Annotated in this window: 108 protein-coding genes, 2 pseudogenes and 2 other annotated features (2 of these 112 running past the window's edge); of the genes and pseudogenes, 37 read left to right on the top strand and 73 right to left on the bottom strand. The window is 41.3% G+C overall.

The window, feature by feature from the left end; all coding sequences use genetic code 11:
- From NSQ64_RS04725 to NSQ64_RS04715, 3 genes are all read right to left on the bottom strand, one after another.
- On the bottom strand, positions 1–207 hold the start of the coding sequence (locus NSQ64_RS04725) for a hypothetical protein (protein WP_024720278.1). The gene continues 291 nt to the left of window position 1, outside the view; the window shows 207 of its 498 coding nt (coding positions 1–207); it begins with the start codon at positions 205–207; its stop codon lies off the left edge, out of view.
- Positions 208–306: 99 nt separating this feature from the next.
- Positions 307–1065: an anti-sigma factor gene (locus NSQ64_RS04720; RefSeq protein ID WP_341015334.1), complete on the bottom strand. Its 759-nt coding sequence runs from the start codon at positions 1063–1065 to the stop codon at positions 307–309.
- Positions 1062–1628 (bottom strand): RNA polymerase sigma factor, encoded by a 567-nt coding sequence (locus tag NSQ64_RS04715; protein WP_341015332.1) that lies wholly within the window; start codon positions 1626–1628, stop codon positions 1062–1064. The genes NSQ64_RS04720 and NSQ64_RS04715 overlap by 4 nt, the downstream gene beginning before the upstream one ends.
- 354 nt (positions 1629–1982) lie before the next feature.
- Between NSQ64_RS04715 and NSQ64_RS04710 the strand changes: the two genes are divergently transcribed.
- Positions 1983–2309 carry a YnfA family protein gene (locus tag NSQ64_RS04710; protein ID WP_017358827.1) on the top strand — a complete coding sequence of 109 codons (327 nt, stop codon included), beginning with the start codon at positions 1983–1985 and terminating at the stop codon, positions 2307–2309.
- 251 nt (positions 2310–2560) lie between these two features.
- Here the strand turns inward: NSQ64_RS04710 and NSQ64_RS04705 are convergent, their stop codons facing one another.
- The 7 genes from NSQ64_RS04705 to NSQ64_RS04675 form a co-directional block, all read right to left on the bottom strand.
- Positions 2561–4276: an ABC transporter ATP-binding protein gene (locus NSQ64_RS04705; RefSeq protein WP_341015330.1), complete on the bottom strand. Its 1716-nt coding sequence runs from the start codon at positions 4274–4276 to the stop codon at positions 2561–2563.
- A 12-nt stretch (positions 4277–4288) separates the two neighbouring features.
- Positions 4289–5215 carry an ABC transporter substrate-binding protein gene (locus NSQ64_RS04700; protein WP_024720274.1) on the bottom strand — a complete coding sequence of 309 codons (927 nt, stop codon included), beginning with the start codon at positions 5213–5215 and terminating at the stop codon, positions 4289–4291.
- 111 nt (positions 5216–5326) lie between these two features.
- Positions 5327–6931 (bottom strand): AraC family transcriptional regulator, encoded by a 1605-nt coding sequence (locus NSQ64_RS04695; RefSeq protein ID WP_341015327.1) that lies wholly within the window; start codon positions 6929–6931, stop codon positions 5327–5329.
- A 75-nt stretch (positions 6932–7006) separates the two neighbouring features.
- Complete coding sequence (locus tag NSQ64_RS04690) at positions 7007–8047, bottom strand: NAD(P)/FAD-dependent oxidoreductase (RefSeq protein WP_341015325.1); 1041 nt, start codon at positions 8045–8047, stop codon at positions 7007–7009.
- A 153-nt stretch (positions 8048–8200) separates the two neighbouring features.
- The gene (locus NSQ64_RS04685; RefSeq protein ID WP_039167979.1) at positions 8201–8830 is read right to left on the bottom strand and encodes a rhamnogalacturonan acetylesterase; all 630 of its coding nucleotides are present in this window, start codon (positions 8828–8830) and stop codon (positions 8201–8203) included.
- 150 nt (positions 8831–8980) lie between these two features.
- The gene (locus NSQ64_RS04680) at positions 8981–9445 is read right to left on the bottom strand and encodes a DUF6884 domain-containing protein (RefSeq protein ID WP_025206957.1); all 465 of its coding nucleotides are present in this window, start codon (positions 9443–9445) and stop codon (positions 8981–8983) included.
- Positions 9442–9990: a VanZ family protein gene (locus tag NSQ64_RS04675; RefSeq protein WP_045034495.1), complete on the bottom strand. Its 549-nt coding sequence runs from the start codon at positions 9988–9990 to the stop codon at positions 9442–9444. The genes NSQ64_RS04680 and NSQ64_RS04675 overlap by 4 nt, the downstream gene beginning before the upstream one ends.
- A 193-nt stretch (positions 9991–10183) precedes the next feature.
- On the opposite strand from NSQ64_RS04675, the gene NSQ64_RS04670 reads away from it, so the two are divergent.
- The 3 genes from NSQ64_RS04670 to NSQ64_RS04660 all read left to right on the top strand — a co-directional run bounded on the left by NSQ64_RS04670 (position 10184) and on the right by NSQ64_RS04660 (position 11481).
- Positions 10184–10741 carry a TetR family transcriptional regulator gene (locus NSQ64_RS04670; protein WP_046344945.1) on the top strand — a complete coding sequence of 186 codons (558 nt, stop codon included), beginning with the start codon at positions 10184–10186 and terminating at the stop codon, positions 10739–10741.
- A gap of 80 nt (positions 10742–10821) precedes the next feature.
- Positions 10822–11166, top strand: a complete 345-nt coding sequence (locus NSQ64_RS04665; protein WP_003217798.1) for a DMT family transporter — start codon at positions 10822–10824, stop codon at positions 11164–11166.
- Positions 11167–11481 (top strand): DMT family transporter, encoded by a 315-nt coding sequence (locus NSQ64_RS04660; protein WP_007496650.1) that lies wholly within the window; start codon positions 11167–11169, stop codon positions 11479–11481.
- Between the two features lie 35 nt (positions 11482–11516).
- Here the strand turns inward: NSQ64_RS04660 and NSQ64_RS04655 are convergent, their stop codons facing one another.
- Positions 11517–12332, bottom strand: a complete 816-nt coding sequence (locus NSQ64_RS04655) for a leucine-rich repeat domain-containing protein (protein ID WP_341015322.1) — start codon at positions 12330–12332, stop codon at positions 11517–11519.
- Between the two features lie 287 nt (positions 12333–12619).
- On the opposite strand from NSQ64_RS04655, the gene NSQ64_RS04645 reads away from it, so the two are divergent.
- Positions 12620–12841: a hypothetical protein gene (locus NSQ64_RS04645; RefSeq protein ID WP_341015321.1), complete on the top strand. Its 222-nt coding sequence runs from the start codon at positions 12620–12622 to the stop codon at positions 12839–12841.
- A 55-nt stretch (positions 12842–12896) separates the two neighbouring features.
- Here NSQ64_RS04645 and NSQ64_RS04640 read toward each other — a convergent pair whose 3' ends face one another.
- The 12 genes and pseudogenes from NSQ64_RS04640 to NSQ64_RS04590 all read right to left on the bottom strand — a co-directional run bounded on the left by NSQ64_RS04640 (position 12897) and on the right by NSQ64_RS04590 (position 28921).
- Positions 12897–13178 (bottom strand): hypothetical protein, encoded by a 282-nt coding sequence (locus tag NSQ64_RS04640; protein ID WP_341015319.1) that lies wholly within the window; start codon positions 13176–13178, stop codon positions 12897–12899.
- Between the two features lie 355 nt (positions 13179–13533).
- The gene (locus tag NSQ64_RS04635; RefSeq protein WP_341015316.1) at positions 13534–14826 is read right to left on the bottom strand and encodes a hypothetical protein; all 1293 of its coding nucleotides are present in this window, start codon (positions 14824–14826) and stop codon (positions 13534–13536) included.
- Between the two features lie 17 nt (positions 14827–14843).
- Complete coding sequence (locus NSQ64_RS04630) at positions 14844–15410, bottom strand: hypothetical protein (RefSeq protein ID WP_335352848.1); 567 nt, start codon at positions 15408–15410, stop codon at positions 14844–14846.
- Positions 15411–15583: 173 nt separating this feature from the next.
- Positions 15584–17260: pseudogene (gene thrS, locus NSQ64_RS04625) on the bottom strand (threonine--tRNA ligase); the annotation flags it as partial.
- Positions 17229–17336, bottom strand: coding sequence for a TGS domain-containing protein (locus tag NSQ64_RS20950; RefSeq protein WP_445684654.1), 108 nt, complete (start codon positions 17334–17336; stop codon positions 17229–17231). The pseudogene thrS and the gene NSQ64_RS20950, both read right to left, overlap by 32 nt.
- A 63-nt stretch (positions 17337–17399) precedes the next feature.
- Positions 17400–17626 (bottom strand) — a binding site (T-box leader).
- Between the two features lie 38 nt (positions 17627–17664).
- Positions 17665–17888, bottom strand: a binding site (T-box leader).
- Positions 17889–17962: 74 nt separating this feature from the next.
- Entirely contained in the window at positions 17963–19147 is a 1185-nt protein-coding gene (locus NSQ64_RS04620; protein WP_125590556.1) for a DUF1835 domain-containing protein, read from the bottom strand.
- 273 nt (positions 19148–19420) lie between these two features.
- On the bottom strand, positions 19421–20251 hold the full coding sequence (locus NSQ64_RS04615) for a DNA alkylation repair protein (protein ID WP_341015312.1): 831 nt from the start codon (positions 20249–20251) through the stop codon (positions 19421–19423).
- A gap of 190 nt (positions 20252–20441) precedes the next feature.
- Positions 20442–21629, bottom strand: coding sequence for an MFS transporter (locus NSQ64_RS04610; protein ID WP_327878817.1), 1188 nt, complete (start codon positions 21627–21629; stop codon positions 20442–20444).
- A gap of 26 nt (positions 21630–21655) precedes the next feature.
- On the bottom strand, positions 21656–22483 hold the full coding sequence (locus tag NSQ64_RS04605) for a MerR family transcriptional regulator (RefSeq protein WP_024720257.1): 828 nt from the start codon (positions 22481–22483) through the stop codon (positions 21656–21658).
- Positions 22484–22617: 134 nt separating this feature from the next.
- Positions 22618–23136 (bottom strand): hypothetical protein, encoded by a 519-nt coding sequence (locus tag NSQ64_RS04600; protein ID WP_125590562.1) that lies wholly within the window; start codon positions 23134–23136, stop codon positions 22618–22620.
- A 26-nt stretch (positions 23137–23162) separates the two neighbouring features.
- The gene (locus NSQ64_RS04595) at positions 23163–23573 is read right to left on the bottom strand and encodes a DUF6508 domain-containing protein (RefSeq protein ID WP_341015308.1); all 411 of its coding nucleotides are present in this window, start codon (positions 23571–23573) and stop codon (positions 23163–23165) included.
- 836 nt (positions 23574–24409) lie between these two features.
- On the bottom strand, positions 24410–28921 hold the full coding sequence (locus tag NSQ64_RS04590; protein ID WP_341015306.1) for an NACHT domain-containing protein: 4512 nt from the start codon (positions 28919–28921) through the stop codon (positions 24410–24412).
- A 397-nt stretch (positions 28922–29318) separates the two neighbouring features.
- On the opposite strand from NSQ64_RS04590, the gene NSQ64_RS04585 reads away from it, so the two are divergent.
- The gene (locus tag NSQ64_RS04585) at positions 29319–29564 is read left to right on the top strand and encodes a hypothetical protein (protein WP_341015304.1); all 246 of its coding nucleotides are present in this window, start codon (positions 29319–29321) and stop codon (positions 29562–29564) included.
- A 7-nt stretch (positions 29565–29571) separates the two neighbouring features.
- Here NSQ64_RS04585 and rlmD read toward each other — a convergent pair whose 3' ends face one another.
- Together rlmD and NSQ64_RS04575 are read right to left on the bottom strand one after the other, a co-directional pair.
- Positions 29572–30960, bottom strand: coding sequence for a 23S rRNA (uracil(1939)-C(5))-methyltransferase RlmD (gene rlmD, locus NSQ64_RS04580; RefSeq protein ID WP_445684636.1), 1389 nt, complete (start codon positions 30958–30960; stop codon positions 29572–29574).
- 102 nt (positions 30961–31062) lie between these two features.
- The gene (locus NSQ64_RS04575; protein ID WP_073415303.1) at positions 31063–31932 is read right to left on the bottom strand and encodes a DNA-3-methyladenine glycosylase family protein; all 870 of its coding nucleotides are present in this window, start codon (positions 31930–31932) and stop codon (positions 31063–31065) included.
- A 433-nt stretch (positions 31933–32365) separates the two neighbouring features.
- Here NSQ64_RS04575 and NSQ64_RS04570 point away from each other — a divergent pair, with 433 nt between their 5' ends.
- The 3 genes from NSQ64_RS04570 to NSQ64_RS04560 all read left to right on the top strand — a co-directional run bounded on the left by NSQ64_RS04570 (position 32366) and on the right by NSQ64_RS04560 (position 34491).
- Positions 32366–32872 (top strand): hypothetical protein, encoded by a 507-nt coding sequence (locus tag NSQ64_RS04570; RefSeq protein ID WP_024720250.1) that lies wholly within the window; start codon positions 32366–32368, stop codon positions 32870–32872.
- Positions 32873–33003: 131 nt separating this feature from the next.
- Positions 33004–33963, top strand: a complete 960-nt coding sequence (corA, locus tag NSQ64_RS04565; RefSeq protein ID WP_341015302.1) for a magnesium/cobalt transporter CorA — start codon at positions 33004–33006, stop codon at positions 33961–33963.
- A gap of 33 nt (positions 33964–33996) precedes the next feature.
- Entirely contained in the window at positions 33997–34491 is a 495-nt protein-coding gene (locus NSQ64_RS04560) for a DUF2716 domain-containing protein (RefSeq protein ID WP_135010384.1), read from the top strand.
- 233 nt (positions 34492–34724) lie between these two features.
- On the opposite strand, the gene pdaA is transcribed toward NSQ64_RS04560, so the two are convergent.
- Both pdaA and NSQ64_RS04550 read right to left on the bottom strand, forming a co-directional pair.
- Positions 34725–35516 carry a delta-lactam-biosynthetic de-N-acetylase gene (gene pdaA, locus NSQ64_RS04555; RefSeq protein ID WP_039168013.1) on the bottom strand — a complete coding sequence of 264 codons (792 nt, stop codon included), beginning with the start codon at positions 35514–35516 and terminating at the stop codon, positions 34725–34727.
- Between the two features lie 102 nt (positions 35517–35618).
- Positions 35619–35810 carry an SE1561 family protein gene (locus NSQ64_RS04550; RefSeq protein ID WP_003218031.1) on the bottom strand — a complete coding sequence of 64 codons (192 nt, stop codon included), beginning with the start codon at positions 35808–35810 and terminating at the stop codon, positions 35619–35621.
- Between the two features lie 147 nt (positions 35811–35957).
- On the opposite strand from NSQ64_RS04550, the gene yfkAB reads away from it, so the two are divergent.
- The 3 genes from yfkAB (at position 35958) to NSQ64_RS04535 (ending at position 38924) form a co-directional block, all read left to right on the top strand.
- The gene (gene yfkAB / locus NSQ64_RS04545) at positions 35958–37079 is read left to right on the top strand and encodes a radical SAM/CxCxxxxC motif protein YfkAB (RefSeq protein ID WP_017358799.1); all 1122 of its coding nucleotides are present in this window, start codon (positions 35958–35960) and stop codon (positions 37077–37079) included.
- A 7-nt stretch (positions 37080–37086) separates the two neighbouring features.
- Positions 37087–37923, top strand: a complete 837-nt coding sequence (locus NSQ64_RS04540; RefSeq protein ID WP_047946517.1) for a mechanosensitive ion channel family protein — start codon at positions 37087–37089, stop codon at positions 37921–37923.
- 281 nt (positions 37924–38204) lie between these two features.
- On the top strand, positions 38205–38924 hold the full coding sequence (locus NSQ64_RS04535; RefSeq protein ID WP_007496614.1) for a YebC/PmpR family DNA-binding transcriptional regulator: 720 nt from the start codon (positions 38205–38207) through the stop codon (positions 38922–38924).
- A 374-nt stretch (positions 38925–39298) separates the two neighbouring features.
- On the opposite strand, the gene NSQ64_RS04530 is transcribed toward NSQ64_RS04535, so the two are convergent.
- The 3 genes from NSQ64_RS04530 to NSQ64_RS04520 form a co-directional block, all read right to left on the bottom strand.
- Entirely contained in the window at positions 39299–40081 is a 783-nt protein-coding gene (locus NSQ64_RS04530; protein WP_017366830.1) for a YfkD famly protein, read from the bottom strand.
- Between the two features lie 67 nt (positions 40082–40148).
- A complete protein-coding gene (gene cax / locus NSQ64_RS04525) occupies positions 40149–41216 on the bottom strand; it encodes a calcium/proton exchanger (protein WP_060832170.1) in 1068 nt (355 codons plus the stop codon).
- A 65-nt stretch (positions 41217–41281) separates the two neighbouring features.
- A complete protein-coding gene (locus NSQ64_RS04520; protein ID WP_039168023.1) occupies positions 41282–41659 on the bottom strand; it encodes an OsmC family protein in 378 nt (125 codons plus the stop codon).
- Between the two features lie 75 nt (positions 41660–41734).
- On the opposite strand from NSQ64_RS04520, the gene NSQ64_RS04515 reads away from it, so the two are divergent.
- Together NSQ64_RS04515 and NSQ64_RS04510 are read left to right on the top strand one after the other, a co-directional pair.
- Positions 41735–42898: an MFS transporter gene (locus NSQ64_RS04515; protein WP_008341750.1), complete on the top strand. Its 1164-nt coding sequence runs from the start codon at positions 41735–41737 to the stop codon at positions 42896–42898.
- Between the two features lie 14 nt (positions 42899–42912).
- Positions 42913–43422, top strand: coding sequence for a GNAT family N-acetyltransferase (locus tag NSQ64_RS04510; protein WP_341015295.1), 510 nt, complete (start codon positions 42913–42915; stop codon positions 43420–43422).
- 207 nt (positions 43423–43629) lie between these two features.
- On the opposite strand, the gene NSQ64_RS04505 is transcribed toward NSQ64_RS04510, so the two are convergent.
- From NSQ64_RS04505 to NSQ64_RS04495, 3 genes are read right to left on the bottom strand one after another with little or no spacing between them, the layout of a single operon-like run.
- The gene (locus NSQ64_RS04505; RefSeq protein ID WP_008341753.1) at positions 43630–44448 is read right to left on the bottom strand and encodes a YihY/virulence factor BrkB family protein; all 819 of its coding nucleotides are present in this window, start codon (positions 44446–44448) and stop codon (positions 43630–43632) included.
- 18 nt (positions 44449–44466) lie between these two features.
- Complete coding sequence (locus NSQ64_RS04500) at positions 44467–44799, bottom strand: hypothetical protein (protein WP_035391343.1); 333 nt, start codon at positions 44797–44799, stop codon at positions 44467–44469.
- A 20-nt stretch (positions 44800–44819) separates the two neighbouring features.
- Positions 44820–45290 (bottom strand): low molecular weight protein-tyrosine-phosphatase, encoded by a 471-nt coding sequence (locus tag NSQ64_RS04495; RefSeq protein ID WP_008341755.1) that lies wholly within the window; start codon positions 45288–45290, stop codon positions 44820–44822.
- A gap of 174 nt (positions 45291–45464) precedes the next feature.
- Here NSQ64_RS04495 and NSQ64_RS04490 point away from each other — a divergent pair, with 174 nt between their 5' ends.
- Both NSQ64_RS04490 and NSQ64_RS04485 read left to right on the top strand, forming a co-directional pair.
- On the top strand, positions 45465–46820 hold the full coding sequence (locus tag NSQ64_RS04490) for an alanine/glycine:cation symporter family protein (RefSeq protein ID WP_039168032.1): 1356 nt from the start codon (positions 45465–45467) through the stop codon (positions 46818–46820).
- Positions 46821–46895: 75 nt separating this feature from the next.
- A complete protein-coding gene (locus NSQ64_RS04485; RefSeq protein ID WP_008341757.1) occupies positions 46896–47111 on the top strand; it encodes a DUF1128 domain-containing protein in 216 nt (71 codons plus the stop codon).
- Positions 47112–47218: 107 nt separating this feature from the next.
- On the opposite strand, the gene NSQ64_RS04480 is transcribed toward NSQ64_RS04485, so the two are convergent.
- On the bottom strand, positions 47219–47737 hold the full coding sequence (locus tag NSQ64_RS04480; protein ID WP_007496591.1) for a type 1 glutamine amidotransferase domain-containing protein: 519 nt from the start codon (positions 47735–47737) through the stop codon (positions 47219–47221).
- Positions 47738–47991: 254 nt separating this feature from the next.
- Between NSQ64_RS04480 and NSQ64_RS04475 the strand changes: the two genes are divergently transcribed.
- A complete protein-coding gene (locus tag NSQ64_RS04475; protein ID WP_341015288.1) occupies positions 47992–52272 on the top strand; it encodes a multifunctional 2',3'-cyclic-nucleotide 2'-phosphodiesterase/3'-nucleotidase/5'-nucleotidase in 4281 nt (1426 codons plus the stop codon).
- A 213-nt stretch (positions 52273–52485) separates the two neighbouring features.
- Here NSQ64_RS04475 and NSQ64_RS04470 read toward each other — a convergent pair whose 3' ends face one another.
- The 7 genes from NSQ64_RS04470 to NSQ64_RS04440 all read right to left on the bottom strand — a co-directional run bounded on the left by NSQ64_RS04470 (position 52486) and on the right by NSQ64_RS04440 (position 60916).
- Complete coding sequence (locus NSQ64_RS04470) at positions 52486–52920, bottom strand: terpene synthase (RefSeq protein ID WP_341015286.1); 435 nt, start codon at positions 52918–52920, stop codon at positions 52486–52488.
- A 64-nt stretch (positions 52921–52984) separates the two neighbouring features.
- Positions 52985–53701 carry a trehalose operon repressor gene (treR, locus tag NSQ64_RS04465; protein ID WP_007496585.1) on the bottom strand — a complete coding sequence of 239 codons (717 nt, stop codon included), beginning with the start codon at positions 53699–53701 and terminating at the stop codon, positions 52985–52987.
- A 19-nt stretch (positions 53702–53720) separates the two neighbouring features.
- The gene (gene treC / locus NSQ64_RS04460) at positions 53721–55421 is read right to left on the bottom strand and encodes an alpha,alpha-phosphotrehalase (protein ID WP_274660825.1); all 1701 of its coding nucleotides are present in this window, start codon (positions 55419–55421) and stop codon (positions 53721–53723) included.
- Positions 55422–55436: 15 nt separating this feature from the next.
- A complete protein-coding gene (gene treP / locus NSQ64_RS04455) occupies positions 55437–56870 on the bottom strand; it encodes a PTS system trehalose-specific EIIBC component (protein WP_341015282.1) in 1434 nt (477 codons plus the stop codon).
- 162 nt (positions 56871–57032) lie between these two features.
- On the bottom strand, positions 57033–57419 hold the full coding sequence (locus NSQ64_RS04450) for a DnaJ family domain-containing protein (protein ID WP_035391356.1): 387 nt from the start codon (positions 57417–57419) through the stop codon (positions 57033–57035).
- Positions 57420–57501: 82 nt separating this feature from the next.
- Positions 57502–59226, bottom strand: coding sequence for a methyl-accepting chemotaxis protein (locus NSQ64_RS04445; RefSeq protein ID WP_243173170.1), 1725 nt, complete (start codon positions 59224–59226; stop codon positions 57502–57504).
- 31 nt (positions 59227–59257) lie between these two features.
- Positions 59258–60916 (bottom strand): pyridoxal phosphate-dependent decarboxylase family protein, encoded by a 1659-nt coding sequence (locus NSQ64_RS04440; protein ID WP_341015279.1) that lies wholly within the window; start codon positions 60914–60916, stop codon positions 59258–59260.
- A gap of 578 nt (positions 60917–61494) precedes the next feature.
- On the opposite strand from NSQ64_RS04440, the gene NSQ64_RS04435 reads away from it, so the two are divergent.
- Positions 61495–63477: an LTA synthase family protein gene (locus tag NSQ64_RS04435; RefSeq protein WP_341015277.1), complete on the top strand. Its 1983-nt coding sequence runs from the start codon at positions 61495–61497 to the stop codon at positions 63475–63477.
- Between the two features lie 102 nt (positions 63478–63579).
- The gene (locus NSQ64_RS04430) at positions 63580–64167 is read left to right on the top strand and encodes a YjgB family protein (RefSeq protein WP_341015275.1); all 588 of its coding nucleotides are present in this window, start codon (positions 63580–63582) and stop codon (positions 64165–64167) included.
- Between the two features lie 42 nt (positions 64168–64209).
- Here NSQ64_RS04430 and NSQ64_RS04425 read toward each other — a convergent pair whose 3' ends face one another.
- Entirely contained in the window at positions 64210–64713 is a 504-nt protein-coding gene (locus tag NSQ64_RS04425; protein ID WP_017366814.1) for a DoxX family protein, read from the bottom strand.
- Positions 64714–65081: 368 nt separating this feature from the next.
- Positions 65082–65549: a DUF4944 domain-containing protein gene (locus NSQ64_RS04420; RefSeq protein ID WP_326377200.1), complete on the bottom strand. Its 468-nt coding sequence runs from the start codon at positions 65547–65549 to the stop codon at positions 65082–65084.
- 82 nt (positions 65550–65631) lie between these two features.
- On the opposite strand from NSQ64_RS04420, the pseudogene NSQ64_RS04415 reads away from it, so the two are divergent.
- Positions 65632–65910 (top strand): annotated as a pseudogene (locus NSQ64_RS04415) (DUF817 family protein); the annotation flags it as partial.
- An 18-nt stretch (positions 65911–65928) separates the two neighbouring features.
- Here the strand turns inward: NSQ64_RS04415 and nagE are convergent.
- On the bottom strand, positions 65929–67293 hold the full coding sequence (gene nagE, locus NSQ64_RS04410; RefSeq protein WP_341015270.1) for an N-acetylglucosamine-specific PTS transporter subunit IIBC: 1365 nt from the start codon (positions 67291–67293) through the stop codon (positions 65929–65931).
- Positions 67294–67483: 190 nt separating this feature from the next.
- On the opposite strand from nagE, the gene map reads away from it, so the two are divergent.
- The 3 genes from map (at position 67484) to NSQ64_RS04395 (ending at position 68790) form a co-directional block, all read left to right on the top strand.
- On the top strand, positions 67484–68233 hold the full coding sequence (map, locus tag NSQ64_RS04405; protein WP_008341769.1) for a type I methionyl aminopeptidase: 750 nt from the start codon (positions 67484–67486) through the stop codon (positions 68231–68233).
- 123 nt (positions 68234–68356) lie between these two features.
- On the top strand, positions 68357–68518 hold the full coding sequence (locus tag NSQ64_RS04400) for a hypothetical protein (protein ID WP_008341770.1): 162 nt from the start codon (positions 68357–68359) through the stop codon (positions 68516–68518).
- Between the two features lie 134 nt (positions 68519–68652).
- Complete coding sequence (locus NSQ64_RS04395) at positions 68653–68790, top strand: YflJ family protein (protein ID WP_008341771.1); 138 nt, start codon at positions 68653–68655, stop codon at positions 68788–68790.
- Between the two features lie 41 nt (positions 68791–68831).
- On the opposite strand, the gene NSQ64_RS04390 is transcribed toward NSQ64_RS04395, so the two are convergent.
- Positions 68832–69482, bottom strand: coding sequence for an MOSC domain-containing protein (locus NSQ64_RS04390; protein ID WP_341015266.1), 651 nt, complete (start codon positions 69480–69482; stop codon positions 68832–68834).
- Between the two features lie 122 nt (positions 69483–69604).
- On the opposite strand from NSQ64_RS04390, the gene NSQ64_RS04385 reads away from it, so the two are divergent.
- The gene (locus NSQ64_RS04385) at positions 69605–69877 is read left to right on the top strand and encodes an acylphosphatase (RefSeq protein ID WP_061418328.1); all 273 of its coding nucleotides are present in this window, start codon (positions 69605–69607) and stop codon (positions 69875–69877) included.
- A 14-nt stretch (positions 69878–69891) separates the two neighbouring features.
- Here the strand turns inward: NSQ64_RS04385 and NSQ64_RS04380 are convergent, their stop codons facing one another.
- The 3 genes from NSQ64_RS04380 to NSQ64_RS04370 all read right to left on the bottom strand — a co-directional run bounded on the left by NSQ64_RS04380 (position 69892) and on the right by NSQ64_RS04370 (position 72186).
- Positions 69892–70317: a hypothetical protein gene (locus NSQ64_RS04380; RefSeq protein WP_341015262.1), complete on the bottom strand. Its 426-nt coding sequence runs from the start codon at positions 70315–70317 to the stop codon at positions 69892–69894.
- A 100-nt stretch (positions 70318–70417) separates the two neighbouring features.
- Positions 70418–71524, bottom strand: coding sequence for a nitric oxide synthase oxygenase (locus tag NSQ64_RS04375; protein ID WP_047946767.1), 1107 nt, complete (start codon positions 71522–71524; stop codon positions 70418–70420).
- A 104-nt stretch (positions 71525–71628) separates the two neighbouring features.
- The gene (locus NSQ64_RS04370; protein WP_039168079.1) at positions 71629–72186 is read right to left on the bottom strand and encodes a PadR family transcriptional regulator; all 558 of its coding nucleotides are present in this window, start codon (positions 72184–72186) and stop codon (positions 71629–71631) included.
- A 113-nt stretch (positions 72187–72299) separates the two neighbouring features.
- On the opposite strand from NSQ64_RS04370, the gene NSQ64_RS04365 reads away from it, so the two are divergent.
- Positions 72300–72785 carry a phenolic acid decarboxylase gene (locus NSQ64_RS04365; RefSeq protein ID WP_008341777.1) on the top strand — a complete coding sequence of 162 codons (486 nt, stop codon included), beginning with the start codon at positions 72300–72302 and terminating at the stop codon, positions 72783–72785.
- Positions 72786–72848: 63 nt separating this feature from the next.
- Here NSQ64_RS04365 and NSQ64_RS04360 read toward each other — a convergent pair whose 3' ends face one another.
- The 12 genes from NSQ64_RS04360 to NSQ64_RS04305 all read right to left on the bottom strand — a co-directional run bounded on the left by NSQ64_RS04360 (position 72849) and on the right by NSQ64_RS04305 (position 89768).
- The gene (locus NSQ64_RS04360) at positions 72849–74489 is read right to left on the bottom strand and encodes a M14 family metallopeptidase (RefSeq protein ID WP_061418322.1); all 1641 of its coding nucleotides are present in this window, start codon (positions 74487–74489) and stop codon (positions 72849–72851) included.
- 181 nt (positions 74490–74670) lie between these two features.
- Positions 74671–75969 (bottom strand): citrate:proton symporter, encoded by a 1299-nt coding sequence (locus NSQ64_RS04355; RefSeq protein WP_024719341.1) that lies wholly within the window; start codon positions 75967–75969, stop codon positions 74671–74673.
- Positions 75970–76160: 191 nt separating this feature from the next.
- The gene (locus NSQ64_RS04350) at positions 76161–77138 is read right to left on the bottom strand and encodes a tripartite tricarboxylate transporter substrate-binding protein (RefSeq protein WP_268418173.1); all 978 of its coding nucleotides are present in this window, start codon (positions 77136–77138) and stop codon (positions 76161–76163) included.
- 2 nt (positions 77139–77140) lie between these two features.
- Positions 77141–77839, bottom strand: coding sequence for a response regulator (locus NSQ64_RS04345; protein ID WP_025206910.1), 699 nt, complete (start codon positions 77837–77839; stop codon positions 77141–77143).
- 3 nt (positions 77840–77842) lie between these two features.
- Positions 77843–79438 (bottom strand): sensor histidine kinase, encoded by a 1596-nt coding sequence (locus NSQ64_RS04340; RefSeq protein ID WP_024719339.1) that lies wholly within the window; start codon positions 79436–79438, stop codon positions 77843–77845.
- Between the two features lie 142 nt (positions 79439–79580).
- Positions 79581–82511: an exosporium glycoprotein BclB-related protein gene (locus tag NSQ64_RS04335; RefSeq protein ID WP_341015255.1), complete on the bottom strand. Its 2931-nt coding sequence runs from the start codon at positions 82509–82511 to the stop codon at positions 79581–79583.
- Positions 82512–82626: 115 nt separating this feature from the next.
- The gene (gene ribD / locus NSQ64_RS04330; protein ID WP_341015253.1) at positions 82627–83709 is read right to left on the bottom strand and encodes a bifunctional diaminohydroxyphosphoribosylaminopyrimidine deaminase/5-amino-6-(5-phosphoribosylamino)uracil reductase RibD; all 1083 of its coding nucleotides are present in this window, start codon (positions 83707–83709) and stop codon (positions 82627–82629) included.
- A 281-nt stretch (positions 83710–83990) separates the two neighbouring features.
- Entirely contained in the window at positions 83991–85748 is a 1758-nt protein-coding gene (locus NSQ64_RS04325; protein WP_024718588.1) for a WD40 repeat domain-containing protein, read from the bottom strand.
- A 4-nt stretch (positions 85749–85752) separates the two neighbouring features.
- Complete coding sequence (locus NSQ64_RS04320) at positions 85753–86556, bottom strand: formylglycine-generating enzyme family protein (protein ID WP_341015250.1); 804 nt, start codon at positions 86554–86556, stop codon at positions 85753–85755.
- A gap of 32 nt (positions 86557–86588) precedes the next feature.
- Positions 86589–87314, bottom strand: coding sequence for a GTP cyclohydrolase II (locus tag NSQ64_RS04315; RefSeq protein WP_017360404.1), 726 nt, complete (start codon positions 87312–87314; stop codon positions 86589–86591).
- Positions 87315–87831: 517 nt separating this feature from the next.
- Positions 87832–88488, bottom strand: a complete 657-nt coding sequence (locus tag NSQ64_RS04310) for a class I SAM-dependent methyltransferase (RefSeq protein WP_008343184.1) — start codon at positions 88486–88488, stop codon at positions 87832–87834.
- A gap of 932 nt (positions 88489–89420) precedes the next feature.
- The gene (locus NSQ64_RS04305) at positions 89421–89768 is read right to left on the bottom strand and encodes a general stress protein (RefSeq protein WP_017360406.1); all 348 of its coding nucleotides are present in this window, start codon (positions 89766–89768) and stop codon (positions 89421–89423) included.
- Positions 89769–89990: 222 nt separating this feature from the next.
- Between NSQ64_RS04305 and NSQ64_RS04300 the strand changes: the two genes are divergently transcribed.
- Both NSQ64_RS04300 and NSQ64_RS04295 read left to right on the top strand, forming a co-directional pair.
- Entirely contained in the window at positions 89991–90368 is a 378-nt protein-coding gene (locus tag NSQ64_RS04300; protein WP_017366799.1) for a YfmB family protein, read from the top strand.
- A 121-nt stretch (positions 90369–90489) separates the two neighbouring features.
- A complete protein-coding gene (locus NSQ64_RS04295; protein WP_341015246.1) occupies positions 90490–91494 on the top strand; it encodes an NADP-dependent oxidoreductase in 1005 nt (334 codons plus the stop codon).
- A gap of 35 nt (positions 91495–91529) precedes the next feature.
- On the opposite strand, the gene NSQ64_RS04290 is transcribed toward NSQ64_RS04295, so the two are convergent.
- Positions 91530–92672: a DEAD/DEAH box helicase gene (locus NSQ64_RS04290; protein WP_341015244.1), complete on the bottom strand. Its 1143-nt coding sequence runs from the start codon at positions 92670–92672 to the stop codon at positions 91530–91532.
- A 152-nt stretch (positions 92673–92824) separates the two neighbouring features.
- Here NSQ64_RS04290 and NSQ64_RS04285 point away from each other — a divergent pair, with 152 nt between their 5' ends.
- Positions 92825–94378, top strand: a complete 1554-nt coding sequence (locus NSQ64_RS04285; RefSeq protein ID WP_309173739.1) for an ABC-F family ATP-binding cassette domain-containing protein — start codon at positions 92825–92827, stop codon at positions 94376–94378.
- 41 nt (positions 94379–94419) lie between these two features.
- Here NSQ64_RS04285 and NSQ64_RS04280 read toward each other — a convergent pair whose 3' ends face one another.
- Positions 94420–95610, bottom strand: a complete 1191-nt coding sequence (locus NSQ64_RS04280; protein WP_286067110.1) for an MFS transporter — start codon at positions 95608–95610, stop codon at positions 94420–94422.
- Positions 95611–95869: 259 nt separating this feature from the next.
- Entirely contained in the window at positions 95870–96295 is a 426-nt protein-coding gene (locus tag NSQ64_RS04275) for a MerR family transcriptional regulator (protein ID WP_017366797.1), read from the bottom strand.
- Between the two features lie 143 nt (positions 96296–96438).
- On the opposite strand from NSQ64_RS04275, the gene folE2 reads away from it, so the two are divergent.
- Both folE2 and NSQ64_RS04265 read left to right on the top strand, forming a co-directional pair.
- Positions 96439–97347 (top strand): GTP cyclohydrolase FolE2, encoded by a 909-nt coding sequence (folE2, locus tag NSQ64_RS04270; RefSeq protein ID WP_341015239.1) that lies wholly within the window; start codon positions 96439–96441, stop codon positions 97345–97347.
- A gap of 87 nt (positions 97348–97434) precedes the next feature.
- A protein-coding gene (locus tag NSQ64_RS04265) for an IS3 family transposase (protein ID WP_341015206.1) occupies positions 97435–98588 on the top strand; the annotation gives its coding sequence in 2 pieces (ribosomal slippage) (positions 97435–97708 and positions 97708–98588; 1155 coding nt in all).
- A gap of 67 nt (positions 98589–98655) precedes the next feature.
- On the opposite strand, the gene NSQ64_RS04260 is transcribed toward NSQ64_RS04265, so the two are convergent.
- Positions 98656–100548 carry an ABC-F family ATP-binding cassette domain-containing protein gene (locus NSQ64_RS04260; RefSeq protein WP_341015237.1) on the bottom strand — a complete coding sequence of 631 codons (1893 nt, stop codon included), beginning with the start codon at positions 100546–100548 and terminating at the stop codon, positions 98656–98658.
- 133 nt (positions 100549–100681) lie between these two features.
- Here NSQ64_RS04260 and NSQ64_RS04255 point away from each other — a divergent pair, with 133 nt between their 5' ends.
- Both NSQ64_RS04255 and NSQ64_RS04250 read left to right on the top strand, forming a co-directional pair.
- Positions 100682–101755 (top strand): tetratricopeptide repeat-containing glycosyltransferase family 2 protein, encoded by a 1074-nt coding sequence (locus NSQ64_RS04255; protein ID WP_041090656.1) that lies wholly within the window; start codon positions 100682–100684, stop codon positions 101753–101755.
- Between the two features lie 179 nt (positions 101756–101934).
- Positions 101935–103326: an amino acid permease gene (locus tag NSQ64_RS04250; RefSeq protein ID WP_008344176.1), complete on the top strand. Its 1392-nt coding sequence runs from the start codon at positions 101935–101937 to the stop codon at positions 103324–103326.
- Between the two features lie 35 nt (positions 103327–103361).
- On the opposite strand, the gene NSQ64_RS04245 is transcribed toward NSQ64_RS04250, so the two are convergent.
- Positions 103362–103595 (bottom strand): hypothetical protein, encoded by a 234-nt coding sequence (locus tag NSQ64_RS04245; RefSeq protein ID WP_008344178.1) that lies wholly within the window; start codon positions 103593–103595, stop codon positions 103362–103364.
- 6 nt (positions 103596–103601) lie between these two features.
- Positions 103602–103859, bottom strand: a complete 258-nt coding sequence (locus NSQ64_RS04240; RefSeq protein ID WP_008344180.1) for a hypothetical protein — start codon at positions 103857–103859, stop codon at positions 103602–103604.
- Between the two features lie 65 nt (positions 103860–103924).
- On the opposite strand from NSQ64_RS04240, the gene NSQ64_RS04235 reads away from it, so the two are divergent.
- Complete coding sequence (locus tag NSQ64_RS04235; RefSeq protein WP_058336485.1) at positions 103925–104404, top strand: Hsp20/alpha crystallin family protein; 480 nt, start codon at positions 103925–103927, stop codon at positions 104402–104404.
- Here the strand turns inward: NSQ64_RS04235 and NSQ64_RS04230 are convergent.
- Positions 104385–104612 (bottom strand): hypothetical protein, encoded by a 228-nt coding sequence (locus tag NSQ64_RS04230; RefSeq protein WP_017360415.1) that lies wholly within the window; start codon positions 104610–104612, stop codon positions 104385–104387. The two genes, NSQ64_RS04235 and NSQ64_RS04230, sit on opposite strands and share 20 nt — an antisense overlap.
- A gap of 91 nt (positions 104613–104703) precedes the next feature.
- On the opposite strand from NSQ64_RS04230, the gene NSQ64_RS04225 reads away from it, so the two are divergent.
- A complete protein-coding gene (locus NSQ64_RS04225; RefSeq protein ID WP_341015231.1) occupies positions 104704–105108 on the top strand; it encodes a hypothetical protein in 405 nt (134 codons plus the stop codon).
- Here NSQ64_RS04225 and NSQ64_RS04220 read toward each other — a convergent pair.
- Positions 105040–106470: an SLC13 family permease gene (locus tag NSQ64_RS04220; RefSeq protein ID WP_024718600.1), complete on the bottom strand. Its 1431-nt coding sequence runs from the start codon at positions 106468–106470 to the stop codon at positions 105040–105042. The genes NSQ64_RS04225 and NSQ64_RS04220 overlap by 69 nt on opposite strands.
- A 231-nt stretch (positions 106471–106701) precedes the next feature.
- Between NSQ64_RS04220 and pbp4 the strand changes: the two genes are divergently transcribed.
- Together pbp4 and NSQ64_RS04210 are read left to right on the top strand one after the other, a co-directional pair.
- Entirely contained in the window at positions 106702–108741 is a 2040-nt protein-coding gene (gene pbp4, locus NSQ64_RS04215) for a penicillin-binding protein PBP4(5) (RefSeq protein ID WP_341015229.1), read from the top strand.
- 146 nt (positions 108742–108887) lie between these two features.
- Positions 108888–110126 (top strand): MFS transporter, encoded by a 1239-nt coding sequence (locus NSQ64_RS04210; RefSeq protein ID WP_072367729.1) that lies wholly within the window; start codon positions 108888–108890, stop codon positions 110124–110126.
- Positions 110127–110160: 34 nt separating this feature from the next.
- Here NSQ64_RS04210 and NSQ64_RS04205 read toward each other — a convergent pair whose 3' ends face one another.
- From NSQ64_RS04205 to rfbF, 5 genes are read right to left on the bottom strand one after another with little or no spacing between them, the layout of a single operon-like run.
- Positions 110161–111090, bottom strand: coding sequence for a putative nucleotide-diphospho-sugar transferase (locus NSQ64_RS04205; protein WP_024718603.1), 930 nt, complete (start codon positions 111088–111090; stop codon positions 110161–110163).
- A complete protein-coding gene (locus NSQ64_RS04200; protein ID WP_160758104.1) occupies positions 111091–112281 on the bottom strand; it encodes a glycosyltransferase family 2 protein in 1191 nt (396 codons plus the stop codon).
- The gene (locus NSQ64_RS04195; protein ID WP_341015226.1) at positions 112278–113189 is read right to left on the bottom strand and encodes a putative nucleotide-diphospho-sugar transferase; all 912 of its coding nucleotides are present in this window, start codon (positions 113187–113189) and stop codon (positions 112278–112280) included. The genes NSQ64_RS04200 and NSQ64_RS04195 overlap by 4 nt, the downstream gene beginning before the upstream one ends.
- 12 nt (positions 113190–113201) lie before the next feature.
- Positions 113202–114173: a GDP-mannose 4,6-dehydratase gene (locus NSQ64_RS04190; protein WP_025092661.1), complete on the bottom strand. Its 972-nt coding sequence runs from the start codon at positions 114171–114173 to the stop codon at positions 113202–113204.
- Positions 114174–114177: 4 nt separating this feature from the next.
- Positions 114178–114942 carry a glucose-1-phosphate cytidylyltransferase gene (gene rfbF, locus NSQ64_RS04185; RefSeq protein ID WP_341015224.1) on the bottom strand — a complete coding sequence of 255 codons (765 nt, stop codon included), beginning with the start codon at positions 114940–114942 and terminating at the stop codon, positions 114178–114180.
- A gap of 354 nt (positions 114943–115296) precedes the next feature.
- On the opposite strand from rfbF, the gene NSQ64_RS04180 reads away from it, so the two are divergent.
- Positions 115297–115343: the 5' end (the start) of a DUF1540 domain-containing protein gene (locus tag NSQ64_RS04180; RefSeq protein WP_008344201.1), read on the top strand. The gene runs 103 nt beyond the window's last position; 47 of the gene's 150 nt are visible here — the first part of the coding sequence; the start codon lies at positions 115297–115299; its stop codon lies off the right edge, out of view.

The following is a 115343-nucleotide window of genomic DNA, read 5'->3' as shown; positions in this document are numbered from 1 at the left end:
TTGACGCTTTCGAATGTTTCTTGATTTATAAAACCATACGATACTTGTCACTAGATGATGAATGATAAAAAGAGCGATCATGACCATAAGTAAAGGAGTTGATTTAAAAAGGTCTTTTATAATGAATGGGATCACCAAAAAATAAAATGCGGTAAATGCGTGTCTACCTGATAAGAGAAATAGTTGTTTTTCTATGTATCGCTGCATGTGTCTCACCTCTATATGTAGTACGTCTCATTTGTCATAAGGTTCCTTCTGACTATCAAAAAAGGATGCCCTGAAAAAGGCATCCTTCATGAATCAAGCTTAAAATGCAGCACTCAGTACGACAGGGCCTTGCGGAAGCTTGTTATCCTTTTTTGGTTCAAGGGTGACAGCCACAGTATCCCATGATTCGTTTGCTTCTTTTTCAGATAATGCATAGGTGACGGTGCCCTCCCCTTTGCTATCTGTTTTAAAGGCACCGGCCGGAACAGGCTGATCTCCTTTAATGAGCCATACTTGATAAACAGCCGATGAATCAAGCTGGCCTTTTAATCCGCCCGCACTCACTACAAGCTCTTTTTTGCCGTGATGCTCAATCACTGAAAAAGCACCCGTTGTTTTTGCCGATTCGGCAGATGCCAGTGATTTTGTCGCAACAACTTTGACAGGTTGTTCTGCTTGATCTGTTCCATTTGTTAAGAAATACACGTTCCCAGCTGCAGAAATGAGAAGTAGTGCGGCAACGAGAGGCAAAAGCCATTGATTTTTCTTCTTCATTGGCGGTTTCGTCTCATGTGCATCACGAACTATTTTGAGATCTTGAGGCGGGTTCGATTTTGCAGCGATTGTTGTCTCTCGTATCTCTTCTTCAAATACTCTTGATAAAATGCGGTCTTTCATCCCTGCCGGAGGCGTTTCGTCCTCTGCTAGAAACGGAATATCAGACATGAGCGATGTCAGTTCTTCAAGCTCTTCTTTGCAAGCCGAGCAATGTTTGATGTGTTCTTCAAACTGCGTCTTTTCTTCTCCTTGTAAATGCCCGTTAAAGTAATCAATGACTTGATGTTTACACTGAGTCATGCCTCTTCCTCCTTTCCTCCGCGAGACAGTTTCGTTCGTAAATGCTTCAATGACAATCGAACTCTTCCCTTCACCGTTCCAATAGGGATGCCTAGTTTTTCCGCAATGCTCTTTTGTGTCATTCCTTTAAAATAGACATCTTCGATGATGGTTTGCTGTTCTTTCGACAATGTTGATACTGCTTCACGTATGATTTGTTTTTCTTCGTTCCATTCTACTGCTTTTGACACATCTTCTTGATGGTCTGCCAAGTATTCAATATGCTCATCTTCAAGAGCTGTTTCATTTCGGTGTTTCCTTAATAGATCGATTGCCGTGTTTCGTGACATCATAAATAACCATGAGGAAAATTTTCCTTTATCTGTATTGTATTCTCCTATGCCGCGCCAAAGCTTGATAAAGACTTCTTGAAGCACTTCCTCCGCCAGCTCACGGTTTCCAGTCATTTTATAAATAAACGAATATAACACACGTTCATAGCGATCGTACAATAATTCAAGCGAGGGCTTATGTCGATCATGTTTGATCTTGTGATACAGCTCAAAATCCTTCAGTGTGTCCATGGTCATCTCCTTCCTTTTTCATGAGAAAGAGCATTATGCATTCATCATGAAATCTTCACGTATGGCTCATCTCTCAAATTGCTGAGATAAGCCTCCTTTGTACTTTACTCTTTTTTCAAGGAGAAAAAAAGAGCGCTGAAAAAGGAAATGTGTTCCTCATGAGAATGTACTTACTAAACGGATGGATTGACCATTTGGATCACTCGCCTCAAGGAAAGTCAAGAATCCATGTGTTTCATTCACTGTTCAGTTGATTTTAGCAAACTCTCATTAGTCTCTCAATTTACATCAGGTAGAACGCATCCTTTCATCATGTCATAATAGAACGAAACAGGAGAACTGGAGTGTCCGAAAATGATTGTAACGATTGTTCTTTTTTTATTAGCTGGTCTGGCTGAAATAGGTGGCGGTTATCTTGTCTGGCTGTGGCTGCGTGAAGCAAAACCCGTCAGCTATGGAATCGCAGGTAGCCTCATCTTGGTCGCTTACGGCGTCATCCCTACATTCCAGCAGTTCCCGACCTTTGGGCGGGTTTATGCGGCCTATGGCGGTGTTTTTGTCGTTCTCGCTGTGTTTTGGGGCTGGTGGGTCGATCGCAAAACCCCTGATTTCTATGACTGGATGGGTGCTTTGATCTGTTTAGCTGGTGTCAGTGTGATGTTATTTGCCCCCCGCAGTTAATGGTCGGATGATGATCACACGCTAAAAAGCCGGCAATATGCCGGCTTCAGATTGTTGACAAAGGGCTAAAATGAACTTTATTTTAGCCCTTTGTCTTCTTTTCAGCGTGATAGAAAACCTTTGCAGCCCTAGGAAGGACGAGCATCGGAGCGGAGCGAATTTGACATTCGTGAGCACCGAAGCGCAGGACTGACACCGAATGCGAGGGTTTGTCTACACGCCGAGCCGGCAATATGCCGGCTTTTCCTCTTTTACATTCTAAACTGTGTTTCATACAAACGCCGGTACATGCCGTCCATTTCCAGCAGGTCTTCATGCCTGCCCTGCTCCTTGATGCCCTCTTTTGTTAAAACCACAATCCGATCAGCATGCTGGATGGTCGCTAGGCGATGCGCAATAATAAACGTGGTTCGTCCTTCAGATAGTTCTTCAAGTGAGCCCTGAATAAAGGATTCTGTCTCCGTATCCAGAGAAGATGTGGCTTCATCTAAAATAAAAATTGGCGGATTTTTAAGGAAAATACGTGCAATGGAGATACGCTGTTTTTGTCCGCCAGATAACATCATTCCGCGTTCACCGATGATCGTATCAAGCCCATTTGGCAAGCTATTTACAAGATCCTTCAGTTGGGCTTTCTCCACTGCCTGCCACACTTCTTCATCAGATGCATCGAGTTTTCCGTATAAAATGTTTTCTCGAATGGTCCCATGGAATAAATAAATATCTTGCTGGACGACACCAATTTGTCTCCGCAGCGAAGGCAGTGTCATCTTTCTTGTCTCTATGCCATCAATTGTAATGGTACCCTCGTGCCATTCGTAAAAACGTGGCAGCAAACTGCAAAGCGTCGATTTACCAGCACCAGAGGGACCTACGACCGCAATGGTCTCTCCTTGTTTCACCTCAAGATTGATGTCATGAAGAACCGGTTTGTCTGATTCATATTGAAAAGACACATGCTCAAAAACGATATCCCCATTTAACTGATCAACTTCAATGGCATCATCCGCATCCTTTTCATCTGGTGATTGATCGATGAGTGATACAAATCGTTTAAAGCCCGCTGCACCTTTTGGATACATTTCAATGACTGCATTGATTTGTTGAATGGGTCCTAAGAAGATGCCTGTTAATAGTACAAATGACACAAATTCCCCATACGTCATATTTTTTTGCAGCACAAACCATGCGCCGCATACAAGGCCAAACACTGTCACACTCTTAATAAGAAAATGACTGACAGCGGTATGCACAGCCATCATTTGATATGTGGTTAGCTTTGTCTTTCTAAATTGCTCGTTATGTTCAATAAATCGGTCCATTTCATGTGATTCATTTCCGAATGCTTTCACAACCCGTATGCCACTAATATTGTTTTCCACACGTGAATGGAATTGACCAATACTCGAGAACATTTTATCAAAAGCAGCAGACATTTTTTTCGTAAAGTAGACGGATAATCCGATCAAGAATGGAACGACAATAAATGTGAGAACTGCCAGCTGCCAATTAATCGACAGCATCAAGCCAAAGGCACCCGTGAGTGTCATGATCGCGATAAATAAATCCTCCGGCCCATGATGCGCAATTTCACCAATATCCATTAAATCATTTGTCATACGAGACACGAGTTTTCCCGTTTTCTTTTTGTCAAAGAAGCGAAAGGACATTCTTTGTACATGAGAAAATAGCTGATTCCTCATATCCGTTTCTATATTAATGCCTAATTTGTGCCCAAAATAGGTCACGACATAATGCATCGTAGAACTGATCACGTATAAAACGAGGAGCAGAATGCCCCAAAACCAAATGGCATCCCAATCACCATTTGGCAGCAAATCGTCCATCACTTTACTGATGGCAAGGGGAAAGGATAATTCGAGTAAGGCTGCCAGTACCGCACAGGAAAAATCTAATATAAACAGCCCCATATATGGTTTGTAGTATGAGAAGAAACGCTTTAGCAATTGACAGACCTCCTACCGATCAGACATTTCTGTCAATATGTCAGCAAACTCTTCCGCTTGATTGGCTACTGCAATCGGATCGTAAGGCCAGAAGAACTCTGTATCCATTTGATAGGTCTGCTCTTTTTTGACAGATTCTAGACTCTTCCAAATAGAATTGTTTTTATCAAATGTTCCGCCGTTGCTTTCATCAATGAAAATGTAATCTCCTGCATATTCAGGAAGGGTTTCATACGAAATGACTTCATACCCTGTCTTACTTTTTAAAATTGTATCTCTGACCTGTTTTGGTGGGTTTACCTGTAATTGCTGATATAATGCCTGCCCGCCTCGATAAATTCCGTTACCATATACATAGACATCATTTTTAAAAGCGCCCATGATCGAGACCGTTTCATTCTCTTTTAAAGCAGACTTCACTTTTTTCCTAGCAGCCTCGATTCGTTGATCGAAGGCGGTGAGGAATGCTTTTCCTTCCTCTTCTTTATTTAAAATTTTTGCCAGCGTCGTCAATTCTTCATGTGCATCTTTGAAAGAACCGTAAGGATACACGATGGTAGGCGCTATTTTTTTGTACACATCATAGACTTTTTCATCCTGTACTGCTGTGATAATCAGATCAGGCTTTAAGCTAAGTGCTTTTTCAGCTGAACGCTCGTCACTGATGTCCTCTATTCCTTTTATCTTGTCCTTTAAGTGTACGTTCTTTAAATCCTGCGTGGTCGATCCCACAGGCTGAACGTCAAGTGCAATCACACTCCCTAAATATCCATCTACGAGAATTCGTTTAGGTTCAGCTGGAATCTCTATCTTTCCTTTCACTGTTTCAACCGTTTTCGTTTCTTGCTTTGATTCTGCTGTTTTGGCTTGTTCTTTATTGCCACAAGCCGTCAATATCATTAGAAGAATGACAGCACATATCCAATACGTCTTTTTCATCTCCATATTCCTCCTTCATTTTCACCACTACAAATGAGAATAGTTATCAATTACTAGTCTCATGTATTCTATCAACCTCACCTGTCGTGGTCTATGGAGGATTCTCGCAACTTATATATGGACAATTGTTGGATAGGCTGGCTGTGTCAATTGAGAGACAAACCGGTCCATCAAAAGAAGTGCACGCTCCCCTTCATCAAATCGAAACTCCTCCAGTTTTACTGGATAAAAGGTACCATTTTTTACAGCCGATAATTGACGAAGAACATCACTTTCTTCCATTCGCTTGTCCATTTGCTTATACCACCCATATTGGTCAGAGACAATAAAAAACATATGATCCGCCTCGTATTCTCCAAGTCTCTCTAAAGGAATGACTGTATGTTGATTAGGAAGAAGAACTTCTTCTAAAATGGCTTTTGGAGGTTTTAAGCCAAGCGTTTCGTAAAGATAGAAGGCCCCTCTTGCCTCATAGGACCACATATACACTTTGTCATGTCCTCTCATTTCATAGATTGCAACGGTCTCGCCTTTTTCTCTAAAGGAAGACAGGGTGTTTCTTGCCTGTTGACTATGCTGTTCAAATCGCTTCACCCAATCGTTTGCCTCATTTTCTCTTCCTAAAAGGCGTCCTATAGACAGTACCTCTGGTACAGCATGATGACCGACGTATGGCAGAACAAGAACTGGTGCGATTTGCTCCAACCGCTTGATCAATGCAGGTTTTGAATAATAATAGTTAGGGACGATGATGACATCTAATTGAAGTGATTTAAAGACGTCATCAGGCGTATGTTCATTTATGACGAGCGAACCGGCCAGTTGTTCTTTCAGTATATCTGAATGGAGATAGGTTTCTTCGTCAATACAAACAGGCTCAATGCCTATTGCAACCAATGACCCGACAAATTGAAAAGCAGCAATACGCTCTGGTCTTCGGTTCATTCGAAACTGACTGGGCGTTCTTCCTGTTTTTTGACGGAACTTCCTGCTGAAATATAAACTGTCTGCATACCCGACTTGCCGTGCTATGATTTGAATTTGATCGTCTGTTTGCAGAAGACGTTTTTTGGCTTCGTCTATTCGAATTTGTGCAATGTATTCTGTCACACTCATCCCCATACTTTGTTTGAAAAAGGTAGAAAAGTAACTCTCATGAAACCCCATCTTATGAGCTAAGTCTTTTCTTGTTAGTTTTTGATCATAATGCTCAGCCATATACTGCAAGATCATGTTAATCGAATAATGCACTTTTTCGTTGTATGGCTTGGATTGTTTGCGGAAAATGAACATGATTTCTTCCAGCCATTTTGCCTGTTCTTGTATGATTTGGCTCGTCTGTATTTGTTTGATGTAAGAAAAAAGAACGGCAGAGCCTTTCACCACTTCCCCGTTATCAGGGAGATTATCGTGATTCACCTTATAGACCAATTCATTTTGTGCATCTTGTGCCAGAGTGAATTGGTCAAATGTGACAGTATAGATCACCACTTGCTCGCTCGATAAAGATTGAACCATGACATCTATTCCTGAGCGGATCAACACACTGTCTTTGGCGTTTAGCTCATATCGAATTCCTTCCATGTCAAGTCTCACCGCACCGTCCGTAGTCAAGAACATCAGTGAAGATGTTTGCCATGAGTCCGTTTGTTTCACAGAAAGAGATCGTTTACTGCTTTCTTTCATGCGAAGAATTGTATGAGTATAGGCGGTCATTTTCTCTTTCTCCTTCCATATAAAAAAGTGCTAAAATAAACCATTTTAGCACTTCAATGTCTGACTGAATGGTGATTATCGCGCTCCAGCCGTTTGTAATTCTTTGTTTTTCTCTTTAAAGCGTTCATTATGTGAAGACACGTACGCTACTTTTTCTGCTTCTGGTTCGATGTATAGCTTTGCGCTATTGAGTGCATTGACTCCATCAACAAACGTACCGGCAATTAAACGCACTTTACTTTTATGTGTGCATAAGTCGCCAACTGCATAGACACCAGGTAAATTGGTTTCCATCTTTTCATTGACCTCGATGAGTCCCCACTCACCTTGCTTGAGTCCCCATTCTGATAGAACACTTAAATCACCTTTCATGCCATGGTTGACGATGACAGCATCGGTTTCGATTCGTTCGATGTCGCCTGTTTCTAAGTGCTGAATGGTGACGGCTTCAATTTTGTCACCTTGACCATGAAGCTCTGTGAGTTCATGCGGTGTGAGAATGCGAGCACTAGATGCTTTCATGTTGGCGACGTTTTTTTCATGTCCACCAAACATATCACGACGATGCACAACGGTCACACTTTCTGCAATTGGAACGAGGGCATTTGCCCAATCAACAGCTGAATCTCCGCCTCCAGAGATGACCAACCGCTTCCCTGCAAACGTCTTTAGCTCCTGCACGGTGTAATAAAGGTTTGTTACCTCATAACGGTCTGCATGCTCGATTTCAAGTTTTCGCTGAACTGGTATTCCGTGACCCATGGCTAAGATGAGGGTCTTTGTCAAATGACGATCGCCATTTTCAGCCGTCAGCAGGATATGACCATTCTCATCCCGCTCGAATTGCGTGATTTTTTGATTCAACGCAATCTCTGGTTCAAATGTTTTCGCCTGCGTTTCTAGCTGCTGAATCAGCTGTTCACCTCTTGTTGGCGGCAAACCACCCACATCCCATATGACTTTTTCAGGATAGAGGAGGATTTTTCCGCCAAGGCTTTCGTTATACTCCAGTACCTTCGTCTTTAAATCCCGCATCCCACTATAAAAGGCGGTGTACATTCCTGCTGGACCGCCGCCAATAATGGTGACGTCAAACAATTCAAGCTGATCTGTCATTTGAGTCCCTCCGTTTTTTCATTGAATGATCTATTTATAAGTGATATTGATTCTCATTATCATATGTACCTATTGTAGTCTACTCTGGTGAAGGGAATCAATAGCTTTCTGCAAAAAAAGAACAGGACGAGCGCTTTCTCGTCCTGTCATCCATCACACAATCGTTAATCCAAGGTCCTTTAATTCCAGCGAAACAAGCCTTGCAATCGCATCTGCTCCTTCTTTTGTAAAGTGCGTGCGATCCTCTATGCCTGTTGACAGCATAAAGTAAGAAGTCGTTTTCTCTATGCCGGAAATTTGATAAAACTGAAGGCTTGCCGTATTTAAATCTACAAGAAGGACTTCTTCTTCATCAGCTAGTTCTTTCATCGCGGCACAGTAATCAGGGAAATCATTGATATATTCTCCGTCTTTTTCATGAAAGCGGCCGACTGGCGTTAATAAAAGCGGTGTAGCTCCTTTCGCTCTTGCTCCGTGAATATATTGAGACAAATAGCTTTTATACGTTGTGAAAGGATCTGTATGCCGTTCGGGCTTCTCCGTTGAAGCATCATTGTGCCCCATTTGTGTAAACAGCCAGTCCCCAGGCTGAATGTCAGCCAATATTTTATCAAGCCGTCCTTCTTCAATGAATGTTTTTGAGCTTCTTCCACCGATTGCGCGGTTGTCGACGCTCACCCCCTGTGCTGTGTAGCGATGTAAAAACTCTCCCCACCCTCCTTGAACAGGACGATCTGGGTAAGATGAAACGGTTGAATCACCAGCTAAATAGATGGTTGTCATGTTCATACGCCCCCTTTTTCATATAGCCACTCTAATAAGCGATGCGGACATCCAAGTGGCTGCTGAAAAGATATGAAACAATCAGCATCGCTACTTCATTCATTCTCTTTTTAATGATCAAAACCCTGCTTACCGGTAGATGTGAATACGTTAAATATGCGGCGGAAGTTCTACTTTTGTCTCAACGGCTTGCTTTAACGCCTGAAGCATATAGCCAATTCCTTTATATGGAGCCAGCGGATAAATCGCTGTCTGATGAGGAAGTAATAACGGATCGATCACCTTTCGATATTTCTTTCCACCTAGTATCACTAATTCATCATATGCAGTGAGATGTTTTTCATGAAATTGCTGACTTAGTGCTTCTCTTGTTATCTGATCAGTATGCGGTGTACCAAAAGCCACATCATAATTTTCATGAATAATATCATCTGCCTTTAAGAATCCATGCTTCGCTGAAATGATTAGGTAGTCTGAAAAGAACGTTCGGGCATAGCTTTTCGTACGCTGATGCAGCGGACTTAAATAAACGAGGTTCGCCGGCTGGCTCCCTGCCTCTGGATGGACGTCCCATATTTTCTTCGCCCCACATGGAATGATACAAACTCGCTTCACTTGATTTTCTCCTTCCTTCGTTGATACATCCGATACAACATACAACCTAGCGCTGTGCCAAGTGTATTTAAGAGAATATCATCAATATCGCTGCTTCTTGTAATCATACCAGATTGCGAGAATATCCATTGAAGCACTTCAATTATTGTTGACAAGAAAAAGCCAGCAAGAATCGCCTTTTGCCAGCGCAAGGTTCGGAATGCTTGATAAAGAAAAAAACCAAGTGGCACAAATAACAAAATGTTCCCTGCCAAATTTAAAAAAACAAGATTGGGATAGCCATGATGATAGGCATGGAGATTTTGATAAATGGACTGCAAAGGCATGAGGTTGACACTCACCTGATCCCTTGGTGCGGAAAAACGATTAGGAAAGACCGTCAAATATAATAAAACATTTGTATACATAAACAGACAGGCAAGAACGATTTCAGTTCGTAAATAGATAAATCGTTTTTGTTTTTTCGCCTGTCTGTATCTCATATGTAAATAGAGCGGGACGAGCAAGAGAAAATAAGTCATGGAAAACATCGCACTGAATGTCATACGGAGAGCTGCCCCTTTCTCACATAATGCTTGACCATATTTACAGCTTATTCAGGCCTGCCCGCATCTATTCATCACTTTTCTCCTATTCAATGACGAGAAACCCATATTGACAAATCGTCAGTTTTCCGTTAAACTGACTGACATTCAGTCATTTAAGGTCGGTGATGATGTGTCGAAACGAGATAAGATTATGCTTGCTGCCATTGACGCGTTTAAAGAAAAAGGAATCGAAAAGACGACCATTTCGGATATTGTGAAAGCAGCAGGAGTAGCGCAAGGAACGTTTTATTTATATTTTCCTTCAAAGCTTTCCGTCATGCCTGCCATCGCTGAACATCTGATTGCACAGATGGTACCTGCCATTGAAAAGGAACTCACTCAGCATGCAGATGTCCTCGATCAAGCAGATGCGCTTGTTGAATTCATTTTCGCTTTTACAAGGCAATACCGTGATGTCCTTGCCCTCACCTACTCAGGCTTAGCTGCCACCGAGCATTTAAAGGAATGGGAAGATATTTATGAGCCGATTTACAAATGGGTCGCTTCTTTTTTAGAAAAGGCAAAGCAGGACAAAAGAGTCCGTGCGAACTTGAATTGTCAATATGCTGCGAAATTCATTATCGGTTTACTTGAATCATCAGCTGAGCAAATGTACTTATTTACAGAAACAGATACAGAAGAGGTTCTGATTCAAAAGCGAGAGGTCAAGCAATTCCTTCTTTACGCACTCGGCATAGAGACACCTTAACTTAGTACAGCACTTGCTGTACGCTCTTTTTTGGCTTCAAAATGACGAATCGTCAGTTTTCAGTTTTAGGAGGAAATACGATGAAAAAAAGCTGGATGTATGTTGCACTCACATGTTTATTTGAATTACTTTGGGTGTTTGGTTTAAATAGAGCTGATGCTGTGTGGGAGTGGGCGATCATTATCTGCCTGATCCCGGTTGATTTTTATTTTTTAATGAAAGCTTGCGAGAAGCTGCCGACTGGGACTGTGTACGCCGTGTTTGCCGGAGTTGGAACGATTGGTACGTCTTTGATGGATTATGCGCTGTTCGGCGGTTCGTTTTCATTAGAAAAGCTTTTATTTATGGGCATTTTAATTCTCGGAATTATTGGACTGAAAGTGTCTGATGGAGATGCACATGAGCAGAAAGGAGAAGCGGTATAAATGGGCTGGTTTTTTGTACTGTTGGCCTCTGCCTGCGAAATTGGCGGAACCATTGGTCTCAATATGTTCAGTAAGAAAAAGCAACTCACGACAGGCATTTTATTTGTCGGCGGATTTGCCTTATCCTTTTTGTTTTTGTACGCCTCGTTCTCTTCCGTTCAAGTCTCCGTTGCCTATACGGTTTGGATTGGACTTGGAACAGCGGGTTCTGTCTTGTTTAATATGATTCTATTTAAAGAGCCGAAAAACATGATTCGTATCCTCAGCTTGCTGCTGATTGTGATTGGCGTCGTTGGGCTGAAGTTGTTTGCGTAATAGAAAAAGCAATGGAATAGATTATCCATTGCTTTTTAAGTTAATTTATACTTTTCTTGGTACGCTTTAAATTGTTCTTCGTATTTTTGCAACTTTTTCCCATCGACTTTTGAATTTAATGTCGGTTTCCGCTTTCCAATTACCATTACATCTTTATCTACAATAGGACTTGATAAAAAGATGTATGGTGCAAAACGATCACACTTCGTATTTGGAAGGGTTACGGATAATCTAGCGTATTCTTCTGTCGGGAATTGGTTTGAAATGTCAAGTTCCTTGAGTCCCTCTAATGCCGATATTGGCTCTAAAGACTCGTCCTTCACTTTTATATTTGATAAGCACAGATATTTTAAATTCTTAAGATATCTTAAAGGTTGTAGAGTATTTAAATTTAATGTATTCCAAATCCCGCCTGACAATTGCAACCATTCTAAACCAGTGTTTTTTTGCAAAGGGGCTATGTCATTCAACTTTGAAAAATCTGTTAAGGATAAAGATTTTAAAAAAGTGTTTTTTGATAGATCCCATAAACTTTGTGCCTTTGTATTCCATTCAAGTGCCAATACCTCAACATCTTGAAGAGAACTGATGATTGATAAATCTTCTACTCTCAGTTCACGCATATAGAGCATTTTGGGATTAACTAAGCTCAAGATCGTATTGAATTCCTTTTGGCTCACTTTGTAAATCCACAATGTCGTGAGGTTAGAAAAAGAGTTCAACCTTTCAATATTTTTTGTTTTTCCTGTGATTAACAACTCGGTGGCATTTTCATCTACATCGGCTAAATCATGAACAACTTCTGGTTGGGCATCATGACGAAAAATATATTCAGGGTCTTCTTTGAGCATTCTTTTACCTCCACACCTACGAATGATGGATATCTAAATGAATTTTATCAGAAGTTTGGAGTCAAAACATTATTCTTTCCGGTATTTCTGCCGAAGAAATAGGGGAAGGGATAAAAACTAGATGATCTTCTTTGGTCCGTTTAACCACAATCCGCTAGTTATTACGCCTGTTTTCAATCCATTTTATAAAATCTTTATCATCTAAAATATGGAGCAACAACATATCAACGACTTTCACTATACTCCATATATTCTGCACAGGTCTTGACGATAGCTCGTACTCTTTCTTGTTTATTGCTTATTTAAGCGTGCCTCCTCTCATTCACATTTTCACAAGTCCAGAAAATTCGTTAAATGATGTCACGATGGATCAACTTGGGGTTGATATGATTGTGACCGATACTGAGCTTCCTCTTCAATTCGGTCGATCTACGCTGCTGATCAGCTCTTTTCCAACAAAAAAAGAATTGGACAACTTACACCGAAGATTGGTTGATATGACAAACTAATGTTCATCATAAAAAAAGCTGCTGAGACATTCTCAAGCAGCTTTTTGGTTCTGTATTAATGAAGCACGATTTGTTCATTCATCAAATCAATAGCGTAAAGCGATTGCTCATATTCATCTAATAGAAGGTATACTTTGAGCGGGGCAGTGTTTTGATCTGTTTGCTGTGTGAATAGGACACAAGTGAATTTTTCAATCCCATCTGGCAGCTTGCTTTTCAGAAAAGGATGAAGAATAGGAGAGATTCGAAGGGTATCAACATCTTTCAGCCAAAGCTCATCTTGTAACGCAGGATAATGGTCAACCAAAAACTGACGAAACACTTCCAATGTACTCAAGGTAGATATCCTCACTTTCTTCTAACTTGGCTTCAAACTCACCTAAAAACAAACGGAACCAACTCATCATATGATCTCGGTACACGTATTATCGCATACGGCTTGAGACATGATCACTCACTTTTTAGACATGAACTGTAGATCGACTGTACTGTCACGAATGTTCAATATGTATAACGTTTCCTATGTCATCTCATTGACTCCACCACGAATTCAAACAATGGACCTATGATCATATTCTTACCTGTTTTCTTTCGTGATGAAACGACAACTTCCTGCTACAAAATTCCATTTTTCTGCAAAAAAGAGGGAGATGGGACAAAAAAAAGAACAGCACTGACTGTTCTTTTGGAAGTTATGAAAAGTCTGTCAAAGAGAACACTTCGCCGCTCACTGCATCAACGCCATCATGACAATCGAGCTTGCCGCATAAAACATATTGTTTTTGCACATCGTCATAGACATAGATGGGTGTAAGTTCGAGGCGTTCTCTCAATGTTTCAAAGGCTTCTTTCTGAGTTATGGTGATTTCACTAGCTGTTTGAGATGGATTGAGTATCCCACATACTTGAAACATCTCTTTTTTATCTATGTAATGAATGGCTTCAAAAGTGTTGGCATCAATGAAGACCTTGATTTTATCCATAAATCCACAGCCTTCTTGCTCATTCGTTTTTAATATCGCATGGATGTATCCATGATCACGTTGGAGTGTTTTTAGAACCCACTTCCCTGTATCGTTTGAATATTTTTGCGCCAAAAAGGTTCGAACCGCTTTGATACACTCATCCTGGTCTTCTTTTGATATCGGGAAGGAATCTGGTGACGGTTCCAATGAGAAAGCTTGTTCAGCTGAAATGTCCTCATGAATGTCCATTTCCTTTTTTTCAAAGGCATTGTTTATCGGTTCATTCCACTCAATGACTTCATTCATGTGTATACAATGCGTTTCTTCACGCCCAACCTCAAACGGAAGAGTTCCTGTTCCATCGTTCTTCACATAGATTTCTTCTAGAGCATAAATAGAACGGATTTGATTGTGCTCGAAGGAAGGCCATTGAAACATCTGCACTTGCTGCTCAGCTAAGTTCTCCACCTGATCAAGGGAAAGCACATATTTCTCATCTTTCAGTAATGTTTTGGCTAAAAATGGACCGTGGTGTGTAAAGTACATGAGCTGTCCATGTTCATTCCATTTCACTTCGATTCTGCCTGAAGGTGCTACTTTCACACCATCTATTGCTTCTTCGAAAGAAAGTTCCCCTTTCTCCTTCTGATGCATATGAAAATGCTCTCCATAGATCAATCCTGTTTCTTGTTCGATCCATTGAATGACATGAGCTGGATAAGGTCTCTTAAACGTGACACCATGCTGCGCATAGGTTTTGTCCATAACAAAAATAACAGACTCGGTCTGTCCTGTATTCAAGTTCACTTCAATGACAGCTGTGCCGTCTGGGTTTAGATCATCGTCCTCGGGTTCCGTTTCATGAGAGGGAAACCATTCCATATTCAATGTATACACCGTTTCATTGAACATATTGACGTAGCGATGAAAACTGTGTCTTTTTAGATAGTAAAGATCTAAGCCAAATGTCACTTTTGTCTGATCGATTAGTTGTTGAATGTTTGCATTCAATGAATTCACCTCAAAATGATGATGTTTTATGGAAGAAGAAAGGTGACAATAAAGCCGACTATGATGATCGCTGATAATAATCCTAAAACCAATGACATCATGTTTGATTCCTTTGTAAAGCCTTTTAATTCACCTTCAGTCGACCGGTCGATTTTTCTAAAGCGATAAAGCATGCTTAAATTAATAAGGGCTAGAGTTACAAATAATAAGAAAAGTAAAAGTATAGGTTGCATGTTTAAGAATGGATTCGTTACATCTTGGAAACTAAATGACTGGAGAAACATCAGACCACTCAATACCACTCTCGAAATATTTTCTGACCTCTTTTCTTTCTCCCACTCTTCCCCCAATTTTTCTTTTTCATAAATGGCTATCTGCTCGAAAATAGGAATGAAAGACTTTGTTGAGCCTTTCTTAATAAAACCATAAATACTTAGAAAGAGCATGATAGATCCTAAACAAAGAAAGAAATGTGTAAATCGAATGTTAGACATTTGAAACAAGATAAAAAAAGGAACGATCATGATGCCGACTATTAAATTAGAGACAGCTATTTGTTTTCTTCTCATCTTTTTCAGTGTAGCTTGTTCCATGTAATACTCCTCTCCTTTTTCAATGTTTCTGTTGAACGCTCTATCTTTGTTACGATTTGACTGAAAAAATGTTTCAATATTTTCCCTTTCTATTATCAATTCGGCTTTTTTCGCAAATGAAAAGACGCCCATCTTTCAATGAACGTCTTATCCTTCTTCATGAAATCAGCACATCATATTTGAGCTGTTCTGTCTTTTATTTGCTGGGCTGCCAAGTGTTTAAAGTCATCAATAGACAGCAGCTTTGACATTTTTTCTCCATGTTGTCTGATGTTCAGTGTTTTTTCTTGCATTTCTGTATCTCCAATGACAGCGATATAAGGAATTTTTTGCATTTGTGCTTCTCTCATTTTATAGCCGAGTTTTTCATCCCGTTCATCGATTGTGACTCTAATTCCGATATTTCTTAATTGCTTCTGCACCTCTATGCAGTAATCAAGGTGAACCCTTGAGACAGGTATGATTTGTACTTGGATTGGTGCGAGCCATAACGGGAAGACGCCGGCAAAATGTTCAATGAGAATACCAAGGAACCGGTCAAGTGAACCAAAAATAGCACTATGAATGACAACTGGCCGCACCTTTTCATTTTTCTCGTTGATATATGTTAAATCAAATTTCTCTGGCATTTGAAAATCCAGCTGAATTGTGGCGCACTGGTGGCTCCGCTTTAGTGCATCTTGAATATGAAAGTCGATCTTCGGACCATAAAATGCCCCATCTCCTTCATTTAAGTAGTAGTTAATCTTTAACTGATCAAGCACATTTTTTAGCGCTATTTCGGATATATCCCAAATAGCGTCATCCCCTAATGCTTTTTCTGGGCGAGTGGATAGTTCGACTGAATACTCAAAACCAAATGTCCGATACACATGATCAACTAATTGAAAAATCCGTTTGATTTCAACTTCGATTTGATCTTCTCTTAAAAAAATATGGACATCATCTTGGCAAAATGTTCTGACCCTGAACAATCCATTTAATGCTCCGCTAAATTCATGACGATGCACTTGACCAAATTCAGACATTCTAATTGGAAGGTCTCTATAGGAATATAAGTTATTTTTGAACATGAGCATATGCCCTGGACAGTTCATCGGTTTTAAAGCAAAACTTGTATCGTCTACTTCTGAGAAATACATATTCTCATGATAATGATCCCAATGGCCTGACTTTTCCCAAAGTTCTTGGTTCATCATAAATGGAGTACTTACTTCTTCATATTGCGCTTGACCTCTCACTTCTCTAGAAAAGGCCATTAATTCATTTCTGACAATCTGACCTTTTGGTAAATAAAACGGCATGCCTGGCGCTTCTTCTGAAAACATAAAGAGGGATAACTGTTTCCCTAATTTCCGGTGATCACGTTTATTTGCTTCTTCCATGAAATGAAGATAATCAGCTAGATGATTTGGATGCTGAAATGCTACACCATACACTCGCTGCAAGACATCCTGATTGCTATCTCCCCGCCAATATGCCCCTGCCACACGCATTAGTTTAAATGCCTTTAAATACCCTGTAGAAGGCAAATGAGGTCCACGGCACAAATCTATAAATTCTCCTTGCTGATAAATCGTGATGGCTTCTTGTCGAGGGAGACTTTTTAAAATATCCAGTTTATATAGATCATGTGCAAACATCACTTCAGCTTCTTTGTAAGAGACCTCCATTCTTTGAATAAGGTGATTCTCGTTTATGATGTTTTTCATCTCTTTTTCAATCATTGCCAAATCCTCTACGCTTAACGTTTGATTCAGCTTCATATCATAGTAAAATCCATTCTCAATGACAGGTCCGATCCCCAGTGTCACATTGTCATATAACCTTTTCACAGCTTGGGCTAATATGGGAGGCAACCTCTGCGACTGTCGTACCTGCGGAGAACTCCTTGATCTTTCCATCTGGAAATTGAATTTTTACCATTTTTTCTCTCATCACTGACACACCTTTCTCTTTTTTGAAATAAAAAAACACACCCATCCCTCATAGAGGGACGAATGTGTAATCCGTGGTTCCACCCAAATTCCCATAACGCGCGTATTCGCTTTATGGCTCTGGCGCCGTAACGTGGCGTAGACGGTATTGGATACTGCAATGTTCCCCAATACAGCTCAAAGGTGGTAAGATAGCTTTTCTGCGTTAGGAAGATTTCACCGTGACTTCCCTCTCTGTGAACCGATAAAAGCTGCTCATGTCCTTTTCAAAGCAATCATGCTATAAAAGTAAACAAAAAAAACACACCCATCCCTCATAAAGGGACGAATGTGTGATCCGTGGTTCCACCCAAATTCCCATAATGCGTATTCGCTTTATGGCTCTGGTGCCGTAACGTGGCGTAAACGGTATTGGATACTGTAATTTCCCCAATACAGCTCAAAGGTGGTAAGACAACTTTTCTGCGTTAGGAAGATTTCACCGTGACTTCCCTCTCTGTGAACCGATAAAAGCTGCTCATGTCCTTTTCTTCGCTTTTGATTTCTCCATATATTACATGATGATGGGGAATGATGTAAAGATTTATTTTGTACAGTGCTATTGAATTTTATTCTTTAAATGAAATGTCTTGTCATTTCACTGGGGCTATATTCGACTTGATACTTAGGAGATAACGCATTCTTTACTTCTTCCGTTATACACTCCCCTGCTTGATTAAACTTCTTTTCCATTTCTACCCCTTCTGGCAGCAAGTCATCTGTTTCTTCATCAAACCAACAACCATACTGTATGGCCCAATTCCATATTTTAGAGAATAGTACATCGCTTATAGGTACATCATCTCTTTCTAAATGACATTGACAATGTCCGCATTGAAAAGGTTCGCCACCATAGGTTCCTTCAATTTTCACATAAGGTTGGTGCTCAAAATCACGACAGCATACCCATTTTTTGAAGTCCTGACCAAATGTTGTCAGTTTTATCGAGTAATAACGCATGGACGTTCGTTTTCCTTTCATAGCAAAAACACCTTGATCAATCAGCTTCTTTAGCCGATACTCAATAAAATCATCTCCGATATATTGTTCTAAATGACCAAGGACTTCTCCAATTAAGCGTGGAGTTACGATGTATTCCTCTTCTGGCTCGGACAGATGAAGCCGCTTAGCCATTTTTACTAAATAAGCATCAAATTCATCTTCTGATACGTTGAGCGTTTGTTCATTTCGCCATATCCTAAGTGTATGATCTGTTTCGGCAATGTGAAGCCACTCTTCTTGTAATCGTTCTCTTTCTTCCTTGGAAATGGTGTGAAAGTGATTTTTACTTTCATAAATGATTTTAAATTTTTCAGATGGGATTTCCCCAGTATGTCGAAGGTCCATGCGAATCGTCTTTGTATTAAAATGGTGATCATATGCAATCGCTGTATTAATGACAGAGACGTCCACGTTTTTTCCTTTTAATAAATAGATGGCAAATCGTAGACCTATTTGTTCGTGTGCATTGTTGCCTATCCATATCATCATATGTGAGCCATCTTTTACATCCTTCACTTGTTGAATCATTTTTTGCTGATCGATTACCATATCATCAAATCTACCAAACTCATTGGACATGACATGTCGAAGCCACTCCATACGAGTCTCTTGTCCTTGACGTTCATGTAAGTGTGTAAGTGGGCCAATGGAGTAGATATCATCAAAGGTGATGATGTCTTCCACTGGTTTTTGCTTCATTTCACGTAATGCTTGTTTTAAACTACCAGCAGTTGCTGCCCCAAATACGATATGTATCATTATTCGTCTCCCTTTATCTTACATTTTATATCATCTTCGCCTATTCATGGTTCTTACGTCAATTCTATTGAGTCAATTTCATTCAAAAGTACGACGATGAGAGGATAAGACCTATATAAAGAATGCAGAATTGGGGAGACTAGATTTTTTATAAAAAATGAAGAACCCCACGAAATGGGGCAGTCAGTTTACTGAGTAACTTTGAGACTTTCTTTCTAATGATCTATTGATAGAAATACCCTCCAAAAAGGGAAATTCAGTTTATGTACTTCTTCACAAGTTCCCCTTCACAATCGTTCTTTTGGCTTTCTTGACAATCCTCCTAGTTGCTTTTGTATCAGAATCTTTTAACCACTGTTCACACAGGTTTATGACCCAATTTGGTTGTGTTTTACTAGCGTCATTGAGCCAGTTTCCTACAGAATCTTGAACATATGTTGATAGATCAGATTTGAGCAAGTCTAGAATAGGCTGTGCCCTCATTGGCTCTTGTTTTAATGACTCAATATGCTTTGTCCAAACACCTCTTGGGCGAATAGCTTCTACTGAGAATCGGCGAATATTTTCATCTTTACTTTTAGCCCATGCTGTTAAATGTTCTATACTTTGATCGAGCTGATCCGTTAGGCTTTCTCTCACTGACATCCACGCAATTTCTCGAACTCCAAAATGATGATCAGCTGCAAATGGCTGAATGTACACCAATTTCTCTTCCAAAGTTGATAAACGGTGTTTGTTCATATAAGCAGCCCAACAACGGACGCTATCAGATACATGGTGAGTAAATGCCTGTAGCACTTCCGCTTGTTTTTCCCCATTCTCTTTCTGTAGCCATTCATCTAACAATTGACCGATGAGACGAATTGCTTTCATTCCAGACTCAGCCTTTTGTTGAGTGATCTTAGATGTTAAACCGTCTAAATGATGGTCTAAACCAACGGATGGCAAAACATGACGTAATAGCGTCATATGATTGACAGCCAGCCATTCAGTTAAATTCACACTCTCTATTTTTCCCTGATTCAAAAGGAACAAGACGTCATGAGGGATATCAGTCCCCTTTCGAGCACCTTTTCGATTGATGATCTCTTCGCTTATTTGCATTTATTTTCTCTCCTCGTCTAGTGGTGCTTTTGTTTGATATTCATCGTTTTTAAAAGAAATATATGAATGCCTTCAATCTTTGGATATTGCCCCCTATTGTATCAAATAAACAACTTTACTGGTGCATTCTTCAAATTAAAAAGGAACTACCCGAAATAAGTAGTCCCTTCCATACAAAATTGAATTTAAGTTACCTTCCTTGTTCGATCACCTTCAAACTCTTCTTCTGAGAGATTCTGTCAAACGCCACCATCAAGATGGTCATGAGTAAAGCGAGAAGAACCGTTCCAGCACTGATCCAGCTCAGGTGCAATATAGATGTCCTGCTCAATACAATCCCCCCTAACCCCGAGCCTAAAGCAAATCCGAATTGAATAAATGATGTATTGACACTTAATGCGATATCAGGAGATTTCGGAACAAGGGTTACAAGATATAGCTGCTGAGCTGGTGATGTACTCCATGTAGCGATCATCCATATCATGATAACAGCCACCATGACCACGAGATTCCCTGTGACAAATGCTAGTAGCATGAGCATCATGATTTGCAAAGTGATGCCAGAAAAAATCGTGAAGATTGGCCCTTTTTTATCTGCTGACATCCCTCCAAGGCTTGATCCTAAAAAGCTGCATATTCCCGCTAGTAACAAAATGCCACTGATTTCTGTGATGCTTAGGTTGGCTGATTTTTGCAGGAAGGGCGTTAAATAGGTAAATAACGTGGAATATCCCCCTACATAGAATAACGTGACTGCCACTGCAAGCAATATTCGCTTGTCTTTTAAAATCGATAATTGCATACGAAGCGTCACCGGTTCTTGTTCTTTCATAGAAGGGATCCGCCTATACACCACAATCAGCGGAATAAGCGTGATCACTCCAATGGCTGCGAATAATCCTTTCCATCCGATCACACTGCTTAGAAATGTCCCGATTGGAACGCCTAAAACCAAGGAGCTGCTCAATCCCATTAAAATGATGCCAATCGCTGTTCCTCTTTTTTCCCGTTCTACAAGACGAGTTGCAACCGCCATCGCCACTACAATCGCCGTTCCCCCACTGATTCCTTGTAAAACTCTTGTGATCATGACCATTTCAAACGAATGACTGATACTTGTGATGAAGTTACTTAAAATAAAAATGATCAGCGTCCATGTTAATATTTTTCTGCGGTCCATATTGATGGTTAGTGCGATGACAATCGGTGCACCGATTGCGGCCGAAAGTGCTAAAGATGTGACCAATAAGCCAGCAGTAGACGTTGTGACATGTAAATCATGTGCGACCATTTGAATAATGCCCGTAATGATGTATTCGATCGTTCCGATTAAAAAAGCTGCTAAAGCAAGTAAATAGACAACGGTTTTATTTTGCATCGTGACGTTTCTCCTTTGGGCCATGTTTACGATTTGATTTCATTTTTAATAGGAATTTGAATTTCAATGAGTCTGCCTTCTTCATTTTCTGACAATGGGTAATAGATTTCTCGGCCCGGCTGATCATCTTTCACGCGGTATCCGTTATGTTCGATCCATGTCGCCAAGTCAACACAAGCTGTTTGTGCAGATGGAGAATGGGAATGAAATAAGAGTGTTGCCATGGTGTCTTCTGCAGGTAACGTGCGAATTGTCATTCCCTGAGGAAGAGAGCACCTTAACGATTTGACGGAATACCCCACCTCAAATTCGAACTCACTTTCTTTCTCCAGTGATTCTCTCCATAGCACTACTTGTGGTCCCGAGATCGATTCTTGTTGATGTTTATGTAATAAATGATGAAACATTTGAAAGAATGAAGGGATTTCTTCAACAGTTCCGTTGGATTGAAAAGACATGATGCGTTTGCTTTCAACAGATTTGATGATGACCTCCTGTTCTTTTTCAACACACCCCTCTCGTTTGATGAGGTGCATTCGCTCCTTAATACGGGCTAATTTCTGTTGTTCTCTTTCGATCAATTGCTGAATCTCACTCTCTTTCAAGAGAAACATGCCCTGAATTTGCTCTACTGAGATATCTTCACGAAGAAGCTGCCCCATTTGTTTTAACGTAAAGCCTAATTCCTTATAAAGAAAAATTCGATTGACCTCAAGTAGCTGCTCAGCTGAGTAATAACGGTATCCCGAATCTTGATCGATCTGCTGAGGCTTTAATAAATCAATTTGGTCATAATATCTTAAGGTTTTGACAGGCACTTTACTTAACATAGAAAAATCGCCGATCTTGAACATCCTGCATCTCCTCCGATTTGTTGATCTGATCACAGTATAAACCTTTCAGTTAAGGGGAAGGTCAACATGAAGTTGATTAAATTTTTCAAAAGCACAAAAAAACCTAGATTTCTCTAAAATCTAGGTTTTGCTCATTATCCTACTATTTTTTCTAACAATCCCATCTCTTCAACAATCTTTATATCATCCATAAATCGTTGCAAACTTACTTTATGTTCTTTCTTTTGTAAATCTGTTGAATAACCTAAGCATAGATTAAAAATACAATCTAACCTTTGTCCAACTCCACTATAAAAATAATTCGTCAATATTCCATTATTTTCACTTGCAAGAACCACAACTGTAGCGATCTCTAATACATATTCTATATCTTCTATAGAAATCGTTCGATCCTTTTTCTTAGCAGTCATGAATTCATGACTATGAATAGAACGATTCCTACCTTCAAGTAAATTGAGTATAGACCTTTTATAGATGACATACACACTGTGAATATGATGTTTATCAGGACAATAGGGATCTTGTAAAATGAATTTTATACGTTCATCTTCTTTTTCCATTTTTATTGCATCAAAATCATATAATAAAATATGATCAATTTCTTCTATTTTCATAGGAGGAAACATGTGGGCTACATCTGTTTTGTTTTTCATTTGATCACCCCGAAAACTAGTCTCTCTTACTCCAAACGTTCCAATCTTTCAAGCCACTTGACAATAGTTCCGTTTGTAAAGACATCGAGTATGACACCCTCGCAAAATCGTTCAGCTCTCAGAACCCCCATGATGAGAGCCAGTACACACTGCGCATTTACATTTGAGGTGTCCACATTCTCCATATCGTTCGTTCCACCCTCAATGCCATTTTCTTTGAGGATCTCACTGTAGCGGGTAAGCTCCATTTCTTGATGCTGTTCTGCAAAGGTATAGACATCCTCGATAAAACGACGGACCGTTTCGGAATAATTCACAAAGGGCATCTGAATCGGGTGTTCTGCTGTTCCGTCATTTTCTTTATCTATTACCCATTCACCAATATCATCGCCTTGAAGCTTAGGGATATAGTTTGTTAAGATTTTAAATTGACTCAATCTCATCCTCCACCTTTCCATGAATTAAAAATTTTTTGATAGACCTCTCTGAATAAGTTAATAAAAAAGTCCGTGATGATCGTACAAACTAGAAGCCAGTATTCAAATCACGAACCGTTTTTATTCATTTCACTTTTTACACTCGTACCATCGATACAACTGTCTCCACATGCACGGTATTAATCATCTTGCTCGTCAACGTTTATGTGTCATATTAAATAATAAGCTGATACCAGCTGTGAATAAAGCGTCAAGGAATTTATAAGACGATTCTCAAATAAAAAAACACCTCTGTCACATCGTTGCGAAGAGGTTATGTTCACTATTTTGTCTTTATACTTCTTAGAAAGGCACTTCTTTTCTCTGTTGCATTTGTCAGCATCGTACTAAATGAAAACCCTCTTTATTTCTTGCCTCATTAAAATTTGTTATGTAAATTTTAATAAGTCTCACCTCCGGATAAATATTGTACTTTGCTAAGTAAAAGATATATTATTGGGCAGCTTGTAAACCTCATGTTGGTTTCCTTTAAATAATACTCGACCTTTTACATTAAACTTTTGTACTTTTTATTTTATGAATATGATTTGTTAGATTCATTTCCTAAAAATTGATGAACTTCATGCTTTCTCTGAAACACAAAAAAATATTTGGTCGACTACAAATAACTGAGAAAGAATAAATTCAAACTTCAAAATCGGATCGAATTTAGTTTGGCATAAACAAATTTTTCATGAAGTCTTAAATTTAAAACTTCCTGATGGCAAACCCTATCCCTTCTAAATAACTACATCAGTGGATAATAATACTGTTCATCCACTGATGCCATAAATTAATTAATTTTTAAAACTATAGTTATCTTTCCAATTTATTTCCATTAAATTTTCCTTTTCCATAGAAATTATATAGTTGAACTCTAATCTTTTTGAAACACTTCCTACATCATTGAAAATTTGCTTTTCTCCGCCGATAAACCAAATCAACTGTAAGTCATTCTCTTCTAACCATTTTTCAAAATGATCTGATTTAACCAGAGCTGTCGTTGGTCCTTTTTCTAATTCACTTGGATCCATAAAGATTATCTCGCCGTCGGAATTCTCCCATGTACTAAAATTCCCTAATGACCACTTTAAATTAAAGTCTTTAATTAATTGTTGATTAGGTAAATAGAGAGAAATATATTGGTCAATGGATTTATCTCTTTCACCTGTTTCCCATTCATATTCGTTAACTGGTACTAAATGTTGAATATTTAAAGTTCGAGAATCTTCACCATTACGCCAAACATCAAAATCCTTATAGTAAGGATGCCATGGATATTCTCGTAAAAAACCTTGGTGTGAGGAACCTGGTGGCGCAAAAGTAGAAGGGTCAAATAAAGCTTTATCCTTCATTTTTTCAAGTAAATTATCTACATCATTTTTTGGTACAACGCATGTATTAATTCTATACCACAGCTCTTCTTTAGATTTACCATCAATCGTTTTATTCGCCCATTTTCTAAAGCCACTCAAGTTACGCCACTTTTCACCTTTACTATCATTTACTATCAATAAATTCTTGAAATCAGGAAGTGTATCTTCATCGAACACCCAATCATCCGATTCATTGACACTAAAAATCGGTGTATATGGTGACCACCAAACCTTTCCAAACTCATCCCAATTTGAATCATTTGTAGCTCTCAGCCATATAGTAGGATCAATGTCGCGTTTCCAAAGCTGCCATGGCCCTTCATATTCTGTTTCATCTTCATATTTGTTAGCCCAAAATAAATTGTCTGCCATTCTAGCTAAAAGTTCATAAAATGCAATCCATTGATATTTCTTACCAATCCGTTCAATTTTTGAACCTTCCCTACCGTAAGTATTACTGTGTCTTCTTTCAAAATCACCAAACATTTTTGAGGTCCAACCAAACTCATATGCTTTTTTGCATACCCATCTTTGCGCCCATTTTCTACAAAAAATTGCTACTCTATCATTAACGCCTAAACCTGTTAGCCACCTAAAATATTCTTTAACCTCTTCTGACAATGCATCATGGATACGTTTCTTTAAAGAATCCCAATTCTCACTTGGACTATCTATATTTTTAGTAACAACTGAAATTTCCCTAGGCATTTCATCAACCTCTTTAAATAACTCCTCAAGGTCATATTCTGAATCATTTAAAACATCGTCTATAATATTAACTGTAACGGGCTGACCATATGATTTAATTCTTTGATTGATTTCTTTTAAGTACTCTTCTCTTAACTCACTAGGTACTTTTTCAGCAAATTCTAAATGTAATTCATATGATGTTTTAGGACGACTTTCTGTTAGTGATGTTGCTGACCAGTTATGTACGCAGGACATAGTATAGTTACCAAAATCCCCTGGGAATCCCATAAGAGAACTTTTAATCGAAGAATATTCATCTTCATCTAAATCTTTAATGTCTGATTTAGTAGGATTTTCAATTGGCCATTCACTAATATACGGCGGTCTAAAATTTCTGCTCATTTCTTCAGCGATTAAGTTTTTATATAAAGCGTATTCCATTATCCCTCGAGCATAATCCCTTAAAAGAAGATGTGGTTCTGGTTTCTTATGGGTAAATTGCAACTCATAAACCTTCTCTGCAATTTCTCTTACTTCATCTAAATCATTAATATTGCAGACTACACCATAACTAACTGCATACAATCTTTCTTTTAAATATAAATCGTCTATATCATTAAACTTCGGTAGCAACTCATTAATGATATATGGACGATAACTTAAAATTCGAACTAATGATTTAGTAGCTTGATCCCTTACTTTTCTATTTGAAGTCGTTGTCATCCATAAAAGTGTGTAACTCAATAATCTTATTCGCTCGTCTTCTACATCTTTTAAATCCGCATACAATGCCCAATCAATTAAAGTTCGAGTTACAGATTCAGGTTGTTCTTCATCTTCCTCATAATCACTTACTGCTATATGCGTTGACCAAAAGCGGTCTCTTTCCGTCAATTTTCTTCTTTTTAAATTTTCATGTAAAAATTCTGCATTTAATGGATGATTAGGTTCTGTAGATAAAGCTAATATCTTATCTAGCGACTCATTGAAAAAACCGTAACTAGAAATTTTATTTAATAATGCAACTGTCCTATCATTAATAGAGTCTTTGCTACGTAATAAAAGAACATCCGTAAACGATTTATCAAAAATCGAATTATAATGTGTACTTTCTTCAGAAACAAAATCAACAAACTCTAGATTGAATCTTTCTGGGAAAACTATGCCTAATGCTTCAATAATCCCTGAATACTTATATGGGTTCTTTATTATTTCTTCTAACTTCCCATGAGTTCCAAACTCCGCTTCAAGATTTTCTGCATTCAGATTATCAATAATGTTTTCTGCAATGAAATAATCACTAAATCTTTCGTATGAAAACCTAACAACTTCAATTGCATTTCCATTACTATCAGTTATCATATCTAATGCTAGTAAACCTTCTGAAATGAGTATATCGATTAAATCATCATCAAAGTTAGGTTTAGGATCCACTTCTCTAAAAACGTCCGCTGCTAAATTTATTTCAATTCCAAATAAATTATCTGGGTATATTAATTCGATCAATTTTGATAAAATTCTACTAGAAACATTTCTATTCCCCATATATTTTTTTCTACGTTTAACAACATTTTCAATACTTTCCAAATAAAAATTAAAGATTGCAGTCTGGCCTTCAAGACCTTTAGGGAAAGAAGTCAACCCTTTTGATTTTATTGCTTTACAGCATGTTTTTAAAAACAATGGGTTACTGAATTCTGGAGATAGTAGTGGTACAGAAGGTTTGTCTATACCTTGTTTCGACAAATACTTCATAGCTGCTCGGTGTTCAAATCCTTTAAACCCTTTATGGAAAATCTCCACTATGTTCCCTTTAATTTCTTCAGGTAATATGAAATCCTTATAAGTTGATCTACAGCTTATAAGTAAAGCGATATGAGGATAATTTTTTAATTCAGCTATAAATGACATTAGTTGATTTTGCCAATCAAAACGATTATTACCTTCATTTAAGGCATCAATAATAATTAATGTTCTAGTTTTCTTTGCCTCTCCAGCCGCATCCAAAGCCCCTAGTAACTGTTTAAAACTTACGCCCCTCAAATCAAGTTCTTCAGCTATAATATTAAGTGGATTACCTCCAGAATACCTTTGACCTAATAGAAAGACAGTAGGTAAATCTTCAGCTATACGCTTTTGTGCTATATCACATAATAAATGTGATTTCCCTATTCCAGCATCTCCTAATATGACTACACTTTTTGTTTCATATGCTTCCGTAGCAATACTAAATATAAAAGTCTCTATACTATCTAGTGCCTCAATAACTCCTCTAAATTGATACCTAATATCTTTCCATGGTTCGTTCTTATCATCGATATTATCCCAAATAAAATTATTGAAATCAGCAGCTAAGCCTCTTAAACCTTCAAATCCACCCCTAATATTTGTAATTCTAAGTTCATCGTATTTAGTAATTAAAATTTCTAAATACGATTCTTTAAATTTAGTTGCATTCTCTTTGAAAACAGTCCAGTTTGGTCCTTTATTCAAAGTTTTATTTTCAAAGCGATCTAACTGGTCTATCCTATGGATCAAATCAAACAGAATCTTTTTTTGATTATTAATTGCTTCTTTCCATTCAGGAGATATACCTAATCCCTCTACTTTTTTCTGAATAGGTAAATCAATATGATATTCCTCTGAAAATCGCTCACCTAAAGAAATTTTCGATTTATTAGCTAATTCCGTAAAAGTTCCCACACTCAATACTGGCTCATTAAACCAGTATAATGTTCTACCAATATAATTACTTTCGTCCCTTTGTAGCATCATACTTAATTCGTGACGACCCCAATATTCAAACTCTACGTTCATTCCCTTACCTTTGGCTAATTCCGTCCAGCTTTGAACATATTGATTCCATTTATCTAAGGAAGATACAACTTGCTTCCCACCACGACCAGTTTTTCGACTATCGTTTAAATCCTTTGGCACACTTACATAATATTTAGTTAATCTAGGATGTTTATCAATCGCTGTTCTAACTGAATCATCTATTTGACTCCATTGACTACCTTCGAGCCTGTCAGTAAAATATTTTGCTTGCCAAGCATGCTCTGAACCATCTTCCAGGATCCAATAACATTCAACACCGCCATCTCCACCAGCACCATCTTTTCGGATGAAATTCTTCCCTTGACTTGGTTTATTTAAATGGGCTATTTGACAAACTAACTCTTCAAAGCCCCCGTCTTTACTACCATCAAAAGACCGAATACGAGTAAAATCAAGTTCAATCATTTAAACAACCTCACTATTATAGTAAAATAATCATAAAAGTTCTTATATTCAATTATACAGCATTAAAACTAAATAATATAAAAATTTCAAATAATAACAAAAAACCCAGTTTCCTAATTAGTTACACAATTTGATTCAGCTTGGTTTTTAATTATTTTTCTAACACAACTTAATTCAAATATCTTTTCTAATAATCCGACCAACAACTGGCTGGCACACCACTAATCATATCGATTCCTCCCGAAGATGTATAGAATACTGTCCACCCTGTATTTTATAATTTCCATTGATTGGCAAAATTAACCAATAAAATTATGACGGTCTTTTAGTTATTTTAAATCCTGAAATAGAGAAACTAGTTGAACAACTAAATTTGTTGCAATATGAGGAAAGTAATATGCAAGTAGATGTTGCTAATTTGAAAGCATATATCCTAAATCAATTAAACCCTAAACAACCACTCACAGAGCTAACTCCAACAATTTTAGCTCGCTTCATTCATAAAATAACAGTAAAAGCAGACGGCCAATTAGAAGTGCATTATCGCACTTCTGAACCGTCTGCTTTTTATGTTTCAGCAAATATTAAATTAGCGATTCCTAAGACACACCCTAATAAAACGTATGTTAAAAAACACGCTTAATTTAGGATTAGTCAATTAATTCGAGCAACGCACAGCACTCCACATGCGCCGTATGCGGAAACATATCCACTGGCTGCATGTATTCGATCTTATAGTCTTTTGACATGTATTCGAGGTCTTTTGCTAGTGTAGATGGGTTGCAAGAGACGTAGACAAAGCGTTTTGGTTTGACTTGTTTGACGGTGTCTAGGAAAGTGCGTTCGCAGCCTGTTCTTGGCGGGTCGACGACGATAACATCGGGACGGAAGCCTTCTTTGACCCATTTTGGCAGCCAGTGTTCGGCTGTGCCTGTCACATAAGTTGCGTTTTTCATGCCGTGTTTTTTGGCATTTTTCTTCGCGTCATCAATTGATTCTTTGATGACATCCATACCTCTTACTTCTTTTGCTCCATCTGAGAGCCACATTCCAATGGTTCCAACGCCGCAATACGCATCGACTACCTTTTCTTTGCCAGTCAGTTTGGCCGCTTTTTTCGCTTCGTCGTAAAGCTTTAATGTCTGCTTCGGATTCAATTGGAAGAAAGCCCGTGCACTCAATTCAAAGGAGACGTCTCCTAAAAATTCTTGGATGACCATGTTGCCAGCTAGGTGCGATGTTTTATGCCCAAAGATGACTGACGTTTTTTCGCCATTGATATTGTGCATAATAGACGTCACTTCTGGCAGACGTTTTTGAATGGCTTCGGCGATTTCTTTTTTCTTTGGAAACTCAGGCTTTGATGTGACAAGGACGACTTGGACTTCACCTGTTTCAAAGCCGACACGCACAACAATCGAGCGCACGTCGCCTTTTCTTGTCCGCTCGTTGTAGACAGATACGCCGAATTTCTCTAAAATTTTGCGGACGACGCCTGTTGTTTTATTCGTTTTCGGATGCTGGACGATACATTCCTTGATCGGGACAAGTTTATGGGAATTCAGCCCATAAAGTCCTGCGATGATGTCGCCACTATGTGATCTTCCGACTTGGAACTGACTTTTATTCCGGTAGTGCCACGGATCTTCCATACCGATTGTTGGTCTAATGTCGAGCTTTTCAACCGACAGCTTTGTATGACGCTCCATTGATTGAATGACAATATCCCGTTTTTCCTTTAACTGCTGCTCGTATGCCAAATGCTGAAGCTGACAGCCTCCGCACTCTTCGTATACTGGGCACGGCGGTTTCACTCGATGTTCTGAGCGCTTGCGAACTTTCCTCACCGTACCTTCTGCATATTTCGCTTGAACATTCGTTGCTTCAACTACTACTTCCTCACCTGGAAGTGCACCTGGGACAAAGACCACTTGCTTTTTAAAATAACCGACCCCTTCCCCATTAATGCCAAGGCGTTTAATGGTAAGCGGGAACTGCTGCCCCTTTTGCAGAAGGGCTCCTTGCTGTTTTTCTTTCACGTTTATTCTCTCCGTTCTATTTAAACCTTTATCGGTTGTCCTCATTTTATTCCATCTGAATAGTATATCACGACTTGGACGAAGAGAGAAAATGCCTTTCAATTATTTATCTGTCTCTATACTTCTCCATAAATAAAGGGAGGCGTAGCTTAAATAAGGTGCCCACTCCTTGCTTAAAACTGCCATCTCTTCTTTTGTTGGCTTTTCTGGCAGGTCAAAGTGACGTTTGATCGCATTTTGAATCCCGATATCTGCCATTGGAAAGAGATTTGGTCTTCCAAGTCCATTCATGAGGACATTTTGAACCGTCCAAGGTCCAATCCCTCTAATCGGAAGCAGACGTTCTTCAATTTCAATATCCGTTAAGTCGTGTAATTCTTCTAAATTCAGAGAGCCGCTCACTATTCGCTTTGAGACATCAATCACATATTCCGCTTTTCGCTGACTGAATTGCAGTTTTCTCAAATCATCGGTTTCAAGTGATGCAATGGTTTCCGGTAAAGGGTCAAACCAGACGCCGTCGATTTGCTCACCATACGTATGAACAAACCGTTTCGTCAGCTCATAAGCAAATGCAAGATTGAGCTGCTGATGAATGATGCATTTCATCAAGCAATGATATAGATGGAAATCCAGCATAAGCGGCGTTCCGATATGACGGTCAAAAATGGGCGCAAGATTTGTTTGAGCAAAATGGTCATGCACAGCATGTAATTGATGTTCCATGCCAAATATCCGCTTCACCTCAGAAAGGATGGCTTCCTCCGGCCCGTTAGCCTGTACCCGGAACGAAGGTGCTTCTTTTGTTCCTGTCGCTTGAACGACTGCAATGTACGGTTTATGATTCAGCCTCATCGGTACTTTGATTTCTCTTTTATCCAGATCGACCGCCTTTAATGGATCGCTCGACAAACGTCTCAGCACTTGATCGAAGTGATAGGGCGGTTCAACCAATAAGTGTTTTTCCCACATGTTTTTCCTCTTCCTTTCTGTCAACACACGCAGATGTGATTGTTTCACTTTGCATGAATGATTCTCTATATTGAATACTTTTAAATATAAAGAGTACAAGAATTTATCAGTTATATCTTCCTTATTTATGGTCATTCTCCTTTTGGATAGATGAAAATTTTTAGTCGAAATCAGCTAAAATTCGACAGCAATCTTCAACATTTTAGGATCATTTTCCTTAAATTAGAAATAGAACCTATGGGTGATATCTTATATTTCAAAAATATTTGTATAATTATGACATATCAAGGAGGTGAACAAAGGAATTAGCGGATTAGGCAATCATTTGTTTCATCTTGCAGGAACATATTTACCTCATTGATAACCGGCTTCACCTAGTTTCACGTTTTACTAAAAGAAGACCCAAATTTTAAAAACAAAGGAGATCCGACCAATGAAAAAAACAATTCTTTCTGTTGCCCTTGCCACTGCTGTTTCTTCGACACTACCAGTATTCGCTGACGCTGCTGAGCAAAAAACTGCTCCAGTTTCAACAACTATTCAGCAAACTGTGTTAAACAAAGCTGCTGAAGGTAAAGCTTCAACAAATGCGACAAATGTTAACATTAACTTTGACGTACTTGGAATTGCCAATGCATTAATTAATGCTGCAAATGCTAACACGAACCGTGAAGGCTTTGTCAAAGGATTAATGGAGTCTGCGTTCTATGCTGCTGGCGCAAAATACAATGTCATGGTCTTTAACTTAAGCCAAGGCTATGAGACTCGTTTCAACGGTGTTAAAACGTTTGCTACTGTTAAATACGGAAGCATTACGTACGGAGTTTGGGTATTTGAAAATGGATCTTTCACAAACAAAGGTGATGGCGGTTACATCAACTGGGCATTTAGAGGTTGGTTCGACCGTAACGGTGGTTTCGTCAACTTCCGTCGTCCTTAATTCTCGCTTTATCCATCAATCATACACGCACATTGGACCGATCTCAGCGATGAGATCGGCTTTTTTATGGTGAAAACGTATAAGTTCACCGCTGCTGCTTCATGATATAATGCAAGTCTGGAGGGGTGCACATGCTGAAAAAACTTGCAGTGACAAAAAACGGCGACTTGATTGAACATGCAACATTGCAGCAGCTTTCAAGCCCCGATATTGCCTGGTATTGGATTGATTTTTATGCGCCAACGGAAAAGGAAGCAGCACTGTTAAAGGAATTTTTTCAGTTCCATCCGCTTGCGATTGAAGACTGCTTCCATTATTTACAGCGGCCAAAGCTTGATTTTTATGAAGGGTATTTATTTTTCGTCCTTCATGCCCTCAATCAAAAAACACTTCGATCTGAAGAAGTCGACCTGTTTGTTGGAGAAAACTATATCGTTACTTTTCATTTGAAGGAAGCACCCTACATTGATCGAGTCATTCGAAAGCTCAAAGGGTCTGATAAAGCACGAGAGAGCGGTCCAGAGCATATGGCTTATATGCTGATTGACCAGCTCGTCGATGATTATTTTCCTATTATTTATCAAATTGAGGACAGGCTCAATGAAATCGAGGATGAAGAAGGGCATAAAACGTATGGTACATTAATGAACGAAGTATTCGGTATTCGATCCGATTTGCTCAAACTGCGCAGAACCATTATCCCGATGAGGGACCTCTTATATCGAATTGTGAACACGAATATGATGAGAAGCGATGCAAACCGGCAAGCATATTTTAATGATATTTATGATCATCTATTGAAACTAACAGAAATCGTTGAGTCAAACCGTGATATGACAGCCGATTTACGAGACAGCTATCAAACACTAAATTCCAATCGAATGAATGCCATCATGATGACACTGACCATTGTCTCGACGATTTTTATTCCACTGACCTTTATTGTTGGGGTGTATGGTATGAACTTTGATAACATGCCTGAATTACACTGGAAATATGGCTATTTTGGCGTACTGATTTTCATGGGTTTGCTTGTCTCAGGGATGCTTTTGTGGTTTAAACATAAAGGATGGTTTAGGATTTTCAAATAATTTTTTGAGAGAAGTGCTTGAAAGGGAGATACTATGGAAAACTGGATTCCACTGACAGACAAAGAACTAAAGTACGCATGGAAAACATTTGATCAAAAGTTTAAATTTAACCCAAGCATCTCTCGCTTTCCCGGTTTTCAAGCACCATCTCCTTACATCACATATGATATCTCTGCTTATTTCGAGGACCCTTCTCTCCTAAGTGGGGATGAAGACCTTGAAAAGAAGGCACTGCTGTCTTTTCAGGAGAATATCACCGGAACGGACGAATATATGCAGGTACTTGATTGGCAGCACGACTGCTATTGGATCACACCATACGGCTCATTTGAAAAAGATGAATTTGGAGAATGGAGAGTTCCTGTGCTCCCAAATGGAGATTACTATTTCTTTTTATCAAAAGAGATGACTTGGGGTTTACTAGGACATCCTTGGGAGCAAAGCATCACGATTTTCGGTGAGGGCTTGATTGACTCCTTTACTCGTCATCGTCCCCTTTTGTTCCAGCGTAAAATAAGAGAAGGATAAGTCAAAAAGCTTGCAGATGTCTGCAAGCCTCAGATTGTTGACAAAGGGCTAAAATGTTGTTTATTTTAGCCCTTTGTCTTCGTTTCAGCGTGATAGAAAACCTTTGCAGTCTAGGAAGGACGAGTACTGGCGCGGAGCGAATTTCACATTCGTGAGCACCAGCACGCAGGACTGACAACGAATGCGAGGGTTTGGCTACACGCTGAAGCTTGCAGATGTCTGCAAGCTTTTTTCTATAGCTGAGGAAGATGCCATACTTTTTCAAGCATGAGATCGTCTAAGCTTTTAAAGGTATATCCTTGTTTTTTTAAAGCAGTAATGGCATCATCAAGTGCCTCGGCATTGTCCCTTGAGACGGTATGAAGTAAGTAAATGGCACCCGGATGCGCCTGTTTCATCATTTGATTGTACGCATACTGTTTTCCTTTTTGATGGTGGATATGCCAATCTACAAACGCTACTGACCAGAAAACGGTTTGGTAGCCAAGCTGTTTCGTTTCCTTTAGTACCCTTTCACTGAACACCCCGCGCGGTGGACGAAGGTAGAGGTTATCTTGTTTTCCTGTGATTTTGTATACCGCTTCATTGACACGATCTAGCTCTTCTTTGATTTCTTTCGTGCTCTTTGTTGTTAAATCTGGATGGTGATAGGAATGGTTGCCAATAATATGACCTTCCTCTGCCATACGTTTGACGAGCTTAGGCTGGTCCTTTACGAAGTGCCCAGTCACAAAAAAGGTGCCGGGTACTTGATGTTTTTTCAGCACATCCAAGATTTTGGGTGTGTACCCATTTTCATAGCCATTGTCGAATGTAAAATAAATCTCTTTCTTTTTCGTATTTCCTAAATAGAAAGCATCATATTTCTTTAAGAGTGTCGTCAGTTCCTTGCCGGCATCTGCTGGCTTGTGCTCTTTGCTTTTAGCAAATCCCCAATGAATCGGCTGATTAGACACGGCTTCTAAGTTTGAAAAAGGCATCGATACAAAAAGCGCACATAGACAGATCAGTATGCATTTTTTCATTTACGTCACTTCCCGGTTTTTCTTCTATTGTGCAGAATATACCGGGTACTCATACACTTTTTGACCTGCCAATTTAAAGAAAAAAGCCCGCATCAGCGCGAGCTATTCTTCCTTCCAATCGGTTTTAAACCGTTCATATTTCGCTTCCAGGTCGTCGATCATCTGGATGAGTCTGTCTATATCCTCAACGTCTGTGGATTCAGGATCTAATGAATCAATCACATTCATAAACATATCTAATCGGTTCTTTAAATAATCAACCTGCTGTTCTTTGCTGTCTGCTGCCTTGCCCATAGATACACTCCCTTTAGCATTTGTTTATAGCTTATCTTTTTTTCCTTTGTAAATCAATTGTGTCCCCTCTTGCGTATAACGGTGATGGGGCTTAAAATTAACTGTTGGCGGGTCTATGTTTGCCCGAATGAAAAGGAGATAGATACCATGAACCAAAAAACAGCACTTCGTCCGATTACACCTGCATTCGACCCTTGGGAAGCCTATCTCGATGTGCAGGATTACGGAGAAATGAAGCTGACAAATATTGAATTGACGACAACGACGTTGTGTAACATGAGATGTGAGCACTGTGCGGTTGGTTATACTTTGCAGCCAAAAGATCCGAATGCACTGCCACTCGATTTACTGCTTCGCCGTTTAGATGAAGTACCGCTCTTGCGTTCCCTTAGCATCACAGGCGGAGAGCCGATGCTGTCTCTGAAATCTGTACGAGAATATGTCGTTCCTTTATTAAAGTATGCCCATGAACGCGGCGTCCGTACCCAAATTAATTCGAATTTAACACTTGATTTGGCTCGATATGAAGAGATTATTCCATACTTGGATGTCCTACACATTTCACATAACTGGGGAACAGTCGAAGAGTTTGCTACGGTTGGTTTTGCAATGATGGACCGAAAGCCAACCTTTGAGCAGCGCGAGAAATTGTTTAACCGCATGATTGAGAATAGTCAAGCACTTGTGAAAGCGGGTGTAACCGTATCTGCTGAAACGATGCTGAATAAGCGTACGCTTCCTTATATTGAACACATCCATCGTCAAATCGTGGACGAGATGAAATGCCAGCGCCATGAAGTTCATCCGATGTATCCAAGTGATTTTGCCAGCGCCCTTGAATCATTGTCGCTTCCGCAAATGCGGGATGCGATTCATCAGCTGCTCGATGTTCGTGATGAGAACACATGGATGCTGTTTGGCACATTGCCATTTTATTCATGCAGCACAGATGAAGAAGACCAGCGCCTCTTGACTCGATTGCGTCAAGCGAAAAATGTGACAGTACGAAATGACCCTGATGGCCGTTCACGGTTGAATGTGAATATTTTTGATGGGAATATTATTGTGACAGACTTTGGCGATACACCGCCATTAGGAAATATTGAAACCGATACGTTGCAATCAGCTTATACACGCTGGATGAACACAAAATTGGCAAAAGAACTGAATTGTCATTGCCCAAGTGTGCAATGCCTTGGTCCGAATGTTCTTGTGAAAAACAGTTATTATCAAGATGTTGATTTTACTTCTCGTACAGCCAGGGGGTAACCGATAGATGGACGAAACATTTCTGACAGTGGTCAAGAACAAATACATTGAAATTCTCCTTGTTGGCCTCATTCTTTGGCTTGCCGTCTTTATGATCAACAAAGCGCTTCAGATCTTCTTTAAACGCACTGAATTCATTGAAGACAAGAAGAAAAAAACGATTGAGAGCTTGGTCAAATCGGTTTCAAAGTATACAGCTTCCATATGTTTTGTCTTATATGTGATTTCTCTATTTTTTCATGACTTTGGGAAGATTCTTGCGGGGGCTGGTGTTGCTGGAATTGTCATTGGTTTTGGCGCTCAGACCTTGATTCGTGATATTTTAGCCGGCATCTTCCTCATTTATGAAAGGCAAATTCATAAAGGTGACTATGTGACGGTCAATAATCTTTTTAACGGAACCATTGAAGAAATTGGTCTCCGGTCTTTGCAAATTAGAGAATGGAGCGGCAAGCTGTTAACCATTTCAAACGGAGACATTCGTCAAATCCAAAACTACAATATGCACTACATGCGTATCACAGAGTCAGTCTTGATCAGCGCAAACCAAAATCCTGACATTGCTTTCAAGGCGCTAGAAACAGCATGTGATCATTTAAATCAAATGCATCATGATTTACTGAAAAAAGATGAATTCCAAAACGCCATTGAACCTTTTCAGGTTCATGGCATTATGGGGCTCAATAAATTGAATCGCGGGATTGAGATCACCGTAAAAGGAATGGTCGAGGATGAAAAATACTTCGAAGCCGCCCTCGCTGTGCGAAAAGAAATGATCACACAACTTCACCAGCATGATGTGAAATTGCTTGAGGATCTCGTCTATCCACAGCCTGCAAAATAACCTCATTTGTGATGGGGTTATTTTTTTGATCACTTTTTGTTAATTAGTTAATTATCATGCATGTAGTTCACATGATCATTCGGTGTGATGAGCTGACTAGACCGCATGAGAAAAATAAGACGCTTGAACAACTTGGACATATCAGCTAAGGAATTCTTTTCTTTTCAGCCCTCTTACTTCTATCCTCTTGACTGATTCATGTATAATAGAAAGCAGATTGATTTCATGCAGCATGGGGACCCTCATACTGTGTATTTACTAATTGAAAGAGAGTGAATAAGATGGGTCGTAAATGGAACAACATTAAAGAAAAGAAAGCATCAAAGGATGCCAATACAAGTCGTATTTACGCAAAATTCGGGCGTGAAATCTATGTGGCTGCCAAGCAAGGTGAGCCAAATCCAGAATCAAACCAAGCACTTCGTTTTGTCCTAGAACGTGCAAAAACATATAGTGTCCCAAAACACATTGTGGACCGTGCGATTGAAAAAGCAAAAGGCGGTGCAGAAGAGAACTTCGATGAGCTGCGTTACGAAGGATTTGGGCCAAACGGATCTATGGTGATCGTTGATGCCCTGACCAATAACGTCAACCGCACAGCGTCTGATGTTCGTGCAGCATTTGGGAAAAACGGCGGAAATATGGGCGTCAGTGGATCTGTTGCTTACATGTTTGACCAAACAGCGGTGATCGGTGTCGAGGGGAAAAGTGAAGAAGAAACGCTTGAACTTTTAATGGAAGCAGACATTGATGTACGTGACATTATGGAAGAAGATGATACGGTGATCGTCTACGCTGAACCAGATCAATTCCATCAAGTTCAAGAAGCCTTCAAACAGGCAGGCGTAGAAGAATTTACTGTCGCTGAAATCACAATGCTGCCTCAAAACGAAGTGACATTAGATGATGAATCGAAAGCACAATTCGAGAAACTAATCGATGTATTAGAAGAGCTTGAAGACGTGCAGCAGGTTTATCATAATGTGGATTTAGGGGAATAATGAGCTAAGCCATCGTAGTTGTTGGATTCATTCAACTTCTGCGTTGGCTTTTTTATTGTCTAGGTAAGGTTTACGTTCTACTCAAGACCATGTAATATGAAGAAAGAGTCGTTTCCACAAATAACCAAGGAGCTGAGTTTCATTTTTAAAACATGGTGGTTTTCGTATTATGGCTTTATGATCCTCCCTTTTATTGGTCTATGCTTAATTTTCAACAATTTGACGATATTCACGAAAGTCTTTCTCTTTCTTTTCTTTGTATATCTTTTATATAACGCCTTTGATTTTTACATTCATGAAATGAAAAAGAAAAAAGATAGGACATCTTAATCAAAAAACAGTCATCTCCCCTTGGTAAGAGGAGATGACTGTTTTTAATTCATCCCTTGAAACCCAAACGTCAGGTGATCCTGAACAGGAATCCAAGCGCCGATTCCTTGTGAGGTCACATTTTTTACGACAAGTTTGCGTTTATTTCCCTTGAGCACAAGATACACTTCTCCGTAAGTAACCTTTCCTTTTTCGTTAATGGCTGGAGCGTATGCATGCAGGGTTGCTGCTTTTTTCGGAGATACGTGGTAAGACTGATCTCGCTTTGTTCCTGCACCAATCACTGTGTCGAAGGCGAGCGGAAGTTTTGTTTTTTGGATGGCTTTTTGCATCATCAATGTTTTCACATCTTCTGGGTTTGGTACTTTTGCAGTGAGCCCTCCACTTACTTTTACTTGTTGCTTTTGCACGTATTTGCCGATGGCTGTTTTGTTTCCGCCTCTATTATCAATGTGATTCGTGTTCACTTTTTTGTATTCCCAATTGGCGACGGTTTCGTTTGAATCATAGCTGAGTGCCCATCTTCCAAGAAAAATCGTTGCCCTGTAGCCAACTGCTAGCGGTGTACCTGAGATACTGGATTCATTCAGCATTTTAATTAAATGTGTATTTTCAATTGGTACACTTGTTGTTTTAAATAATTCGGCAGTCAGCTCGCTCGGCTGTAGCAGCGGTTGATCTTGTGACGCATTTGGATACGTATTTTCCTTTGAGATACTGGCAACAGACGATGGCACCTTAAACGGCTTTGCTGCCTCGGCTGGAAAACTGTATAGAAAACTTAAGGATAAGAGAACAACAAACATGATGCGGGGCATCTTTTTCATATCATCACTCTTTCTCATTCATTTTTCCATAGTATTTTCCCGAAAGACGTCCCTTATCCACAAAAGATTATAAAAGGAAAAATCCAATCGCCATAATGAAATAGGCAGCGAGCAATGTAGCACCTTCAAACCAGTTCGTATCCCCATCATTTGAAAGGATCACGGTTAGTAAAACAGAGGATGCCATGGCAATGAGCTCTGGTAATGAGAAGATCAGTGGCATTTGCTTTTCAAAAAACAGAGAGCTGATCACAAGGATCGGTGCGACCATCATGGCGACTTGAAGCGTAGAACCGAAAGCAATTTCGACCGCGACATCCATTTTGTTTTTATACGCCATAATGACAGCAGAAGCGTGTTCTGCTGCATTACCGACAATCGCAACAATGATGACCCCGATAAACAGTTCACTCCAGCCAAACTGTTCTCCGACTGTGTCAAATGTATGGACGAGCCGCTCTGAAATATACGCCACAGCAATTGTCGCAAGGAGTAAAATCGCCGTGGCAAACTTCCCCGACCATTCTGGTGTTTCTTCTTCCGTCGCTGCTTCCCCTTCCGCAATTTCCTGCTTGGCAACATAAACACCTCTGTGGCTGACCAGTTTGAAATAGAGTGCTGCAACATAAAGCAAAATCATCACAATGCTAATGCCGATACTTAAAACAAATTGACGATCTTCTGCCATCCCTATGGAAAAGACTTCTGGAATGACAAATGCCACAATAATCGCAAACATAAGCAGCCCAGAGTTATGCCTTGCATCGTGGACATTGAACTCTTGTCGTTTAAATTTCAATCCGCCAACGAAAAAAGACAGTCCAGCCACGAGCAGTAAATTGCCGATCACTGAGCCAGTGAGTGAAGCAAGCACAATGGCGGTGAGTCCTTGTTTTAATGCAAAAAATGAAATGATTAATTCCACTGCATTTCCAAAAGTAGCGTTTAACAGCCCGCCAATTCTTGGTCCTGCTATAATGGCAAGACTCTCTGTCGCTCTTCCCATAAAGCTTGCAAGCCCGATGATGGCGATACAATAGACGGCGAACATGACAGCCTGCGGGAAATGAAGAAAACTACCAATTACAGATAATGGAACACCGATTGCGACAATCACAAGAAACAAACGATTCATACAGCCAATCTCCTTTACATCATATCTGACTGTTATTCTTTCGTGAGTGCCGGCATCATATACATTTAGATTCGTTCGTGTGAAAGGGTGATATCAATCGTTCCTTTCACGGATTGCACCATGGAGCAATGCTTCAACGCAAGTTTCATTACTTTTTCCAGCTGTTCATCAGAGGTGCTGATGCTTTCAAAGATCATATGTAAATGAATATGAGTAATTTTGTTTACAGTTCCTTCTCTTGTCGTTTCAGGCGTAATGGTCAGCCCTTGATAGGATATTCGTTTTTTCCGGCATACATGAATGACCATTTCTCCAAAACAGCCCGCAATAGCCGAGGTGAACAATTGATACGGCCTGTATCCCGCTTCTTCATTTCCCGAAATAGGCAGCTGCCTATGATCAGCATTTGCGACCCACCGATCATTTTCGTATATCAGTTTCATTCCTTTTCCACCTTTCTATTGAAACCCCTATGGTTCCATTGTACGATGAAAGCATGAACTTGTAAGGAGCTTCTTATGTCGAGAATTCATTTTATGATTTTAATTTTACTTGTATCCGTATCTGGTTTTTCGCAGGGAGCGTTACTGCCAGTTATTTCGATTATTTTCGAACATGCCGGCACTTCCCCGACGTTAAACGGACTGCATGCCACCGGCTTATATCTCGGCGTGCTGCTTGCGTCTCCTTTTATGGAAGCGCCGCTGCGCCGCTTCGGATTTAAACCATTAATCGTCATTGGGGGCGCTGCTGTCTTTTTAAGTTTGTTTAGCTTTGTCTTTATTGAATCTTATGTCGTCTGGTTCTTCTTGCGGCTGATGATCGGCATCGGTGATCATATGCTTCATTTCTCCACACAGACGTGGGTAACCTATGCCTCATCATCTAGAAATCGCGGGCGAAATATTTCATTGTATGGGTTATCCTTTGGACTCGGTTTTGCCGCTGGCCCTTTTTTAACACCACTCATTGAAATCAATCCATCCTTGCCGTTTATTGTGTCTGGTGCAGTTAGTTTGTGTATTTGGCTGCTTGTGTTTGTTTTAAAAAATACATATCCTGATACAGGTGAAATGCAGACGTCAGAGCAGACAAATAGTTTGAAGCGCTTCAAGAAGGCGTTTCAATTTGGCTGGGTAGCGTTTATGATGCCGTTTTGCTATGGCTTTTTAGAAACGACGCTCAATAGTAACTTCCCTGTGTATGCGCTGAGAAGCGGGGTGACGATAGATGCTGTTGCGTTTATTTTACCTGCGTTTGCGATTGGGAGTATTGTTTTTCAGCTTCCTCTCGGGATGCTGAGTGACCGTTTCGGCAGACGACGCATGATTTTAGTTGTGACACTCGTCGGTTCATTCTTTTTCCTTTTAGCAGGGATTTTCATTCAGTCCGTTTTGGCTGTTGCGATCTGTTTCTTTATCGCAGGTATGGCTGTAGGTTCGACCTTCTCACTTGGCATCAGTTATATGACGGACTTATTGCCAAAGCATCTGCTGCCTGCTGGGAATTTGATGTGCGGGATGGCGTTTAGTGCAGGAAGTATTCTCGGTCCGGTTCTTGGCGGATTCTTTGTGCAGACGTTCGAGGGCATGAATTTACTTTACCTTGTCAGCATTGTGATTTTATTTGTGTTTTGTTGTGTTCGATTTGGGAAGACGCTGGCAGTGGTTGAAAGTAACTAAATGGAGGATCTATTTTGTTTACATTTAACATTTCAGATGACTTAAAATTGGCGTGTTTACAAGTAGCCGATGCAGAGGCATTATTTGCACTTATCCAGCAGAATAAAGATCACTTGGGAGAGTGGCTACCTTGGGTGAATCACTGTCATCGCATAGAAGATGTTCAATCATTTATTCAATCTGCCCGCACTGCCTATGCTGAAAAAAAAGATATAGAAGCGGGTATCGTATTAAACAATCAATTAATCGGTGTATTCCGCATGACGTTTCAGCATCGGATAGGCAATATTGGATATTGGATTGGTGAAGATGCGCAAGGGAAAGGTATTGTGACCAAAACAGTGAAATGTATGACAGATGCCTTTGCTCCTGAAGTCGATGGATTTGAAATCTTTTGTCCTATTGGGCATGTCAGAAGTGAACGTGTTGCGATGAAAGCAGGCTTTCAGCTCGATCCAAACTATCAGCCAAAGCCTGATGCAACTTTTCTCCTGAAGCGTTATATACGGAAATTGAATCATTAAAAACTCCCCTGCACCTATGCAGAGGAGTTTTTTCATCTAGTGATATCCATTTTGCCCATTCGCACTTCCACTTGTTTTGTGCTTTGGCTGATGGCCTTTGTTTTGTTTTGTGTTGCTTCCGCCTTTTTTCGAGTGTTTAGACATTCGTTATTCCCCCATCCATTAAGATTGAACAAGTTCGTTCTTCTTTAGGATGCCCGGTTTTTTTCACACCTTGCCTGGTACGATTTTACGCTTATGTAAAAGCGCATTGAGCTCGCCGCCGAGGATGATCATAATGCCGGTTAAATAAAACCAGATCATTAATATAATGATTCCCCCAATGCTTCCGTACATCGCACTATAGTTAGCAAATTCGCCTACATAAAATGAGAACAGCATGCTGACGAGAATCCAGCCAACAGAAGCAAATATGGCACCAGGTAGCACAAATTTCAATTTCAGTCTGATATTAGGGGCAAAATAATATAGGGATGTAAAAACAATCAGTAAAATCAATGGACTAATAATCCATCTCATGGCTGTCCAAATGGTGAGAAACGCATCTGACTGCCCTACTAATTTGGCAACGAATAAGCCAAGTTCTTTTCCAAAGACAGGCAGCATCAAGGCAAAAATAATCGTAAGCACCATCGCAATGGTTAAGATAATCGATGTTAAACGTACGAGAATGAAGGAACGATTTTCCTCAACTTCGTAAGCGTGGTTAAATGCTCTGACAACCGCATTAATGCCGTTGGATGCAGACCAGAGTGCCGCAATAATCCCGAATGACAACAATCCGCCGTTACGGTTATTCAGCGTCTCTTCGGCAATGGATTCAATCATCGAAAGCGCTCCCTCTGGCGCATAACCAGAAATGACGCTTAGAACATCCTTTGATGTCAGCGGCAAATAACCAACAAGCGTCAGCACGAAGATGAGAAACGGAAATAATGAAAGCAAAAAGAAATACGCAAGTTCAGCTGATTTTGCCGGTCCTTCATGCAGCAAAAAGCGTCCAATTAACGCTTTAACAAAACCCATACGCCTCATCTCCAATGATCAATCTTTCTGTTTCTTTTGAAAGTGATCCTTTGTTTCTTCAATAATCTCTAATACCTTTGGTGTTGTTTCCTTTAACTGATTCACCTGTTCATTCAGAAAAGACAAATCATCTGAGACTGTTCTCATCAATTGCTTCGTTTCTTCCATTTTTTCCTTTACGCAAGCAGACATCTTGCCAGGCTCCAGGCGGTATTCATCCAGCTTTTGCTGGCAGTCATTCCATTTTTCTTTCAGTGCAGTTCTTGTTGGACGATGAAATAATGTCAGCAATATGCCGCAGGCTGCGCCTATAACAGCTCCCCGAAGCACGATTTGTTTGTTCTCTTCCATCTCATCTGATCTCCTTTCAGTTAAAGGTGTTTCTCTTTTTTTACATACGTCAAAAAACGATCAATTCCTGTTTCAATTAAATCATGTACTTCCTCAAAGTTCCCAGTGTAATAAGGATCTGGCACATCGTCTCGATCGTCGTCTTCTACAAAGTCAAGAAGACGGCCAATAAAGTGATGTTTTCCATAGCCGGCTAAACTGCGGAGGGCTCCTACATTTTCAGCATCCATTGCAATGATATAGTCGTATGTGGTGATATCCTTATCCATGATTTGTCTTGCAGTCATTCCTTCATAGCTGATGCCCTTTTCATCAAGCAGCTTACGTGTTCCTTCATGCGGAGGACTGCCTTGATGCCAGCCGCCAATGCCTGCTGAATCAATCACAAAGTGTTCACTCAGCCCTTCGTCTTCGACTCGTTTTCTAAACATCGCCTCTGCCATCGGTGACCTGCAAATATTGCCGAGGCATACAAATAATACATGAATCATCCTTCATTCTCCTCCTATCTTTTCCCTAAGAATCCCTTTGGAAAACCTTTTCTCTATCATATCAAGCCCTTTTTCTTTTGGAAACTTTGCAAGAAAAACTCCCATCGCCATTGACAAAATACACAAAAAAAGGAGAAACTTTAGGAGAATTACACAAACAAAGGGGGACATTAGATGGGAATCATTGAGCAGTTTGTCACGACGATGAACAATTTTTTGTGGGGGCCTCCCCTATTAATTTTAATTGTTGGTACTGGAATCTACCTCACCTTTCGGATCCTCTTCATTCAAATTAGATTACTTCCTTATTCTTTAAAGCTCGCTTTTTCAAAACAAGACAAAACATCAGAGGGAGATATCTCCCATTTCCAAGCATTAATGACGGCTCTTGCTGCAACTGTCGGTACTGGGAATATCGTCGGTGTTGCCTCAGCTGTCATTGCAGGTGGTCCTGGTGCAGTATTTTGGATGTGGTTTGCTGCATTTTTCGGGATGGCCACCAAGTTTGCAGAAGCTGTTCTGGCTGTAAAATACAGGGTCAAAAACGAAAAAGGCGAAATGTCTGGCGGACCTATGTATTATTTAGAGCATGGCTTAAAACAGAAATGGCTAGGGGTGCTATTTGCTGTTTTCGGTGCCAGTGCTGCCTTTGGGATCGGCAACCTGGTACAGTCTAATTCCATCTCAGGCGTCATGAATTCTACTTTTCAAATTCCCACATGGGTAACAGGTATCATCATTACTGCCTTTACGGCACTCGTGATTTTAGGCGGAATTAAAAGTATCGGCCGAGTGACATCTATTTTTGTACCAGTCATGGCTTTATTTTACGTCATTTGCGGGCTCATCATTCTTGTCATGAATGCTGATCTTGTTCCTGGCGCAGTCAGTCTTATTTTCTCAGATGCCTTTACAGGTCAAGCCGTGGCAGGTGGTGCAATTGGAACTGTCATTCGCTGGGGTGTCGCACGAGGAGTCTTTTCCAATGAAGCTGGTCTTGGATCAGCACCAATTGCTGCTGCAGCTGCGAAAACGGATATGCCTGCCCGTCAAGCTCTCGTCTCTATGACGCAAGTGTTTATTGACACCATCATTGTTTGTTCTATCACTGGCATTACGATTGTCATGGCAGATATGTATTTAACAGAAAAAAGTGATGCGCTGACTTCGTTATCCTTTGCTCACTTCCTCGGTCCAGCTGGCTCAACCATCGTGGCAATCGGGCTGCTCCTGTTTGCCTATTCAACCATCATTGGCTGGTCCTATTATGGAGAGAAATGCTTTACATATTTGGCGAAGGATTCGTACGTCATGTATTACCGTATCGTGTTTGTGATAGCTGTCTTTTTCGGTGCCGTGTTTAAGAATGACTTCGTCTGGGGCGTAGCAGATATGCTCAATGGACTGATGGCCATTCCAAACTTAATTGGCCTCATCGGTTTATCAGGTGTTGTGGTGTTTGAATCCAAACGAATCATTGATAAGATCAAAGAGGAGAAAAAGGAAAAAAACATTTCAGTGTCGTCATAATAGCCCTTTTATTCTTTTGCTTTTCTGTTAAAATAGACATATTATTCGACACATGCAGGAAAGGACGTGCCGCCCTTGTCACAGCAAAAAGCGGCTGAAGTCAATCAGCTGATTGAAGACATTTCGCAAAAGCTCAATATGCTGAATATTGGAGTCATCAAAGCCGAAGACTTCAGTCCAGATAAGTATGAAGATATTGAATTTCTTCACCAAATGGTGATGAAAAAATCTTCATTCAGCCCAAGTGAAATGCAAGCCATTGCAAGCGAGCTGAAAAGCTTAAGAAAATAATCGTGCACCTGATACTGAATTGCGGTTGACGCCGCTTTCTTACATCCATGCACAGAAAAAGCCAGCACCTCGCAAGGTGCTGGCTTTGTTTATCCTGTCAAAACTACTTATTTGGCGAGCAGTTTTAATGATTCACGGTTAAATGCTGGAATGTCATCAGGTGTACGGCTTGTGACAAGCTGATCCTGACAAACGACGACTTCTTCATCTTTGAATTTAGCGCCTGCGTTTTCCATATCTACTTGAATGGATGTATAGCCGGTCGCGCCTCTTCCTTCCAGCGTCTTCGCTGTAATAAGCAATTGCGGTCCATGACAGATCGCAAATACTGGTTTTTTCTCGTCCATAAAGGCTTTTGTGAATTGCACGTAGCGATCATCCGCACGCAGAATGTCTGGTGAGAAGCCGCCAGGAATCAGAAGTGCATCGAAGTCTTCTGGTTTCACGTTATCGATAGACGCATCGACTCTTACTTCTGCCTCTCCTTGCTTTCCTTTCACTGTTTTTCCTTTTTCGTTTTCAATTACTGTGATCTCATGGCCTGCGTCTTTAAAGGCTTTTGCAGGCTCGGTGAATTCAACATCCTCAAAGTAATCTGTTAAGACAACTGCAATTTTCTTACCCATGTAGAAACCCTCCTGCTTGATTATCGTTTACACTACACACTATACCCCCACCAATTGAAATCAAACATCCTATCCCTATGAGAAAACCCCCTTTCAGAAAAATAAGCATTTAGACTCATTCACATTCCCTTAACAAGGTAATTCGTATGATTTATGTTATCTTTACAATAATCTGCAAAAAATAACTACAAAAGTTAACGAAACATTTCTACAATAGGTATTGTGGTCAAAAAAATTAGAAAGGCGGAGATCAGGTGAAGAAGCAAGCACATAGGTCTAAACGAAGGAAAAACCTGTCTATTCTGCTCACTTCCATTATGTTGATTAGTCTCATTCTCCCAGCAGTACCTACTCATGCAGAAACAGAAAGCGGCAGCGCCGTAAAGGTCAGTATCTTAGCCACAACGGATGTTCATGCGAACATGATGAATTACGATTACTACAGCGACAAAGAAACAAATGAATTCGGTTTGGCAAAAACAGCCGAGCTGATTGACAAGCACCGTTCACAAAATCCTAATACACTCCTTGTTGATAACGGAGACCTGATTCAAGGAACCCCTCTTGGAGAATACGTTTATAAAAATGAAAAAGACAGCATCATCAATCAAACAAAGGTTCACCCCATTATTCATACACTCAACAAATTAAAATATGATGCAGGTACACTCGGCAATCATGAATTTAACTACGGTTTATCTTTTCTTGACGGTACCATTGCGGGCGCCAACTTCCCGATTGTCAATGCGAACGTCAAAAAGTTAAACGGAGAACACCGATTTACTCCTTATGTCATTCAGGATAAAACCTTTAAAGATGCAAACGGAGCCTCCCAAACTGTGAAAGTCGGTTACATAGGATTCGTACCACCACAAATTATGACGTGGGATAAGAAACATTTAGATGGACAAGTTCAAGTGCAAGATATTGTGGAGTCTGCCAATGAAACCATTCCAGAAATGAAAGCAAAAGGCGCAGATGTCATCGTCGCTCTTGCTCATACAGGAATTGAAAAAACAGCTTCACCTAAAGGATCAGAAAATATGATCTTTGACCTTGCCACAAAAACAAAAGGCATTGATGCGATTGTGTCTGGCCACCAGCATGGCACATTCCCAAGCGCTGAATATAGCGGCGTCGACAAATTTGATGTCGCAAAGGGAACCATTAATGGCATTCCTGTCGTCATGTCAAAAAACTGGGGAAGCTACCTCGGGGTCATTGATTTAACGCTAGAACCAGACGGAAGCAACTGGAAAGTCACAGACGGAACAGGCAAAATCGAATCCGTTGCCGGGGTGACATCTCAAAACAGTACAGTGAAAAATGCCATTCAAACAACTCACCAAAACACCCTAGATTACGTCAGAAAGCCAGTTGGAAAAACAGAAGCAGACATTAACAGCTTTTTCGCTCAAGTGATGGATGACCCTTCTATTCAAATCGTGACAGATGCCCAGAAATGGTATGCACAAGAAAAAATGAAAGATACTTCGTACAAAAACTTGCCGATTCTCTCTGCGGGTGCGCCATTTAAAGCCGGCGGACGCAACGGTGTGAACTATTATACAAATATCGCAAAAGGTGATTTAGCGATTAAAAACATCGGCGATCTCTATCTTTACGATAACACCGTACAGATTGTAAAACTAAAAGGCAGTGAAGTAAAAGACTGGCTTGAAATGTCTGCTGGTCAGTTTAACCAAATCAAACCAAACACTTCAAATGAACAGCCTATTTTAAACGAAGAATACCGCTCATATAATTTTGATGTGATTGATGGTGTGACGTACCAAGTAGATGTCACACAGCCTGCTAAATACAGCACAACGGGCACACTTGTTAACGCTAGTGCGAACCGCATCAAAAACTTGTCTTACAACGGAAAACCCGTTTCTGACAATCAAGAATTTTTAGTCGTGACAAACAACTACCGTGCATCTGGCGGCGGAGGCTTCCCGCACCTCACACAAGATAAAGTCGTGCTTGCCTCAGCAGATGAGAACCGCCAAGTGCTGATGGATTATATTATTGAACAAAAAACCATTAACCCAAGCGCAGATCAAAACTGGTCCATTGCACCGATCAAAGGCGCAACCGTCACTTTTGAATCTTCTCTTTTAGCCAAACCGTTCGCAGAGAAATCAAGCAGCGTCGACTTTATTCGGAATGCCAGCACAGACGGACTTGGCGTGTACAAGCTAGCGTTTAAAGATGATGGTACAACAGAACCACCTGCAACAGACAATTGGCATTTAACGGTGATGCATACAAACGATACACATGCCCATCTGGATGATGCAGCAAGACGCGCAACCAAGATCAAAGAAGTTCGCGCCCAAAGCGAAAACAATATTTTATTAGACGCTGGAGATGTCTTCTCTGGTGATCTCTATTTCACAAAATGGCAAGGACTTGCCGATCTGAAACTGATGAACTTAATGAAATACGATGCCATGACGTTTGGAAATCATGAATTTGACAAAGGTCCATCTGTCCTTCGTCAATTCCTGACAGGTGACGCATCCAGTGTAGATGCTAAAAACCGTCACCAGTTTGAAAAACCGAACTTCCCGATCGTGTCATCAAACGTGAATGTCTCTAAGGAAAAACAGTTAAGCGACTTAGTGAAAAAACCAGCAACATTTAAAGCTGGTGAGAAAAAAGAAGCTGGCATTTACCCTTACATTCTACTTGATGTAAATGGTGAAAAGGTCGCTGTATTCGGTCTAACCACTGAAGACACAGCCATTACATCCAGCAGTGGTCCCAACATTCAATTTCAAGATGCATACAAAAAAGCAAAAGAAACAGTCAAAACCATTCAAACTGAAGAAAAAATCAATAAAATTATTGCGCTCACACATATTGGCTATAACCGTGATCTAGAGCTGGCTCAAAAAGTAGATGGCATTGATCTCATCATTGGTGGTCACACCCACACCCTTGTTGAAAAATTAAAGGTCATCAATAAAAAAGAACCAACGATTGTTGCGCAAGTAAAAGACTACGGGCAATTTTTAGGAAAAGTAGACGTGGCCTTTGACAAAAAAGGCGTCGTACAGCCAAAAGAATCTACTTTTGACCTCATCACGATTGACGACTCTGTGAAAGAAGATGCGGACGCAAAAGCGATTCTTGATCAGTACAAGGCAGATATCCAAGATTTAAAAACCGAAAAAGTCGGGACGTCAGATGTCTTCTTAGATGGACAGCGTGAACACGTCCGTGCAAAGGAAACGAACCTTGGAAACTTTATTGCAGATGGCATGTTAAAGAAAGCACAAGAATCTGCTGGGGCTGACCTTGCCATTACAAACGGTGGCGGTATTCGAGGCAGCATTGAAAAAGGAGATATCACATTAGGGGATATTTTAACCGTGATGCCTTTTGGAAACACACTATATGTCGCAGATTTAAAAGGCAGTCAAATTAAAAAAGCGCTTGAACAAGGTCTTTCAGGCATTGAAGAAGGCGGAGGCGCATTCCCTCATGTAGCCGGTATTGAATATACGTTTACACTGAGTAAACCAGCTGGCAGCAGACTGATTGATGTCAAATTGAAAGATCAAAAGGGCAACCTGACTGACATTGATGATCAGAAAACATACCGCGTGGCGACTAACGCATTTGTCGGCACAGGCGGTGATGGCTACAGCGTCTTTACAGAAGCGTCTCATGGTGAAGACTTAGGCTATGTTGACTATGAAATTTTCAAAGAGCAAATTGAACAGGCAGACGGTCATATTTCTCCAGTCATCGACCATCGAGTGAAAGAAGTATTCCTTCCTCGCTTGAAAGGAAAAGGCGCCTATGACATTCAAGATGATGAGAAATTCCAAACGTATGTGCAGCATACGAACAAAGCATTGCTCTATTTAGACAAAGCAACCGAAGCGAAAAAGGTTCAATTGTCTCTATCAAAAGGGCAAGTAGCTGAACTGAAGAAACGAGAGCAAGATCCAAACGTCACCATCTATCATGACAAAGTCGGTCTAGCATTACCGCTCTCCAATTTGTCAGAGCAACAAGCAGATATATCAATGGCAAAAACAAATAAAGTGAAAAACGCATTAACCGACACATACGATTTCCAAATCAAACAAGATCAGAAAAATGTGTCTACCTTTAAAGATCCCGTCACACTGTTCTTTACATTAGATGCGCCTGAAAAAGCGAAAAAACCAGGTGTCTATTATGTCGATCGTGAGAAAAACCGCTATGCCAAAACAAGTAACGGTTCATTCGAAAACGGGATTGTCTCAGGTAAAACGGAGCACTTTAGTGAATACACCGTACTCAATCAAAGTGAAGCTGCTGGAACAGCTCCAGACCAAACTGGCGGAGACGGTGGAACTTCTGCTCCAGGCGGTTCGGATCCAAGTCAGGATGGAAGCGGCATGCCAGGCGGCACACTGCCAAATACCGCAACGATGATGTATACAGCGGTATTAATTGGCTTGCTCATGCTCGCCTCAGGCGGTATCCTTTATTACTACCAGCGCAAGCGTACACGAAACAAAGTATCATCTTAAAAGAAAAGGACAGAGGGCTAAAATGTACTTTATTTTAGCCCTTTGTCTTTTTTTCAGCGTGATAGAAAACCTTTGCAGTCTAGGAAAGTCGAGCACCGGAGCGGAGCGAATTTGACATTCGTGAGCACCGGAGCACAGATTTGACAACGAATGCGAGGGTTTGTCTACACGCTGGGGACAGAGCTTCGGCTCTGTCCTTTTTCCATCTCACTATCAATCTTGGGATAAATAAATCCAATGACGGTCATCAAATTCTTTCACATCATCTGACCCTATATGACGCAGCATTCTATTAAAGAACGTGATATCGTCTTCATCATCAACGGCATATAAATCCTTTTGAACATATTCTCTCGTAATGAAATTCGTTAAGTTCGTGTTATTCACAAATTCAGCAAAGTACGATTGCACAAGGGTTAAATCTTCTTCATTTAATGTTTCATCACTGATAATTGAAATATGAAATACATTCAAAATCGCTTGAATGTCTTCTTCATCCATATAACATAATGGCTCTAATTTTCTATCTTCTTCCGCAAACGGTTTTCGCGTGTCTTCAATGATGACATAACATAAAATCCTGTGATCTTTCATCACGCTAAAAATTTCTAAATCTCTTAATTTTAATGGTCTATTCAGTCTGATCATTTGTCCTCCTAGGATGTTGCTCTTGTTTCCCTACAACCTGAAATAGACAGAGCCTCGGCCCTGTCTACTTCTCTCTTCTAGCAAAATCCACGAATCTGAAACGATCTAGCCGGTGGCGGCTTTCGGTGTATTGGAATAGACTCGTATCCTCCAAGAACACATAATTCTTCACCACCACCACATGATCAAACCCGTTCAAATCGAGATACCTCTCATCTTCTTCAGTACATGGCTCGACCACAAATTCCTTTTGAGCGTAACTAATTGAGACCCCGAGTTCTCCTTCAATATACTCGTAGATCGATCCTTCACAAATGTCCTTAGACAAGACCTGCACATGTTTTTGCAAGAAGTAATCTTTGTCTAAAATGACTTCTTCTCCGCTAATATTGCGAGAGCGAATGACTTCCCAAACGTCCTCCTGCCCACTGATTTTCAGCTGAGACTGAATATACTGATCTGGCTTGATTAAACCGAACTCATGAACCGTTGTTACCGTCTTTCGTCCAAGCGTTTGGGAAAGCTCTTTAAAGCTGACAAGACCCGAAACTGGGAACTGCATTTTCTCTCGATTCAGCAATACTGAGCCTTTCCCACGAATTTTTTGGATATAGCCATTTTGCACAAGGATGTTTAATGCCTTTCTCACCGTCTCACGGGATGTGTCATACATGACAGACAGCTCATGTTCTGATGGGAGGATGCCTTTATCCTGCCATTCACCTTGTTCAATTCGTCTTGCGAGCTGATCATAAATCACTCGAAACTTATTCTCTTTCATTTTCCTTCCGCCCCATTTACTAGCGTTTGGTTAAATGATAAACGATTGACTCATATGGGCGCAACGTAAATCCCTTGATATCTGTCGGCACATCCTCATAATTGGACAGCAAGACTTGCCCTTCCATTTCATTGACATCCTTTGCAAGCTCATCTGGAAGTGTAAAGTCCGTCTCGCCTGCATAAAAATGGTTGATCACGAGGATCTTCTCATCTTTGCCTTCTCGGACATATGCAAACACCTTTGGATCATCTGAAAGCAGTAAAGTAAAGCTTCCATAGGTGATTACATCAAGTTCTTTGCGAAGTCTACAAAGGGCTTGATAATGATAAAAAATCGACGTCTCATCTTTTAAGGCAGCTTCTACTGAAATGCCGTTTTGAGCTGGTTCAATCCAAGGCGTACCTTTTGAGAACCCCACATTTTTTTCCGACGTCCATTGCATAGGTGTCCTTGCGTTATCTCTTGATTTGACCTGTAAAATCGCCAAAGCTTCTTCCTTTGTTTTCCCTTTTTCAAGCATGACTTCGTACATATTCAGTGATTCGATATCGCGGTATGACGAAATGTCCTCAAAGCGAGGATTCTTCATCCCAATTTCTTCACCTTGATAAATATAAGGAGTGCCTTGCATCAAATGAATGGTGGTCGCCAGCATCTTCGCTGATTGCTGATGGTACGTGCCATCATCACCGTATCTAGACACGATGCGTGGCTGATCATGGTTGCACCAAAATAGTGCGTTCCAGCCGCCGCCCTCATGCATTTTCGTCTGCCATTCTGACAGAATTGATTTCAACTCTAGAAAATCAAATGGCGCAATGGCCCACTTTTCACCGTTAGGATAGTCAACTTTTAAATGATGAAAATTAAACGTCATATCCAGCTCCTGCCGATCAGGTCTTGTATACCGAATGCAGTCTGCAATATTCGTTGAAGACATTTCCCCCACGGTCATGCTATCGTATTTCGAAAACACTTCCTGGTTCATTTCATGCAAGAATTCATGAATTCTCGGCCCATCTGTATAGTACATACGCCCGTCACCTTGCACTGATTGCCCGGCATCATCTAAAAAGCGTTGATCCTTTGAAATGTTATTGATGACATCCAGTCTGAATCCATCGATCCCTTTTTCAAACCAAAAGTGCATGATGTCATATACTTTCCTGCGCACTTCATCATGTTCCCAATTGAGGTCTGCCTGGGTAACATCATATAAATGAAGATAATAGTCACCTGTCGCTTCATCTAATTCCCACGCTGGCCCGCCAAACTTTGACTGCCAGTCATTCGGAGGAGAGCCGTCCGCTTTCGGCTCCTTCCAAATATAATAGTCTCGATACGGGTTTTCCTTCGACTCTCGGGAGGCTTGAAACCACTCATGGAAAATAGATGTATGGTTCACAGCGAGATCCATGATGACACGAATCCCTCGTTCATGTGCTTCTTTCAGCATGTGCTCAAAATCGGCCATTGTGCCGTACATGTCATGGATTTTTGTATAATCACTAATATCATAACCGTTGTCATGCTGTGGTGACTCATACATAGGAGTCAGCCAAATACAATCCGCCCCTAGCTCTTTAATATAGTCGAGCTTTTTCGTCACACCATTAATATCACCTGTACCAGAGCCTGTTGTGTCTAAAAAGCTCTTCGGATAGATTTGATAGACCACGGCTTTTTTCCACCACGGTTCGTTTGTTTGTTGATTCAATTTCCTTCACCACCACTAGTTAAGTTCTTGTGATACATCCTTCTTTTTAAGTTTTGCATATAAAAGGGTACCAATGAATGGGACGATCAGCACAATCACCATTCCGATGGCAAATGCCCCCCAATATTTCGGAATGATCGAGAAGATTCCTGGAATGCCTCCAACGCCGACTGAACTTGCCAGTACCCCTTGTGAGGCAATAAACATACCAGCTATCCCTGAACTGATCAGGGCAAAAATAAACGGGAATCTATAGCGCAAGTTCACCCCAAACATCGCCGGTTCAGTAATCCCCAAGTAAGCAGAAATACTTGATGTCAGCGAGAGCCCTTTTTGCTTTTCATCTTTTAAGACAAACATCATCGCAAGTGCCGCTGATCCTTGAGCAATATTAGATAGTGCGAGCATTGGCCATAGGAACGTGCCGTGCAGTTTTGAGTTAATCAGCTGAATATCGACAGCTAGGAACGTATGGTGCATGCCTGTAATGACTAACGCTGCATATAATCCACCATATAAAAGGCCGCCAAGTGCTGCGAATTGCTGGAATACAGTGACGAGTCCAGATGTTAATACGTTTCCGATCGCAAATGTAACGGGACCAATGACGATAAATGATAAAAATCCAATGAGTAGTAATGTAATTGGTGCAACAACTAACAACTGAATACTTTCAGGTGTCCGCTTTGTAATAAATAATTCGAGCTTTGCGAGTAAATAGGAGGCGACAAGTATCGGAAGAACCTGCCCTTGGTAACCTACCTTTTGTACTTCAAGTCCAAACAAATTCCAGACAGGAATGTCACCTGTCTTTTCCGCCGCTCCATACCCCCACGCATTCAGCAGATCTGGATGTACAAGCATCAGTCCGAGGACCATCCCTAAAAGCGGATTACCTCCAAACCGCTTGACAGCCGACCAGCCGATTAATGCTGGCAAAAAGGTAAAGGCAGTACCTGCAATCAAGTTGATCATATTTGCTAAATCCGCCCATGCCGGATACACATCCACAATGGATTTTTGATCAAAGAAAATATCAGGAGCTGTTAAAATATTATTAATCCCCATCAATAAACCGGCTGTCACGATAGCTGGAAGGATTGGAATGAAGATATCTGCAAGCGTTTTCACCGCACGCTGCAGTGGATTTAATTTCTGATCAGAGGCACGCTTGACGTCCTCTTTTGTCGCTTCGCCGATTCCCGTCTGTTTGACCATTTCGGAATAAACCCGATTCACCACTCCTTGACCAATGACGACTTGGTATTGGCCATTCGCTGAGAAAGATCCCTTCACTTCATCAATTTGTTCTAGTGCTTTCTCATCCACCTTACCTTCATCTTTTAGCACAAAACGAAGTCTTGTCACACAATGTGTGGCTTGATCAATGTTTTCTTTGCCGCCAATGGCTTTCACAATCTGATCTGCCGCTGTCTGATAATCAGCCATGCTATCCCCTCCGAGACCGTTTTTTTATAAGAAAAAAGAATCAAAACTTGTATATACATGTTCACTTCATATTTTATATTTGTATATACATGTAGTCAACAAGAAAATGTAGCGCTTTCATAAAAAAAGCTCCCTCAATGTGCTCAAAGAGGCAGCGTGTCATCATCTTTTTTTATGCTCCGTTAGTTTTTCGTAGACCCTATTCTTATAAAAGGAGGAGGCTGGTCGAGCAAACGTTTGGCGCTTGGATGTGAGTTCATCAAGGCGTTTTTGTTTTTCCTCACATACGAGAGAGAGTTTTTTTCTTTCTTCTCCATCTATACTCGTTTTCAGTAACTCTTTAACCGTCATTAGTTCTTTTTTCAAAGCTGTTTCTTCCCCGGCAAAGCCAGCATTTTTCATGATTCGATAGCCCATCCTCAGCTCTTCTGGTACATGAGCAGCATCATCCTTTGGCAGAGGTTTCCCAAAGCCTGATAGTCCTTCAAAAGCTCCATGGTCCATCGCCTTTTTGATCCGTTCTTCTGACAATCTCTGCGCAAAATCCATGACACGTCTCCTTTCAGATCGTCTGATATTTTGGTTAAGCATAGCAAAAAAGCTGACTCTCTCACAAGAGCCAGCTTTCTCGTTATTTTTTGTCGATTTTAAAAGTAGATACCATTTGTGCCAAGTCCTCTGACATGTCAGAGAGCTGTTCAATGGCACTTGAAATTTGCTGCATGCCAGCACTTTGCTGTTCTGTTGCTGCCGCTACTTCTTGAGAGCTTGCCGCATGTTCTTCTGACACGACCGAAATTTGTTCAATCGATGTAGAAATTGTTTGATAAGCGCGTTCTACCTGCTTAATAGATTGAAGCAAATTGTTCGTTCTGCTTGCAAATTGAGACACTCCATCATAAATACCAGCGAAGTTCTGCGAGGTGCCTTTCATTTGCTCACGGCCTTCTTCCACTGCTTTACTGCTTTCCTCCACGCTTTCAAGGACACGCTGACTATTTTCCTGTGTGCCAATGACTAAGTCTGAGACCGTTTTAGCTGCATCAGCTGACTGTTCAGCTAACTTACGGACTTCATCAGCCACAACAGCAAATCCTTTTCCTTCTTCTCCTACACGTGCGGCTTCAATAGAAGCATTCAGTGCAAGCAGATTCGTTTGCGCTGAAATGTCCGTAATAATGGAGATGACACTTTCAATTTCTGTTGAATGTGATTGCAATTCTTCTGCCGCCTGCTTTGAGCTTGTCATCATGTCGTGTAACATGTTGAGATGTTCAAGCACATGCTGCACCAATTTTTGACCAGATTCTGACTGCTCTTGTACTTCTGATGAAACAGATTTCATTTCATCCACTTCTTTTGTCACGCCTTCGATTTGAGTATCGATTTCTGCAACAGATGTTGTGCAGTCTGTAATGTTTGCGACTGAATCATTGATTCCTTCACTCATATTCGTCATCGCTTCTGACACTTGTTGTGCACTTTGACTAGATTCTGTTGTCACTGTGCGAAGCTGTGAAGACATTTTCGACACTTCACTTGATGAGTTTGAGATCTTTCCAATAAGCTCTTTGATCCGTCCCTGCATTTTCTGGAAGGAAGCCGCTAATTGACCGATCTCATCTTTACTTTGAACTTCTACCATGCCAGTTAAATCACCATCTGCAATTCGATCTGCTGATTCCATTAATGAACGTGCTGGTTTTGCAATTCTTCTTCCCATGAAGAATGAGAAGAGTAATCCACCGATGAGCACAATCGCAGATGCTACTGTAATATAAATTGTCAGCTTTTTCGTTGTTGCTGGAACAACAGACGCATCTAAGTCAATTCCTAAAATCCCCGTGAGTTCACCGCCTGAATCTTTAATTGGTAAAAAGACGGATTTATGAGTCCCATACGAATCAACGTAAATGTCGCTTTTGACCATTTTATCTTCAGAAAGAGCTTGTTTCATTTCATCTGAAAAGACATAATCTTGATCAAAATCATTGTCTTCCCCTGTTAGTACGATGATTCTTTCTTTGCCGCCCTTATTTGATAACACGTATAAGTTCTCAAGCGTATGATCTTTTTGTAGTTCTGTGAATTTCTTTTTGATCTCCACATAAATAGGATCATCCTTCCCGCTAATGCTAAGGACATTTCCATCAATATTATCGATTTCTTTTTTCGCTGTATCAATATCTGTTGTTAATCGATAATCAAATTGCTTTAATAATTGGGAAGATAAATCCTGGCTAACTAAATAAAATGTTAGAACGAATAATGCAACGGTTGCGAGTAATGTTACGACAACGACTGACATGATTTTGGAGGATATCGTAAGTCCTCCAAACTTCCTTTGTTTCGCCATTTTTTTCTACATCTCCACTCTCAATTTTAATTTAAGCCTCTACACTTTCAAATTGTCCACAAACAGATGCAATCACATCTTTTAAATAAGATACGATATGAGGGATATGCTCCGGTAACGTATAAGGTGAAATCACAAAAAATTTACTCACACTTAGATAGAATTCTTGACCTTCTTTGGCATTGACTTGTAAAAACTTCGTTGTATCGCCAAAGAACATTTCGTCTCTTTTCTCTCCAAGCTTTTCAAAGAGGATTTTGTTCAAATCATTGTTGCGCTCAATTTCCATAGCAGTTGCTTCACCAGACACTTCTTCCTTAAAACGAGGAGAGCCGTCTAGGTAAATTCTAAACAATGTAGCCATTCCGACATTGTCATCATTGACGACTTCTGCTTGTGGAATTTCCTGACGAAGTGCTTCTCTAAATGCAAGGTTCACCTCTAAAAATTGACCGAGCAAGCGCTGGTATCCTTCAATTCCAAACGTTAGCAGCACACTTAGCATGCTGATGGAGCTTCCCATTCTTGAGCATTCCAGTGTATAACCGGTATGGTATTCCCCGTAGCCTCTATGTCCAACGTATGGTGTTTCTTGTTCTTCTAGGTCCAAGCGCTTTAAGTCAGCAGCGTTTTTCACCAAGAATAAACTAGATGTGTACGGTGTTTGTCCGAGCTTTTGAAAGTCAAAGCACATCGTGTCAGCAAGAGAAAGATGCTGGAATTTCGCTTTGATTTCTTTTAGCATACGAAGAACACCGTCTGAGAATTGCAGCGGGTTTTCAGATACATCATACTCATTAAAGAAAGCAAAGAATCCACCAAGCGCCGAATCCGCATGAATATGCGGCACCTTGAGACCATACTCCTCAGCAATGGCTTCTGCCGTTTCACGTACCCCTTTGACATCATCAATTGCAATGGCATCTGTTGTTCCGGTTGTTGCCACAATATAAACGGGAATTCCGCCATTTTGGGCAACACGTTCCATTTGACAACGCAAATCTTCCATATCCATCGAATGATCTTTATTCGTCTTAATTCTGATTAAGTTGTCTGTGCCAAGCCCTGTTGCTTCCATTGACTTAAATAAGCTGTAATGTGCTGCATCAGAACAAAACGCATAAAGATTTTGCGGGACACCTTTTCGTAATGACTCCGGTGCAACTTTCGAAATTGCTAAACGAAGCCCCGAGAAAATAGCCCCTTGACCTCCCCATGTTGTGTAGCCCCCGCTCACATTTGGATCATATCCGATGAGCTTAGACATCATTGAGACCACTCTGACCTCAGCTTCTGCGCCTGCTGGTCCATACACATCCCATAGGTTGTTTCCGTTAACCAGCATAGCCGTCAGCATGCCTAGAATTCCTGGTGTACTTGCCATTGGCAAAATGTTCGTGAAGAAATACTTCGTGTGGTATGGATGATTATGTAAAAGCTTCAGTAATTCTTCATTCACAAGTTCCGCTTGTTGTCCGTTCATCGGAATTTGACTTGTTTCAGTGAGCTTTTTGTAAAAGTCCTCCCCACGATTCTTTTCACCTTTTAGGTGAGCACGGTTCGGATCCTTCAGGTCATCGACCCCTGAAATGATCTGTTCCATTAATTTAATGAGTTCTTTCCGCTCTTCTGCATTTCCGTCCTCACTCGGAAACCAGTTCTGAACGAGGTTCTGTGCTCGTACAGTCATATACTATCAATCCTTTCAATGGAAGATTTCCTGTCACTGTCTATATCGACCCCGTTTCAAAAGTTTATAGTGTCGAACTGTTCGCTTAAGTATATTTAGATAATTTGTTCGCTCGTCAAAACGAATAAAACCCTTACACTACACATCAAAACCTTTATGTTTATGAAGCAATAAAATATATCAATATATTTTCATGAAGGAATTATTATCCAGTGATTTCAGCCATTCATTCCCTCATTTTTTATACTTAACCTGCATAAACATTAATAAACACTGGAAATTCACCTAAAAGCACCATTGTAGAAATCAAATTAATTCTTTAGACTTGTGTCTTTTTACCTGTTTTATTGATATAGCAACAGGAAAATACCAGAATTTTCTGTCAATAATAGGATGAATTTCATAAAAAGTTTTTCGAAGATCGAACATTTCCGATGTCTTCCTATTTTTAGTGCGGACAGGCTGCTTTACCGGCTCACCAGTTATGACTTTTCTATTTGTGCATTTCATGGTATATTCTAATGGTTCGTTTTCTTTCGTTCCGCCTCTTCCGTTTAACGGAGAAAAGGAGTGTTTAAATGAAAACATTTATTCAAAAAAGGGGCCTCGGCTTCTTTGTAATTGCAGCCATCTTGTTATGGCTCAAGACGTATACAGCTTATTTAATCGAATTTAAACTTGGTATATCAAATGTGCTTCAGCATATTTTGCTTTTTGTGAATCCTATTAGCTCCAGCTTGTTCTTTCTTGGCTTTGCTTTATTGTTCAAGAAAAAATGGCAGCCTGCCGCTATCATTGTGATTCACTTTTTCATGTCTTTTTTACTTTACGCAAACATCGTGTACTATCGATTCTTCAATGACTTTATCACGCTGCCTACAGTGATGCAGGCAGGAACGAATGGCGGACAATTAGGTGATAGTGCATTTTCACTCATGCGTTGGACTGATGTGTTTTACTTTCTCGATACCATCATCTTGATCGTACTAGCAGTCCGCATGAAAAGACAGCAGCAAACAAGTACAGCGACTGTACCTGTTCAAAAAACAAAATCGTTTAGACTCGTTCTTGTGTCCTCTGTTCTGATCTTTGTTGTCAACTTAATCGCAGCAGAAATTGATCGCCCAGAGCTTTTATCAAGGTCGTTCGACCGCAATTATTTAGTCAAATACTTGGGTGCTTATAATTTTACGGTGTTTGATGCCATTCAAAATGTGAAATCAAACAGCCAGCGTGCCCTGGCAAATTCAAGTGACGTAACAGATGTAGAGAATTATCTAAAGGCGAACAGCGCTGATCCTAACCCGGCTTATTACGGGAAAGCGAAAGGCATGAACGTCATTACGATTTCTCTTGAATCACTGCAAAACTTTGTCATTGATTACAAGGTGAATGGAAAAGAGGTCACTCCTTTCCTAAATTCATTAGCCCATGACAACAAAACGTTTTATTTTGATAACTTCTTCCATCAAACAGGACAAGGAAAGACATCTGATGCGGAATTTATGATGGATACGGGGCTTTTCCCATTATCACAAGGCTCTGTGTTTATTAACAAAGCTCAAAACACATATCAGGCGCTTCCTGGCATTTTGAAAAAGGACCAATACACGTCCGCTGAATTCCACGGGAATACGAAAACGTTCTGGAACCGAAATGAAATGTTTAAGTCCTTTGGATATGACAGATTTTACGATTCTGAGTACTACGATATGAATGAACAAGATACGAAGAACTATGGATTGAAAGACAAACCGTTCTTCAAAGAATCCATGCCAATGCTTGAAAATCTGAAACAGCCGTTTTATTCAAAATTCATTACGCTGTCAAACCACTTCCCATTTGGTATGGATGAAGGTGATACTGATTTTGAACCTGGCGACTTCGGAGACTCCGTCGTTGATAACTACTTCCAATCTGCTCATTATTTAGATGAAGCCATTGAACAGTTCTTTAATGACTTGAAGACATCTGGTCTCTATGACAATACCGTCGTCATTATGTACGGTGACCATTACGGCATTTCAGAAAACCATAATGAAGCAATGGAAAAAGTGACTGGCGAAAAAATTGGAGACTATGAAAATGCCCAGCTTATGCGTGTGCCGCTCTTTATCCATGTGCCAGGCGTAAAAGGCGGACAGATTCATAAATACTCTGGTGAAGTCGATGTTGCGCCTACTCTTCTCCACCTGCTCGGAGATGATACGAAGAACTATTTAATGTCTGGTTCTGATATCTTATCGAAGAACTTTAAAGAGCTTGTGCCATTTAGAAATGGAGACTTCGTGTCTAAGGACTACACGAAAGTAGGCAACAACTATTACAGCAACAAAACAGGTGAAAAAATCGAGCCGACTGAAAAGGCATCACAAGAAAACGAAACGGTGAAAAAGATGCTAGAGACATCTGATAAGATTGTCACGGAAGATTTACTCCGTTTCTACAAACCTAAAGGCTTTACACCAATTGAACGCAATGATTATGACTACACAAAGAAAGTACAGGATGAAAAAGATTCCTCTTCCGCCAAAGATGAATCCAGCTCGTCTTCCAAATAACTTTCTCATTTAAGGCCCCAGCCGATCCAAGATCAGCTGGGGCTTTTTACGTTTGATCCACATGGCACCGGGTATAGTTGAAGAAGGAGGGATTGATTAATCATGAAAAAAACAGCAGCTTTTGTTGTGACTGCTTCACTCGCTTCTTCCACCTTATTCGGTTTTAGCCCGGCGATTTCAGCGCACGCCATGACCAAAACGGAGACAGAACAGTCCATTCCTCAAGGGCCGAAAGCAGCGCTAAACAGCATTTATCAGCTAGCACATCAAGGACAAATGCCGTACTATGCAGAAGGACTCAAAATAGGGGTTCAAACAAAAAAAGACGTACGACATAAACTAGGACAGCCTTATCCAGAAACCGGTCAAAGCGGCTTTGATTTGTATCATGCTGAGATGGGCAACCCTGGATTTGCTTTTCACTATGACAAAAAAGGCAAGATTAACGAAATCCGTTATTTTGGAACAAATGTAGAAAAAGAAACGAATATCGGAGGAATGACTCCTTCCCTATTAAAGAAACAGCTTGGACCAGCAGATTCAGTCAGCACCATCCCGCAAACAAAAGAGAAAAAATACGTTTATCAGACCGGTGATTATGAGCTCGAATTTATCGTTGGACATGATCCAGATATCAGTCAGCACGAGCTGACTGTGGTGCATATTAACCTCATCAAAGCCGGTTCCTAAATAAAAAGCATCCTGAATTTTTGCTCAGGATGCTTTTCTTTATTATGATGCCACTTCTAAATGCGGCTTTCTTTTCAGTTTTCGCTTAAGGACTGGACCTGCTACATAATCAAGACCAAATTTTCCGGCATTTCCTTTCGCTGCTATGATAAAGACGGCGATCAGAAGAAGAAGCGGGTTAACAGAGACGGTTCCAGCTAGTAAGAAAGAGACATTCATCACGCTTCCAAAAAAGGCTGCCGTTGTTGTGAACAATCCAACAATTAGTCCTAGACCAACTAAGATTTCTCCCCACATGACCATGACACTGAAGAGTCCGGCATTTGGCAACGCGACATTTTCTAAAAACCAAACATAGAACGGATAAACAAGATGTCCATCTTTCACAACAGGTTCAGCTATGGCAAATTGCAAATATCCTGATGCATCGAATCCACCTGTTAGTTTTCCAATACCAGATGTCAGCCAAGTCCATCCGATATAAAGTCTTGCTGCCAAAAGGATAACCGCTGCCCATACATTCGTTTGTAAGAATTTTGTAAACATGATGATGCCTCCTTTTAAATTATGTGAAATATTTCACATTTTCTTTATGATCTTATTATACTATGTAAATATTATTTGTGATCCTTTTCACATATATATTCACAAATTGTTCATGAATATCTAGTCGAGGTAAACTTTTCCCTTGCCATTTCCGTCTAAGTTATTTCAGACAGTAAAAAGGGGTTATATTTAGTATGAAAACCTTATTGCAGAGGATGGGATCTGATCAGGATTGAAGATGATGAGGTAGCTAATGAGACTTTTGAAGTCATTGCGCATTGGCTGTTGGTATCAAGAATTACATAGTTGCTTAGGAAAAGCAGGCTGACTGGAGCCTGCTTTTTTGTCTTTTGTTAATAAAGATCTTATTAATTAAGATTTACTATATTTTTTTCTTTTATTTTTATATTAGATGACTTTTCAGAATCTTGATTTTTCCACTCTATCTCTATTTCTAATTTGTGTCCTTTTATCTTTTCTTCTGGTATGAAATCAAATGTTGTTATATGATCTGGAGCATTTTCAGATTTATCTGTGGCATATTCCGCCAAATCATAGTTGTCATTTTCTTCATATACTTTTCCATCTATTTTTAGTTTTAATGTTTTAATTTTTATTTCTTTTTCTATATTTTTGTTCCCTTTCCAATAAAGTTCCAAATAATAATTTGGACCTATACTTGTTTTGTCACTTCTCGTTAGTTCTGCTTTCCAATACTGATCTTTACTTTCACCCATGAATTTTGGGTAATTGTTTTTCGCATAAATCATTACGCATGTTACAGTAATGAATAGAATGAATATTGTTGATAGAAGAATGACTTTTTTAATTTTCATGTTTTTCTCCTTAAATTTTAATCAAAATAAATACAAATATACCAAAATTATATTTAAAATATAAGGGTGAATGTGATTTTTTTTGCTCCTAATTGTTGAGTCTCCAAAAACAACCGTTTCCTTTCAGGTCGGTTCATCGACCTTTCGTATGCCGCTTGTTATCTCGTTTTTGCTGATTGGCTTTTTTATTTGGGTGGCCGAAAATGTCACGACCTTTTTAGGAGCATGGCAATATCCAAATCAGCAGCATGCTTGGTCTCTCGTCCATCTTGGTAAAATCAGTTCATGGTTTTTACTTGTTGTCATCAGCATTGTACTGGTAATCGAACAGCGAAAACAAAAAAACGTTCAGCCCATTTGAACTGGCTGAACGCTTTTTTTAGTCCCGAGCGACTTCCTTGCGAAGATCATCGGCGACAAATTCGACATTTGTTCCAATGATGATTTGTACGGAAGTTTTTCCTGACGTCAGTACCCCTTTGGCACCTGCTTTTTTCAATGTACCTTCATTTAATAAATTGGTATCTTCTACTGTTAAACGAAGACGGGTTGCACAATGGTCAATTGTGGTGATATTGTCTTTGCCGCCTAGTCCCTCTACGAGCATACTTGCTCCGACAGTATGTGTATCATCACCTGAAATATCTTCGATGTCATCATCTTCCCTGCCCGGTGTTTTTAGCTTTAACAATTTAATTAGGAAATAGAAAACAACAAAGTAAATCACGCCATAGATGACCCCAACCACAAGTAACAGAATGGGCTTTTGCGCAATTCCAAAACTTAAAACGTAATCAATCGCACCGGCTGAAAAAGCGAAACCGCTATGAATGCCTAAGGTGTTGACAATAAAGAGCGAAAGACCAGTTAATATCGCATGAACACCATATAAAAGTGGAGATAAAAACATAAATGAGAATTCAATTGGTTCTGTGATTCCTGTAATAAATGACGTCAGTGCCATTCCAATCATAAGACCGGCTGTTGCTTTTCGTTTTTCAGGCTTTGCGGTCACAACCATCGCGAGACATGCCGCCGGCAGCCCGAACATCATCACTGGGAAGAAACCAGTCATAAAGACACCTGCACTTGGATCTCCTTTGAAGAACCGCGCTAAATCACCTGTTGCTCCGCTGAATTCACCGAATTGAAACCAAAATAGATTATTCAACACATGGTGAAGTCCTAATGGAATGAGCAAGCGGTTAAAGAAGCCAAACAGCCCGGCACCCGTTGCTCCAAGACTTAAAATCCACTCTCCCAAATCATTGATCACACTTTGAATTGGAGGCCATACATATCCAAAAACGGCTGCTAATAGAATGGTAAAAAGTGCTGTCATAATTGGCACAAGCCGTCTTCCACTAAAGAAACCTAAGTATTCCGGCAGTTTCGTGTCCTTAAATTTATTGTAAACGTAACCTGCCAAAAGTCCGCACAAAATACCACCCAATACCCCCATATTGTTGGTCGAATTGATCGACGTGGTACCAGCTGACAAAATAAAATAAGAGATCGCTCCAGATAACGCCGCTGCCCCGTTACCGTCCTTTGAAATACCAATCGCTACACCCATAGCAAAAATTAAAGCCAAATTCGCAAAAATTGCATTTCCTGCCGCATGAATAAACGGGATGTTGAATACATCTTCACGCCCAATAGCCAAAATGATACCCGCTGCAGGAAGCACAGCGATTGGAAGCATAAATGATTTTCCTAACTTTTGAAAAAACTGAAACACCATCTTATTTCTCCCCCCTTCGTCATCATCATGAACAAATCTCTCATGATGTTCATAAAAAATATATCATATGCACATCTAGTTATCTATACCAATTTGTCCACATCTCACCCGAATCTCAGCCTTTACTCTTTTGGCGTAAAATGTGGTAAGCTATTGAATAGAATGAAGTTATAGAAAGCGGGAATGAACAGTGATTGTCAAACATGATCATGAGTTAGAAGCCTTAAAAAAAGTCGGCCGAATTGTCGCTTTGGCAAGAGAAGAAATGAAAAGCCAAGCGAAACCAGGCATGTCTACAAAAGAATTAGATTTGATTGGGAAAAAAATATTAGAAGAGCATGGAGCCAATTCAGCTCCTGAAAAAGAATATGATTTCCCCGGTACGACTTGCATCAGTGTCAATGATGAAGTCGCACATGGCATTCCAAGTGAAAAAACCATTTTACAAGAGGGCGACCTCATTAATATTGATATCTCAGCAGAGCTTGATGGATATTATTCCGATACTGGGATTTCATTCGTTTTAGGTACAGGAGATGCTCGTCTTGAAGCATTATGCCAGTGTGCAGAGGATGCATTCCTTGAAGGATTAAAGCACGCGAAAGCCGGTAAAAGACAAAATCAAATTGGCCGTGCGGTCTACAATACAGCGAAAGAACAAGGATTTACCGTCATTAAGAACTTGACAGGACACGGTATTGGGAAAAGCCTGCATGAAGCACCTAACCATATTTTGAACTATTATGATCCATTCGATAATGCTTTGTTTAAGAATGGGACAGTCATCGCCTTTGAACCTTTCATTTCAACAAATGCTGAATCGATATATCAAGCGGATGACGGCTGGACATTTAAAACACCTGATAAGAGCCTGGTCGCACAGATTGAACATACGATTGTGATCACAAAAGACGAACCGATTATTTTAACAAAGCTGTAAGCAAGCGGGTCCCTTCCTTCACTGGAGGGGATTTTTTCATGCCCGTTTCACGAATCTGTCACGACTAAACAAAAATGCCTGTGGTAAAATAGGCAAAGATATGCGAAAGGGGTCTTATTTGATATGTGGTTCATCATCATCGGTGTTATCTTCTTTATTGAAAGTATTATTTTAACGGTTGTAGGTATTAAGAAAAAACAATCCATGATGACCTACCTCGGTATTGTCATCATGATTATGACAGTCGGCATGATCATTGTTACCCTCAACCCGCCAAATTCATAAATAATTATTTCCAGCATATACTTGGATCATAGGCAGATAGAATCAGTTTTCATTTCTAAACACCTGCACACTTTTCACGTCCTTTTTTGAGATGTTACAATGCAGGCAGTTTCCATTGAAAGGAGTTTTCTATCATGCATTATGGTAGCAAAGGCTGGTATGTCGAAGAATTAAAGAAGCTTGGTGTGACCAAGCATGAAGGAAGAAAGCTTCAAAGCTTTAAAACTTATTTCCTTGCAAATCTTCTTGAGCAAAAGAAAACGAGCTCTTAAATGTTGAAAAGCCGTACATCCATATCAGATGTACGGCTTTTTTATATGGGCTGAACACGTTTTTCTAAAGACTTCCTGACCACATCTGCTAAGGCATCTACTTCAAGAACTGCTTTCAGCCTGTTTTGATCTACTTGACGGTATTTAACTTCATTGACTTCGTGGACAGTGATGGGATGGGGCGCTTTTTCGACTAACACAAGAGCTTCATCAGGAGAGACCATTCCTTCTTTCAGCACACGCAAATAAAAACCGGTATATCCCGTTTGCTGTACTTCCTTCACAAGCTTCATGTTTCCATGCTTAAGAGAGAGCTTCACACATGGCTGTCTTGGCTGGCTGACCTCAACAATCGCTTCCCCAAACTGAAATACATCTCCAATACGGACTTCTGTCTCTACAAGCTGATACACGGTCACGTTCTCACCGAAAGCTGCCTCCTGTAACGCCACTCCTAAAAATTGCTCAAAATAAGTATAGTGGTCATATGGAAAGACGCAAATGGCTTTATCATGACCTCCGTGATGGACCAAATCACCCTGGCCATCTCCATCAAAATTGAGCTTACTCAAATAAACAGGCTCGTGAATACGCTTTTTGTTGATGGCTGTTTTGATTTCTTTACCATTCACATAGGTGGTGATAGGTTGTCCTACTTGAATTCCTTCGATGTCGTACCTTGTCTGCCCCACTCTCGCCATCTCCTTTGATTGTCTGATTGCTTTTATTTTACATGGTTTGACAGTCAAATCATAGTCGGTACGTGAAGGAACGAGGCAGGTTATGTTACGATGAGAAAAAAGGAGAGATGACATTGGTTCATTATCACGCTATTGTAAAAGGACGAGTGCAAGGAGTCGGTTTTCGATATTTTGTTCAAGGAGAAGCCGTCAATCGAGGGATAAAAGGCTGGGTACGCAACACAGATGAGGGTCACGTGGAGTTAAAAGTAGAAGGAGAGCAGCAGGAGGTTTTTGACTTTTTAGAGACCGTCCGTAAAGGCAGTCCTTTTTCAAAAGTCACACATTTTGACATGGAGCCGCTCACCAAGTTCGCCCATTATCAAGACTTTCGGATTAGAGGATAGTTGATGTGTGTCCTTTATTTCACAACAGTAAATGGGTTTGCAACATAATATCCAATCAAGGTTGTACGTGAAGCATCTTTGTAGAGACTCACATGAACATCATAGTTGGCTGATCCACTGTTAGGAAATAATAAACGAGTAGGTGCTGCGAAAGCGTTTTGTCCAGAGATAGACCCTTCGTGTGTAAAGACTGGTGTCACTGGGAAAGTAAGTTTTCGAATAGCAGCTGTATAATAAAGTGTTTCATTTGTTGTTGCGGTCATGTTGACGTTGACCTGAGGATGAAGCGAAGTATAAGTTGAACGATCGGTTGTCATCTTTAAATCAATGACATTCTGAACCATTGTTCCAGTAGTTGCTTTAGCTCTCTCATCACCTAGCGGTAGAAATCCGTTGAAACCGAATACAGCCAAAAATATGAGCAACGTCATTTTTTTCATCTATATTCCCCCTTTTTGATTCCACCGCCATTAAACCATTATTTTCCAAATCAAACAACATTCAAAAGACTCATTTCATACAAAAAAACCTAGCTTTTCGCTAGGCTCTTTCCGTCCCGTGGTAGGGTTTTTCCTGATAAAAATAATTCGGTTTCACGATCGTATTGTCATAGTGACGATGGAAGATATGCGTAGCAGCTGGTGATACTGGCGGAATCAGCCATGTCCAATCACCAGTCAGCTTACGGTCAGCCTTTTCTTCCTGTTTTTCAAATTGTTTGAACTGATGGGCAGCTGTATGATGATCCACAATGGTCACCCCTGCTTCCCGGTAAGAATGAAGAACCGCCACATTCAACTCGACAATGGCTTTGTCCTTCCAAAGTGACGCATTCTTTGTCGTGTCCAGTCCTAAAATAGAAGCAACTTTTTTCAGCATATTGTAGCGGTTTTCGTCAGCTAGATTTCGCGCGCCAATTTCTGTTCCCATATACCATCCATTAAACGGTGCCGCATTGTAATGAATGCCGCCAATTTCTAATTTCATATCAGCAATAATCGGAACAGCATACCATTTCAGTCCTAAATCACCGAATCCATCATATTCAGGATGGGTGATCTCTACCTCTTGAACGATCTCTCTCGGAAGATCATACAGAACCGGCGGCTGATCTTTTAGCTGAAACATAAGTGGCAGAAGGTCAAAATGCGTGCCTTCGCCTTTCCAGCCATGCGCTTCACACAACTTGGTTAATTCAAGTGATGCCTCGTCCCCAATGATGCCATATTCCGACTCATATCCCGCATAACGAACGAGTTGATGATTATAAATAACGACTTCCTTCCGTCCCTTATTCTCTGGTGGGAAGATGGTAATGGACGGTTTGATTTTACCCCCATTTGTCGCATACTCAATATGATGAAAGAGTGCCTCTTTCACCTCATCTTCTGTTGTCACGTGCCGGCAGTCATGCACATGCAGTGTTGACCAAAACAAGCGCCCAATGCACCGGTTGCTGTTGCGCCATGCCATTTTTGCCCCGTGAGCTAATTCCTCCTGCGTATGAGTATACATACCGTCAGACTCAATTTCTTTTTTTATTTCATGCAGACGTGCTGCTTTTTCTTCATTTGACTTGCCTAATTCTTCATAGCATACAGAAATAAAAGCTTCTGCTTCATTCCACAACGCTTCTTGGTTACTCAAACATACTCGCCTCACTTTAATACGAATATATCCATTGTAGCGGTTTCTATTGATAAATTCACTTGTTTCAAACCATTTTTTATCATATCGTGCGACGATTGTCCTTAGACAATGGATGAATCAATGACTTCAAGGGTCTTTTGGAGCCAGCGAACATACCCTTTTTCCCTTTCAATTGCTCTTGTCAGCACTAAATAATGCCCGAATTGTGTTGAATGCAGTGATTGGGCAGATGGATCTTCTTCTGTTAAAACGTTCAGTTTCTGTTCAAGCATCTCTACTTTCTTTGTTCGCTCCTGCAGCTGATGTGAGAAGAGACCGGCCGCTTCTTTTTGATCCATAGATGAGATAAAGAACGTTTTTAACATAAATTCATCTTTTGTTGTGTCTGGAATCGGGCCTTTTTTCCTTAACCACTCATGCAGTTCTCTTTTTCCTGCATCAGTGATTTGATAGACCTTCTTCTCTAGCTTCTTTCCTTGTATGTGAATATCAAATTCAATAAAACCCTCTTCTGTTAGCCGCTTTAATTCAGGGTATATTTGACTATGCTTCGCACTCCAAAACTGTCCAAGGGAATCTTCAAAGTGTTTCTTCATATCGTATCCCGTCAGCTCACGCTGATCTAGTAAGCCAAGAATGGCATATTTCAGTACTCTCATGACATGCCTCCAACGCATATTCTTTGACAATAGTATACCATACACCCTAAAATAAACATGTAAATCATGACATGTTTGAAACAACATTATTTTAATTGAAAGAAGGAATAAACATGGATCAATTCGTTGGACTTCATATGATTTATACGTATGAAAATGGCTGGGAATATGAGATTTACATTAAAAATGATCACACCATTGATTACCGCATTCATAGCGGAATGGTTGGAGGCCGCTGGGTTCGTGATCAAGAAGTGAATATTGTGAAACTGACAAAAGGGGTATACAAAGTTTCCTGGACGGAACCGACTGGGACAGACGTGTCTTTAAACTTTATGCCTGAGGAAAAACGCATGCATGGCGTCATTTTCTTCCCAAAATGGGTGCATGAACGTCCAGATATCACCGTTTGCTATCAAAATGACTATATCGACCTCATGAAAGAATCCCGTGAAAAATATGAAACCTATCCGAAGTATGTCGTACCAGAATTCGCAGACATTACGTACATCCACCATGCTGGGGTAAACGATGAAACGATTATCGCAGAAGCACCGTATGAAGGCATGACCGATGAGATCAGAGCTGGACGAAAATAGAAAAAGCGGCACGCACTGTGCCGCTTCTAGGATGGTTGACAAAGGACTAAAATGAACTTGATTTTAGTCCTTTTTATTTATACCTAACGTCTTTTGAGATAACAAGAATCGGTAAACTGGTAGTTCATCGCCTACTTTCGATGCAATAAAACCTGATGACATATAGCTGTCTTTTGATTCTGGTTCAAGGGCAAGTGACAACAAATTGGTCTCTGGCTGTGCAGTCACATATACCTTTGTTCCTTTTGGCAGTTGACGTTTCTTTTCAACGAGTCTCGTTTCAAGCTGAATATCTGTTTTGCTTGTTTCCGCTCGTTTTGTCACCTCATAGGCTTGAACTGGTACTTTCATGCCAACTGGCAAAGTCACACTTTTCAGCCCTAAAGTTCTAAGTTTTCGATCTACCCCTTCATGTCCAGGGAGAATGAGATAAGCTGTTGGCCGTTCTCTTGTCAATACAGGAACCGCATCACTTGCACTATGAAAACGCACTGGGACATTGGTGGTTTGTCCTTTCTCAATATCCACCATTTCAAGTGAATCGTTCACAGGCGCCTTGAAAGCATCTTGAATGACCACTTGATCATCATCGTTTGATTGAAGACCTTTTTTCACAAGTTTCAGCCGCTCCGTCACCATTTGCTGCTTCACCTGCTTAGCATGCTTCACTGTTGTCTCAATGATTTTTTCATGAGTGGTGACTTGTGCTGCCACACGCCGAGTAAAGTCCTCTCTGCCAATTCCAATCCCCCTACTTTCTACAAGAAATGATAAAGCTGGTGAAAGCGCCAGGGCATTTCGGCCAATTCGTGCATCGGTTCCGCCTTCATAAAGGTCGATCTTTCCGTCCTTCCCTCTTGTGTTTGTATAATATAAATCGTTGGAAAATCCTTTATTCGTCAATGTTTCACGTACTCCGTTGACGTACAATTCATTTGACGTGAAACGAATGCTTTCAGGAATGTTCAAATTCTTACCGGATAATATCAGCAAATCGTGATACTTGAGAGCACCTGATGCACCGATATCTTCAAACTGCTTTTGACCGACATCATATTCATGGGCATCAATGACGACCTCGGGCGCATAGCGATTAAATTCTTGATGAAGGGCTGTCAGCTCTGGAGATTCTAGTGTCATGTGGTCACGGTTGCCATCCATTCCGTTTGCAAGCCTGCGGTCAAATGCATAAGAACCATCTGGGTTGATTCTTGGGACAATGATGACGTTGACATGGCTCAGTATGCGCTCTCCTTCATCACCTGCTAGTCGTTTAGCGATGACAAGGGCAGATTCACCGGAGGCTGGTTCATTTCCATGTATTTGTGCTTGAAGCCAGATCGTTGGCTTTTTTGACAGTGGAGAGATGTGACGATCCTTTGTAAAATAGAGGGCTGGAATGGACCTGCCTTCAATGGATGTTCCAATCTGTTTCTGCGTGGCGTAAGGACTTTTACTGACAATGTCACGTAAAAAATCTTGAAGCTCTTCTTGTGTGGTAAATACTTTTCCTTTTTTCTGAAAAGCAGGGGTATCAAACGTTTCGTCAGGCTCAGGATACAGTTTTTGAACCGAGGCTGGCTGCTCATAGCTTTTTCCATAATAAGGGGTCTCTGCATTCGCTGAAGCTGGGGTCACCATCGACAAACTTCCTGCCATGAGGCATACAGCAGCAAAAAGAATGGTACTTTTCTGTTTGGACATGCTATCCTCTCCCTTCGTTGATTTGCATTATAAAGAAAAAAACAGCAAAAGTGTCAGCATTTTTCAAAAATATATCTTTTGGAGGAATCATGTATGGCTTTATATAGGGCAAATGAATGGAGCTTGCCCTGCAATAGGACCTAAAAAAGAGCGCCTGCATAAGCAGCAGACACTCTTCTCATTACCAGATCGAAATGGCCCCAATGAGAACCGCCATCACTGTCATGGCGACGACTGCAAGAACCGCCCATTTCATGCCAAATTTCTGATGCTGATCTAGTGATACCCCAACGAGTCCAACAAGTAAATGAGTCGATGGAACAAGTGGGCTTAACATATGAATCGGCTGACCAATGATAGATGCTCTCGCAATCTCAATTTTATCGACACCGTATGCTGCCGCTGTTTCTGATAGGATCGGCAGTACCCCATAAAAGTATGCATCATTCGGCATAAAGAAAGTGAAGATCCCGCTTGTTAGCGCGACAATGACTGGAATAAACCCGCCAAGCTGCTCTGGAATAGCTGAAACAATCGAAATCGCCATTTCATCAACCATTTTCGTCCCAGTTAAGATGCCTGTAAAAACACCTGCCGCAAAAATCATCGAAGCAATCGCCAAAACATTTGTTGAATGAGCCGCAATCCGCTCACGCTGCTGCTCTAAATTCGGATAGTTCACGATAATGGCAACACAGAAGGCAAGAACAAACAGAACCGTTAAGCTTACTTTTCCTGACACAAGCAAGAGAACCAATAGCAAAGTCAGTGTCAGGTTAAACCACCAAAGTTTCGGTCGCTTAATATCATCTTGCAGAGCCGCTGCCATTTCATTGGCATGAATCGGCTGTTCGAGCTCAATAACACCAAGACGTTTTCTTTCAGACTTCCCAAGAAAGTATGCCACCACAATCATGCTCAAAACCCCTGCGCCAATGACTGGAATCATCGGGCCAAATAAAAGTGATGGATCAACGCCAAGTGCACTTGCCGCTCTAGGTGTTGCCCCTCCCCATGGAATCGTATTCATAATCCCCATGCCGACTCCGGCGATACCCGCTAAAATAATCGGACGAATGCCAAGCAGTGTAAATAACGGAAGCATGGCTGTTGTTGTAATCATGTACGTTGTGGTTCCATCACCGTCAAGTGCGACAAGCATCGTCAGGACAGCTGTTCCGACAACAATTTTTAATGGATCGCCTTTGACGATGTTTAAAATTTTTGCCACCATCGGATCAAATAAACCTGCATCAATCATAATCCCGAAGTACAAAATGGCAAACATGATCATGACCGCCGTTGGTGCAACTTGCTGTACACCTTTGACAATCATGTCTGAAATTTCTGTAAAATGAAAACCTGCAATAAGAGCAAATGCAATCGGTGTTAATACCAATGCCGTTAGAACAGACATACGTTTCGTCATAATTAAAACCATAAATACAACCATCATAAGAAATCCTAAGATCGCTAACATTTTGTTCACCCCTTATGTTGTATACGCTTTCATTAAATGTTGGTATCCCATTTCCAACCCTTTCTGTCATGATATCTGACGCCTGAATTGAAGTAAATATTATGAATTTTAATTCTTTTTTGGTCGATAAATGCTTTTTGTTCATTTTGTGCAATCGTTGTTGTTTGTTGCTTCCATGAAAAAAAGCGGTCTCATTTGACCGCTTGTTCTCCTTGTATAAATTGCTCATATCGCCTTAATTGATCTTCCATAAAGACCTTTGCTTCTTTACTGTTCATATAACGGCTTGTCCAGCCTTTTTGTTTTAACTGATTTTTCCATGACTTCGTTTGCGTCATTTTTTGAAGAAGCTGATCCCATGCTCGAATGTCGTGCTGATTCATTTGCTTTGGTCCCATCACACCACGCCAATGAGAGAAGATGAGCGGAATCCCCTGTTCTTTCCAAGTGGGCACGTCTTTGAATCCTTCTAAACGCTGATTCGTTGTGGTCGCAACAAGCTTCAGTCTTTTCTTTTCATAATCATGGCGAACCTCCGTAATGGTCGTAGTTGCCGCATCCACCTCATGGTCAATGAGTGCTTGGAATAAATCATCTGCACTATCAAATTTTAAAAACTGAATGCGGTACGGATCAATTCCTGCCATTTCGGCAGCCCGTGCGAATGAGATTTGATCATCATTTCCAAAGTCCGGGGCAAACCCAATTTTTAAGGAATCTGGTTTCTTTTTTAATGCGTGTAATAGCTCTTTTCCATTTGAGAAAGGAGAATCAACTGGCACTGCGACTACCTGCCACTCTTCCGCAAGAATAGCAAGCGGGGTGACATCATTCATGGTCACGTTACTGCTGCCCAGCAAATTACGGCTTAATAATAAGCTTGAATTTAAACTGATATAATTGGCATCTCGCTCCATCATATAGGTCCATCCTTTATCAACCGTTCCACCTCTTTGATAAAGAATATGCACAGGCTCCTTCACCAGCTTTTCTTGTTCTAGTACGGTTTTCATCACTTGAGCTGTTTGGTCAAATCCGCCATCAGGTACACCTGATACCACAATATATAATGGGCTGTGCTTCAGGAAAGAATCTTTTGCTGTTTTTTCATTAAAGGTGAGCGTTGTACAAAGGCAGACCAAAATGAGTAAGAGTATTCCTTTTTTCATTTTTATGACTCCGTTTGTTTTTTGGCGGGATAATATTTTCGTTCTGGTCTACCAATGATTCCATACGCCAGCTCTGCCCGGCATTCTCCCGTTGTCACAAGATACTCTACGTATCGTCTTGCTGTTGTACGTGATGCGCCCATTTTTTCTCCGAGTTCTTCCGCTGTAATTCCGTTCATCTCTGCTGCCATGAATGTTTTCACTTTGTCCAAAGTCAGTGAATTAATGCCTGTTGGCAAGTCTCGCTCATCCTTTTGCTGCGATTCTTCCTGTATTTGACCAAAAAACAGATCAATCATCGTTTGATTGACTTCCTCTTTTGAATTGATTAACTCTCTCTTCTCTTTATATTCGGTTAAAACCTGCGTGAATTTTTGGGCGGTCACTGGTTTGATTAAATAATGAACGACTCCATAATGCAATGCGTCTCTTAACAGCATCGTTTCCGTTGCAGCCGTGATAATGATCACATCCACTTCAGGATGGCGCTCTCTTAACAGCGGCAAAAGGTTCGTGCCGAGCTCATCAGGCATGTAGACATCAAGTAAAATGAGATCCACTTGTTCTTTTTGAAGTGCCTCCCACAGATCCTTTGCACTCTTTGCCTTGCCGGCCACTTGAAAGCCTTGTACCTTTTGTATATAAGATTCATGAATCGCAGCGATTCGAAAATCATCTTCCGCAATGAGTACCTTTATCACAACCTATTCCCCCTTTGTGCCTTTCGGTATGTAAACAGTGAAGATGGCACCGCCTTCTTTTTGGTTCGCAACTTCAATCCAGCCCCCAAGTTCATCTAGCACTTCTTTGACATTGGCAAGTCCATAACCTCGCCCTTCTCCCTTTGATGAATGTCCTCTTGTGAAAAGTTGTGAAATGGCTCCTTCATCTACACCGTCCCCTGAATCAGATACCTCTATGATAATATCAAATCCAATATCTGTGATGAACAAGCTGACTTCTCTTTTTTCTTTATTCAATACAGCCTCAAACGCATTGTCTACGAGATTGCCAATGATGGTAATAAAGTGAGATAAACTTAAATGGGCTGGGAGCGGCTCCAATGAACTATTTTCATCAATGTGAAAATGAACCTTTTTCTCAGATGCCTTTCCTAACTTCCCAAGTAAAATGGCTTGTATCTTCGGAGAGCGAATTTGCTTCATGAGTAAATCATGCTGGCGATTTTGAAGTGTATACTCTTCTTTAATTAACTCAATGGCTTCATCCACTTGTTTCAACTCAAGCAAGCCTAAAATAGCGTACAGTTTATTCGAAAATTCGTGTGTTTGTGCTCTCAAGTCTTCTGAATATTGACTGACCTCTGTCAATGTATCCAGCAGCTTTGTCAGCTCGGTTTTCTCCCTGAAACTCACAATTCCTCCAAATACTCGATTGTCCTGCACCACTTTTTTGACATTTAGCACGAAGGTTTTATCATTGACGACTGATTCTATGTTAGGTTCAATCGTCTCTACCTTTAGATAGGAAAGAAGATTGGCATTTGGCAACACTTGATTAATATGAAGAGGCAGCGTTGAAGAGACGCGTAGCATCTGTTCAGCTGACGTATTCATCATCGTAATGGCACCTTTACGGTCAAATGCAATGATTCCCTCTTTAATCGCATGCAGCATCGCTTCTCTTTCTCGATATAATGAAGCAATTTCATGCGGTTCAAGCCCTAATATATCTTTTCGAATACTCCTTGTTAAAAAAATCGCTCCAAAAACCCCAGGCAGCAAAACAAGAAGGGCAATATAACTTAATTTGAAGAGTTGATGAGCTGTCGCTTGATCGATATCTCTTTTTAAAAATTCGACACTGACTGTCCCAATAATCTCTTCATAACTGCCAGTTTCTTTCATGATCGGAGCACTTCCTCTGACAACGGTTTCACCATCAGAATCACCCGTTGATATGGAAGTTCCTCCAAATAGCAGTGTACTTCTTCCTTCCGACACACTGATGGTTTTCCCTACATCCTCATGATTCGTATGAAAAAGAACCTTTCCTTTTTGATTGGTGATAAAAATGGCATGCGCTCTTACTTGCTCTTTCATTTGCTCAAGCACAGCCTGTTCTTCATTTTGCGAATCTCCCGTGGCCACCGATGTTTTAATGGGTGGCATATAAGATATCGTTCTAGCAGTTTGCACCGCCAGCTGTTCAGCTTGGCTCTGCCTTTCTGATGTCTGCAAAAAACCAAAACAAATGGTCAATAAGGCAATAACAACAAGTAAAAGACCAATAATTAACCCCAAAATTTTTGTTTGTAAAGTGACTTTCCTTTTGCCCATCCTCACCGCCACAACCCCTAATTCAGTAGATTCACCCGAATAGACTCTAAGAAAATCATATCATTTTTTCTCATGAAGTTAAGAGAAAATTCACACAGACAAAAAAAGGATGACTCAGTATTGAGTCATCCCTGTGTGCCTATTACGTGATGGATAAACCAGCACTTGCATAGCCTGCTACAGTATTCACTAAAGAAAGACCTGTAGCTGATGCCGAGAATACGACAAGTAATCTTGTTTCTGGTGTGACTGGTACATTTAAACCAGTAGCGATGCCGTTTGTAATAGCCCCTAGCGTTAAAATCCCGGTTAACGCCGGAGCCAATGTGACGCTCGCTACTTGAGTGAAGCTGTTATTTGGTGTCGGTGAAGCAAACAGACTAGCAGTTACAGTAATACTCGTGCCAACTAAAGAAAGGGCTGCAGTCGTGCTAAAATAGCCGGCAAATGACGTAATGGTTCCAGCTCTTGGAACGGAGAATGCCATGTTCAACAATGTGCCTGCTGCTCCGGTTAAATCAATGATTCCGCCTACAATACTGACACCTGTCGCCGAGTTACCGAATCCGACCAAGCTAGATGTTCCAACTAGACCGCCTGCGATTGTGGTTAAAACAGCTGGTGTACCAGATGCAAATGGAATAATCGCACTTGATCCTGTCGCACCTGTGGCTCCTGTTGCACCGGTTGCGCCCGTGGCTCCTGTTCCTGTAGCCCCTGTTGCACCCGTATCTCCTGTTACACCTGTGGCTCCGGTTACTCCGGTCGCTCCTGTTGGACCTGTATCTCCGGTGACACCGGTTGCTCCCGTGGCGCCTGTCACACCTGCGGCTGCCAATAACGTATAATCTGGAGACGTATCTGGTGTGCCAGTTGGTGGTGCTGTATTTACGACATAAGTTCCACCTTCATATGTCACCACTTGACCTACTGGATAGGTTGGAGCTGTTGCTGGGTCAAATGCCAAAATACCAGCTAACCCTACTCCGGTGGCTCCGGTATCTCCCGTTGCACCTGTGGCTCCGGTTACTCCAGTCGCTCCCGTATCTCCTGTTGCACCTGTAGCTCCGGTTACTCCGGTCGCTCCCGTTACACCTGTGGCTCCGGTTACTCCGGTCGCTCCCGTATCTCCCGTTACACCTGTGGCTCCGGTTACTCCGGTCGCTCCCGTATCTCCTGTTGCACCTGTAGCTCCGGTTACTCCGGTCGCTCCCGTATCTCCTGTTGCACCTGTAGCTCCGGTTACTCCGGTCGCTCCCGTATCTCCCGTTACACCTGTGGCTCCGGTTACTCCAGTCGCTCCCGTATCTCCCGTTGCACCCGTGGCTCCGGTTACTCCGGTCGCTCCCGTATCTCCCGTTACACCTGTGGCTCCGGTTACTCCCGTATCTCCCGTTACACCTGTGGCTCCGGTTACTCCCGTATCTCCCGTATCTCCTGTTGCACCTGTAGCTCCGGTTACTCCCGTATCTCCCGTATCTCCTGTTGCACCTGTAGCTCCGGTTACTCCAGTCGCTCCCGTATCTCCTGTTGCACCTGTAGCTCCGGTTACTCCCGTTGCACCCGTGGCTCCGGTTACTCCGGTCGCTCCTGTATCTCCCGTGGCGCCTGTCACACCTGCGGCTGCCAATAACGTATAATCTGGAGACGTATCTGGTGTGCCGGTTGGTGGTGCTGTATTTACGACATAAGTTCCACCTTCATATGTCACCACTTGACCTACTGGATAGGTTGGAGCTGTTGCTGGGTCAAATGCCAAAATACCAGCTAACCCTACTCCTGTGGCTCCGGTTACTCCGGTCGCTCCTGTATCTCCCGTAGCGCCAGTGGCTCCGGTTACTCCAGTCGCTCCCGTATCTCCCGTTGCACCTGTAGCTCCGGTTACTCCAGTCGCTCCCGTATCTCCTGTTGCACCTGTAGCTCCGGTTACTCCCGTATCTCCCGTTACACCTGTGGCTCCGGTTACTCCGATCGCTCCCGTATCTCCTGTTGCACCTGTAGCTCCGGTTACTCCGGTCGCTCCCGTATCTCCCGTTGCACCTGTGGCTCCGGTTGCTCCGGTTGCGCCCGTATCTCCTGTTGCTCCTGTCGCTCCGGTTGCGCCTGTATCTCCAGTAGCGCCGGTCGCTCCTGTTCCTGTTGCTCCCGTGGCTCCCGTATCTCCTGTTGCTCCTGTCGCTCCGGTTGCGCCTGTATCTCCAGTAGCACCGGTCGCTCCTGTTCCTGTTGCTCCCGTATCTCCTGTGGCTCCGGTCGCTCCGGTTGCGCCTGTATCTCCAGTAGCGCCGGTCACTCCTGTTCCTGTTGCTCCCGTGGCTCCCGTATCTCCTGTTGCTCCTGTCGCTCCGGTTGCGCCTGTATCTCCAGTAGCGCCGGTCACTCCTGTTCCTGTTGCTCCCGTGGCACCCGTATCTCCTGTGGCTCCGGTCGCTCCTGTCGCACCGGTAGCACCTGTATCTCCAGTAGCACCGGTCGCTCCTGTTCCTGTTGCTCCCGTGGCGCCCGTATCTCCCGTGGCTCCTGTCGCTCCGGTTGCGCCTGTATCTCCAGTAGCGCCGGTCGCTCCTGTTCCTGTTGCTCCCGTGGCTCCCGTATCTCCTGTGGCTCCCGTTTCACCTGCAGCAGCTAACAATATATAATTTGGCGACGTATCCGGCGCACCTGCTGGAGGTTCTGAAATGACCAAATACGTGCTTCCATCATATGTCACTACCTGACCTACTCTATAGGTTGATTCTAACGCTGGATCAAATGCCACGATGCCGTCTAAGCCTAGACCGGTCGCTCCGGTGGCTCCTGCCGGTCCAACTGGCCCCGCCGGACCTACTGGACCCACCGGACCTGCTGGACCTCTTCTTCCTCTTCCCCCTTGCGGTCCTTGAATGACACAAACACAAGGATCTTTTCCGCAGCATGGGTTTTTTACCGGTTTTCCTGGCTTTGTTGACTTTCCTTTTTTACAACTATCACATTCCCAGCCATCATCCTTATACGCATCATACCAGCTTCCTTTTTGGTAGTGGTCTGTCGAATGAGTTGGATATGTCTTTCCGCACTGTCTACATCTTCTCATGGAATCACCCCCATTCATCGTATTCATCATGATCAGGATAGGTGTATGTACAATTTTATTTTTATAAAAAATTTAAAAAGGCTTTGCACTCTGCGTACAAGGCCTTTCTCATTCGTTAAAATGTCATCGTCATTTTTAAATCTTTTCCTACCATACTATATTCAATATCCGCTGGACGGATCGCCTTTTTTAGTTTTTTCACGCCTTCTCCTTCAAAAAAAGTAGGTGCATCTTTCCCTCCGATTAATAAAGGTGCCATATAGATAACAGCTTCGTTCACAAGTGATGCTTCTAAAAATGACGCACTCACACTGCCCCCTGCCTCTACAAGCACTGACATCACAGAGCGCTTCTTCAACAGGTGTAACACATCCTGAAGATCTGTCCGGTGTTCTCCGCTTGTGACAAATACTTGATGACCTTTTTGTATCAACTGTTGATACTTTTGATGATCATAATCTTGTGATGTACAAATTATGGTTTCTGCCCTATGATCTGTTAAGCATTTGGCATGAAGCGGTATCCTTAATGTTGAATCTAAAATGACACGAATGGGCTGATGGTTGAATGAATCCTTTACAATTAAGCCGGCATCATCTTGAATAATCGTTTCCACTCCTGTCAGCACCGCATCTACTTCTTGACGTAAGCGCTGCACTTCTGTTCTCGCTTCTATTCCAGTGATCCATTTGCTTTCTTGATCAGCCGTAGCAATTTTCCCATCTATCGAAATAGCTGATTTTAAAATGACATAAGGAAGGTTTGTTTGCATCAAATGAAAAAAAGGCGCATTTAAACGATCTGCTTCCTGTTTACATATACCTTGCTCCACTTCAATTCCAGCCTTTTTCAAAAAGGCAATTCCTTTACCTGCAACAACCGGATTCGGATCTCGGGTGGCAATCAGCACTTTCTTCACTCCACTTTTGATGATCGCTTCGGTGCAAGGGCCTGTTTTTCCGTGATGTGTACAAGGTTCGAGTGTCACATACATGTCAGCTCCCTTCGCCTTTTCTCCTGCCATTTGCAGCGCATGAATTTCAGCATGAGGCTCGCCCGCCTTCATGTGCGCACCAATCCCAACGATCTCACCGCTCTGAACAATCACTGCACCAACAAGCGGATTGGGTGAGGTTTGTCCTTTCATCGCCTTCGCGTTGGCAATCGCCAGCTTCATATAAAAAACATCGTCTTTCATCTCGGGCTCCTTTCTTCTCTCAAGGGAAAGAACTCCTTCAGAAAATGAAGGAGTTCTATTCTCATGTGCTATACTTTCTCAAGCCGTTTCTTTTCAGATCGATCATAGTAAGGCAAGGAATAAAACAGTTTATATGATGCTCGTTGTTTACAAAAACAGCATTTGCGACATTCATATTTATTAATGAGGAGCACATGCGGACAATTGAGTACAGTCAGACCTTTTTTCATATGTTCCTTGCAAACACTTATCATGAGAATCCCCCGCTTACATTCTTTTTCTTAATGAGAGATTACTTCTTTCGGAAATTGTTCAAATAAGCGCAGTACTTCCGTATGTGTGCCATCTTCTCGAATATGATAAATACCACCGTCATATGAGCTTGCATACACATCATTTCCTAGTTGTCTAATGGCACTAATACCATTCTTAGCAATTCGAATCGGACCTGTATTGACATCTAGCTCTGGATTCCATACCACAATATATCCCCAATAGTCTCCGCTCACAATATAGCCAGAGTCTGTCACAGTGATGGATTTAATGGAATATTGATGCTCGTTGTGCTGATTTAAAATTCTGCCTGTATGCAAATCAAACAATCGGACGTTTTTATCACGGCTGACAATGGCAATACGATCTCTTTTGCTATCAATAAATACATCATTTAACAGCTCTGTCGCCCCGATATATTCTGCTGTTAAGGACAAACTCTTTTTATCGAGAAGACAGATGGTTCCTTCAACTGCCGCTGTGATGATATGATCTCCTTCTACCTTTAATGCTTTGACCGCGCAATCATGTGCTTTAGAACGGCCGATTTCCTTTAAGTGTTCAGTCGAAATGACATGCACATAACCGCCATAAGTGCCAATATAAAATTGACGATCCTCCTCATGGAAATACACACTATTGACAGGACCTGTGTTGAGATCAAAAGAGACCATTTGCTGCAATGACTCGTGTACAATATGCACCTGACTCGCATGATCGCCCCATGCATAATAGCTTCCATCCCGTGCAACAGCCACTCCATTTGTGAGAACACCTGTTGATTTTGCGATTTCGATTCCATTCTTTCTGAATTTTCCGTCATCTGATGCAGTGATAATATCACCCGCTTCAGTCAACGCAATATCATTAATAGAAGGTGTCGCCAATTCCTGCTCATCAGAGATCACTTTTCCTTCTTGAATTGACCATTCACAATACGTTTTCCCAAAGCTGGCTCCTAAAATGGCTTGCTCGTCTTCTGTCCAAACAAGCGAGCGCTCCCATTGATATTTATGAGGCAGCAGCGTATCAATTAAATCACCGGTTTCATAATTCCACAGCTTAATTAAATGGTCATAACCCGCTGTGAGCAAGTAGTTACCGCTCGGCGAAAAATTCACACGTTTCACACCTTGTAAATGAGCTTTGATGATTTTTTTCTCCTGTAATGTAGCGGCATCATAAATGATGACCGTGCCATCGTCTCTACCAAGGGCGAATACTTCTTTTTGATTGCTGCCGCTGATGGTATCCAGCTCATAATCAAACGGGCCAATTTCACCTACAATTTCTCCTGTTTCATAGAGCCATACAAGGACATAGCCATCATCACCAGTTGTATAAGCTTTATCCTCATGAATCCATACAGCTAATACATCCTTGCTATGTCCATGAAATTCTCTTAAAATGGCTCCCGTTTCAATATCCCAAACTAAGCATCTTCTGTCTCTGGACACCGATACAAGAAGCGTATCCTGCTTTGCAAATGCGACAGCTTCCACATCATCCGCATGACCATATAACGTACGAATTTTTGTATGTGTGCTAGTATCATATAATTGAATGGTATAGTCTGACGATGCACTCGCTAAATACGTTCCATTTTCCGAAAGGGATAAAGAGTTGATGATATGCTCGTGACTGCCAATGAATGTTCCTTCTCCCGTGGCACGGTCCCATTTATAAATACAGCGGTCATAGCCGCCTGTGTAGACAATTTGGTCATGCTGAGTTGATAAAACGGATGTAATCGGTCCTCTATGCATGGTTTTACACTCCCACCTTTATATGTTGTTTTTGACGAGTAACTACACGAAAACCAGTAAATCGAAAAACAGGGTCTGGGTGTTTCCCGTGTCTTCTTGCGACTCTGCATAAATCTCCGCCTCTTGCGAAGGAGCCACCTTTTAAAATGTAGTAATCACTGCCGAGTGTCTCGGTTAAATCATCTACAACCTCAATTCCGCCTTCATATATGTGATACTTGGTGTTGACCCATTCTTCGACATTGCCACCCATATCATATAGTCCAAATAGAGATCTTCCTTTTTCGTAATGACGGACAGGTGTCGTTTTTTCAATATTTGATTCGTGCGTATTACAGTAAGAGGGATCAAACTCATCTCCCCAAGGATATTGATGTCTCGTATTGCCCCGGGCAGCATATTCCCATTCTTCCTCAGTAGGGATCGATACCTCATATCCAAGCTTCCCGCTCAGCCACTGACAAAATGAGAAAGCTTCCTCGATGTCCATGCCCCAAGCAGGATGGTCTTTTTCCCCGCCAAGTTCTAGGTTCGTCAAGCTCTCTGGATAAGGCTTTCCTGTCTCGTCGCAATAGCTTTGATACCATTCATTGGTGACGACCGTATCTGAAATGAAAAATTCGCTCATATACGGCTGATAAGATGGAAATTCTTTGTACAGCCATTTTTGAAATTTTTTCTCACGGCCATAGGCTGGATTCAGAAGTTTGTCCTTCCAAAATTCTGATGCCTTTTTCATATCTTCTTCATTACTTCCAATCGTCGCATAGCCGCTTGGGATTTGAATCCAATTGATATCAGGTTTCACGCTTTTCTCCCGCCTTCTTTAAATAAACTCATCTACTGATTAATTAATTTCTTCTCATCGACCATATGCCCTGATGCTGCTTTTGCCTTTAAATACGCCTCATTATAGAGAGAGGCTTCTACCGTATGATCAAACCGTAAAACCGGAAGACCGTAAGCAGCAATGGAATCGACTTTATCTGGATTATTGGTTAAGAGATGCAATGGTTTCCCTTTGTTTAAATAGTGCAAGACAGCCGCTGCTTCCTCGTAATGCCGATCATCATCTCCGCAGCCGATCAACCTGTTCGCCTCAAATGTATCCAGTTTCATTTCCTGTAATTTATACGTGAAGGCTTTGGCCATTAGCCCAATAGAGCGCCCTTCTTGATTGGCCATATACACAAGCATGCCTTTTCCGTAATCGGTGATTTTTTTTAGCGATGATGCAAGCTGTGGACCGCAATCACATTTCAGTGACCCAAACACATCCCCTGTTTGGCAGACACTATGAATTCGCACAAGCGGCGGCACTTCATTTTCAAAGTCGCCAAAAAGGAGACAAGAGGAAAATGTTTGCTGCTCGGTACTCATTTGTACAATAGACTCAACCGTTGGCGTTGTATCAGCTTCTACAGACGCAAAGGCATACCATGTAAACTGCACTTCTTCATGTTCAATAGAGATCGGCAGGTTCACTGGCCCCACGAGCAAATAGTGTTTTTCTTGAAATGTAAAATGATGAATCATTGATTGTAGTTCAGCTACAAACTTGTTCATTTGTCTCCCCCTATTCATCACTGCACCCCATTGAACTCTCTCAGCGCAGTGATGGCGTGATGAATATGTGTATGCACTCCCTTTGCATCCTGAGCACCGGTTCCAGCTAGAATCATGGCTCAGGAGAAATTTCCTGTCATACTGGCTGAATAGATGTGCGATGCCAATCATCCATCAGTACCTTTCATAAAGACTCTTTTTAGACTGTCACTTGTCCAGTACAAAGGAGCAGAAATCGAGCTTCATACGCTGTATTCTCTGTAAGAGAGCAACACCATTGGATGATTCTTGAATGGAAACTGACATGCTCTTTCTCTAAAAGAATATCTCTGCTAGCTTCGAGCTGCTTTCTCCTTTACTAGAAGCTCTGGTTCTCCAAATGCACGTCATCCGGTTGTACCCTTTGATTGGATGAATAGTCCGTACTTCAATTCAGCTAAATTGATTGAAGCATGACACCCGCCTAGGTATGCACCAAGAACCATCACATCAAACATCGCGTTTATCCTCCTTTGCACTAGATTTTGACAGCAATGACATGATGCTGGCTGATCCCAGCCTTCGCTTGTAATGGTGTAATCGAAACGAGCTCAAGTCCTGATGTACAAATCTTTTCTCCAAGCTGAGTATCTGAGAATGAAAAATGGAAGCGTCCATCTTCTCCGATTAAGCCTGTTTTCCACTCTTCTCCCCATACAACAAGGGAAAACACACCACCTTCATGAAGCAGCGAGGAAATCTGCTTTAAGTATCGTTCGTGGTCATCAGGGTGCTGATGGTGAAAGCAGCCATGATCTAAAATCAGATCAAATGTCAGCTCGCGCCCTTGATTCATCGACCAGGACATAAAATCTTGATGATAAAAATGGACAGGAACCTCTTTTCTCTTCTTTAATCCTTGCCATTCCTCATGCTCATAAAGATCAATACCGGTGTATGCCGACAGTCCTTGTAAATGTTCAAGAGCCCGGCCGTTCCCGCAGCCGATATCCAGCACCGAAGCAAGTGCATCCTTTTCCCTGGAACGCCATGCCTTGAGAGACATCACAGCAGCGTCTGTTAATGATGGATCAGTGGACCACATATCTGTTCTTTGCTCATAGTGTTCTTGAAAAGCCATGCGCATTTTCTCTAAATACAACCCGCTGTCTTCATGATACAAAGCCTTTTTCATCACGTGACCTCCTTCAATTCACAATCACCTTTCCTAATAAAGGTGGTTTTCAAGCAAAAAGCCTTATGATAAAATGAAAGATGGATTTTTTAGGAAATCTGTTTTCTGAAAAAGGAGAGAAGCATCCCACATGTCACTCTTCTTTTTCAGCACTCATCTTCACATACAACCACAGCCATTCAACTGTTACAGCGCCTCAGTTTGTTATACATTTTCTTCATATGGATTCACCTCCTTAACAGCGCTAAGAAAGCGCTTTCTTTATGATGATCCTCTGAATACCTTGAACAATATCATTGAGAAATAGGCATAGTAGAAAGACGAATCTACCATTCTAAGCTATCTTTCATCTATTTTTTTGTCTAATAGATATTTCTTCCGTATCGCTCTGCCTCAGAAGCGCTCTCCCTTAGGTCTTAATGCATCATCATTTACCGAATTGATCCTGAAATCCACCCATCAAAAATTTAACAACTAATTCCATAATAACTTGATTAAGCCAAATATATTGTTTTTAGATTATTTTGTCAACAAATTATTTCCTAAACATTAGAATGATTTTCTAATTGAAAATACAGGTATATTTCGTGGTTTTTTGACCTTAAAACACTTATTTCTACACAAAAATACAACTTAAACCAATAGAACTAAGAAATTTATCTACTAAATTACACAAGATTTTTATTTCATTTTGAAATAAAAATAAAGATATCATAATTATTTCCCGAATGGTTTTTTGTGATATTTTCACTACTTTTTTCATTTTTTTGATGGTATCCTTTGATATTTCTATATTTTCAATTAGACATTTTACTGTTTATCCCAATTTTTCAACCTTTCTTATTATAGTGAAAAAGACAGATGGTAGATTTTAATTATCGCAGCATGAAAAAAAGCCCCTTACAAAAGTAAGAGGCTTTTTACGATGGCGTTTATGCCCAATTTTTCACTTTTTCATGGTCAGTCACAAAGAGAAGAACTTTTCCTTCGTCTAAATGTTCTTCAAATGTCTCAGCTTCTTCTTTTGAGAAACCAATTTCGTGAATCTTATTGCGGAGTTCATCTCCCTTTTTGCTAAAGATGTTTCCAACCGCATGCTTGAGTCCAACTTCTTTTGGACCTATCGTATTGGCATCTGTGTTGCTTGCAATACGCTCAGTTCGATCATCGTCATGGGACAGAACATAAATGTCCTCTCTTGCAACACCGAGTTGTTTTAATTGCTCCACATCTCTTTGAAGTGTTTCATCATTTGAATACTCTCTTACAACAGGTTTCATTTATTATTCCTCCTTTAACGTCTTACGAATCTTTTACCCGTCACTTTTGTCATTAAACCTTCCTCCAGCACATCCATTTTTACTCTGTGAACTTAATGCGTCTATGGACTTATTTTTGACAAAAAGACTGTGAATATGACTAAATTTTCTGAAAAATCGTATTCATTCCTTGTCATTTGTTGTACAATTCTTATACTGGAGGCTAGAAATGGGGTGGAGCTGATGTATTATTTTTCAGCTGAGCAGCAGTTTAATGCATGGGTTGTCAGTGATTTGGTGAAACAGCTTTTTCAAAAATGGAATCCTGAAGAATCAAAAGCAAAGCCGCTTACTTTGTTTGCTGAACAGCACTTTCACATCTGCATCGATTATCTCTTTTCTATTATTATTAACATTGGAGATATCGAGTCAATCGAACAAGATCCACAAGACCTGTTGTCCTCATATTTAAATATCCTTTTTCCTTTTGTGACGCACGATATGATGAAAGCCTCCATGCAAAATGCAAATGAATATTTATTAAAAGAACGTGATGCGGATGAGTATCAACTGTTTGGTTGTCTCCCGCCGCTCCTTTCTGTCTCTCTTCAAAAAAAGTAGTCCCCTTCTTTTAGATGGTGGCTGCTTTTTTGTATGTGCTTGGAAAAGACCGTATGTTTTGAACGAAAAGAAGCATCATGTTAATGTAAATCTAGGTTGCAAGTGAAAGGGAGGATTTGACATGAGTCAACAAAAACAAATTCAATTAGCAAAACGTCCAAAAGGGTTACCTACTAAAGATGTTTTTCATTTTGAAACAGTTGATATACCAACGCCGCAAGATGGCGAAGTCTTGATTCAAACGAAATATGTGTCTGTAGATCCTTACATGAGAGGACGAATGCAAGATACAAAATCCTATACACCTCCATTTAAACTCAATGAAGTCATTCAAGGTGGAGTGGTCGGAGAAGTCATCGAGTCCAAATCTCCTCAATTTGAGAAAGGTGATTTTGTACTTGGATTCCTTGGCTGGCAGGAATATTCTACTGCCAAAGCAGAGTCTCTGACAAAAATTGATCCATCCATTGCGCCGTTATCTTATTACTTAGGGATTTTGGGCATGCCAGGACAAACCGCCTATTTTGGACTTCTTGCGATTGGTCAGCCAAAAGAAGGCGAAACTGTTGTCATTTCTGGAGCCGCAGGTGCCGTTGGTTCTGTTGTCGGACAGATCGCTAAAATCAAAGGTGCCCACGTCGTTGGAATTGCCGGATCTGATGATAAGCTGGCTTATTTAAAAGAACTGGGCTTTGATGAAACCATTAATTATAAAACAACAAATGATTTAGATGACGCCATTGCAAAAGCCTGTCCAAACGGTGTCGATGTGTATTTTGACAATGTGGGCGGCGAAATCTCTGATGCTGTGATGAATCATTTGAACCGTTTCGCACGTATTCCAGTCTGCGGCGCCATTTCTTCTTATAACATTAGTGCAAGCGAAGACATTGGCCCTCGTGTGCAAACAAAACTCATTAAAACAAGTGCATTGATGCAGGGCTTCATTGTTGCCAACTACTCTGATCGTTTTGAGGAGGCGGCAAAAGATCTCGCACAATGGGTAAAAGAAGACAAACTGACTTACAAAGAAACCATTATCGAAGGTTTTGACCATATTCCAGATGCATTCCTTGGACTATTCAAAGGGGAAAATGTCGGAAAACAACTTGTCAAAGTTTCATAAAAAGAAAGGACCCTCCATGTGGGAGGGTCCTTTTTTTATGCTTGCTTGGGCGCAAGGTGCAGCTGACCTTGCTTATAAACAATTTCCTGAAGCGAAAGATTTAGCTTTTTCGCCATTTTTTTAAGCATTGAATGCTCTTGAGATGTGACTAGGCTGATAACCGCCCCTTCTTTTCCTGCGCGGCCGGTTCTGCCTGAACGGTGGATATAGCCTTCTTCGTTTGGCAGGTCGGCATGGATCACGTAAGGCAGATCGTCAATATCGATCCCTCTTGCTGCGATATCTGTTGCAAGAAGAAGCGGGAATTCACGCTGTTCAAAAGCCTTTAAGATGACAGCACGCTCTGCTTTTTTCGCTTCACTGTGAAGCACACCAAGGTCGACATGGTGATACGCTAATTTTTCTGCATAAATGCTCAAATTCGTAATATCTCGCACAAAGACGAGTGCATGCATGTCCTCAAGCCGTGATAGCTTTTGCAGTAATTTCACCTTGTCACGCTGATCACATAACAGGTAATAATGCCCTACCTTCTGCGCTTCTTCTTGGCTTCTGCTAATTCTCAATACCTCTGGTTCAGATGCAATGTCTTTGATCAGTTGAACGGTTTCCTCTTTCAATGTCGCAGAGAAACAAAGGATTTGTCTTTCTTTTAATGTGGATTTAATGATCGCTTGGATCGTTTTCATATGCTCTGGGACAAGAAGCTGGTCTGCCTCGTCTAACACGATCGTTTTCACTTCATGCATTTTCAGTTTCTTGATTTTGATTAACTCTTGCACGCGACCCGGTGTCGCCACCACGATATTCGGGTGTTTTTTTAGCTTTTCCTGCTGCTTCTTGATGTTTGCCCCGCCTATTAAGGAAATAGCTTTGATGTCTGAACCTTGTTTGAACTCTTGCACAACATCAAAAATTTGCATCACAAGCTCTCTTGAAGGTGCCAAGATTAAGACTTGCGGGTGTTTGATACTCACATCAATTTTATTTAAAAGCGGCAGAACATACGCTAGGGTCTTCCCTGTTCCAGTCGGTGATTCTGCGATCACATCGCGTTTTTCCGTAATCCACTCTGCTGTTTGTTCTTGTATCGCTGTTGGCTTCTCAAAGCCAGCCGCTTCAAAGTTCTTTTGAATAAATGGCTTTGCTTCTTTCAAAAATGCCCAATTTTCCGTCATGTTGATCTCCTTTATCCTCATTCAATCTATCCTTAAGTATCTCAAAATCAGCTTTGAAACGCAATTTTTCTTTTGATGCTTTTATCGAGCCGTACAGTTCGATATAATCATGAGAGGCACTAGCCGTTTTGAATCTATTTGAGGTGTAAAAAATGATATTATCTGTTAAAGATTTAAGCCATGGCTTTGGCGACAGAGCCATTTTCCACGAAGTCTCCTTCCGTTTATTAAAAGGCGAGCATGTCGGCTTGATCGGCGCCAACGGTGAAGGAAAGTCAACGTTTATGAATATTATTACTGGCAAGCTTGAGCCAGATGCAGGAAAGGTCGAATGGGCAAAAAATGTTCGTGTCGGCTACCTCGATCAGCATACCGTGCTTGAAAAAGGAAGAACCATTCGTGAGGTCCTTCAAGATGCATTCCATTATTTATTCTCAATGGAAGCCGCAATGAATGACATTTACGAAAAAATGGGTGAAGCAGATCCTGATGAGCTAGAAAAGCTTTTAGAAGAAGTAGGCGTCATTCAGGATGCCCTGACGAACAATGATTTTTATATCATTGATTCCAAGGTAGAGGAAATTGCAAGAGGTCTTGGGTTAACAGATCTGGGGCTCGATCGTGATGTGACAGAGCTGAGCGGCGGACAGCGTACAAAAGTACTGCTTGCGAAATTGCTGTTAGAGAAGCCTGAAATTCTTCTTCTTGACGAGCCGACAAACTATTTAGATGAACAGCATATTGAGTGGCTGAAGCGCTATTTGCAGGAATATGAAAATGCATTTATCCTCATTTCACATGATATCCCGTTCCTAAACAGTGTCATTAACTTGATTTATCATGTCGAAAATCAAGAACTCACGCGATACGTTGGTGATTATGATCAATTTAAACAAGTATACGAAGTGAAAAAGCAGCAGCTAGAAGCAGCGTATAAAAGGCAGCAACAAGAAGTGGCTGAATTAAAGGATTTTGTCGCGAGAAACAAAGCACGTGTCAGCACTCGAAATATGGCGATGTCTCGTCAGAAGAAACTCGATAAAATGGACATGATTGAATTAGCAGCAGAAAAACCAAAACCAGAATTCCACTTTAAACCTTCACGCACATCAGGGAAATTGATTTTTGAAACGAAGGATTTAGTTATTGGGTATGACGAACCGCTCTCTCGTCCATTGAATTTAAAAATGGAACGCGGGCAGAAAATTGCATTATACGGTGCCAACGGTATCGGAAAAACGACACTGCTCCGAAGTCTTCTTGGAGAAATCTCCCCCATTTCTGGTGAGGTGGAACGCGGAGAATTCCTGCATATAGGCTACTTTGAACAAGAAGTAAAAGAACAAAACAGCAACACTTGTATTGAAGAGGTGTGGAGCACCTTCCCATCGTACACACAATATGAAGTCAGAGCCGCCCTTGCCAAATGCGGTTTAACGACAAAACATATTGAAAGCCGTGTGTCTGTTTTAAGTGGTGGTGAAAAAGCGAAGGTCCGCCTTTGTAAGCTGATCAATGAAGAAACCAACCTACTTGTTCTCGATGAGCCGACAAACCACTTGGATGTCGATGCCAAAGAAGAATTAAAGCGCGCGTTAAAAGAATATAAAGGCAGCGTCCTATTAATTTCACACGAACCTGAATTTTATCAAGATGTGGCCACTGAAACTTGGAATTGTGAATCCTGGACAACCAAAGTATTATAACGACAAAAAAAGCCTCATATCTTATATGAGGCTTTTTTCTATTAATGACCTGCCTGGATATTCACCAAATGCTTACGGCCAAGAAGCAGGATGACCATTCCTAAGAGAACAACAGCCGCCCCTACATAATAAGGGGTGCTTGCTGTGTAAGTTTCAGCGAGTACTCCCGCAATCCAAGGCGCAATCGCACCACCAATAAATCGTACAGCACTGTATGAAGATGATGCAATTGAACGCTCAACAGGAGCTGATCCCATCACAGCCGTCGTAAGCACCGTATTGATCATGCCGAGGATTCCCCCTGCAATGACAATACCGCAAATGACCACGACCACATGTGATGTCCATATTCCAATGCCGAATAAAATCACAGCAAACGAAGCAAACAGAACCACAAGAGAAGTCAATGTTCCAAGCTTGCGATGAATGACCGGCGCTGAGAAGACGGAAGTCACAGCCAAAAATAATCCCCATCCAAAAAAGACATAGCCAAGACCATGCTCATCCAGATGAAGCACAAATGGCGAATAAGCTAGAAGAACAAAGAATCCAAAATTATATAAGAAAGCAGCAGATGCCATCGTTAAAAGCCCCTTATATTTCAAGGCTCCAACAGCTTCAAATAACTTCACCTTTTTCTGCGGCTTTTGCATAGGTGGCAGCATAAAGGTAATGGCTAAAAGAGCAACGAGCATTAACACTGCCACACCAAAGAATGGCCCGCGCCAAGAGATCGTTCCAAGCTCACCGCCAAGGAGCGGCCCGACAGAAATCCCAAGACCTAGTGCCGCCTCATATAAAATGATGGCTTTCGCACTTCCTCCAACAGACACACCGACAATCACTGATAATGCCGTTGAAATAAATAAGGCATTCCCAATGCCCCATCCGCCTCTAAAACCAATTAATTCATTAATCGTTGAAGAAGTACCGCCTAAAGCAGAAAAGACAATAATAAAGATGAGTCCTAATAATAACGTCCATTTGGCACCAATACGACTAGAAATAAAACCGGTAAAAAACATCACAAAGCCGGTGACAAGCAAATAGCTCGTAAACAAAAGAGAGACCTGACTTGGAGATGCATCTAATTGTGATGCAATGGCTGGCAAAATCGGGTCCACAAGTCCTATCCCCATAAATGAAATCACACATGCAAAGGCCACCGCCCAGACGGCCTTCGGCTGCCTAAGCAGACTCGTACGCTGTTTCAATACTTCTTCTTCCTTCATTCCATCAGAACCTTTCCTACAGTTGTTTAACAAAATAAAATAAACACGCTGAGGTGTTTATTTTATTTTGTTGACAAAGGGCTAAAATGAACTTTATTTTAGCTCTTTGTCTTCTTTTTCAGCGTGATAGAAAACCTTTGCAGTCTAGGAAGGACGAGCACTGGAGCGGAGCGAATTTGGCATTCGTGAGCACCAGAGCGCAGGACTGACAAAGAATGCGAGGGTTTGTCTACACGCTGAAATAAACACGCTGAGGTGTTTATTTTTGTAATTGCTCAATCGCATGAGCCGCTCTTTCTTTCATCATTTCAAGATCCTTTTTAAAGGATTGAATCGTTTCTAGCTTTTTTGTAATCAATTGATGCTGCACAGTCAGCTGCGCATCAATATCTAACAGTTTCTCTAGTCGTTCCTTCGGGTCAAGTGACAGCAAGTAGCCTTCTTTATTCAGCTCAAGCTGTTTTCCGATTTCCATAAACGATTGAAGCTCTTGTAAAGAAAAGCCAAGTACTTCTTTGGCCTGCATCACTTTCTCCAGTTCTTCCATGTCATCCTCTGAGTAAAGTCTGACACCGCCCTCTGTCCGCTTTGGTGCTGATAATAAACCAATCTCTTCATAGAAACGAATGGTCCGTTTCGTCAGACCGCTTCTTTTCGCCACTTGATCAATTTTCATCCATTCCATCACCAGTGCCTCCTGCTCATCAATTCATGTTTTATTATACACCTTTGTGACCTTAACGTAAACGTTAATGTTTGATCACTTGATTTCTATTGTGGTTTGATGCAGAATAAATAGGAATCATTACGTTTTAAAGGAGGTACCCTATGCGTTCATTTCCATCCAAAAAAGAACGACACGCACAATTTGGTTCTGTCCCGCCAAGCGCTAGAACAAAACCTTGTCAAAAAGAGAACATGATAGACATCCAACAAACCGAACAGGACTTTTATTTTGATCTGGAACAGGTCGGAATTTGCCGTGTGTCGTACCCTGTACATATTTTGTCTAAAACGGCTCCACAGCACCAAACCGCTTCCGCTGATTTTACGCTGAGTACATATTTACCAGCTCATCAAAAAGGCATTCATATGAGCCGTCTCACCGAGCAGCTTCACTCATTTTATGTGAGCGGAAAGCCGGTTGATGTGGATTCCTTAAAAGAATTGACCGCACAGCTTGCCACGCAAATGAATCAGCCTTCTGCCTCGATTCAAGTTTCCTTTCCGTGGTACATGGAAAAAAAGAGTCCCATCAGCGGAAAGTCCGGTTTGATCCATGCAGACGTGCAATACGACATCCACTTTCATGAAGAAAACGGATGGATTTGTCATATTGGCTGCACTGCTCAAGTGACAACGTTATGTCCTTGTTCAAAAGAAATCAGTGAATACGGCGCACATAATCAGCGCGGCACTGTATCTATTCAGGTAGAGCTGTTTGAACAAGGTCAACTCCCTGATGACATGAAAGCAGATCTACTGCAGATCATCGAGTCTAATGCGAGTGCACCCCTTTACCCTGTACTCAAAAGACCAGATGAAAAACACGTGACAGAAGAGGCCTATGAAAATCCACGTTTTGTAGAGGATGTTGCGAGGTTAATTGCCGCAGAGTTGTACGAACAAAACTGGGTTAAAGGCTTTCAAATTGAGTGTCGAAATGAAGAATCCATTCACCAGCACGATGCTTATGCCAAATGTTCTTATCAAAAAAACTGTAGAATGTGGGACTGACCCCCTAAGATGAGACAAATAAAAAACACCTTCAAGTTTGAAAACGGATCGTTGTGATCCGAAATAAAACATGGAGGTGTTTTTTCTATGGGGACAAGAGTGAGTTATCCGGCTGAAGTCAAACAGAAGGCTGTAGAAATGAGATTGGCAGGCGTACCTATGAAAGAGATCATGCAGGAATTGAATATCAAGAATAAGACGCAGGTTCAGACATGGGTGAGATGGCATAAAACTGGGGATACACACAGGTTCGAACAACCTGTTGGAAAACAATATACCTATGGAAAGGGTCCCGAGTACTCTTCTGAATTAGAGAGACTTCAGGCAGAAAATCGCTATTTGAGTCAACAGAATGAGGTTTTAAAAAAGTACAACGAATTGGAAAGGAAGTTGATAAGGAAACGTCAATCAAACTGGTAGATGAATTGTGCAAAACGATGACGGTACTGGACATCTGTGTCCATTTAGGCATCTCACGCACTTCGTATTATAGATGGAAAAAGAATCTGACTCAGAATCATTCTAAAAGACAACTAGAGAAACAGGTCGGCACGTTGTGCCGAAAGCACAAATATCGATATGGTTATCGGAAAATCACAGCCATACTAAAAATGGGAATGCGTATTAACCATAAAACTGTTCAACGTATCATGCAGAAAAACCAGTGGCAATGCCGGGTTAAAATGAAAAAGCGTAAGAAGAATGGGCAGCCCTATGCCGTGGCTGGTAATATACTGGATCGGAATTTTCAGTCTGATCGCCCTCTTGAAAAACTAGTCACGGACATCACGTATTTGCCTTATGGACAGAAACAATTGTACCTTTCCAGTATATTGGATTTATATAATGGAGAAGTGATTGCTTTTACAATTGGTGATAAGCAGGACACAGACTTTATCTTAAACACACTTAATCAGCTCCCAGCACTTCCTGAGAATTGCGTGTTACATAGCGATCAAGGTTCTGTGTATACATCTTACGAGTATCAGAAAGCTGTTCATATAAAAGGCATTACCATGAGCATGTCCCGTAAAGGGACGCCCGCTGATAATGCCTCCATCGAATCGTTTCATTCCTCACTAAAGTCTGAAACGTTCTATCTTAACAGGATTGATCGCACTACGACCACCATCGTAGAACGCACTGTCAAAGAATACATTTATTATTATAACAACATTCGTATTCAAACGAAACTAAACAACCAATCACCGATAAACTATCGGCAATTGGCTGTTTCATAAAGGTGTTTTGATCCCTGTCTCAAAAACGGGGGTCAGTCCCTGTCTCTACAGTTTTTTTTGCCAACCTTTATTTTTCATTACTTTCTAATTCCTCAATCATCATCGACAGTTCGGTCCAGCGATCCATTGCTTGTTCTAGTTCTTCAACGACGGCTTTTTGCTTGTCCATCAGCTCTTGAATTTTCCCGAAATCACTGCCAGCCTCAGCAATGCTGGCTTCGAGCTGCTGGTGTTTGTCCTCTAGTGCTTGTATCCGATCTTCAATCCCATCCCATTCAAGCTGGTCCTTATAGGATAGTTTTTTCCTCTTTTTCGGTGCAGCTTCTACTTGTTTTTCAGCTGGTTTTGTCTCTGTCCGCTTCTGTTCTTTTTCTTGCTCCATGTAATCGCTGTAAGCACCTTGGAAGTGTGAAATACGACCATTTCCTTCAAACACAAGCAGACGATGGACGACTCGGTCTAAGAAATAACGATCATGCGACACGGTGATGACTACGCCTGGGAACTGCTCCAAATAATCCTCTAAAATGCTCAGCGTCTCTGTATCAAGATCATTCGTCGGCTCATCTAAAAAGAGAACATTCGGCTCTTCCATCAATACCTTCAATAAATACAATCTGCGGCGCTCTCCCCCTGACAGCTTGCGGATAAACGTGCGCTGCATGGATCTAGGGAATAAAAATCTCTCCAACATCTGCTCTGCTGTCACAATGACGCCATCTGCCGTTTTGACAATTTCAGCTGTTTCTTTGATGTAATCAATGATATTCAGCTCTTCATTCATTTCGTTATGGTCCTGCGTGTAATAGCCAATGCGGACTGTTTGTCCAATGGTCAATTGTCCATTCGTCGGTTCGATTTTACCCGCCAGGCAATTGAGTAAAGTCGTTTTGCCCACTCCATTCGGTCCGATAAATCCGATACGATCACCTGGCACGACTAAATCACTGAACTGGTCCACAAGGGTTTGACCAGCAAATGTGATGCTGATCTCTTCTGCCTCAATCACTTGTTTTCCAAGCCGGTGAGAACCGATCGCAAAATCAAGCTCTCCCTTTGCATCAGGTCCCTTTTGATCCTTCAGCTCTTCCACTCTGCCGATACGTGCTTTTTGCTTTGTCGTTCGAGCCTTTGCCCCTCTTCTGAGCCATGCAAGCTCACGTCTAAGCAGGTTTTGACGTTTCGTTTCTTTTACTTGAGCTTCTGCTTCTCGTTCCGCTCTTTTTTCTAAAAAGACTTCATAATTTCCTTTATATGTGTAAAGCTGCCCCTGATTTAATTCATAGATCCGATTGGCGACACGGTTTAAGAAATAACGATCATGGGTGACAAGAATGACAGCCCCGCTGTATTGACTCAAATATCCTTCAAGCCATTCAATGGTTGCGTTGTCTAGATGGTTTGTCGGCTCATCTAAAATCAGCAAACCCGCAGGCTGAATTAAATTTTTGGCGATCGCCACACGCTTTTTCTGTCCGCCTGATAACGCATGAACAGATCGGCTCACATCTTTAACGCCAAGCTTTGTCAAAATCGTTTTCGCCGAAAGGTTCGCATCCCATGCGTCGTCCTGATCCATTTTATTTTGCATACGCATAAGCGCTTCTTGTTTTGCCTCGTTTTGTGGATCATGCTCTAAATCAGCCAGCGCCCTTTCATAGGCTTTCATCGTTTGAATCATCGGTGCTGTTCCTGAAAAAATATAGTCGAGAATCGTTTCATCCCCGCTCATTTCAGGATCTTGCTCGAGAAATTCGATATCAAGTGTCCCTGCCTTTGTGATGTCGCCTTCCTCAAATGATTCAAGTCCTGCAATGACTTTTAAAAGCGTTGACTTCCCTGTTCCATTCGGTCCAATTAACCCGATGCGTTCCTTTGGTTCTATATGAAAAGAGATATGGTCAAACAGCGTTTTTTCGCCATAGGTTTTATATAATCCTTCTACATTCAATAAACTCATTTTATCAGCCCTTACATAGATTCTTCCTTTATTTTAAATCAGCCAGTAGCAGAAAACTAGTTTTAAAAAAACCCGCTGCTGAAAAGAATGTTTCCTTTTGATGCTCGATACACTATGAAGAGGTGATCTAAAGATGATAACCATTAGTTTATGTATGATTGTGAAAAATGAAGAGGAGGTTTTGGCTGACTGCCTGTCTTCTGTTCAAGACATTGTAGATGAGATGATCATTGTTGATACAGGATCAACAGATCAAACAAAGGACATTGCTCACTCCTTTTCAGCAAAGGTACTCGACTTTGAATGGGTCCAGCATTTTGCAAAAGCACGCAATTTCGCTTTTTCCCATGCGACAAAAGAGTATATCTTATGGCTGGATGCCGACGATGTCCTACTTGAAGAGGACCAGCAAAAACTGCTTCAGCTCAAACAGACGCTTGATCCCGCAGTAGATGCCGTCTCGATGTTTTACCACGTTGGATTTAGTGAGGACGGTCAGGTGAATTTTAAATATAGAAGAAACCGGCTCGTCAAACGTGCCTTGAACTTTCAGTGGTACGGGGCCGTTCATGAGTTTCTTCAGGTGTATGGCAACATCTTACCGGCTGATATCGCCGTCACCCATCAAAAGCGTAAGAAAACAACCGCTGGAGAGCCTGGACGCAATCTGCGCATTTATGAAAACATGCTTGCAAAAGGCGAAGAGATGACGCCTCGTGATCTCTTTTACTTCGCCAATGAATTACGAGATAACAAGCAGCATGTGAAAGCGATTCGTTTTTATCACAAATTTTTAGCCACAAAACAATGCTGGATTGAGGATGAAATTCGCACATGCCAAAATTTAGCTGACTGCTATTATGCAGTCGGTTTTGAGGAAGCCGCCTTATCCTCCTTATTGCGATCCTTCTTATATGATCAGCCCCGTCCAGAATTTTGCTGCCGGATTGGGGATCATTTCAAAGCACAAAATAAATACAAAGCGGCCATCTATTGGTATGAGCAGGCACTGAAGGCACCTGAAATCGAAACAGCCTTTACACTGACACAATATAAAACATGGTATCCTCACCTTCAGCTTTGCTATTGTTATTATCAGCTCGGTGATTTGGCTCAAGCCAAAACCCATCATCTTGCATCCTCAGCCCATTACCCAACCCATCCGAGTGTGCTGTACAACGAAAAAATATTTGCTGAACAAACGTAAATCTCCTGTTATCACATCCGCCTGTCACATGACGGCGGATGTCTTTTGATACACATTAGCCTTTTGTGACGTTTAACACTTTAGTGATTTAAAGCGTTTTTCAACCAATTGACTAAATTGTCATTTACGCATATACTAACATTCGTCTTACGAAAAGATTTATCCATTAGGAGGTCAACATGAGTTCTTTATTTAGAAAAAAGTCTCTCGACCAGCTCATGCTTGAAAGTCAAACGAAGCGGCTGAGCCGTTCTTTGAATACATTTGATTTAATCTTGCTTGGCATTGGCTGTGTGGTCGGGACTGGAATTTTTGTAATAACGGGGGTTGCGGCTGCGAAAGATGCGGGACCTGCGATTATTATATCTTTTATTTTGGCTGCGATCGCATGCGCCCTTGCTGCTTTTTGCTACGCTGAATTTTCCTCGTCCATTCCAGTGTCAGGAAGTGTCTATACGTATTCTTACGCAACACTTGGAGAATTCCTCGCCTTTTTAATGGGCTGGGATTTAATGCTTGAATATGTTGTTGCGCTCTCTGCTGTGGCAAGCGGATGGTCATCCTATTTTCAATCACTGCTCAGTGGATTTGGTCTGCACATACCGAAGGCTTTATCGGCTGCACCCGGAGCCGCTGATGGGGCCATCTTTAACCTGCCAGGCGCACTCATTATTTTACTCATTACCTTTATTGTCTCAAGAGGCGTAAAAGAGAGCACAAAGCTGAATAACATCATTGTGCTCATCAAAATTGCCATTGTCCTCCTCTTTATCATTTCAGGCTTTGCTTACGTTAAACCTGAAAATTGGACACCTTTTATGCCAATGGGCTTTCATGGCGTGATTGCTGGAGCGGCCACTGTCTTTTTTGCTTACCTTGGATTTGATGCAATCGCTAATGCATCTGAAGAAGTCAAAAACCCACAAAAAGCGATGCCGATCGGAATCATCGGTGCGCTCGGCGTTTGTACGATTTTATACATCGGGGTTTCATTTGTCTTAACAGGCATGGTTCACTACACGAAGCTGAATGTCAGTGACCCTGTCGCTTTTGCTTTACAAGTGGTTGGCTTGAACAGTGTCGCTGGTATTATATCGGCAGGTGCTATTATCGGGATTACGACAGTGTTAATTGCACTTGTCTACGCTCAGGTTCGTTTAACCTTTGCCATGAGCCGAGATGGACTCATGCCGAAAATCTTTTCAAACGTTCATCCAAAATCGAAGACACCGGTTGCCAACACTTGGCTGACAGGCGCTGTTGCGGCATGTATCGTTGGATTCGTCAACTTATCAACACTTGCTAATTTAGTCAGCATCGGTACACTTGCGGCCTTTACGGTGATCTCGATCGCTGTGATCATACTCCGGAAAAAACATCCGAATATGAAAACAGCGTTTAAAGTACCCTTTGTTCCTGTCCTTCCCATCATTAGTGCGGTCATTTGTATGATCTTGGCTGCCACACTGAAATGGGAGACATGGCGAGCCTTCCTCATCTGGGTAGCCATTGGTGTCGTTGTGTACTTCACCTATGCAAGACGCAAAAGCCATCTGAATCAAACACAATAGAAAAGAGACACGGGGTATCCCGGTCTCTTTTTTGTTTAAATCACACTGTTTTTCACTGAATTCGAATCCACCATATCTGGATCGAGTACGCTTGAAATCGGAATGACAAGCGGTGAACAATCTCCATTGTCCTCACCAAAACCCTGGTTCAATTTCATCGAGAGAAAATAATCGATCTGCTGATAAGGTCCTAGCGTCAGTGATGCCCCCCGATCCATTGCATTGATTTTAAAAGCACCGACATTGACGACTGAGGGTGAGAATAACATCACACATCACTTCCTTGGAATAGGTTTAGCTGCTGGCGAAAAAGAGGCAGGTGAGTCCACTTGATCTCGATCATCTACATGGCTCTTTGTTCCGACAAAACCGCTGGCATCTCCAAAATTCTGTCCGTACCCCTGATTTTTTTTATCTGAGTTTTGCCACTCTGCTAACAAATTTTGTCCGACATTCACCGCCGACGCATTTTCAAAGGAATTAATTTTTAACATGAAAATATTAATATTGATATACGGAGTTGGTTGAACCACAGATAAACCTCCTTTTTATAGGTATATGCGAGCACCCATCAAGTATGTTAACAGGAGGTCTTCACATGGACTTCGAAAAAATGAAGCAGTGGATGGACATTGCCCAGCAAATGCATGGAGATGATTTTTGGAAAATGATATTCGATGATGAGCAAAGATCTCCCTTTATGGCAAATGGTCCGTCTCCCTTTACATTCTCGCAGCAAGATCAGCGAGGAACAGATGCATCGTTTCCACCAGTCGACATTGTGGAAACCCCTACTGAATTTCAGTACTTAATTTATCTGCCTGGCTACCGGAAGGAAGATGTTCAGGTGCTGTCATATGGTGAATATTTAGTTGTAAAAGGACAGCGTTTTTCCTTTTTTAACGAACAGGATTTTCGCCAAAAACAAGGAAGGTATGGTCCGTTTGAAAGAAAAATTCGGCTCCCAGATATGATTCTTGGTCAAATGAATGCGGCCTTTAAAGACGGCGTGCTATACATTCGCCTGCAAAAGGATGAAGGAAAAGCAACTGCGATAATCATAGATGACGAATATTGATACTGACTGCGTCTATTAGATCACGATCATCAATCGTTTCAATCGGCAAGATCGTGATCACGCCATCGGCATTTTGTTCACCAAAACCATTGTTTCTTTTGATCGTCGAGCAGTGATTTCGTACGATCGTCGAACCGAATGTCATCGAGGACCCTGTACCAATCGTATTCGTCTTCATATGGGTAATCTGAATGCGTGTAGGCAGCATGCACTTCTCCCCTTTCATGTATCTCTATAAGTATATACCGGGCAGCTTTTCCATAGACTAGAGCAAGGCGAAAGAAAAGGTTGTGGTCCACTTGAAACATTTCATTCAATCACTCTTTAAAAAAACCGAAGCCAGTCCATCCCCATCTGTCGTCGAGCTGGAAAAAAGACTCACCGCTCTTGAGCAGAAAATGTCTGCACCTGGTCCGCCTGTCTCGGAGGATACGCACATTCACATTGAATCACTGCATGTGGACAAAATTGACTACCATTTAGAGTTTGGTGAGCTTTCCATTGATCAGCTTAAAGGCAGACTCAACATTGGAGCCACCTATTACACGCCAAAGGACCCGCACCTCAAAAAGGCAACTTCAGTACCGAAGCCAAAAGAAACAAAAACACCAAAAGTCTCCATTCGATCAAAGTCTTCATCTCAGCACGACCGGAAGCCAGAAATAAACCGCAAGCACAATCGCTACAATACTGATCACATTTAGCCAAAAGCCAGCCTTGACCATATCAGATATTTTCAGCACGTCCGCACTAAAGACAGCCGCATTTGGTGGTGTGGAAATTGGCAACATAAACGCACATGAGGAAGCTAACGCAGCCGCAGCCATTAACCCGTACGGCTCCATGCCAATTGCAAGTCCAAGCCCTACTGTAATCGGAATGATCATGTTCGCAACTGCTGTATTAGACATAATTTCGGTCATAAATAAAATAGAAGCCGTTAAAATAATTAGCAGCATGAGGTACGACAGCCCATTTAAATGCTGTAAATTTTCCCCGATCCATCCTGTTAGATTCGTTTCCGCAAATCCTGTAGCAAGCGAAAGCCCGCCTCCAAATAAAAGCAATAGCCCCCATGGCAACTGCTTCATATCCTGCCATTCTAGTATTCTCTCTCCATTTGTCGCTGGAATGAGAAATAACAGCATCGCCCCAAAGATTGCGATCGACGTATCCGAGACAGGAAGCCCGCCAAACAAAAAGATTTTAAAAATCCATAAAAAAGCCGTCATAAGAAAAATAGCAAAAACCCATTTTTCTTCTTGTTTCATTTTGCCTAAATCCTCTAAACCCTTCCGTATAAACGCTGCTCCCATTTCCCCTGTGTGCTCTACCTTGAACTGTATCTTGGTCAAATACAGAAATAAGAGAATGAGCAGAACAGCCGCCACCGGAAAACCAAACAAAAACCATTCAAAAAACATAATTTCCCGATCTAACAGCTTTTTTGACATCGCCGCAAAAACAGCATTTGGCACAGACCCAACGAGTGTCGCCAGCCCGCCAATAGAGGCTGAATAAGCGACTGATAATAGGATGCTTTTACTGAATCGGTCAAGAGATGCACCAGACAAAATATCGTTCGCCTTCACCTCTTTAATCACAGCCAGTGCCACAGGCAGCATCATCAGTGCTGTGGCTGCATTTGAAATCCACATAGATAAAAAGGCCGTTGCCATCATAACCCCTAATACAATGCGGTCACTTCTTGTGCCAATGATGTTTAAAATATGTAAGGCCATTCTTCTATGTAAATTCCATTTTTCAATAGCAATGGCAATCATAAATCCACCCATGTACATAAAAACAATCGGGTCTCCATAAGCTCTTGATGTTTGCTCCATCGATAGCCCGCCAAGTGTTGGCAAAAGGATGATGGGCAATAAAGAGGTAGCCGGTATAGGCAAAGCTTCTGTGACCCACCATGTCGCAGTCCAAGCCGTAACGCCCAGTACCACTCTTGGTGCATAGGTCAATTCACTTTCTGGAATGAGCAAAAAAATAAGCAAAAAGAAGATCGGTCCAAGAACAAGTCCAGTCAGATTCACTTTTTTATAAACGATCACAATTCCTCCTTCATGAAAACGCTTTTATTTTTTTCTAATTTTTCACATTCGATGATCACATAAAAAATCCTTTAAATCATAAGAAAAAATGAAGAGATCCTTCAGCAGCAACTGTGTCTTGCTTCATATTTCCACTTGATGACTTGGTCTATTTTCATAGGAGAAACTATACAAATCCTACACAGTAACTGTAAACTATAGAGGATCTAATCAAAAATTGAGGTGTTTTCATTGTATACAGATCAACGAAAATCATTTTGGAAACAGAAAAAAGTCATCATTCCCCTTCTTAGCATCATCGCGATTGCTGCTGCTCTCTTTTTCTTAAAAGATACGCTTTTCTCCAAAGAAAAAGAGGCGCTGAAAGCCGCTGAATCCTTTACGAAACATCTGGAGAAAAAAGAATTCACAAAATTGGCAGATGAGGTCACAAGCGGCTCTCTGAAAGCCAATGACTTTTCTAAAAAACAACTTGCCGAAAAATACGATCATATCTTTAGCGGCATCGGTGCGAATGATCTAAACGTCTCAAACGTCAACGTAGAAAAACAGGATAAAAGAAATGGGTATCAATTCACCTATGAAGTCACGATGAAAACGTCACTTGGAAAACTGAACAAACTCTCTTACAAAGGTGTTCTCTCCGAAGAGGATAACGAGTGGAAAGTAGACTGGAAACCAAATCTCATCTTCCCGCAAATGGAAAAGGGTGACACCATCAAAGTGACAACGGATCCTGCGGTACGCGGAAATATTGTAGATCGAGAAGGGCGCACGTTAGCAGAAACAACTGGTGGACACGCACTTGGCATCATCCCTGGAAAGCTCGGGACAGGTACGGAAAAAGAAAGCAACATCAAAAAAATCAGCAGCGCTTTTGATATAGATGAAGAGCTGATTCAAAATCAGTTGAAACAAGCATGGGTCACAGATGACACATTTGTCCCGCTAAAGTCTATGTTAGAGCAAAAGCCGATTCCAAAAGACATAAATGGCGTCACCTATCAAACGAAGGAAATGCGCTACTATCCATATAACGAAGCCGCTGCTCATCTGACAGGCTATGTGGGAAAAGCAAATGCGGATGATATCAAAAGAAATCCAGCTTTAAAGGCGGATCAAATCATCGGCAAAACCGGCCTTGAATTCACATTTGACAAGAACTTAAGAGGACAAGATGGCGGAAGCATCCTCATTATCCATGATGAAACAGGTATTGAAGAAACATTACAAAAAACAGACCGAAAAGACGGAAAAACAGTCAAACTGACCATTGATGCATCTTTACAGAAAAAAGCCTATCAACAGCTGAAAGGTGAAAAAGGGGCTGTCACCATTATGAATCCATCATCAGGTGATTTATTAGCGCTTGTTAGCACCCCTTCTTACGATGTCAATTTAATGACCAACGGGATCACGCCTAAACAATACCAAGCATACAGTGAAAATCCTGATCTCCCATTCCAAGCTCGGTATGCGAGCAGATATGCACCAGGATCTACATTCAAAACCATTACAGCAGCGATTGGACTGGAAACAGGTGTCACAAAACCTAATAAAGTGCGCACCATTCATGGACTGAAATGGCAAAAGGATCAATCATGGGGAAATTATCGCATTACACGGGTTCATGACAAAGAACAAGTCAATATGGTCGATGCCCTCGTGTACTCAGATAATATTTATTTTGGACAGGAAGCCCTTGAAATCGGCAAAGATACTTACGAGAAAAAAGTGAAAACATTTGGGTTTGGTGATGATTTAAACATGCCGTTCACAATGAAACCGGCACAAGTGTCTAACGACGGGATCCAATCAGACATCTTACTTGCCGACTCAGCATATGGCCAAGGAGAATTACTCATGTCTCCAATTGAACAAGTACATGCCTATTCTCCATTTGCAACAGGAGGAAAGCTTGTGTACCCTCGAGTCATTCAGGATGAAAAAACAGCATCACCAAAACAGATCATCAAAGAAGATACAGCAAATACGGTGAAGGATGCACTAACTCAAGTCGTCACCAATTCAAACGGAACCGCTCACTCGTTGCAAATAAAAGGGGCTGATATAGCCGCTAAAACCGGAACAGCGGAACTAAAGAGCAAACAAGGTGCGACAGACGGTACTGAAAATGGATTTTTACTTGCGTTTAATCCTAAAAAAGAAGATTATGTCCTCGTCGGCATGATTGAAGGTGTGAAAAACCGTGGAGGCAGTGGACTTGTCATTCAAAAAATGAAGCCTGTCATCGCTTCTTTCTATAAATAACCCTTTAGAGACACACGCTCCATCAAGCGCATGTGTCTCTTTTTTTCTAAATCATGACAATTTGCTATTGTTTTATAGTTCACCTTATGAATAAAATGAGGAGAATGAAAAAAAGAAAACAAGTTGAATGAAAGGAGGAAGTCTCATTGGCTATTGCTGCTCAAACAAAGAATAAACCTCAAAAAGCGGTCACCGGTTCAACGGTTTATCCTATTTTATTGATTATTGGTATTTGCCATATGCTCAACGACACATTGCAAGCCGTGATTCCTGCCATGTTCCCTATTTTAGAACGCTCAATGGGGCTGACCTTTACTCAATTAGGGCTAATCGCCTTTACATTAAATATGGTCTCCTCTGTCATGCAGCCTGCGATCGGGTGGTACACAGATAAACGGCCGATGCCCTATGCACTGCCTATCGCATTATTTTCAAGTGCTGTCGGCATTTTCGGCCTTGCGTTTGCGCCATCATTTGCGACCATCCTACTGTGCGTCGTCTTTATTGGACTCGGCTCTGCAATTTTCCATCCAGAGGGCTCACGGGTTGCCAACATGGCAGCTGGTCCTAGACGCGGTCTTGCTCAATCCATCTATCAAGTCGGTGGAAATACAGGTCAAGCCTTTGCTCCGCTAATCGCTGCATTAATGCTCGTCCCTCTCGGTCAGCCAGGTGTGGCTTGGTTTACGATTGTTGGAATGATTGCTGTCGGTTTCCTTCTTTATATTTCAAGATGGTACGCAGGAAGACTTCAAACCATTCGAGCACAAGCGAAAAAAGCGCCTGCAAAAGCAGCAAGATCTGAACTTCACCGCAAGTCAGCGCTCACAGCACTTGGCATTATCGTCTTTCTTATTTTCGCGCGTTCTTGGTATGGAAATGCGATCTCGAATTTCTATGCGTTTTATGCGATTGAACAATATGGTTTGACGATTAAAGAATCACAAACTTATATTTTCTTATTTCTTATATTGGGTGCGATTGGGACATTTTTAGGCGGGCCGCTTGCAGACCGCTTCGGCAAGAAAACCGTCATTTTAATTTCCTTATTAGCATCCTTTCCGCTTGCCCTGCTTCTCCCATTTGCCGGACCAGTTTTTGCTTATGTTTTACTTGGACTCATTGGAATCATTCTGACCTCAAGCTTCTCTGTCACCGTGGTCTATGCTCAAGAACTATTTCCCGGGAAAATTGGCACAATGTCTGGTTTAACTGTTGGGCTTGCGTTTGGTATGGGTGCGATTGGATCCGTTGCCCTCGGCTCATTAATTGATGCGGTTGGTTTAACGCCTACCATGATCGGTGTCGCCTTTTTACCGATATTAGGCATCCTAGCCTTCTTACTGCCAAGCGATCAGACCATAGCGAAATGGAATGAATCATAAAAGGTAAAAACCGCTCAATAAATGAGCGGTTTTTTCATATCTCATAAAAATGCGTGTCCGGAACATGCTTCTTTGCAATAAACCCCTGCTGAAAGTCTGGAAAGACCTTTTGCACCTGTTTAATTTTCAGATGAATCAAATCCGCATACGGAATATACAAATGATCTACAAGAGTGTGTTCTGTCATATAGTAATACCAATTCAGATTAAAGGTATTTTCATCAATGATCGTAAAGGCAGAAAAATGATAGAACAGCAGTGGACATTCGTCGAGATACATATCTCCTTTCACAACGGAGAGCTTATAGTTTTCAATATTCCAAATCGCTGCATTGGCACCTTTAGATGCCACCACATGGACACCCTCAAAATCATCGACCCATCTTTCAACATACCGCTGATCACCATATGTCTTTTTTTCCGTATCCATTTCTACTGTACAGTGCGCAATGCAGTTCTCTTTCCACTGCGTCACAGCCCGTTTGGCCACATCTGTGTTTCGACAGCCTACAAACCCAGTATTAAAACGGCCGGATAATTCGTAAAAGTGATAGAATCGCTTGGAATTCATATGATCTGTCAAAAATACATGAGCGAGTGGATTTTCTGCAAATATCGCCTCTGGATCATGATAAAAATACAAATCCGTATCCAAATGAGCGAGATAATCTGCATCAGAGGACTCAAGAATTTTGAGTAGAAACGCAGGCTTAAGCGTCCAGCAATACTCATGGAACGTACGATCCGCCTTTGCTTTTCGCAGCGAATCATCTTCCACATCTTCAAGCTGTTCATATTGGACATGTGGATGAGGAAACTGACTTAACACCTTGTAAGCCAAAGGATCAGCACATAAGACAGAAAGTTTGTATGATTGAGCCGTCTGCTCAAGTGAATGAATCAGTGCCAGCAGCTTAAACACATGGGTATTCGACACAATGGTTGTGAAATGATAGGATGCCATCTACAACACATCCACTTGGAACAAGTCAACATGCAGCAGCTCTTTTGTGAGCCCTTGAATGGCCTCGGCCAGCACCGTGCATCCATGTTCCTGCTTGGCAAGCTGAGCCGCCTCTGACAGCTTTTTCAAAGGGAAATGCTTTGCCGTCAGCACGTCCTTTTGATCACGTTTAATGCCCACATTCCGCTCTGTGATCATATGAAGCAGCTCCAAAAAATAAGCGAGCAGATCATCATATGCTTCATTCTTACGCAGCTGGCGAATGTCTTTCACGATATCATTTGTCACGGTATGAGAAAATGGTCCAGAGAAAGCCAGATGAACATCAATCGAATCAATATTGTTGTACTTCTCGCACATATACAAAATGTTATATTTGATGTCATCGAATGACGTTAAATTACTTGGATGTTCCTGATGCACACTCAAAATATCCTCACGCAGTTCAAATGAGAGGCCAAGCTGATGCAGACGAATGCCTAAATCATAATCCTCAAACCCGTATCTAACGATTTTTTCATCAAACATCCCTAGTTCCATGACATGCTTTCGCTTGACGGAAGAGTTATTTGTGATAAAAAATCGCCACGGCAATTGATAAGAACTTAAATCATAGTCGTACGTGTTTAAAATGTCTTTCAGGATATCAATAAATTCGGACTGCAAGTCGAAGCTTCTCTCTAGAAATGCGCCGCTTTTCACTTCCTCCATCGACATAAGAGACGTTTTGTCTTTCATTTTCCGCTGATACAGCCCTTGTTTTTTTAATCGATTCACATGATCTTTATCAAAACCGGTGTAAAAATAACGGTAGATTCGCTTCCAGCATACACCGCAAATGACACGGTCCTCATGATCAGCATGTGCCTCTGCGTGCTTTTGAATAAATTGGGGCTCTGCCAGCATATCGCTGTCATGGAATATTAAAAGGTCTCCCTCTGCCTCACGAATGGCATGATTGCGCCCCTTGGCAATTCCTTGATTGACAGGAATACGCACCTTTTTGAATGGAAAGTTCACCTCAATGTTTTCGAGCATTTCCATCGTGCCGTCCGTTGACCCATTATCAGCGACAATGACCTCAAATGGAATATCGGTTTCCTGAAGCGTTAAGGAAAAGAGGCTCCCTTCTAAACGCTCTTTCGCATTATAACTCGGAATAATGACGCTGACCTTCGGCTTTTCATTCATGCGCCATCCTCCTCCAGTTTGGCATAGCCGTTAAACATCGGATTGACTTGTTCTACCGATTCAATCACATGACGCAGCACTTCCCGATAGGCTTCTTGGAAAAATGGCAAGTCATCTCTTCCTTTTTCATGGATTTGCTGCATATCATCTTTGCTTAAGATCCGAAAACCACTGAAATGATAGCAAATGAGTGGGCTTCCATCCTCAAGCAAAATACGTCCATTCTCTTCCTGATAAGAATGCTGGCCATAATTCCAGTGACCAATATTCAAACCCTTTGTTTGAATATCCTCTACTTTTTCAAACAGTACCGGCATATGATCCAAATACCCTTGATCGCCAAATTTTCCTTCTCCAGGCGCATTTTTGCATTCTTTTAGACATTCTTCTTTCCACCAGCTCAGGCACTTCCGGCCGGCTTCATCTCCTTTAAAATGCAGGAAGCCTGAGTTATAACGCCCTAAAAGTTTCTGAAGCATCTTCACTTCCTCTGGATCAAAGCTTGGAATGACAATATCCCCTCTTGATAGAAGCACAGAGGCATCAGGCTGGTTTTGAAAAATCACTTGTGGACTCTCATAAAAGAACAAATCCGCATCAAGATACGTCACTTCCTCCGCCTGGTCCTGCTTAAATAGCCACTCAATCCAAATCGGTTTTAATGTCCAGCAATATTCCGAATCATTTCGTTCCTTTTTGATCTCTAGAAGCTCCGGCGTTTCAAGCTCACGCACATGAACAAGATCGACATGCGGGAAATTCATTTGATGAAGCAAATCAAATGCAGCATCATCCATACATAACGTCTTGATGACAGCATCATCTTCTACTTGCTTCAACGATAAGAAAAACGCAATAGCTTGATAAAGTCTTCCACTTGATAGAACCGTACAATATATGCTGTTCATCTGTATACACCTCTATTTTTGAAAGAATTCACGATACCATTCAATTGTCTTTTCTAACCCTTCATCAATGGAGTAATCAGGCTTCCAATCAAGCAGCTTTCTCGCCTTTTCTGCTGATAAATATTGATGCTTAATCTCATGCGTTCCTTGATTCAAAATACGAGGTTTTAGTTCACTGCCCATCGCCTTTAAGATTTTATCAACGAGCTCAAGCACAGTCAGCTGAATTTCATTACTAAAGTTAAATGCTTCTCCTGCAAGCCCTTTTTCCTCCATTTTTTCAGCTAGCAGTAAATAAGCCTTGACCGCATCTTCAATATAGAAATAATCACGGATAAAGGTTCCGTCACTTCTAATTTCTGGCGCCTTTCCCTCTAACACAAGCTGGATGGTTTGCGGAATGATTCGGTTAAAATTCAAATCCCCGCCTCCATATAAATTACCGCAGCGCGTAATACAAACCGGAAGACCATATGTGTTGTAGTACGTGTGAGAAATTAAATCTGCACAGCTTTTTGACACATCATATGGGTGCTTGCCGTTAAGCGGCATGTCTTCATCATAAGGAAGTTGTTCTTGATCCCCGTATGCTTTATCACTCGATGCCACAATCACTCGTTTGATAAGCGGCTGCCTTCTGCATGCCTCCAGCACATTCCATGTTCCTAAAATATTGGCTTCAAATGTAGAAACTGGGTGACGATTTGCGACCCCAACAATCGCTTGGGCGGCCAAATGAAAGACTGTATCAATCTCATATTCTCCTAACGCACGTTCTATCGTTTGCATGTCCTCCAGTGCGCCTTGGACGACATTCATCTTTTCAAATTGACTGCCTTGATATAAGTTCGATCTTGGCACCTGATCACGTACAAGCCCTGTTACGTTTGCTCCTTGATCAATCAATTCCTTGACGAGGTAACTCCCTAACAATCCCGTACACCCGGTCACAAATACGTTTTTCCCATTCCAAAATCCGCTCATGCTGTCACCAAACCTTCCATAGTTGTTTTCCATCTGCCCACATGCCGTTGATTTCTTTCAAGTTTTTATACGTATCAATTGCTGTCCAAAATCCGTGGTGCTCGTAGACTGCAAGTTCACCATCATTCGCCAAGTTTTGAAGAGGCTCTGCTTCGAACACACATTGATCATCATCTGTTAAATAATCAAAAACCTTTGGAGACAACACAAAAAATCCTCCATTGATCATCCCGATACTGTCTGTCTTCTCAGAGAAGGATTGTGCCATCCCGTTATAGACCTTCAGCGTGCCGTACTGTGATTTCTTTTCAATTCCTGTGACAGTGGCAGCTGCTCCAAGCTCTTGATGGCGCTTGAGCAAATGAAACATATTGATATTGGCAAGTCCGTCCCCGTACGTCATCATAAATGTCTCATCACCAATATAATCCTGTACCTGCTTTAACCGCCCGCCTGTCATCGTATTCTCACCCGTATCTAAAAAAGTGATTTTCCAGTTCTCCGAATTCCCTAAAAGCTTTATTTCCCCTGTCGACATATCCAGCTGCATGCTGTGATGCCGCCAGTCGTAGTTGAGAAAATACTCTTTGATTTTCTCTCCTTTATATCCAAGCAATAAGATAAACTCGTCTACACCGTAATACTGATAGATTTTCATAATATGCCATAGAATAGGCCGGTCTCCGATCATAGCAAGTGGTTTAGGAAGCGCTTGTGTGACCTCACTCATTCTCGTTCCCTTTCCTCCGCAGAGAATGACTGCTTTCATCTTCTCCCCTCATCTCTCTATGAAAATTTTTGATTGAAAACCCTATCTTCATGCGGAAAATCAGTACATGTACCCTTATACTTTGTCCGACATCAGGTTTTGAATCTACTCTATTCATATGTCGGAATAAGAGAGGGTGCCACCTAGCATTTAACTATTTTTACAAACAAAAAAGAGCGAGATTTGCATTCTCGCTCTTTCAAAGTTTAAATTGTATATTTTCAGGGTAGATGGTATGATAAACATGTGCATATACAGCACAAACAGCCTCTTTCGATAAAGAGACTACTAGATTGAATGAACTCAAGTGGCAGCTTGCTTCATTCTTAATATGAATCACGGAGGTGAATTCCCATGGCACAAAATGTACTTTGTGAAGTGAACTCTTGCCGTTTTTGGGC

It is taken from the genome of Bacillus sp. FSL W8-0183, assembly GCF_038006825.1.
In the GTDB taxonomy this organism is placed as follows: domain Bacteria; phylum Bacillota; class Bacilli; order Bacillales; family Bacillaceae; genus Bacillus; species Bacillus altitudinis.
The sequence above is the reverse complement of the archived record's forward strand: the minus strand, read 5'-3'. Positions and strand labels throughout refer to the sequence as shown.

Coding starts and splice junctions, on each gene's coding strand:
- NSQ64_RS04350 (WP_268418173.1), bottom strand. CDS start 77,138: ATGAAAAAAGGAATACTCTTACTCATTTTGGTCTGCCTTTGTACAACG.
- NSQ64_RS04380 (WP_341015262.1), bottom strand. CDS start 70,317: ATGAAAAAAATGACGTTGCTCATATTTTTGGCTGTATTCGGTTTCAAC.
- NSQ64_RS04605 (WP_024720257.1), bottom strand. CDS start 22,483: ATGTTCAAGATCGGCGATTTTTCTATGTTAAGTAAAGTGCCTGTCAAA.
- NSQ64_RS04535 (WP_007496614.1), top strand. CDS start 38,205: ATGGGTCGTAAATGGAACAACATTAAAGAAAAGAAAGCATCAAAGGAT.
- NSQ64_RS04710 (WP_017358827.1), top strand. CDS start 1,983: ATGATTGTAACGATTGTTCTTTTTTTATTAGCTGGTCTGGCTGAAATA.
- NSQ64_RS04200 (WP_160758104.1), bottom strand. CDS start 112,281: ATGAATGAAAAGCCGAAGGTCAGCGTCATTATTCCGAGTTATAATGCG.
- NSQ64_RS04620 (WP_125590556.1), bottom strand. CDS start 19,147: ATGATACATATCGTATTTGGGGCAGCAACTGCTGGTAGTTTAAAACAA.
- NSQ64_RS04245 (WP_008344178.1), bottom strand. CDS start 103,595: ATGTTATTCTCACCCTCAGTCGTCAATGTCGGTGCTTTTAAAATCAAT.
- NSQ64_RS04230 (WP_017360415.1), bottom strand. CDS start 104,612: ATGCTGCCTACACGCATTCAGATTACCCATATGAAGACGAATACGATT.
- NSQ64_RS04495 (WP_008341755.1), bottom strand. CDS start 45,290: ATGATTCATGTATTATTTGTATGCCTCGGCAATATTTGCAGGTCACCG.
- NSQ64_RS04550 (WP_003218031.1), bottom strand. CDS start 35,810: ATGGGCAAGGCAGCAGACAGCAAAGAACAGCAGGTTGATTATTTAAAG.
- NSQ64_RS04395 (WP_008341771.1), top strand. CDS start 68,653: ATGCATTATGGTAGCAAAGGCTGGTATGTCGAAGAATTAAAGAAGCTT.
- NSQ64_RS04720 (WP_341015334.1), bottom strand. CDS start 1,065: ATGACTCAGTGTAAACATCAAGTCATTGATTACTTTAACGGGCATTTA.
- NSQ64_RS04440 (WP_341015279.1), bottom strand. CDS start 60,916: ATGACTGTACGAGCACAGAACCTCGTTCAGAACTGGTTTCCGAGTGAG.
- NSQ64_RS04430 (WP_341015275.1), top strand. CDS start 63,580: ATGAAAAAAACAGCAGCTTTTGTTGTGACTGCTTCACTCGCTTCTTCC.
- treP (WP_341015282.1), bottom strand. CDS start 56,870: ATGGCTGATTATCAGACAGCGGCAGATCAGATTGTGAAAGCCATTGGC.
- NSQ64_RS04675 (WP_045034495.1), bottom strand. CDS start 9,990: ATGACATTCAGTGCGATGTTTTCCATGACTTATTTTCTCTTGCTCGTC.
- NSQ64_RS04630 (WP_335352848.1), bottom strand. CDS start 15,410: ATGGAACAAGCTACACTGAAAAAGATGAGAAGAAAACAAATAGCTGTC.
- NSQ64_RS04260 (WP_341015237.1), bottom strand. CDS start 100,548: ATGAGTTTATTGAATGTAGAAGGATTATATAAAACCTATGGCGAAAAA.
- NSQ64_RS04655 (WP_341015322.1), bottom strand. CDS start 12,332: ATGCTCAAAGAAGACCCTGAATATATTTTTCGTCATGATGCCCAACCA.
- NSQ64_RS04355 (WP_024719341.1), bottom strand. CDS start 75,969: ATGTTAGCGATCTTAGGATTTCTTATGATGGTTGTATTTATGGTTTTA.
- NSQ64_RS04540 (WP_047946517.1), top strand. CDS start 37,087: ATGGACGAAACATTTCTGACAGTGGTCAAGAACAAATACATTGAAATT.
- nagE (WP_341015270.1), bottom strand. CDS start 67,293: ATGGTGTTTCAGTTTTTTCAAAAGTTAGGAAAATCATTTATGCTTCCA.
- NSQ64_RS04670 (WP_046344945.1), top strand. CDS start 10,184: ATGCTTGCTGCCATTGACGCGTTTAAAGAAAAAGGAATCGAAAAGACG.
- yfkAB (WP_017358799.1), top strand. CDS start 35,958: ATGAACCAAAAAACAGCACTTCGTCCGATTACACCTGCATTCGACCCT.
- NSQ64_RS04285 (WP_309173739.1), top strand. CDS start 92,825: ATGATATTATCTGTTAAAGATTTAAGCCATGGCTTTGGCGACAGAGCC.
- cax (WP_060832170.1), bottom strand. CDS start 41,216: ATGAATCGTTTGTTTCTTGTGATTGTCGCAATCGGTGTTCCATTATCT.
- NSQ64_RS04255 (WP_041090656.1), top strand. CDS start 100,682: ATGATAACCATTAGTTTATGTATGATTGTGAAAAATGAAGAGGAGGTT.
- NSQ64_RS04575 (WP_073415303.1), bottom strand. CDS start 31,932: ATGTGGGAAAAACACTTATTGGTTGAACCGCCCTATCACTTCGATCAA.
- treR (WP_007496585.1), bottom strand. CDS start 53,701: ATGAAAGAGAATAAGTTTCGAGTGATTTATGATCAGCTCGCAAGACGA.
- NSQ64_RS04600 (WP_125590562.1), bottom strand. CDS start 23,136: ATGAAAAACAAAACAGATGTAGCCCACATGTTTCCTCCTATGAAAATA.
- NSQ64_RS04420 (WP_326377200.1), bottom strand. CDS start 65,549: ATGAAAATTAAAAAAGTCATTCTTCTATCAACAATATTCATTCTATTC.
- NSQ64_RS04530 (WP_017366830.1), bottom strand. CDS start 40,081: ATGAAAAAGATGCCCCGCATCATGTTTGTTGTTCTCTTATCCTTAAGT.
- NSQ64_RS04585 (WP_341015304.1), top strand. CDS start 29,319: ATGCAAGTAGATGTTGCTAATTTGAAAGCATATATCCTAAATCAATTA.
- folE2 (WP_341015239.1), top strand. CDS start 96,439: ATGCGTTCATTTCCATCCAAAAAAGAACGACACGCACAATTTGGTTCT.
- NSQ64_RS04195 (WP_341015226.1), bottom strand. CDS start 113,189: ATGAACAGCATATATTGTACGGTTCTATCAAGTGGAAGACTTTATCAA.
- NSQ64_RS04295 (WP_341015246.1), top strand. CDS start 90,490: ATGAGTCAACAAAAACAAATTCAATTAGCAAAACGTCCAAAAGGGTTA.
- NSQ64_RS04400 (WP_008341770.1), top strand. CDS start 68,357: ATGTGGTTCATCATCATCGGTGTTATCTTCTTTATTGAAAGTATTATT.
- NSQ64_RS04560 (WP_135010384.1), top strand. CDS start 33,997: ATGGAAAACTGGATTCCACTGACAGACAAAGAACTAAAGTACGCATGG.
- NSQ64_RS04190 (WP_025092661.1), bottom strand. CDS start 114,173: ATGAGCGGATTTTGGAATGGGAAAAACGTATTTGTGACCGGGTGTACG.
- ribD (WP_341015253.1), bottom strand. CDS start 83,709: ATGAAAGACGATGTTTTTTATATGAAGCTGGCGATTGCCAACGCGAAG.
- NSQ64_RS04250 (WP_008344176.1), top strand. CDS start 101,935: ATGAGTTCTTTATTTAGAAAAAAGTCTCTCGACCAGCTCATGCTTGAA.
- NSQ64_RS04590 (WP_341015306.1), bottom strand. CDS start 28,921: ATGATTGAACTTGATTTTACTCGTATTCGGTCTTTTGATGGTAGTAAA.
- NSQ64_RS04700 (WP_024720274.1), bottom strand. CDS start 5,215: ATGAAAAAGACGTATTGGATATGTGCTGTCATTCTTCTAATGATATTG.
- NSQ64_RS04370 (WP_039168079.1), bottom strand. CDS start 72,186: ATGAGAGTACTGAAATATGCCATTCTTGGCTTACTAGATCAGCGTGAG.
- NSQ64_RS04695 (WP_341015327.1), bottom strand. CDS start 6,931: ATGACCGCCTATACTCATACAATTCTTCGCATGAAAGAAAGCAGTAAA.
- NSQ64_RS04360 (WP_061418322.1), bottom strand. CDS start 74,489: ATGTCCAAACAGAAAAGTACCATTCTTTTTGCTGCTGTATGCCTCATG.
- NSQ64_RS04290 (WP_341015244.1), bottom strand. CDS start 92,672: ATGACGGAAAATTGGGCATTTTTGAAAGAAGCAAAGCCATTTATTCAA.
- NSQ64_RS04505 (WP_008341753.1), bottom strand. CDS start 44,448: ATGGGTTTTGTTAAAGCGTTAATTGGACGCTTTTTGCTGCATGAAGGA.
- NSQ64_RS04425 (WP_017366814.1), bottom strand. CDS start 64,713: ATGTTTACAAAATTCTTACAAACGAATGTATGGGCAGCGGTTATCCTT.
- NSQ64_RS04715 (WP_341015332.1), bottom strand. CDS start 1,628: ATGGACACACTGAAGGATTTTGAGCTGTATCACAAGATCAAACATGAT.
- NSQ64_RS04665 (WP_003217798.1), top strand. CDS start 10,822: ATGAAAAAAAGCTGGATGTATGTTGCACTCACATGTTTATTTGAATTA.
- NSQ64_RS04275 (WP_017366797.1), bottom strand. CDS start 96,295: ATGGAATGGATGAAAATTGATCAAGTGGCGAAAAGAAGCGGTCTGACG.
- NSQ64_RS04335 (WP_341015255.1), bottom strand. CDS start 82,511: ATGAGAAGATGTAGACAGTGCGGAAAGACATATCCAACTCATTCGACA.
- NSQ64_RS04315 (WP_017360404.1), bottom strand. CDS start 87,314: ATGAACAAGTTTGTAGCTGAACTACAATCAATGATTCATCATTTTACA.
- NSQ64_RS04610 (WP_327878817.1), bottom strand. CDS start 21,629: ATGCAAAATAAAACCGTTGTCTATTTACTTGCTTTAGCAGCTTTTTTA.
- corA (WP_341015302.1), top strand. CDS start 33,004: ATGCTGAAAAAACTTGCAGTGACAAAAAACGGCGACTTGATTGAACAT.
- NSQ64_RS04445 (WP_243173170.1), bottom strand. CDS start 59,226: ATGGCGAAACAAAGGAAGTTTGGAGGACTTACGATATCCTCCAAAATC.
- NSQ64_RS04480 (WP_007496591.1), bottom strand. CDS start 47,737: ATGGGTAAGAAAATTGCAGTTGTCTTAACAGATTACTTTGAGGATGTT.
- NSQ64_RS04450 (WP_035391356.1), bottom strand. CDS start 57,419: ATGGATTTTGCGCAGAGATTGTCAGAAGAACGGATCAAAAAGGCGATG.
- NSQ64_RS04500 (WP_035391343.1), bottom strand. CDS start 44,799: ATGGAAGAGAACAAACAAATCGTGCTTCGGGGAGCTGTTATAGGCGCA.
- NSQ64_RS04305 (WP_017360406.1), bottom strand. CDS start 89,768: ATGAAACCTGTTGTAAGAGAGTATTCAAATGATGAAACACTTCAAAGA.
- NSQ64_RS04615 (WP_341015312.1), bottom strand. CDS start 20,251: ATGCAAATAAGCGAAGAGATCATCAATCGAAAAGGTGCTCGAAAGGGG.
- pdaA (WP_039168013.1), bottom strand. CDS start 35,516: ATGAAAAAATGCATACTGATCTGTCTATGTGCGCTTTTTGTATCGATG.
- NSQ64_RS04685 (WP_039167979.1), bottom strand. CDS start 8,830: ATGACAACCATCTATTTAGCTGGTGATTCAACCGTTTCATCTTACCCA.
- NSQ64_RS04300 (WP_017366799.1), top strand. CDS start 89,991: ATGTATTATTTTTCAGCTGAGCAGCAGTTTAATGCATGGGTTGTCAGT.
- NSQ64_RS20950 (WP_445684654.1), bottom strand. CDS start 17,336: ATGGTAAAAATTCAATTTCCAGATGGAAAGATCAAGGAGTTCTCCGCA.
- NSQ64_RS04325 (WP_024718588.1), bottom strand. CDS start 85,748: ATGCATAGAGGACCGATTACATCCGTTTTATCAACTCAGCATGACCAA.
- NSQ64_RS04280 (WP_286067110.1), bottom strand. CDS start 95,610: ATGAAGGAAGAAGAAGTATTGAAACAGCGTACGAGTCTGCTTAGGCAG.
- NSQ64_RS04205 (WP_024718603.1), bottom strand. CDS start 111,090: ATGGCATCCTATCATTTCACAACCATTGTGTCGAATACCCATGTGTTT.
- rfbF (WP_341015224.1), bottom strand. CDS start 114,942: ATGAAAGCAGTCATTCTCTGCGGAGGAAAGGGAACGAGAATGAGTGAG.
- NSQ64_RS04515 (WP_008341750.1), top strand. CDS start 41,735: ATGTCGAGAATTCATTTTATGATTTTAATTTTACTTGTATCCGTATCT.
- NSQ64_RS04435 (WP_341015277.1), top strand. CDS start 61,495: ATGAAAACATTTATTCAAAAAAGGGGCCTCGGCTTCTTTGTAATTGCA.
- NSQ64_RS04470 (WP_341015286.1), bottom strand. CDS start 52,920: ATGATCAGACTGAATAGACCATTAAAATTAAGAGATTTAGAAATTTTT.
- NSQ64_RS04310 (WP_008343184.1), bottom strand. CDS start 88,488: ATGAAAAAGGCTTTGTATCATGAAGACAGCGGGTTGTATTTAGAGAAA.
- NSQ64_RS04570 (WP_024720250.1), top strand. CDS start 32,366: ATGAAAAAAACAATTCTTTCTGTTGCCCTTGCCACTGCTGTTTCTTCG.
- NSQ64_RS04690 (WP_341015325.1), bottom strand. CDS start 8,047: ATGACAGATCAGCTTGAATTGTTTGACGTCACCATTATTGGCGGCGGT.
- NSQ64_RS04340 (WP_024719339.1), bottom strand. CDS start 79,438: ATGGGCAAAAGGAAAGTCACTTTACAAACAAAAATTTTGGGGTTAATT.
- NSQ64_RS04660 (WP_007496650.1), top strand. CDS start 11,167: ATGGGCTGGTTTTTTGTACTGTTGGCCTCTGCCTGCGAAATTGGCGGA.
- NSQ64_RS04235 (WP_058336485.1), top strand. CDS start 103,925: ATGGACTTCGAAAAAATGAAGCAGTGGATGGACATTGCCCAGCAAATG.
- NSQ64_RS04490 (WP_039168032.1), top strand. CDS start 45,465: ATGGGAATCATTGAGCAGTTTGTCACGACGATGAACAATTTTTTGTGG.
- NSQ64_RS04520 (WP_039168023.1), bottom strand. CDS start 41,659: ATGAAACTGATATACGAAAATGATCGGTGGGTCGCAAATGCTGATCAT.
- NSQ64_RS04365 (WP_008341777.1), top strand. CDS start 72,300: ATGGATCAATTCGTTGGACTTCATATGATTTATACGTATGAAAATGGC.